Source organism: Scytonema sp. PCC 10023, assembly GCF_963920835.1.
GTDB lineage: Bacteria > Cyanobacteriota > Cyanobacteriia > Cyanobacteriales > Nostocaceae > Kalymmatonema.
Genome location: NZ_CAWUDP010000026.1, coordinates 1 through 111449 on the forward strand (window position 1 = coordinate 1; position 111449 = coordinate 111449).

General features: G+C 43.4%; 95 protein-coding genes and 1 pseudogene. 49 read left to right on the forward strand and 47 right to left on the reverse strand.

Annotation, left to right across the window (positions count from 1 at the left end; all coding sequences use genetic code 11):
• Window positions 1–34: 34 nt before the first annotated feature.
• Both ACM0OZ_RS17155 and ACM0OZ_RS17160 read right to left on the reverse strand, forming a co-directional pair.
• Complete coding sequence (locus ACM0OZ_RS17155) at window positions 35–181, reverse strand: hypothetical protein (RefSeq protein WP_414584034.1); 147 nt, start codon at window positions 179–181, stop codon at window positions 35–37.
• A 5-nt stretch (window positions 182–186) separates the two neighbouring features.
• Window positions 187–1263 carry a PIN/TRAM domain-containing protein gene (locus ACM0OZ_RS17160; RefSeq protein WP_073635345.1) on the reverse strand — a complete coding sequence of 359 codons (1077 nt, stop codon included), beginning with the start codon at window positions 1261–1263 and terminating at the stop codon, window positions 187–189.
• A 254-nt stretch (window positions 1264–1517) separates the two neighbouring features.
• Between ACM0OZ_RS17160 and hemW the strand changes: the two genes are divergently transcribed.
• On the forward strand, window positions 1518–2702 hold the full coding sequence (gene hemW, locus ACM0OZ_RS17165; RefSeq protein ID WP_414584035.1) for a radical SAM family heme chaperone HemW: 1185 nt from the start codon (window positions 1518–1520) through the stop codon (window positions 2700–2702).
• Between the two features lie 74 nt (window positions 2703–2776).
• On the opposite strand, the gene ACM0OZ_RS17170 is transcribed toward hemW, so the two are convergent.
• A complete protein-coding gene (locus tag ACM0OZ_RS17170) occupies window positions 2777–2986 on the reverse strand; it encodes a hypothetical protein (protein ID WP_414584036.1) in 210 nt (69 codons plus the stop codon).
• A gap of 169 nt (window positions 2987–3155) precedes the next feature.
• Here ACM0OZ_RS17170 and ACM0OZ_RS17175 point away from each other — a divergent pair, with 169 nt between their 5' ends.
• The 4 genes from ACM0OZ_RS17175 (at window position 3156) to ACM0OZ_RS17190 (ending at window position 6743) form a co-directional block, all read left to right on the forward strand.
• A complete protein-coding gene (locus tag ACM0OZ_RS17175) occupies window positions 3156–5825 on the forward strand; it encodes an NACHT C-terminal helical domain 2-containing protein (protein WP_414584037.1) in 2670 nt (889 codons plus the stop codon).
• A gap of 196 nt (window positions 5826–6021) precedes the next feature.
• Window positions 6022–6291: a hypothetical protein gene (locus tag ACM0OZ_RS17180; protein ID WP_414584038.1), complete on the forward strand. Its 270-nt coding sequence runs from the start codon at window positions 6022–6024 to the stop codon at window positions 6289–6291.
• The gene (locus ACM0OZ_RS17185) at window positions 6288–6413 is read left to right on the forward strand and encodes a hypothetical protein (RefSeq protein ID WP_414584039.1); all 126 of its coding nucleotides are present in this window, start codon (window positions 6288–6290) and stop codon (window positions 6411–6413) included. Before ACM0OZ_RS17180 ends, ACM0OZ_RS17185 begins: the two co-directional genes overlap by 4 nt.
• Window positions 6414–6425: 12 nt before the next feature.
• On the forward strand, window positions 6426–6743 hold the full coding sequence (locus ACM0OZ_RS17190) for a type II toxin-antitoxin system VapC family toxin (protein WP_414584040.1): 318 nt from the start codon (window positions 6426–6428) through the stop codon (window positions 6741–6743).
• Between the two features lie 78 nt (window positions 6744–6821).
• Here ACM0OZ_RS17190 and ACM0OZ_RS17195 read toward each other — a convergent pair whose 3' ends face one another.
• Entirely contained in the window at window positions 6822–7229 is a 408-nt protein-coding gene (locus ACM0OZ_RS17195; protein WP_414584041.1) for a universal stress protein, read from the reverse strand.
• Between the two features lie 89 nt (window positions 7230–7318).
• On the opposite strand from ACM0OZ_RS17195, the gene ACM0OZ_RS17200 reads away from it, so the two are divergent.
• Window positions 7319–8521, forward strand: coding sequence for a phosphoglycerate kinase (locus tag ACM0OZ_RS17200; RefSeq protein WP_414584042.1), 1203 nt, complete (start codon window positions 7319–7321; stop codon window positions 8519–8521).
• An 85-nt stretch (window positions 8522–8606) separates the two neighbouring features.
• A complete protein-coding gene (locus ACM0OZ_RS17205; protein WP_414584115.1) occupies window positions 8607–9224 on the forward strand; it encodes an NUDIX hydrolase in 618 nt (205 codons plus the stop codon).
• A gap of 584 nt (window positions 9225–9808) precedes the next feature.
• On the opposite strand, the gene tnpA is transcribed toward ACM0OZ_RS17205, so the two are convergent.
• Window positions 9809–10216, reverse strand: coding sequence for an IS200/IS605 family transposase (tnpA, locus tag ACM0OZ_RS17210; RefSeq protein WP_414584043.1), 408 nt, complete (start codon window positions 10214–10216; stop codon window positions 9809–9811).
• Window positions 10217–10282: 66 nt separating this feature from the next.
• On the opposite strand from tnpA, the gene ACM0OZ_RS17215 reads away from it, so the two are divergent.
• Window positions 10283–11488 (forward strand): RNA-guided endonuclease InsQ/TnpB family protein, encoded by a 1206-nt coding sequence (locus ACM0OZ_RS17215; RefSeq protein ID WP_414584044.1) that lies wholly within the window; start codon window positions 10283–10285, stop codon window positions 11486–11488.
• A 294-nt stretch (window positions 11489–11782) separates the two neighbouring features.
• Here ACM0OZ_RS17215 and ACM0OZ_RS17220 read toward each other — a convergent pair whose 3' ends face one another.
• The 4 genes from ACM0OZ_RS17220 to ACM0OZ_RS17235 form a co-directional block, all read right to left on the reverse strand.
• Window positions 11783–12733 (reverse strand): fused MFS/spermidine synthase, encoded by a 951-nt coding sequence (locus ACM0OZ_RS17220; protein ID WP_414584045.1) that lies wholly within the window; start codon window positions 12731–12733, stop codon window positions 11783–11785.
• Between the two features lie 20 nt (window positions 12734–12753).
• On the reverse strand, window positions 12754–13194 hold the full coding sequence (speD, locus tag ACM0OZ_RS17225) for an adenosylmethionine decarboxylase (protein ID WP_414584046.1): 441 nt from the start codon (window positions 13192–13194) through the stop codon (window positions 12754–12756).
• 512 nt (window positions 13195–13706) lie between these two features.
• A complete protein-coding gene (locus ACM0OZ_RS17230; protein ID WP_414584047.1) occupies window positions 13707–16088 on the reverse strand; it encodes a protein kinase domain-containing protein in 2382 nt (793 codons plus the stop codon).
• A 139-nt stretch (window positions 16089–16227) separates the two neighbouring features.
• Complete coding sequence (locus tag ACM0OZ_RS17235; protein WP_414584048.1) at window positions 16228–18003, reverse strand: protein kinase domain-containing protein; 1776 nt, start codon at window positions 18001–18003, stop codon at window positions 16228–16230.
• Window positions 18004–18459: 456 nt separating this feature from the next.
• Between ACM0OZ_RS17235 and ACM0OZ_RS17240 the strand changes: the two genes are divergently transcribed.
• The 3 genes from ACM0OZ_RS17240 to ACM0OZ_RS17250 all read left to right on the forward strand — a co-directional run bounded on the left by ACM0OZ_RS17240 (window position 18460) and on the right by ACM0OZ_RS17250 (window position 21924).
• Window positions 18460–18801 carry a hypothetical protein gene (locus tag ACM0OZ_RS17240; protein WP_414584049.1) on the forward strand — a complete coding sequence of 114 codons (342 nt, stop codon included), beginning with the start codon at window positions 18460–18462 and terminating at the stop codon, window positions 18799–18801.
• Between the two features lie 89 nt (window positions 18802–18890).
• Complete coding sequence (locus tag ACM0OZ_RS17245; RefSeq protein ID WP_414584050.1) at window positions 18891–20393, forward strand: phenylacetate--CoA ligase family protein; 1503 nt, start codon at window positions 18891–18893, stop codon at window positions 20391–20393.
• 355 nt (window positions 20394–20748) lie between these two features.
• Window positions 20749–21924, forward strand: coding sequence for an MFS transporter (locus ACM0OZ_RS17250; RefSeq protein ID WP_414584051.1), 1176 nt, complete (start codon window positions 20749–20751; stop codon window positions 21922–21924).
• 121 nt (window positions 21925–22045) lie between these two features.
• On the opposite strand, the gene ACM0OZ_RS17255 is transcribed toward ACM0OZ_RS17250, so the two are convergent.
• Genes ACM0OZ_RS17255 through ACM0OZ_RS17270 form a run of 4 tightly spaced genes read right to left on the reverse strand, consistent with a single transcriptional unit; the run spans window position 22046 to window position 25666 of the window.
• The gene (locus ACM0OZ_RS17255) at window positions 22046–22954 is read right to left on the reverse strand and encodes a helix-turn-helix domain-containing protein (RefSeq protein ID WP_414584052.1); all 909 of its coding nucleotides are present in this window, start codon (window positions 22952–22954) and stop codon (window positions 22046–22048) included.
• A 5-nt stretch (window positions 22955–22959) separates the two neighbouring features.
• Complete coding sequence (locus ACM0OZ_RS17260) at window positions 22960–23865, reverse strand: helix-turn-helix domain-containing protein (protein ID WP_414584053.1); 906 nt, start codon at window positions 23863–23865, stop codon at window positions 22960–22962.
• Window positions 23865–24764 carry a helix-turn-helix domain-containing protein gene (locus ACM0OZ_RS17265; RefSeq protein WP_414584054.1) on the reverse strand — a complete coding sequence of 300 codons (900 nt, stop codon included), beginning with the start codon at window positions 24762–24764 and terminating at the stop codon, window positions 23865–23867. Before ACM0OZ_RS17265 ends, ACM0OZ_RS17260 begins: the two co-directional genes overlap by 1 nt.
• A 5-nt stretch (window positions 24765–24769) precedes the next feature.
• Entirely contained in the window at window positions 24770–25666 is an 897-nt protein-coding gene (locus ACM0OZ_RS17270; protein ID WP_414584055.1) for a helix-turn-helix domain-containing protein, read from the reverse strand.
• 364 nt (window positions 25667–26030) lie between these two features.
• On the opposite strand from ACM0OZ_RS17270, the gene ACM0OZ_RS17275 reads away from it, so the two are divergent.
• The 4 genes from ACM0OZ_RS17275 to ACM0OZ_RS17290 all read left to right on the forward strand — a co-directional run bounded on the left by ACM0OZ_RS17275 (window position 26031) and on the right by ACM0OZ_RS17290 (window position 30206).
• Window positions 26031–26681: an antibiotic biosynthesis monooxygenase family protein gene (locus tag ACM0OZ_RS17275; RefSeq protein WP_414584056.1), complete on the forward strand. Its 651-nt coding sequence runs from the start codon at window positions 26031–26033 to the stop codon at window positions 26679–26681.
• 230 nt (window positions 26682–26911) lie between these two features.
• Window positions 26912–28174: an NAD(P)/FAD-dependent oxidoreductase gene (locus ACM0OZ_RS17280; RefSeq protein ID WP_414584057.1), complete on the forward strand. Its 1263-nt coding sequence runs from the start codon at window positions 26912–26914 to the stop codon at window positions 28172–28174.
• Between the two features lie 41 nt (window positions 28175–28215).
• On the forward strand, window positions 28216–29145 hold the full coding sequence (locus ACM0OZ_RS17285) for an NADP-dependent oxidoreductase (protein ID WP_414584058.1): 930 nt from the start codon (window positions 28216–28218) through the stop codon (window positions 29143–29145).
• A 59-nt stretch (window positions 29146–29204) separates the two neighbouring features.
• On the forward strand, window positions 29205–30206 hold the full coding sequence (locus ACM0OZ_RS17290) for a hypothetical protein (RefSeq protein WP_414584060.1): 1002 nt from the start codon (window positions 29205–29207) through the stop codon (window positions 30204–30206).
• Between the two features lie 119 nt (window positions 30207–30325).
• Here ACM0OZ_RS17290 and ACM0OZ_RS17295 read toward each other — a convergent pair whose 3' ends face one another.
• Window positions 30326–31210, reverse strand: a complete 885-nt coding sequence (locus tag ACM0OZ_RS17295) for a fasciclin domain-containing protein (RefSeq protein WP_414584061.1) — start codon at window positions 31208–31210, stop codon at window positions 30326–30328.
• A gap of 630 nt (window positions 31211–31840) precedes the next feature.
• Between ACM0OZ_RS17295 and ACM0OZ_RS17300 the strand changes: the two genes are divergently transcribed.
• The 6 genes from ACM0OZ_RS17300 (at window position 31841) to ACM0OZ_RS17325 (ending at window position 41170) form a co-directional block, all read left to right on the forward strand.
• Complete coding sequence (locus ACM0OZ_RS17300) at window positions 31841–32638, forward strand: glutathione S-transferase family protein (protein WP_414584062.1); 798 nt, start codon at window positions 31841–31843, stop codon at window positions 32636–32638.
• Window positions 32639–32770: 132 nt separating this feature from the next.
• Window positions 32771–34501, forward strand: a complete 1731-nt coding sequence (locus tag ACM0OZ_RS17305; protein WP_414584063.1) for a helicase HerA domain-containing protein — start codon at window positions 32771–32773, stop codon at window positions 34499–34501.
• Between the two features lie 564 nt (window positions 34502–35065).
• Window positions 35066–37033, forward strand: coding sequence for a hypothetical protein (locus ACM0OZ_RS17310; protein WP_414584064.1), 1968 nt, complete (start codon window positions 35066–35068; stop codon window positions 37031–37033).
• 275 nt (window positions 37034–37308) lie between these two features.
• The gene (locus ACM0OZ_RS17315; protein ID WP_414584065.1) at window positions 37309–37962 is read left to right on the forward strand and encodes a nucleotidyltransferase domain-containing protein; all 654 of its coding nucleotides are present in this window, start codon (window positions 37309–37311) and stop codon (window positions 37960–37962) included.
• A gap of 541 nt (window positions 37963–38503) precedes the next feature.
• Window positions 38504–39487 carry an RNA polymerase sigma factor, RpoD/SigA family gene (locus ACM0OZ_RS17320; protein ID WP_332996957.1) on the forward strand — a complete coding sequence of 328 codons (984 nt, stop codon included), beginning with the start codon at window positions 38504–38506 and terminating at the stop codon, window positions 39485–39487.
• A 915-nt stretch (window positions 39488–40402) separates the two neighbouring features.
• The gene (locus tag ACM0OZ_RS17325; protein ID WP_414584066.1) at window positions 40403–41170 is read left to right on the forward strand and encodes a hypothetical protein; all 768 of its coding nucleotides are present in this window, start codon (window positions 40403–40405) and stop codon (window positions 41168–41170) included.
• 85 nt (window positions 41171–41255) lie between these two features.
• Here ACM0OZ_RS17325 and cobO read toward each other — a convergent pair whose 3' ends face one another.
• Window positions 41256–41918, reverse strand: coding sequence for a cob(I)yrinic acid a,c-diamide adenosyltransferase (cobO, locus tag ACM0OZ_RS17330; protein ID WP_414584117.1), 663 nt, complete (start codon window positions 41916–41918; stop codon window positions 41256–41258).
• 408 nt (window positions 41919–42326) lie between these two features.
• Between cobO and ACM0OZ_RS17335 the strand changes: the two genes are divergently transcribed.
• The 4 genes from ACM0OZ_RS17335 to ACM0OZ_RS17350 all read left to right on the forward strand — a co-directional run bounded on the left by ACM0OZ_RS17335 (window position 42327) and on the right by ACM0OZ_RS17350 (window position 45311).
• Entirely contained in the window at window positions 42327–43184 is an 858-nt protein-coding gene (locus tag ACM0OZ_RS17335; protein WP_414584067.1) for a glycosyltransferase, read from the forward strand.
• Window positions 43185–43255: 71 nt separating this feature from the next.
• Complete coding sequence (locus ACM0OZ_RS17340) at window positions 43256–43777, forward strand: O-acetyl-ADP-ribose deacetylase (protein ID WP_414584068.1); 522 nt, start codon at window positions 43256–43258, stop codon at window positions 43775–43777.
• Window positions 43778–43995: 218 nt separating this feature from the next.
• Entirely contained in the window at window positions 43996–45183 is a 1188-nt protein-coding gene (locus ACM0OZ_RS17345) for a homospermidine biosynthesis protein (RefSeq protein ID WP_414584069.1), read from the forward strand.
• Window positions 45183–45311, forward strand: a complete 129-nt coding sequence (locus ACM0OZ_RS17350) for a hypothetical protein (protein ID WP_414584070.1) — start codon at window positions 45183–45185, stop codon at window positions 45309–45311. The genes ACM0OZ_RS17345 and ACM0OZ_RS17350 overlap by 1 nt, the downstream gene beginning before the upstream one ends.
• On the opposite strand, the gene ACM0OZ_RS17355 is transcribed toward ACM0OZ_RS17350, so the two are convergent.
• The 3 genes from ACM0OZ_RS17355 to ACM0OZ_RS17365 all read right to left on the reverse strand — a co-directional run bounded on the left by ACM0OZ_RS17355 (window position 45294) and on the right by ACM0OZ_RS17365 (window position 49447).
• Window positions 45294–47525, reverse strand: a complete 2232-nt coding sequence (locus ACM0OZ_RS17355) for an adenylate/guanylate cyclase domain-containing protein (protein ID WP_414584071.1) — start codon at window positions 47523–47525, stop codon at window positions 45294–45296. The two genes, ACM0OZ_RS17350 and ACM0OZ_RS17355, sit on opposite strands and share 18 nt — an antisense overlap.
• Before the next feature lie 701 nt (window positions 47526–48226).
• Window positions 48227–49111, reverse strand: a complete 885-nt coding sequence (locus tag ACM0OZ_RS17360) for an aspartoacylase (RefSeq protein ID WP_414584072.1) — start codon at window positions 49109–49111, stop codon at window positions 48227–48229.
• Between the two features lie 87 nt (window positions 49112–49198).
• Window positions 49199–49447, reverse strand: coding sequence for a hypothetical protein (locus tag ACM0OZ_RS17365; protein ID WP_414584073.1), 249 nt, complete (start codon window positions 49445–49447; stop codon window positions 49199–49201).
• An 861-nt stretch (window positions 49448–50308) separates the two neighbouring features.
• Between ACM0OZ_RS17365 and ACM0OZ_RS17370 the strand changes: the two genes are divergently transcribed.
• On the forward strand, window positions 50309–50596 hold the full coding sequence (locus ACM0OZ_RS17370; protein WP_414584074.1) for a hypothetical protein: 288 nt from the start codon (window positions 50309–50311) through the stop codon (window positions 50594–50596).
• Here the strand turns inward: ACM0OZ_RS17370 and ACM0OZ_RS17375 are convergent.
• A complete protein-coding gene (locus ACM0OZ_RS17375; protein ID WP_073634785.1) occupies window positions 50593–50814 on the reverse strand; it encodes a hypothetical protein in 222 nt (73 codons plus the stop codon). The genes ACM0OZ_RS17370 and ACM0OZ_RS17375 overlap by 4 nt on opposite strands.
• A gap of 232 nt (window positions 50815–51046) precedes the next feature.
• On the opposite strand from ACM0OZ_RS17375, the gene ACM0OZ_RS17380 reads away from it, so the two are divergent.
• Window positions 51047–51406, forward strand: a complete 360-nt coding sequence (locus tag ACM0OZ_RS17380; protein WP_414584118.1) for a VOC family protein — start codon at window positions 51047–51049, stop codon at window positions 51404–51406.
• Here ACM0OZ_RS17380 and ACM0OZ_RS17385 read toward each other — a convergent pair.
• Complete coding sequence (locus ACM0OZ_RS17385; protein ID WP_414584075.1) at window positions 51308–51550, reverse strand: hypothetical protein; 243 nt, start codon at window positions 51548–51550, stop codon at window positions 51308–51310. The genes ACM0OZ_RS17380 and ACM0OZ_RS17385 overlap by 99 nt on opposite strands.
• Before the next feature lie 48 nt (window positions 51551–51598).
• Here ACM0OZ_RS17385 and ACM0OZ_RS17390 point away from each other — a divergent pair, with 48 nt between their 5' ends.
• From ACM0OZ_RS17390 to ACM0OZ_RS17400, 3 genes are all read left to right on the forward strand, one after another.
• Window positions 51599–52897 (forward strand): recombinase family protein, encoded by a 1299-nt coding sequence (locus ACM0OZ_RS17390; protein WP_414584076.1) that lies wholly within the window; start codon window positions 51599–51601, stop codon window positions 52895–52897.
• 537 nt (window positions 52898–53434) lie between these two features.
• Window positions 53435–54439, forward strand: a complete 1005-nt coding sequence (locus ACM0OZ_RS17395) for a hypothetical protein (RefSeq protein WP_414584077.1) — start codon at window positions 53435–53437, stop codon at window positions 54437–54439.
• 425 nt (window positions 54440–54864) lie between these two features.
• On the forward strand, window positions 54865–56478 hold the full coding sequence (locus ACM0OZ_RS17400) for an ArnT family glycosyltransferase (RefSeq protein WP_414584078.1): 1614 nt from the start codon (window positions 54865–54867) through the stop codon (window positions 56476–56478).
• Between the two features lie 79 nt (window positions 56479–56557).
• Here ACM0OZ_RS17400 and ACM0OZ_RS17405 read toward each other — a convergent pair whose 3' ends face one another.
• Window positions 56558–56926 carry a hypothetical protein gene (locus ACM0OZ_RS17405; protein ID WP_414584079.1) on the reverse strand — a complete coding sequence of 123 codons (369 nt, stop codon included), beginning with the start codon at window positions 56924–56926 and terminating at the stop codon, window positions 56558–56560.
• A 931-nt stretch (window positions 56927–57857) separates the two neighbouring features.
• Between ACM0OZ_RS17405 and ACM0OZ_RS17410 the strand changes: the two genes are divergently transcribed.
• Window positions 57858–59798 (forward strand): chloride channel protein, encoded by a 1941-nt coding sequence (locus ACM0OZ_RS17410; RefSeq protein ID WP_414584080.1) that lies wholly within the window; start codon window positions 57858–57860, stop codon window positions 59796–59798.
• 189 nt (window positions 59799–59987) lie between these two features.
• Here ACM0OZ_RS17410 and ACM0OZ_RS17415 read toward each other — a convergent pair whose 3' ends face one another.
• The gene (locus tag ACM0OZ_RS17415) at window positions 59988–60401 is read right to left on the reverse strand and encodes an AbrB family transcriptional regulator (protein ID WP_414584081.1); all 414 of its coding nucleotides are present in this window, start codon (window positions 60399–60401) and stop codon (window positions 59988–59990) included.
• Between the two features lie 599 nt (window positions 60402–61000).
• Between ACM0OZ_RS17415 and ACM0OZ_RS17420 the strand changes: the two genes are divergently transcribed.
• The 6 genes and pseudogenes from ACM0OZ_RS17420 (at window position 61001) to ACM0OZ_RS17445 (ending at window position 68751) form a co-directional block, all read left to right on the forward strand.
• Complete coding sequence (locus ACM0OZ_RS17420) at window positions 61001–61444, forward strand: Rrf2 family transcriptional regulator (protein ID WP_096562815.1); 444 nt, start codon at window positions 61001–61003, stop codon at window positions 61442–61444.
• Between the two features lie 74 nt (window positions 61445–61518).
• Window positions 61519–62478, forward strand: coding sequence for an adenosylcobinamide-phosphate synthase CbiB (cbiB, locus tag ACM0OZ_RS17425; protein ID WP_414584082.1), 960 nt, complete (start codon window positions 61519–61521; stop codon window positions 62476–62478).
• Window positions 62479–62620: 142 nt separating this feature from the next.
• Complete coding sequence (gene pyrR / locus ACM0OZ_RS17430; protein ID WP_073634776.1) at window positions 62621–63169, forward strand: bifunctional pyr operon transcriptional regulator/uracil phosphoribosyltransferase PyrR; 549 nt, start codon at window positions 62621–62623, stop codon at window positions 63167–63169.
• Between the two features lie 286 nt (window positions 63170–63455).
• A pseudogene (iscB, locus tag ACM0OZ_RS17435) lies at window positions 63456–64313 on the forward strand (RNA-guided endonuclease IscB).
• Between the two features lie 594 nt (window positions 64314–64907).
• Window positions 64908–65204: a hypothetical protein gene (locus ACM0OZ_RS17440; protein ID WP_414584083.1), complete on the forward strand. Its 297-nt coding sequence runs from the start codon at window positions 64908–64910 to the stop codon at window positions 65202–65204.
• A gap of 133 nt (window positions 65205–65337) precedes the next feature.
• The gene (locus ACM0OZ_RS17445; protein ID WP_414584084.1) at window positions 65338–68751 is read left to right on the forward strand and encodes a filamentous hemagglutinin N-terminal domain-containing protein; all 3414 of its coding nucleotides are present in this window, start codon (window positions 65338–65340) and stop codon (window positions 68749–68751) included.
• A gap of 455 nt (window positions 68752–69206) precedes the next feature.
• Here ACM0OZ_RS17445 and ACM0OZ_RS17450 read toward each other — a convergent pair whose 3' ends face one another.
• The 5 genes from ACM0OZ_RS17450 to ACM0OZ_RS17470 form a co-directional block, all read right to left on the reverse strand.
• Window positions 69207–69596: a nuclear transport factor 2 family protein gene (locus ACM0OZ_RS17450; RefSeq protein WP_414584085.1), complete on the reverse strand. Its 390-nt coding sequence runs from the start codon at window positions 69594–69596 to the stop codon at window positions 69207–69209.
• Window positions 69597–69680: 84 nt separating this feature from the next.
• Window positions 69681–71573 (reverse strand): response regulator, encoded by a 1893-nt coding sequence (locus ACM0OZ_RS17455; RefSeq protein WP_414584086.1) that lies wholly within the window; start codon window positions 71571–71573, stop codon window positions 69681–69683.
• 16 nt (window positions 71574–71589) lie between these two features.
• Window positions 71590–72036 carry a response regulator gene (locus ACM0OZ_RS17460; RefSeq protein WP_414584087.1) on the reverse strand — a complete coding sequence of 149 codons (447 nt, stop codon included), beginning with the start codon at window positions 72034–72036 and terminating at the stop codon, window positions 71590–71592.
• Between the two features lie 129 nt (window positions 72037–72165).
• On the reverse strand, window positions 72166–75468 hold the full coding sequence (locus tag ACM0OZ_RS17465; RefSeq protein ID WP_414584088.1) for a PAS domain-containing protein: 3303 nt from the start codon (window positions 75466–75468) through the stop codon (window positions 72166–72168).
• Between the two features lie 107 nt (window positions 75469–75575).
• Window positions 75576–78389, reverse strand: a complete 2814-nt coding sequence (locus ACM0OZ_RS17470; protein WP_414584089.1) for a PAS domain S-box protein — start codon at window positions 78387–78389, stop codon at window positions 75576–75578.
• 741 nt (window positions 78390–79130) lie between these two features.
• Between ACM0OZ_RS17470 and ACM0OZ_RS17475 the strand changes: the two genes are divergently transcribed.
• Both ACM0OZ_RS17475 and ACM0OZ_RS17480 read left to right on the forward strand, forming a co-directional pair.
• Window positions 79131–79619: a molybdenum cofactor biosynthesis protein MoaE gene (locus ACM0OZ_RS17475; RefSeq protein WP_414584090.1), complete on the forward strand. Its 489-nt coding sequence runs from the start codon at window positions 79131–79133 to the stop codon at window positions 79617–79619.
• Between the two features lie 295 nt (window positions 79620–79914).
• Window positions 79915–80235, forward strand: a complete 321-nt coding sequence (locus tag ACM0OZ_RS17480; protein WP_096562824.1) for a hypothetical protein — start codon at window positions 79915–79917, stop codon at window positions 80233–80235.
• 147 nt (window positions 80236–80382) lie between these two features.
• Here ACM0OZ_RS17480 and ACM0OZ_RS17485 read toward each other — a convergent pair whose 3' ends face one another.
• From ACM0OZ_RS17485 to ACM0OZ_RS17500, 4 genes are all read right to left on the reverse strand, one after another.
• On the reverse strand, window positions 80383–80676 hold the full coding sequence (locus ACM0OZ_RS17485) for a DUF2103 domain-containing protein (protein ID WP_414584091.1): 294 nt from the start codon (window positions 80674–80676) through the stop codon (window positions 80383–80385).
• 19 nt (window positions 80677–80695) lie between these two features.
• Entirely contained in the window at window positions 80696–81022 is a 327-nt protein-coding gene (clpS, locus tag ACM0OZ_RS17490) for an ATP-dependent Clp protease adapter ClpS (RefSeq protein ID WP_414584092.1), read from the reverse strand.
• Window positions 81023–81756: 734 nt separating this feature from the next.
• Complete coding sequence (locus ACM0OZ_RS17495; RefSeq protein WP_414584093.1) at window positions 81757–82176, reverse strand: hypothetical protein; 420 nt, start codon at window positions 82174–82176, stop codon at window positions 81757–81759.
• Window positions 82177–82678: 502 nt separating this feature from the next.
• Window positions 82679–84706 (reverse strand): FAD-dependent oxidoreductase, encoded by a 2028-nt coding sequence (locus tag ACM0OZ_RS17500; protein ID WP_414584119.1) that lies wholly within the window; start codon window positions 84704–84706, stop codon window positions 82679–82681.
• Between the two features lie 681 nt (window positions 84707–85387).
• Between ACM0OZ_RS17500 and ACM0OZ_RS17505 the strand changes: the two genes are divergently transcribed.
• Window positions 85388–85642: a hypothetical protein gene (locus ACM0OZ_RS17505; protein ID WP_414584094.1), complete on the forward strand. Its 255-nt coding sequence runs from the start codon at window positions 85388–85390 to the stop codon at window positions 85640–85642.
• 348 nt (window positions 85643–85990) lie between these two features.
• Here ACM0OZ_RS17505 and ACM0OZ_RS17510 read toward each other — a convergent pair whose 3' ends face one another.
• The 4 genes from ACM0OZ_RS17510 to ACM0OZ_RS17525 form a co-directional block, all read right to left on the reverse strand.
• Window positions 85991–86599, reverse strand: a complete 609-nt coding sequence (locus ACM0OZ_RS17510; RefSeq protein ID WP_414584095.1) for a hypothetical protein — start codon at window positions 86597–86599, stop codon at window positions 85991–85993.
• 555 nt (window positions 86600–87154) lie between these two features.
• Complete coding sequence (locus ACM0OZ_RS17515) at window positions 87155–87409, reverse strand: hypothetical protein (RefSeq protein ID WP_414584096.1); 255 nt, start codon at window positions 87407–87409, stop codon at window positions 87155–87157.
• A 166-nt stretch (window positions 87410–87575) separates the two neighbouring features.
• On the reverse strand, window positions 87576–87791 hold the full coding sequence (locus ACM0OZ_RS17520) for a hypothetical protein (RefSeq protein WP_414584097.1): 216 nt from the start codon (window positions 87789–87791) through the stop codon (window positions 87576–87578).
• A gap of 607 nt (window positions 87792–88398) precedes the next feature.
• Window positions 88399–89217, reverse strand: coding sequence for an alpha/beta hydrolase (locus ACM0OZ_RS17525; protein ID WP_414584098.1), 819 nt, complete (start codon window positions 89215–89217; stop codon window positions 88399–88401).
• A gap of 649 nt (window positions 89218–89866) precedes the next feature.
• Here ACM0OZ_RS17525 and ACM0OZ_RS17530 point away from each other — a divergent pair.
• The 4 genes from ACM0OZ_RS17530 to metK all read left to right on the forward strand — a co-directional run bounded on the left by ACM0OZ_RS17530 (window position 89867) and on the right by metK (window position 95541).
• Window positions 89867–90127: a hypothetical protein gene (locus tag ACM0OZ_RS17530; protein ID WP_414584099.1), complete on the forward strand. Its 261-nt coding sequence runs from the start codon at window positions 89867–89869 to the stop codon at window positions 90125–90127.
• Window positions 90128–90464: 337 nt separating this feature from the next.
• Window positions 90465–90986, forward strand: a complete 522-nt coding sequence (locus ACM0OZ_RS17535; RefSeq protein ID WP_414584101.1) for a DUF5132 domain-containing protein — start codon at window positions 90465–90467, stop codon at window positions 90984–90986.
• A gap of 105 nt (window positions 90987–91091) precedes the next feature.
• Complete coding sequence (locus ACM0OZ_RS17540; protein WP_414584120.1) at window positions 91092–94160, forward strand: HAD-IC family P-type ATPase; 3069 nt, start codon at window positions 91092–91094, stop codon at window positions 94158–94160.
• A gap of 196 nt (window positions 94161–94356) precedes the next feature.
• Window positions 94357–95541: a methionine adenosyltransferase gene (metK, locus tag ACM0OZ_RS17545; protein ID WP_414584102.1), complete on the forward strand. Its 1185-nt coding sequence runs from the start codon at window positions 94357–94359 to the stop codon at window positions 95539–95541.
• Window positions 95542–95860: 319 nt separating this feature from the next.
• On the opposite strand, the gene ACM0OZ_RS17550 is transcribed toward metK, so the two are convergent.
• The 3 genes from ACM0OZ_RS17550 to ACM0OZ_RS17560 form a co-directional block, all read right to left on the reverse strand.
• Window positions 95861–96904, reverse strand: a complete 1044-nt coding sequence (locus ACM0OZ_RS17550; protein WP_414584103.1) for a S66 peptidase family protein — start codon at window positions 96902–96904, stop codon at window positions 95861–95863.
• A gap of 173 nt (window positions 96905–97077) precedes the next feature.
• Window positions 97078–97503, reverse strand: coding sequence for a hypothetical protein (locus ACM0OZ_RS17555; protein ID WP_414584104.1), 426 nt, complete (start codon window positions 97501–97503; stop codon window positions 97078–97080).
• A gap of 214 nt (window positions 97504–97717) precedes the next feature.
• Window positions 97718–97939, reverse strand: coding sequence for a hypothetical protein (locus ACM0OZ_RS17560; protein ID WP_041038760.1), 222 nt, complete (start codon window positions 97937–97939; stop codon window positions 97718–97720).
• 545 nt (window positions 97940–98484) lie between these two features.
• Between ACM0OZ_RS17560 and ACM0OZ_RS17565 the strand changes: the two genes are divergently transcribed.
• A complete protein-coding gene (locus ACM0OZ_RS17565) occupies window positions 98485–98880 on the forward strand; it encodes a hypothetical protein (protein WP_414584105.1) in 396 nt (131 codons plus the stop codon).
• A gap of 263 nt (window positions 98881–99143) precedes the next feature.
• Here ACM0OZ_RS17565 and ACM0OZ_RS17570 read toward each other — a convergent pair whose 3' ends face one another.
• Complete coding sequence (locus ACM0OZ_RS17570) at window positions 99144–100667, reverse strand: flavin monoamine oxidase family protein (RefSeq protein ID WP_414584106.1); 1524 nt, start codon at window positions 100665–100667, stop codon at window positions 99144–99146.
• Between the two features lie 419 nt (window positions 100668–101086).
• On the opposite strand from ACM0OZ_RS17570, the gene ACM0OZ_RS17575 reads away from it, so the two are divergent.
• Window positions 101087–101353: an RNA-guided endonuclease InsQ/TnpB family protein gene (locus ACM0OZ_RS17575; protein ID WP_414584121.1), complete on the forward strand. Its 267-nt coding sequence runs from the start codon at window positions 101087–101089 to the stop codon at window positions 101351–101353.
• Window positions 101354–101737: 384 nt separating this feature from the next.
• Here ACM0OZ_RS17575 and recR read toward each other — a convergent pair whose 3' ends face one another.
• Window positions 101738–102295: a recombination mediator RecR gene (gene recR, locus ACM0OZ_RS17580; protein ID WP_414584122.1), complete on the reverse strand. Its 558-nt coding sequence runs from the start codon at window positions 102293–102295 to the stop codon at window positions 101738–101740.
• A gap of 114 nt (window positions 102296–102409) precedes the next feature.
• Window positions 102410–102547, reverse strand: coding sequence for a hypothetical protein (locus ACM0OZ_RS17585; RefSeq protein ID WP_414584107.1), 138 nt, complete (start codon window positions 102545–102547; stop codon window positions 102410–102412).
• A gap of 51 nt (window positions 102548–102598) precedes the next feature.
• On the opposite strand from ACM0OZ_RS17585, the gene ACM0OZ_RS17590 reads away from it, so the two are divergent.
• Window positions 102599–103495 carry a TIR domain-containing protein gene (locus ACM0OZ_RS17590; protein ID WP_414584109.1) on the forward strand — a complete coding sequence of 299 codons (897 nt, stop codon included), beginning with the start codon at window positions 102599–102601 and terminating at the stop codon, window positions 103493–103495.
• Between the two features lie 180 nt (window positions 103496–103675).
• Here ACM0OZ_RS17590 and ACM0OZ_RS17595 read toward each other — a convergent pair whose 3' ends face one another.
• The 3 genes from ACM0OZ_RS17595 to ACM0OZ_RS17605 all read right to left on the reverse strand — a co-directional run bounded on the left by ACM0OZ_RS17595 (window position 103676) and on the right by ACM0OZ_RS17605 (window position 106294).
• Entirely contained in the window at window positions 103676–104251 is a 576-nt protein-coding gene (locus ACM0OZ_RS17595; RefSeq protein WP_414584110.1) for a Uma2 family endonuclease, read from the reverse strand.
• Between the two features lie 381 nt (window positions 104252–104632).
• Window positions 104633–105715, reverse strand: coding sequence for a photosystem II q(b) protein (psbA, locus tag ACM0OZ_RS17600; protein ID WP_073635504.1), 1083 nt, complete (start codon window positions 105713–105715; stop codon window positions 104633–104635).
• 228 nt (window positions 105716–105943) lie between these two features.
• Window positions 105944–106294 carry a histidine triad nucleotide-binding protein gene (locus ACM0OZ_RS17605; RefSeq protein WP_096562844.1) on the reverse strand — a complete coding sequence of 117 codons (351 nt, stop codon included), beginning with the start codon at window positions 106292–106294 and terminating at the stop codon, window positions 105944–105946.
• 66 nt (window positions 106295–106360) lie between these two features.
• Here ACM0OZ_RS17605 and ACM0OZ_RS17610 point away from each other — a divergent pair, with 66 nt between their 5' ends.
• Together ACM0OZ_RS17610 and ACM0OZ_RS17615 are read left to right on the forward strand one after the other, a co-directional pair.
• Window positions 106361–107893, forward strand: coding sequence for a YifB family Mg chelatase-like AAA ATPase (locus ACM0OZ_RS17610; protein ID WP_414584111.1), 1533 nt, complete (start codon window positions 106361–106363; stop codon window positions 107891–107893).
• A gap of 96 nt (window positions 107894–107989) precedes the next feature.
• On the forward strand, window positions 107990–108436 hold the full coding sequence (locus ACM0OZ_RS17615) for a DMT family transporter (protein WP_414584123.1): 447 nt from the start codon (window positions 107990–107992) through the stop codon (window positions 108434–108436).
• An 85-nt stretch (window positions 108437–108521) separates the two neighbouring features.
• Here ACM0OZ_RS17615 and ACM0OZ_RS17620 read toward each other — a convergent pair whose 3' ends face one another.
• The 3 genes from ACM0OZ_RS17620 to ACM0OZ_RS17630 form a co-directional block, all read right to left on the reverse strand.
• On the reverse strand, window positions 108522–108878 hold the full coding sequence (locus ACM0OZ_RS17620) for a nuclear transport factor 2 family protein (protein ID WP_414584112.1): 357 nt from the start codon (window positions 108876–108878) through the stop codon (window positions 108522–108524).
• Window positions 108879–109272: 394 nt separating this feature from the next.
• A complete protein-coding gene (locus ACM0OZ_RS17625) occupies window positions 109273–109494 on the reverse strand; it encodes a hypothetical protein (RefSeq protein WP_414584113.1) in 222 nt (73 codons plus the stop codon).
• A gap of 98 nt (window positions 109495–109592) precedes the next feature.
• Window positions 109593–111230 carry a TAXI family TRAP transporter solute-binding subunit gene (locus tag ACM0OZ_RS17630; RefSeq protein WP_414584114.1) on the reverse strand — a complete coding sequence of 546 codons (1638 nt, stop codon included), beginning with the start codon at window positions 111228–111230 and terminating at the stop codon, window positions 109593–109595.
• Window positions 111231–111449 lie beyond the last annotated feature (219 nt).

Below are 111449 nucleotides of genomic sequence, written 5' to 3' on the forward strand. Positions count from 1 at the left end.
TGGTCAGATTAAGGCTTTTTTCAAGCCCCCGCCTTTAGGCGTGGGGTTTCTGACTTAAGAGTGTCCAACATTCAGGGCAGACAAAAACCCATTGCCCTTCTTCTTCGTACTTTACCCGATAAAGAATCGGTGCAGTTTGACTGCACCGACCACAAAGTTTAACTCGAATTGAACGTGCCATCGCCCTTATGCAAACGCCGAAGCTTGAGGTTTGGCAAAAATCATCCTTCCTGCGGAAGTTTGCAAGGCACTGGTGACGACCACCCGGAGTTCTCCTCCCACATAATTCCTGCCTTCCTCAACGACAACCATTGTGCCATCATCGAGATAGCCAATGCCTTGAGTGGGTTCTTTGCCTTCTTTAAGAATTTTCAGGTCAATGTTATCACCAGGTAGGTACGTAGGACGAACAGCGTTCACCAAATCGTTGACATTTAATACAGGTACTTTTTGGACGCTAGCAACTTTAGATAAGTTGTAATCATTCGTTAGCAGTGTACCGTTGATTTCTTGAGCGAAACGTACTAGCTTAGCATCAACTGTGGCAATATCGTCATAGTCAATAGAGTTGATCAGGATGCGATCAGGGTAAGCTGCTTTGATCCGGTTGAGAATCTCTAGTCCTCGTCTTCCCCGAACCCGCTTTTGGTCTTTGCTCGCGTCTGCTACTTGTTGCAATTCTTGCAAGACAAATTGCGGCACGAGAATCTGCCCTTCTAGAAACCCAGTTTCTAGTAGTGTTTCGATGCGACCATCGATAATGCAGCTGGTATCTAAAACTTTGGTATTGGCAGGTTTGAGAGTTCCTTCCACGACCATTGTTTCCACGGTGTTGGGATTAAGCAGCCTTAATAATCCGCGTCCGTGGGCATCCGCTAAATTCATACCAGTGTATGACAGTATGATGCTACCAACAACTGCTACTAATGGTTTTATAAAACTAAAATCTGCTGGAATTGGTAGCAAGAATAACGGGGCAAGCATTAAGTTGGCTATCAATAGTCCAATCACCAATCCAATGGCACGAGTTAAAATAACTTCGAGTGGCAATTCTCGGACTTGAGCTTGCAAGCGACGATATCCTGTTTGAAAACTTAATCCAACTGCGCCCCCAAATATGGCGGCAAAAGCAGCAACTATCATGCGTAAAGCTTCCAGGTTAGAAACTCTAGCTAGTACCCCTGCGGGTAACAGATCTATGCTGTAGTAACCTGTTCCTGCTGCTGCCAGGACGAATGAGAAAATAATAATGGCATCAAGCATTGTTGTATTGTTTTCCTGGAACTGTGTTAACCGAGCAAGTAAAGTATTGTTTATTTCCTCGGTAAGATAGATTTAGGAAAGATTTATCGTCATACTAAGCCCTTAGTGTGACAACATCTGCAATCATTATAACCAAAGATTTTTATGCTTTATCTTTTTCAGGTTTTTGTTGTCAAACGATAAAAACATTTAAATAACACAGTAATTTTCATGAGTTTGTCATTCTGTAAATAATAATTGAAAACTTTATCAATATGATTCAAAAAGTTTCTGCTTTCGGTATTCCGAGTTCTGCTTATATTCATATTCCCTTTTGTAGAAGGCGATGTTTTTACTGTGATTTTCCTGTATCAGTTGTGGGCGATCGCTTGCGCGGTGAAACATCTGGCACTATCTCCCAATACGTTGATGTACTATGTCAAGAAATTGCCATCACGCCACCCCTCGGTCAACCCTTGACTACAATTTTCTTTGGTGGCGGCACTCCCTCTCTTCTGTCTACAGAACAGTTACAACGAATATTGGCAACGCTTGACAAACAGTTTGGTGTATGTCCTGAGGTAGAAATTTCAATGGAAATAGACCCAGGTACGTTTGATTCGGTACATCTACAAGGCTACCGCAGTGCAGGCGTAAATCGGATAAGTTTAGGTGTACAAGCGTTTCAAGAAAACTTATTGCAAGTTTGCGGGCGATCGCACTCCGTCTCTGATATATTCGCAGCTGTGGACTTGATTCGGCAGGTGAGGATTCCCGACTTCAGTTTAGACCTAATTTCAGGATTACCGCATCAAACTTTAGATAGGTGGCAGGAGTCTTTAGAAAAAGCAGTTGCGATCGCACCGACGCATATATCGATTTACGACCTCACCATTGAGCCTGGAACGGCTTTTGGTCGTTACTATAAACCTGGGGATCAACCTTTGCCGACAGATGAAACCACAGTCAAAATGTACCGAATGGCACAGCAAATTTTGACGAGTGCAGGTTATAAGCATTATGAAATTTCCAATTATGCACAGCCGGGACATCAGTGTCGCCATAATCGGGTTTACTGGGAAAATCGCCCTTATTACGGGTTTGGCATGGGCGCGGCGAGTTATGTAGAAGGGAAGCGGTTTAACCGTCCGCGTAAAACCAAGGAGTACTATCAGTGGGTGCAAGATGCTGCTGTGATTGATTGCGAAGTGACATCACCAGATGAAGTTTTGTTAGAAACTTTAATGTTGGGGTTGCGGTTGGCAGAAGGTGTGAGTTTGGGGGTTTTGGCGGAACAGTTTGGAGAGGAGAAGGTGGAGGAGATTCATCAGTGTTTGCAGCCGTATTATGAGAAAGGTTGGGTGGAAGTTGTGCAAGAAAGGTTGCGGTTGACTGATCCCGATGGATTTTTGTTTTCTAATGTGGTGTTGGCGGGGTTGTTTAAGGAGTTGGGGGAATAAACCGCAGAGGACAAGAGAGGGCGCAGAGTAATGGTAGGGTGTGTTAGCGAGAGCTAACGCACCAATTTACATAACTACACTTGTTGCTGTTCAAGGTATTGATGAAGTTTCTTGGGATCAAGGGGAGTTTTGAGTAACACCCAGTTCAAATAAACTACGAGAATTTGGTATTTGAGGAATTTACTTGTACGCTTTCTGTTGGGATCACTTAATAGCTTTTCAATGAGAATTCCTAGGGTGATTTCAGCAGAAGTTTGGATGACCCACAAAATAATGGCGTTCATGTATCTCGTCCTCGTTTTGTATCTTTACCCTTCCAGGTTCGTAAACAGGTGTCAGAGAACGAGTCGGCGCAAGGACTGTGGGATGTCAGACTGAGGTAAGTCTTTGTCAGAGTTAAGTCAGACTTTGAAATGGGGTAGCTAGAATTAGCATAAGTGATGCTGATAATCTATGGCAGGACGGGTAGGGCGATCGCTCCAAGTAACTCCACAAGGAAAAGATAAAGCACAAAAAGCGCTGACTGATAGGTGCTTGACTCAGAATGAGCTAGCCAAAGAGTTAGGTTTCTCGCGTGAGACAGTCAGCAAATTCTTTCGAGGTCTGCCAGTTGACCGACAATATTTTGTGAAGATTTGCGAGGAGTTGGGGCTGGAGTGGGATGAGATTGTTGCTAAATCTGCCAGTCAACCAGCACAGGAGAAGAAACAACAGGATAGCGCCTCAGATATTGATGTACTGGTGCGGGAGGTATCCTTTCTCCAGGTATCTCCGGACAAAATCATACAAGTAGAACGAGCTTTGGAAACAATTTCTTCGGTAATCCAGGCAAAACAGGCTCTTGAACGGGAAATTCGTGAATGTGAAGAGCGTGAACGTGAGGCTGATGAACAGGCAAAGCGTGAAGGCAAGACTTACACAAAACAAAACTGCCAGAAATTTCTCCCTCAGGTAAAGAAAACGGGACTACTAGCAAATGATATGAAGTTAACTATCGAACCAATCAAGCATTTTTTTGAAAGCGAGCCAGTTGAGCGTGATGGCTTTATTAATATCTGCTTACAGCTAAAGTTGGATTGGCGGAAGATTCTAGATATTGACTTGTTGAGGGTGCTTGCCGAAGTTGTGCCGCCAGTGCGAGCGCAGCGCTACAACAAAATCCAAGACCAATGTGGAACCCTGCGGATATTGGATGTTGCCCGACCCATTGAGCTAGATGACCTTTATGTTGATGTCAATATCTTGGATAAACCAATTAGCTACATACGCTTAGAGCTTTGTGACCTACCGCAAGTTTATAACCATAAGACAGATGAATTTGATCGCTTAGGCTTAGGCAAAGTGCATCAGCCACGAGTACCAGGAATGAAGGCAGTAGAAAGGCACTCTAAGCTCATGGTGCTGGGCAAACCAGGCTCAGGTAAAAGTACCTTTTTGCAACATATAGCGATTCAGTGTAATCAAGGTGTCTTCCAAGCAGAGCGAATCCCGATTTTTATCCCACTGAAAACTTTTGCTGAAGATGCGAAAGACACGAGAAACTTCAGCCTATTACACTACATCAGCCAAGAATTTGAAAGTTGTGGTGTTGCGGAGGCATCGGTAACAGAGAAGATACTAATTCACGGTAGAGCCCTGATTTTGCTTGATGGCTTGGACGAAGTGTCAGAAAAAAATGACGAGGAAGTCGTCAGGCAAATTCGCAGATTTGCTGAAAAGTATTTCAAAAATCAGTTTATTATCACCTGTCGAATTGCTGCCCAGAAATATAGATTTCAGAAATTCACATATGTTGAAGTGGCAGACTTTAACGATGAGCAAGTTGAAGCTTTTGCTAAAAAGTGGTTTGCAGCAGTTGCCAAGAATAACCAGCAGGAGAGGGAAGCTACAACAAGACGCTTTATTGGGAAGCTTAATCTGCCAGAAAATCAGCAAATCCGAGAATTAGCAGTCACACCAATATTGCTAAATCTGACTTGTTTAGTGTTTCAAGCTAAAGGTGAATTTCCGTCGAGACGCTCAAAGCTGTATGAGCAAGGACTGGACATTCTGCTTGTAAGATGGGATGAATCCCGGGGGATTAAACGGGATGAAGTTTATCGCAAGTTGTCTTTAGAACACAAGATAGAGCTTCTAACTCAGCTAGCAGCAATCTCTTTTGAGAAAAGCCGTTACTTTTTTGAACAAGATGAAGTTGAGCACTGTATTGCTGACTATCTCCACACTTTACCTAATGCCCAAACAGAACCTATAGCATTGCAACGGGATAGTAAGGCGATGCTGAAAGCAATTGAAACGCAACATGGGTTACTGGTGGAGAGGGCGCGAGAAATTTTCTCTTTCTCTCATCTAACGTTTCAAGAGTATTTCACTGCCTTAGCAGTTGTTAAAAGTTTTGAGTCAGAGAATTTGGAAAAGTCGGTCAGTCGCATGAGCAGGAAAAGTTGGCGTGAAGTATTTTTGCTGGCGTTAGGGATGGTGCAGAATACTGATGAACTGCTACTGTCAATCAAGCAAAAAATTGATATCTTAATAGCTTCAGATATTAAACTGCAGCAGTTCCTGATTTGGATAAATAAGAAAAAAATTTCATTTAATGTCCCCTATAAACAAGCAGCCGTTCGCACTTTTTATTTTGATATTGCTCTTGGTAATTTTAACTATGAAAAAAATACATATATTAACAACTCTCTACTTAAAACTATAGATATTACCCTGAATAATGATATTTGTAACGCAATTAACAATCATAAAAATAGTTATCTTTTTATTATTAATTATGATTTTGAGATTGACATTAATCTTAACCGTGCTGTTAATATCGCCAGCACGTACTTAGACCAGAATTTTTTATATATGTGTGAGCTACAATATTGTCTTTGGTGTGTCTTTGAGAATATTTTAGATTCTGAACTTAAGCAATTAATTAAACAGCTAATCAATACTCTACCTAAGAAAATGAGCGAAATATCAGAGTGGTGGAACGCTAATGGTCAATCTTGGACAAAGCAGCTAAGGAATATTATGGTTCAGCATCGTAATATTAGTCATGATTGGCAATTTAGCGACCAGCAAAAAAAAATACTTCAACAATATTACGATGCTAATACATTGCTAATATAATGTATGAACAACAGTAAAATGTCTCCCGAATTGCGACAGGAGATGGAAAATACTTTATTATTACCCATCGCCGAAATTGAGAAGCGTCAGCAACGGTTTTTGTAGCGTATGAAGAGATGATTGCTCTGTGAAATTCAAAGGCGATTTATTCGTTACAGATTTTGCTAAAAAAAGATAATTTTAAAGATAAACAAAAATGTATCAAAGGTCTAAAGAATTACGTGAAGTGATGAAACAAGCAGACGCACTCACACCCGATGAGCAATTGCGTCTCATTGCCCACCTAACACAAAAATTACGAAATTGCGAAATTAAACGCAAGCCACGCCGCAAAGTAACTGAATTTGCTGGAATAGCACCCAATCTACTTGGAGGGATGGATGCTCAAGAATACGTCACACGCATGAGGCGTGGAGAGTTCCCTGATTTAGAAATTGCAGAAAAGCAATTAAGGAAAGAGGAGTGAACGTTACAGAAAGCTTACAGGGTGTGACGCGCCTGTTTTTGGACACCGCACCAGTTATTTACTACGTCGAACGAAACCCACAATATTTTGCATCTGCTAGCGTGGTATTTGATCATATTTGAAATGGTGTGTTAATGGGAGTTATTTCACCCGTTACTTTTGCTGAATGTTTAGTTCAGCCTTACCGTTTAGGACAAACGGAATTACAGCAACATTTCATTCAGTTGATGACTGACACTGAAAACATAGAGTTTTTGCCAATTGATGACGAAACTTTAGCAATAGATGCTGCTCAAATCAGAGCCAAATACAACTTACAATTACCTGATGCCTTTCAGATTGCCGTAGCTTTAGCAGCAGGCTGTGACGCGTTTTTAACAAATGATGTCACTTTTAGGCGCGTTACAGAATTACGTATTGTGGTGCTAGATGAATTGGAAGTTGCTCAATAAGCAAGAATTTTCAAATTAGTTTAAAGTGGTGCGTTACACTGCGTTAACGCACCCTACAGGTAAATAACTCGTAACTCTTTACGGCACAACCAACACTGGACAAGGAGAAAGGTTAATCACACGAGTGGTAACGCTTTCCGTTGCCCCTTCATCAGTTAAGCCTAGTCCCCGACAACCCATGACGATTAAATCTGCCCCTATCTCATCTGCAACATCGCAGATGGTGAAAGCAGGTTTGCCTTGCCGTTCAATGGATTCGGCTGGAATGCCTTGTCCAGAAAACAGAGATTTGGCTGTTTCTAGTAGTTGCGCAACTACCTCTGGTGAGGACATTGCATCTCCGGTGGGCGAGTCTGCAACAGGTTCCTCAACCACACTCAGTAGCACCAAGCGACTACCGTACTTTTGCACGATATTGACAACCACATCGGCTGCTTCTCGCGCTTCCCGGCTTTGATCAATTGGAAATAGAACTGTTTTAAACATTCTGATTCACCTCCGCCCCCCTGACTCGGTAAAATCTGGATGGATCTACTTAAAAAACATAACAAAAAGGCAATCAGGAGGTTTGTGCCGTGCCAAAGAAAACTTTAGCAAATTTATCTGCAGAAGACTTGTCTGGTAAACGCGCTCTGGTACGAGTTGATTTTAACGTACCTGTGGATGATGCCGGCAACATTACAGATGATACTCGCATCCGTGCTGCTCTGCCGACCATACAGGATTTGACGCAGAAGGGAGCTAAGGTGATTCTAGTAAGCCATTTCGGGCGTCCTAAGGGTGTAGATGACAAATTGCGCCTAACCCCGGTTGCCAAGCGTTTATCTGAGTTGTTGGGACAAGAAGTTGTTAAAACTGACGACTCTATCGGTGATGAAGTTTCCGCTAAGGTGGGAGCTTTACAAAACGGACAAGTGCTGTTATTGGAAAACGTCCGTTTCTATAAGGAGGAGGAGAAAAACGACCCAGAATTTGCTAAAAAACTGGCAGCAAATGCTGATTTGTACGTAAATGATGCTTTTGGTACCGCACACCGCGCTCACGCTTCTACCGAAGGCGTGACTAAATACCTGAGTCCCTCGGTTGGTGGATATTTGATTGAAAAAGAATTGCAGTACCTGCAAAGCGCGATCGAAAATCCTCAACGTCCTCTGGCAGCGATTATCGGTGGTTCCAAAGTTTCCAGTAAAATTGGCGTGATTGAAACGCTTCTGGAAAAGTGCGACAAACTGATCATCGGCGGTGGAATGATTTTCACCTTCTTTAAGGCACGTGGTTTGAATGTCGGTAAGTCACTGGTTGAAGAGGACAAGCTAGAACTGGCAAAGTCTTTGGAAGCAAAGGCAAAAGAACGCGGTGTTGACTTGCTGCTTCCCACGGATGTGGTTGTCGCTGATAATTTTGCCCCTGATGCCAATTCTCAAACCGTCAGTGTGGAAAACATTCCCGACGGTTGGATGGGTTTGGATATCGGTCCTGACTCGGTGAAATTTTTCCAACAAGCCCTTGCTGACACCAAAACGGTCATTTGGAACGGTCCAATGGGCGTGTTTGAGTTTGATAAGTTTGCTGCAGGTACGGAAGCGATCGCCCGCACTCTCGCCGACATCAGCAAAACAGGTGCTACCACCATCATCGGTGGTGGTGACTCTGTGGCGGCTGTGGAAAAAGTTGGTTTAGCCGACCAAATGAGCCACATCTCCACTGGTGGTGGCGCTAGCTTGGAGTTACTTGAAGGTAAGGAATTACCTGGTATCGTCGCGCTAGATGAAGCATAAAAGCTCATAGGTAAAACCAATGTAGAGACGTAGCATACTGTGGAGACGTGCCATGGCACGTCTCTACACAAATAGGGAGAAAATTGTGGAACCTAAATGGCTGGAATGGACGCAGAAATTACAAGCGATCGCCCAAAATGGTTTAACTTTTTCCAAAGATCCTTTTGATATAGAACGCTACAAAGCGCTACAGGCGATCGCCGCTGAAATTATGGCGACTTACTCGAACGTCGAACACAGCTTTATCCTCGATTTATTCGCCCAAGAAGTGGGATACGCAACACCTAAAGTTGACGTGCGGGGAGCAGTGTTTCGTGACAATAAAATATTGTTAGTGAAGGAAAGAGAAGATGGCTGCTGGACTTTACCAGGCGGATGGGCTGATGTTGGCGACTCACCCAGTGAAGTAGCTGTTAAAGAAGTGTATGAAGAATCTGGTTATCAAACACGCGCTGTAAAACTGCTCGCTGTCTATGACAGGGATAGACAGGGACATCCACCTCATCCGCATTACATCTACAAGCTCTTTTTTCTGTGCGAACTTGTCAGTGGTTCCCCATCGCCAAGTATAGAGACGGAGGAAGTGGAGTTCTTTGCTGAAGATGCAATTCCGAAACTGTCCCTTGGGCGTGTGACGCCAGCTCAAATCACCCGACTTTTCCAGCATCACCGCCTTCCAGATTTGCCTACAGACTTCGATTAGGTTGTTACGGTGCAACGAAGTCCCACGGGACAGCTAAAAAATATTATCAAAGCGGGTTTGAGAAAGATATTTTCATCTGATTCAACCCTTTCTTAAAAAAACTTCAATCATCTGAGCTATCAGCTACACCTTAAAAGAAACTCAATATGTCTTTAGAAATAGGTATGAAATATTACTTTAGAGTGAAAAAAATTTCCAAGAAATTCTGCATACTTTAGATATTCCTCTTCAGTCACAGGGTGTTGTCCTCTTCTTCGGTACAGGGTGTATTTAACTCTTCAGTACAGGGTGTATTTAACTTTTGTTATAGGGTGTATTTAACTCTTCAGTACAGGGTGTATTTAACTTTTGTTACAGGGTGTACCTATCATATCTTTTTCTAAATTAATACCTAAATTAATAGGTGGGGCTCTGTAGCCTGCTTTCGGGTAGCGTACCGCAGGCATCGCCTTAACGCCTCGCGAAAGTCCCCAGCTTCAAGGTACTCAATCGCTGGGGATGAATAGCGGGAAATTGTGAAAACTTCTCTGTCCTGTTTGAACTGCGTTCAAACAGGATAGAGTTGCATTTGAACAATTTCCAATTTATTCTGTAGGCACTTCCTGAGATTGGATGTATTGCTTGATTCTTTCAATCGGCGCACCACCAGTTGATGCAACATAATAAGAACTAGACCACAGCACTGATTGTTTATATATAGTTGATAAATGCTGTGAAAATTCTTTTTGAATAATTCTGCTAGACGCTGATTTCAAGCTTCCAACAAGCACAGAAAGATTGTTATCAGGATGAAAATCTATCAGCAAGTGAATATGGTCTGGTTCTCCTGAAAACTCAATCAGTCGGCACTTAGTTTTGATACATACGTTTGCAAATATTTCCCGTAACCGTTCCAATATTGGGGCGGTTATTGCTTTGCGGCGATATTTAGTTACAAAGACAAAATGTAGGTGAACAGAAAAAACTGAATGAGAACCTTTCCTTGCAACCACTTGATAAGCCCCCATATCAATGATAATATCAGTATAGCAATTACAATTCAGGAGGTAAATAAAACAGTGGCAACAAGGCGTATGACGTTCCGACTATACCCAAATAAGCAGATAGAGCAGTCTTTGCGGTATCACCGGAAACTTCACAAGGACTTGTACAATGCTGCTGTAAACAATAGGTTTACTCAATATCAAAAGTTCAATCATTCTGTTGGCTATATGGAACAACAGAACTGCTTACCAGCGTTCAAAGAAGTTTGGATTGAGTACAAAGACATCAACTCTCAAGTTTTGCAAGCAACATTGAAACGTGTTGATTTTGCGTTTGAACGCTGGAAAAAAGGATTAGGAAAACGCCCGAAATTCAAGTCTATCCTTACCTATTCAGGTTGGACGTACCCAGCGAAAACTGGCTACTCCATTGAGTCTGATGGCGAAAACGGATATTTGAATTTGTCTAAAATTGGGCGTATTCAAATGCGCGGTCAAGCAAAATATTGGGGAACTCCCACTACTTGCACCATCGTCTATCGCAACGCGAAGTGGTATGCATCTATAACCGTTGATGTTTTAGACCAGGCGCTAAAACCAGATATATTGCCCGTCGGTGCTATTGGTATTGATTTGGGCTGTCAATCAGCATTGTCAATTACTGATGGCGAAAATCATCAACACTCTTGTGCTCCTAAGTTTTTGCGAAGTGCTGAATGTCAAATAAAGGCAGCTTCTAAAAGCAAAAGACGCAAACAAGCGCCAAATAGAAAAAAGAAAGTGAAGGCTTCTAGGAGATGGAAAAAAGCCCAGTCCAAGGTTAGTAAACTCATTAGAAAAGTTGCCAACCAAAGGCAGAATTGGGTTCATCAGGTAACAGCAGAAATAGTCAGCAGTCATAGCTTCGTTGCTACCGAAAAACTAGAAGTCAAGAACATGACAAGCATTGCTAAGAAAGGTAAGCGAAACAAGCAAAAAGCGGGTTTGAATAAATCAATACTTGACGTAGGTTTTGGAATGCTACGCAGTACCATCAAATACAAAGTAGAACAGATTGGTGGTGTATTTGTAGAAGTCCCAACACGACAAGTAAAACCCAGTCAAACCTGCCCCAAGTGTGGACACCAGCACAAGAAAACACTCGATATTAGAATTCACGAGTGTGGTGTTTGTGGGTATGTCCAAGATAGGGACATTGCGGCTGCCGAGGTAATGCTTTATTGGGCAAAAGGAACTCTACCGGGGTTTGGAACAAGCCGCGCTAACGCGCCGCTTCGCTAACGTAGATGCAGAGTCGCCTAGCTCTACTTCATGCACCCGCAAAACTGCTGGAAGCATGAAGCAACTAGGGGCGAAGAAGCGTCAAAAATCTACTCTTACTGGGCTGGATGTAGAAACCCGCCCTTCTACGAAGTAAGGGCGGGTAGTTCATATAGGTCACAATGAAAATCACTGAAAAAGAATCACAATAATACAGCAATCCTAAATTATTTGTGAACAACAAGATTCCCGACTTCTTAAAGAAGTCGGGAATCTGAGTAACCGATAATTGAGTTTTCAATTATCGGTTACAAATTATGCTGTTTGTTTCACCGCTCCTTGCCCAAAAAATTTCGGAGGTTCGGCGAGGGTGTAAACTTGGGTTTCTTGTGCGATCGCCTTGCGCAAATGCAATGGCAGATGCAGCATACCCAAAAGGGTGGTACCGTCTAACATACGAAACCCACCGCTCGTTTTCTCCTGCAACAGCTGATTAATGGTTTCTGGCTCGGGTCGGGTATCAATCTTTGCCTCTGAAGCTACAGCAAATCCCCAGGGTCTGCCATAGGTAGAGGTGTAGCTGCTGTAGGACTGAACATTGGGAAAAACCGCATTCAGGGTTCGTACCAAGCGAGCATGGAGCGTTAACTCCCCTGGTGACACAGGACCTGCTTGGATAACAACGAATCCTTGAGGTGATAACACCCGACGGATTTTCTCAAAGTATTCCTTAGTAAACAGCGCAAACGACGGACCTGACTCGATAGGGTCGGAGAGGTCGGAAATGACAACATCCCACCGCTCGTCAGTTGTATCTAAAAAGTCGAGTGCATCTGCAATCACGACTTCCAGACGCGAGTCATCAAAAGCATTTTGATGCATTTCGCCCAGGTGTTGCCGACAAGCTTCCACCACTTCGCCATCAATGTCAATCATCACCACTTTTTCCACGGTTTGCCAACGCAGCACTTCGCGTGCTGTGGCTCCCTCACCACCACCAAGAATCAACACCTTACGGGGTGTTCCATGAAAAATCAGGGCTGGGTGAACCAGAGGCTCGTGGTATAAAAATTCATCGCCTGTGCATGACTGCCACTTGCCATCTAAAACCAAAGCTTTGCCGTAAGTACCAGTTTCTACAATGTACATTTCTTGGTAAGCGGTTTTCTTGTGAGCAAGAACCCCCGTAACTCCATGAGAGTAAATATCCCAAGGAGTGATGTATTCGCTCATCCAAAAATCTGCACCCACATTGCTACCAGACATACAATAACTCCCTCTATTCGTCAACGTTCGCTAGTTGCAGTCGCCAGAAATAGGCTTTCTTCCAGTTTCTTTTGGACTTGAGGTGAAAGCTTACCTCTAGGAAGTGTCATCAGTACGTGTTTGCTAGCTTGAAAAGTTTGCAGGAGGTATTTGCAAGCTTTTTCCGGTTCTGTATGTTCACCGCAAGTAAAAATGTCTACTGCGATGTAGCCATATTCTGGCCATGTATGTATTGAAATATGAGATTCGGCTAGCAGTGCAAGAGCCGTTACCCCATAGGGTTCAAAGTGGTGTGATACCTCGTTCAACAAAGTAGACTTCGCTACCTTAGCCGCTTCCTGTAAAGCCTGTTTAATGAAAACAGGATTGTTCAGTAGATGTGTTGGACAGTCGTAAAGTTCGAGAATACAGTGACTACCAACAGGAACCAAAGGTGTGTCCCCCACCGGGTAAGATTGCATTTCCAATTTTTCCACCCTAAAAACACAGAAGACTACAGAAAATTAACCTCTGGGATTAATGCACGCTTTGCTACTTCTTGACTTTCAAGTTAGCCATTGTACTTAAGAGGTTGTTATGCAGTTATGCACAGAAGTGCAATTGTCGCACATTGGAAGCAATTTTGTGTATATTATTTTCTTATAATTTTTGTTGTTCCAAAGTTTTCTGCTTATATTTCTTGATTAGTTATTATTAACACCAGTATTTTGTCAATCTACTAAGGATAGCATTCAGATTCTTGCTAGCCCACACTTTTTTTTAGTGAGCTAGATCCATCAGCCGAGATGGTGGAGATTGCCTCAATGCGTTTACTCCAAGAAGGACTCAAAGATAAGACAAAGCTAATGTCTTGCTTTTTGACACTCCCCGGTCGCGCATACGCGGGGATTCTAGGCTCAACGTCAAAACTTGTTCAACCAGGGACACTAATTGTGTACTGAGAAAAAAGTGGCGATTTTGAATTTTGTATTGCTTATGATGGTGTCGCTGTAGGCGTGGGTGTGGATGTAGGTGTAGGTGTAGGTGTAGGTGTAGGGGTAGGCGTAGGCGATGCTGTTGGTGTCGGTGTAGGAGTTTCTGTAGGAGTTGGTGTGGATGTGGGTGTAATAGTTTCTGTAGGAGTTGGTGTGGATGTGGGTGTAATAGTTTCTGTAGGAGTTGGTGTGAATGTAGGTGTAATAGTTTCTGTAGGAGTTGGTGTAGGCGACGGTGGTGGAGCAGGATTTTCTGCTGTGATTGAGAGTGTATAGTTTGATGTTTTTGACCCCGTAGAAACAACGACGTATTCATAAAATCCACTTTCTGGAAGTTTAACGGATAAGCTACGTTGTGTTGAATCTTCCAAAAATCGCACTTTTCCACTGGGGGAATACACGGAAAGCAAAATTTTAGAATTTCCATTGAGCTTGACTTTCATCAATTGTTCTTCGTCAAGTTCGGCGATAAAAACTTTACCTTCTCCTGGTTTAAGAGTACCAGTCACTCTGGTACTAATTGCCCCTTGGTCAAAAACTATTTTTTTGAAAGCGCTGCCCGCAAGGATGGCATTGAGTTTGTCGCTGATAAATCCGTGCCAGATTTGTCCAATAGGCTGATCGATAAAATTCTTGCCGCGCTGTTCAGGAAATTGCTGGAAAAATGCCGCATCTCCTAAATCATACAAAGAACGGCTACCAACGTTGACTTGGTTAACTTCCACTTTAGCGCGATCGCGTTCTGCTTGCGTAAAACTACCCAGTTGTTTACGTGCCTTTGAACTCAGTACCGTCACCTTTTCCAGCAATTCGCCTGCGATGCTATCCCATTCTGCCCGCAGTTGTGCATCTTCCGGCTTATCTGTCAAAGTGCGGTTGCGTAAACTCGGATTTCTATCCCAAAAGACTTGATTGACCAAGCTAATGAAGAATTTCTCGTTAATACCTAAGTATTGACGCCGATTATCTAATATGCGCTTGCGTTGTTGTTCTTCTGGAGGAAGTTTTGGATCGTTAGACGAGATTATGGGTGAAGATGAGTCAAGCAATTGAGCTGCTCCCCACATACCCACACCAATAGCAGTAGCCATCACCACTGCTATCACAATGATTTTACCAGGTGTCCACCAGCTTCTGGAGGGAGTCGGGGGAGTAGGGGGAGTGGGGGGAGTGGGGGGAGTGGAAGGAGTGGGGGAAGTGGGCGAAGATGGAGGAGATGGGGCTACGGCTAGAGTTTGTTCTGTTTGCGGTGGTGGCGGTATTGGAGGGGGAAGAGTCTGCTGTGGTGGAGGATAGCCCACAGGCGACGGGATCAGTGCTTGTAAGACTTGATGAGCGCTTTGGTAGCGGTGTGCTGGTGTTGGCGATAGCATTTTATCCAACATCATCCCGAAAGTTGGACTCAAGTTAACTTCCCGTCGCCATTGCCAGGTGAGGGTATAATTATCTATAAGTTCTTGAGGCTGTTTGCCTGTCAGTAAAACGAGTACCGTTGCTGCTAAAGCATACAAATCGCTATGAGGCTCAACTAACCCGGTTTGCATTTGTTCTGGGGGAGAGTAACCTGCTTTACCTAATAACGTTGGAAGTGGGGAAGCAGCAGCACCGGGTTGATAATATTGCGAAACGACTGTTGCAGCAACTTGTTTGACACCCCCAAAATCAATTAACACTGGCATACCCCCATCAATCTCACGCCAGTTCAGAGCCTCGCTCCGCGAGGAGCTTACGCTAACGGCGGAAGCCGCCGCTCTGCCTGTCTCGCCTTGATAAGGAGGGACTTGGGGGGTGCGTAAAATTAAGTTTTCAGGAGAGATATCGCGGTGAATCACTCCTATAGAATGGATATACTCCAAAACAGGGAGAATTTGTTGCAATAGCAGACGTACTTCTGCCTCTGTGAACAGCAAACCTTGCTGTTTTCTAGCATCTAATAAAGAGCGGTAAGTTTCCCCTTGTACATAATCTTGCACCAGAAATAAATATTCTTTACCAGCCAAGTTCATGCGGAAAAGTTCCCGAAAGCGAGGAATTTGGGGATGTTGCAGCTTGTAGAGAACGCTGGCTTCTCGCTGAAACAGTTCTTCAGCTTTTTGGAGAACATAAGGCGTTTGAACTTGAGGGGAGAATTCCTTTAAAACACAAAGTTCGCGGAAGCGGTTAATATCCTCAGCTAAATATGTACGTCCAAAACCTCCTTGTCCCAGTTGACGCAAAATAAGATAGCGATCGCCCCAAAGGGGCGGGCGCTCTGCGCCATCGCCCAAAGTTTGCCCGCCTTGAATACCTTGATTCACCGGGTTCTCCAAGTTTTCGCCGCAATGTAGACAAAAGCGACTACCAGTTGGATTTTCATGTCCTTTGGAGCAATAATTAGTCATCAGTCATTAGTCATTAGTCATTAGTCATTAGTTCTCCCTCATCTCCCTCATCTCCCTCATCTCCCTCATCTCCCTCATCTCCCTCATCTCCCTCACTCCCTCACTCCCTCACTCCCTCACTCCCTCACTCCTCCTACTCCTAGTTGCCATCTAGTTTACTCACTTGCTCGGCAGCAAGTGCATACCATATTTGACCAAATGTTTGTTTATCCAGTTTCTCATCCTCACGTCGCTGTCCCGGAAACAATCTATCAAATTTTTTGTTTGTGTCTCTGTTGAGCTGCTCAATAGTATAGTTACCAAATTGTCCTGCTTGTGCTTGACGTCTCCACTTGTCGTAATCTCGCGCACTGTAGTTCCCCAGGTTGCGACGCGCTGAGGTGCTCAGATTAGCCCGTTCTAAGTTATTCAACAAGTCGTCGGCGATCGCGTACCATTGGTTTCGTAAAGCGGTGTCTTCTGAATTACCTGTAAGAGCTCGTCCTTTAGCGTCAGGATTTTTAGTATAAAAAATTTTATCTACCGTTTGTATAAAAAATACTTGTGGAATTTCTAGCTGCTGACGGCGACGGATAATTTGGTTGCTGCGATTTGTTTCTTTGCTAACAGTTGGTTTTTCCGGAGAATCTGAGCCTCCTGGAATTTTAGGTAATGATATTGTTGGTATAGAAATAGATGATACAGTTTGAACAACGACATTTACTATCGCCCAAGTCCCAGCCAAAGTTAAAACAATGACGCTTGTACTGACAAGACTGAAAGCAAAAGGACGCAGCCAAATCGGTAAAGGCAGCGCTTGAGCAACCATTTGAGTTTTATTATGAAGCTTGCCGACAACGGTATTGACATGTTTTCGCCCAGGAGCAACGACCATTGTTTTAAGCTTTGTCATATAAGTATTTACAGGTTTGGCATTTACAGGTTTGGTATTTACAGGTTTGGCATTTACAGGTTTGGTATTTACAGGTTTGGTATTTACAGGTTCGGCTGCAGGAATGTGAGACTGTAATTCTTTGAGAACGTCATCGGCTTTTTGATAGCGATCGCTTGGTTTATAAGCCAACATCTTTTTTAACACAGCTTCTAGTTTGGGGCTGACTTTGATTTCTTCTCCCCAACGCCAAGTTCCCTCAAAGCTGTCGTAGAGTTTTTGCGGTTCCTGTCCAGTTAACAACACCAGCGCCGTCACTGCTAAAGAATACAAATCGCTACTGGGAAATGCTTTTCCCTGCCGTAGTTGTTCTTCTGGTGCATATCCTTTTTTACCTAAAAGAGTACGAATTCCACCGAGTTGGGTAAACCAAAAACCCTGAGAGGCTGGCAATTGTTTTACACCACCAAAGTCAATCAGCACAGGTAAATTATCAGTATGCCGCAAAATCACATTATCAGCAGAAATATCGCGGTGAATGACATTGAGAAAGTGGATGTAAGACAAAACGGGCAACATCTGTTGCAGCAGTTTGACAACTTCCTCCTCACTAAAAGTTTGCCCCTGAGTTTTGCGGCTTTCTAATAAATCCCAGTAGTTCTCACCCTCCACATAGTCTTGCACTAAAAAGAAAAAATCTTTGTTGCTCAACTGTACTTGTAGTGAGGCGTGGAAACGTGGAATTTGAGGATGCTGAAGTTTTTTCAACACACTTGCTTCTCGTTCAAACAGTTCTTTAGCTTTTTCTAAATCTTGCTGTTCTTCAACTTGGGGTGCAAATTCCTTCAGCACGCACTGTAGTTGCGATTGATGTAAATCCTCCGCTAAATAAGTGCGTCCAAAGCCTCCTTGACCCAAATGACGTATAATCCGATACTTTTTATCGATAACTTGCCCTACTGCAAGAGGTAACGGCTCACCGCATTGAGTGCAAAAGCGGTTCTTCTCATTGTTTACGTGTTGTTTGCTGCAATAAACATCCATAGCGCTGAAGGATGAATAAAAAGTTTTTATTAAGTTGCTACAAAGTGGAAAGCCGCGATTACGCATATCTCGCCCTTTATCCTTATTATTTTGCCCTGCTTTTTTATGGGTGAGGGAGAACCTAATATTGCATTTTTATAGAATTGAAGAATAATCAAGATATTTTGACAATACTAGTATTTTTTTATACATAAAAATATCAATAATACTTTCCTTGTTTTTGCTTCAAGAAAAAAATTGGGAGATTTCTGGAAATACCTCTTGTTCATTTGAATAAAGTGTTAGAACTCAGTTCATCAATATCAATTTCTCAATAATGTTGAGAAGCTCCTCAATATTTATTGAACCTAGAAACAATAAAGTAAGACTTCTAAAAAATTACTTTAATAAAAATTTATAAAAAGCCAAATAGATGAACTGAGTTTGATATTTAAAAAAAAGAAAAGAGGTTTTCCAATGAGTGAGCGTGAAAAAATCGAATTAACGAAAGCAAAAGTTGAATTAACCAAAGCTTCTTATCCTATAGTATGCTTTGGATTAGCAGCCATAATAATGGTGGTGGCAACGGTAGCTTCAGCCATTCCAAATTCAAAATTAACTGGTGAGAAATGGGCTGCTATACTGGGAGTCGTGAGTAGTGCAATAACAGCAGGAGCAGGTATTGCTCAAGCACCCCGAAACAATGGAAATCAAGACGGAACTTCCTTTACAGCTCAAGAACACATCACCGTGCAAAACAAAAATGGTAAGGTGGACAAAGAAATAACAGTTGCTGAGGAATCTACTCGCAGCAATTAAATGAATATGTCTAGGTAACGATCGCACATTCTACGTCGCAATCCTCGCAAACAAGGAGAAAATAAAGAAAAATACTCAGAGTTTTGCAAATGAAGGCAGAAAAACAGCAGCGTGCAATTACGGCATTTCAAGACTTTTTAACTACACCCCTAGAAACACTACTACAACAGCATCTCAACACGGATACTTCAACAGTAGTGGCATTATTTCACCATATGGCTGCTACTGTACCCGCTTACAAAGATTTCTTAGCACATCATGGGGTAAATCCTGATCAATACCAAACCTTTGAGGATTTCCAAAGACTACCGCAACTCACCAAAGAAAATTACCTGCTACGTTATCCTTTAGCCCAATTGTGCCGTCACGGAGAGTTACAAACGTGCGACATGATAGCTGTTTCCTCTGGTTCCACAGGAAAACCCACATTTTGGCCGCGTTTTTTTGCAGATGAAATGCAAATTGCCACCCGTTTTGAGCAGGTATTTCATGACAGTTTTTATGCAGATACTAAACGTACTCTAGCTGTGATTTGTTTCAGTCTAGGAACCTGGGTAGGCGGAATGTACACCACCAATTGCTGTCGCTATCTTGGCAGCAAAGGTTATCCTATCACTGTAGTGACTCCTGGCAACAACAAAGAAGAAATCTTTCGAGTTGTTCAAGAACTTGGTTCGGGTTTTGAGCAGGTTGTGCTGTTAGGATATCCTCCGTTTCTTAAAGATATTATTGATACTGGAATTGCCCGTGGTATCGAGTGGCAGCAATATCAGATAAAGTTGGTCATGGCGGGAGAGGTATTTAGTGAAGAATGGCGCAGTTTGGTTGGTGAAAGAGTTGGTTCCCAACATTCCTGCTACGACTCAGTATCACTCTATGGTACAGCAGACGCTGGTGTATTGGGTAACGAAACCCCTTTAAGTATCTGTATTCGGCGATTTTTGGCAAATCACCCAGAGGCAGCGCGTGCCTTGTTCGGGGAATCTCGTTTACCCACACTAGTACAATATGATCCCGTAAGTCGCTTTTTTGAAGTGATAGACGGCACATTATTATTTTCTGGAGACAATGGCATTCCCCTAGTGCGATATAACATTTTAGATACTGGGGGGATAATTAGTTACGATGCCATGCTCGAGTTTTTGAGAAAATATAGTTTCGACCCAGTGGCAGAGTTACAAAATCAGGGTGGAAGAGGCGTTCGTCAGCTACCTTTCGTTTACGTTTTTGGACGCTCTAATTTTACAGTTTCCTACTTTGGAGCGAATATTTACCCAGAAAATGTGACAGTGGGATTAGAGCAACCAGTCATTAGAGAATGGGTGACGGGTAAGTTCGTGTTGCAAGTGCAGGAAGATGCAGACAAGAACCGATTTTTATCTGTGGTTGTGGAGTTAGCACCAGGAGTAGAGGAAAGTGAAGAGAAAAAGCAGGCGATCGCATCTTCCATTCTTACCCAACTCAAGCGCCTCAACAGCGAATTTGCGAACTACGTTCCCCCAGAATACCAAATGCCACAAGTTGCATTAGCGCCAACAGGCGATCCAGAATATTTCCCCGTTGGGGTGAAGCATCGCTATACCCGTAAATAGTGCGGTGCAGCAACTTTGCAATATTAGGATACTTTTAGCAAGAAAAGAAAAGACAATGGTGAGGGGCAAGCCTTAAAATCAATTCCAACCTTCAGGTCTTACTTTTCATCGGATGTGGAAAACCTCGCTTCCATTCCTCTCTCCTACGAGGAGAGAGGCTCTTACCTTAGCCCCTTCCCTACTAGGGAAGGAGGCTAGGGGGTTAGGTTTTTCGTGGATTTTTCCACATGGCGTGAAAAGTCAGCCTTGAGGTAGATACAAAAATTATCACCCAGATTATGGCATCTTCACCATAAGCGCTGAAGAAAACTAGGCTTGCCATAACAGAAAAACCTCACCATTATGTCATTACATTATGCGGCAGGCAAAAACTGATTCCTTCTTGGTCAAAGCAACTCTGCTCGTGACAAGCACCCTGACTATTATGGCAGGGGCAACGATCGCACCTTCACTACCTGCAATGCGCGAGCATTTTGCCAGTGTCGCAAATGTGGACTACTGGGTGAGGTTGGTCTTGACGTTTCCAGCGCTTTGCATTGCAATAGGCGCTCCTTTTGCAGGCGTAATCATTGACCGCTTTGGACGAAAACCATTGCTGAGCATAGCTGTGGTTGTGTATGGTTTGGCTGGTAGCTCAGGCTTTGTATTGAACTCCATAGGAATTCTTCTACTAGGACGGGCGTTGCTGGGCTTGAGTGTAGCGGGGATTATGACCACAGCCACAACTCTGATTGCTGACTATTACATTGGTGCAACCCGTGCCCAGTTTCTGGGATTCCAGGCAGCATTTATGGGTTTGGGGGGCGTGATTTTCCTCACTGTCGGCGGTTTTGTGGCAGATATATCTTGGCGGATGCCGTTTTTAATTTACCTGGTTGCTCTAGTGCTTTTGCCCTTTATCCTGCTTTTGCCAGAACCTAGCCGCACAGGTAATTCCTCTACTCAACTCAAAGATACACCACCAGAACCAAGTAATTTTCCGTGGGTGTTGCTAGTGCTCACCTACGGAATTGCTTTTGTGACACAGGTGGTGTTCTACATGATACCAGTACAATTACCTTTCTATCTGCAACAGTTGGGCAATGCTAATGCATCTCAGAGTGGATTAGCGATCGCCTTATGCACGCTCTTCAATTCTGCGACTGCTTTTGGATATCAGGGCATCAAAGCACGTCTGTCGTTCATTAATATTTACGCGATCGCCTTTTTGTTCATGGGCATTGGCTATATGATAATAGGCTTTGCTCCGGCATATGCAATCGTTCTTGTTGGGTTAGCAGTTGGTGGTTTTGGACTAGGACTGCTGCTGCCAAACTTGAATGTTTGTTTAACCTCCGTGATTCCTGCTGTCTCGCGGGGTCGAGTGTTGGGAGGATTGACAACCTGTTTTTTCCTCGGTCAGTTCGCTTCACCAATCATCAGTCAACCCTTAAGTCAATCGGTTGGTTTGGGTGCAGCTTATGGGTTAGCTGGGGGATTAATGCTGGTTTTGGCTGTCATTACCTTTGGCGTGATGACGCGGTGGAAGTGACACACTTCCCCACATCTAGAAAACCCCACCCCACTTTTAGCTACGCTAAAGTTCCCCTCCCCGCAAGCGGGGAGGGGTTAGGGGTGGGTTTTATGAGTCGATAATTTGCCGGACATCATCATTACCTGTTTTGATAAGCTTTTGGAGTCATTCCCGTGAATTGGCGAAAGTGCTTGGTAAAGTGGCTTTGGTTCGCAAAACCACATTCAAGGGAAATATCAGAAATCGCCGTCTCCCGATGCTTTAACAACATCTTTGCCCGTTCTATCCGTTGCTGAAGTACATACTGATATGGCGTTACACCCATTGACTGTTTGAACAAACGCACAAAGTAATACCGACTCATGCCCAGTAATTCGGCAAGGTCAGCCAGTTGAATGTCCTGTTCTAGATGAGCGTTGATATACTCAATGGCTAGTTTTAGCTTATACTTTGGTAAACCGTCTCTGTACTCTTGAATAGTTTGCGTCAATGTGCAGTAGTTTCGTAACAGATGAACAGATAGCGTAGTCGTCAGCCCATCAACATAAAGCCGACTACCCAAGCCATTGGATTCCAATTCTGACTTTAACAATAGTGAGATTTGGTGAATCACTGGATCGGGTTTGGCAAAGTGAGGAATGAGTTCGACGCGATCGCCATCCACAGACTCATGGGCGATACGAGCGATGTGGGTAGGCTCAAGCATCAGTGCGATGCAATCAATTTCCCGATCCCACCTTCCCCTAGTTGCCACATGTGCTGGAGTGATCACAATTTCTCCATAACCAAGCTGCTCATTTTGCTTACGTCCGTCCAGCACTCGCTCCATTTTAATTCGATGCCTGAGCGAATTTGCAAATTGATGAATAGCGATAACGTGCTGAGTAGTGCAAAACTCACGGTTCTCCCAAGCAGGCTGTTGATGATATTCAACGTAAATCCCATTCCACTTTGATTGGTAACTTGTAAGCACAGGTGGACGAGGGAAAACCTGTAAAGCCGCACCTTCCTTGGTAAAGTCAACTGTTAACGGTTTTTCTTGTAGCATTGCGTTTACCTCTGGCGATAAGCTTTAGCTGTCACTCCTGTGAATTGTCGAAAGTGCTTGGTAAAATGGCTTTGGTTAGCAAAACCGCATTCAAGCGCAATATCAGAAATCGCCCTTTCCCATTGCTTCAACAACACCTTTGCTCGTTCTACCCGTTGCTGAAGTACATACTGATATGGCGTTACACCCATTGATTGTTTGAACAAACGCACAAAGTAATACCGACTCATGTCCAGTAATTCGGCAAGGTCAGCAAGTTGGATATCCTGTTCGATATGAGCGTTGATATACTCAAGTGCTTGTTGTAATTTGTACCTGGGTAGACCGTCTTCATATTGCCGAATGTTACGCTTGGAGGTCGAGTATTGTCTGAGCAAGTGTACTGCTAGAGCAGTTGCCAACGACTCCGCGTAAAGACGACCACACAAACCTTCAGTTTGAAGCTCACACAGCAGTGCTTGTCCAATATGTTCGATAAAAGGGTCACGGGCTTTGAAGATGGGTAGGAGTTCTATTCGCTCTGGATTATGACTTGCTGAATCAGCAATGACTCGTTTGATAAACCACGGCTCAAAAAAAACATTGAAGATATGACATTCACTGTCCCAGTATTGAGACTGTGGAACATAGGCAGGATTTAGCGTAATATCGTTTTTTTCGTGTACATCCTCATGCCTCTTCCCATCCTTAATTTGCTTTAGGGTATGAATTGTGTTCCCTAGGCTGAGCGTAAGAATGTCTATCTCAAAGCTTGTTTCATCAAATCCATATGGTTGATGATGGTGAAGATTACATTGGAATCCTTGCCATCGTTGACCACTACTTAGAACAATGTGTCCACCAGGAATGACATCTTCAACGTTGACTGGTGTAGATAAGTTTTCTGTAAAAGTTTTTTTATCAAACATCATTATCTATTTTGATAAGCTTTTGGAGTCATTCCCGTGAATTGTCGAAAGTGTTTGGTAAAGTGACTTTGATTTGCAAAACCGCATTCAAGCGCAATATCGGAAATCGCCCTCTCTCGTTGTTTCAACAACATCTTTGCCCGTTCTATCCGTTGCTGAAGTACATACTGATATGGCGTTACACCCATTGATTGTTTGAACAAACGTACAAAGTAATATCGACTCATGCCTAATTCGTTGGCGATCGCTTCCAATGAAACATTTTCTGCTAAATATTCTTGGATGTAGGCGATCGCCCGTTTCAGTTTGTGCTTAGGTAAACCATCTGAATACTCTTGCAGAGTGTGTTTTCGATCTGAATAATGCCGCAATAAATGAGCCGCCAAAAACGTGGCGGCTGTCTCAGCGTAAAGGCGACTACCCAATCTATCTGATTGAAGTTCTGTTTTGAGTGCTAATCCAATTTGGTATATTAACTTATCGCATTTATTGGGAAAATGAGGGACGAGTTCAACTCTATCTGGATCAACGGACTCAAAAGCGATACGAGCGAAAAACGCAGGATTAAAAATCAGATTAATACCATCGTGTGCTTTGTCCTCATAACACCAGTAAGAGATAGCAGGTGGAACAACTATAATATGACCCGCTTCAACAACGTCCTGCTGAAAGCGTCCATCTATACGATGTTCTGAGACAAATCCAGGTGAAACATCTGTAAAGATGTGAATGGTGGGCTGCTGCATAGAAAACTCTGGTGTCTCTCCAGCACAACTGTGGACATATTGGAAGTGAATACTGTTCCAATCAGCATCGTCACTTGAGAGAAGAGATTTTTGATCAAGAACTTTCAATAACTCATCTGTGGTTGCGTCAATTTTCAAGTATTTCTCTTCAGGCATGGCTTTTACCTTTTTTGATAAGCTTTTGGAGTCCTTCCCGTGAATTGTCGAAAGTGCTTGGTAAAGTGACTTTGATTTGCAAAACCGCATTCAAGCGCAATATCGGAAATCGCCCTCTCCCGATGCTTCAACAACATCTTTGCCCGTTCTATCCGTTGCTGAAGTACATACTGGTATGGCGTTATCCCCATTGAGTGTTTGAACAAACGCACAAAGTAATACCGACTCATACCCAGTAATTCGGCAAGGTCAGCTAGTTGAATGTCCTGTTCTAGATGAGCGTTGATATACCCAAGTGCTTGTTGTAACTTATACTTTGGCAGCCCATCCGAGTAAGTTGCAATCCGAGGCGTACAGGTGCAGTACTTTCGCAGCAGATGAAGCGCTAGCGTAGTTTTGAGCTGATCCACATACAAGCTACCACCAATGCCTCCCGATTCCAGTTCCTCTTTGAGATTCAACAGTATGCCTTGAATCAGTGGGTCTTGCACCGTAGCAAAATGGGGAATCAATTCTATGCAATCAGGATTGACTATCTCCTGTCCTGCTTGTTTCAACAGAGCTGGTTCAAACGCCACAAACATGAACTGAACCTGTTGCCGCCATGTGCTTCTGTGCAGAGTGCCAGCAGGGATGATAGCAGTATCTCCTTGATTCAGGAGTTCCCTTTGAAAGCATCCATCCATCCATCGCTCTGCTGTACTAGTAGAAGAAAGTGCAGTAGCGATTGTATGCATTGTGTGTGAAGCAGCAGTTGTATCATGTTCAGGCTGCTGGTGAAGCTCAAAATGGATGTCCATCCATTTCGCATTGTCACTCGACAGTATCGCTGGCTTAGGAAACAGCAGATTGGATGCTCCTTCCTGCTGGAAATCAATCAGTTTGACCTGCTCATTTGGCATGGTTCTTGCCTCTGTGCCTAAGCTTTAAGTGTAGTTATGTCAAATTTTTATAAGAGAATTTAATTTGGTTGAAAATTTTATCCGAATCTTTAGGTATCTTAAAATGAAAACCCCTAAAAAGTCCTTGATTGAAATCAAGTATAGAAAGTCATACAAAAATCAGAACCTTTTGCAGAACTTTGCAATATCAGGATATTTTTGGCAAGAAAAGATAAGACACAGGTGAGGAGTAGCCTCTAAACTCAATCTCAACTCACTCTCATGCACCCTCTGGAGGAGTAGCGATGAGATTAGCGAGTTTACGCCGCTATCCGCCCTATCTCAACTTTGTTCATGCACTTTTGACGAATAAGGAGGTATCAAAATGCTCACAGTTACCAAAAACAAACCTGTCTTCGCACAACTTGATATCTTCCCCATCCAACCTGAACAAGAGCAGCCACTGGTAGACAGCCTGATTGATTATGTCAAGACGATTCTCAAGCAACAACCAGGGTTCATTGCTGATGCAATTCATAAAAGTCGTCATGGACTGCGGGTTATAAACTATGTGCAGTGGAAAAGCCAAGAAGACTACGAAGCTTACGTCAACAATTCTCAGGTACCATCAATTTCAACTCAGCTTTCTACATTTCCTGCGCCAAACTCTCACCTCTATGAAATTTTCATCAGTGAACCAGCAGATAGCGAGATGAATATTTCAACAAACATAGAAGGGTTAATCAATTTTGGCATCTTTAAACTTAGAAATCCACACGATCAGCCACGGTTTCTAGAAGCGACTAAAAAATCCGTGGAGTTGATCTCTGGACAACCAGGACTTGTCACCACTCATTTTCATCACAGCCTTGATGGTGCAATGGCGGTGAATTATGGGCTATGGAGTAGTCACGCTGATTATGTGGCAATGAACGACAACCCACCTATGGCTGAACCATTGGCTGAAATGAGAAGACTAGCTGACAACGAGTTTCAAATGTCGCTTCACGAGGTTGTGTTTACGGAACCTGCATAGTTAATAAAAAGTTTATCATCCCCAAACGAGCAGACAACTAGAACATCGATTCACTAATCACAAACCTAACCCCCCAGCCCCCTTCCCTATAAGGGAAGGGGGAGCCAAATTCCCCTCCCCTACAGGGGGAGGGGCTAGGGGAGAGGTTCTTCCAAGATTACTCAATCGATGCTCTCCCGATTACCTCACAACCTTCAGCAAAACCTTTGAGCAGAGGAGTTAAGCAACTGATGCAGGTCCAAACTAGCAACACTAACCTCCCCATTTTGATTTTGGGTGGCGGCTTTACTGGATTGTTCACAGCACTCTACTTGAGGCATTTACAATGCTCTTGTCCTGTCATCTTGGTAGACCAATCATGGCGCTTCGTTTTCAAACCCCTGCTTTATGAACTTCTCAGCAGCGAAATCAATCTTGAGTTGGTTTTGCCCCGCTACGATGAGTTACTCCACAAAACCGGTATCACGTTCCTTCTAGATACCGTTCAAGCAATTGACTTACAACAGCGACAGGTCAGGTTCAACTCTGGTTTGAGCTATAATTACGGCTATCTTGTTCTGGCGTTGGGCAGTACTACAGGCTACTTTGGGACTCCAGGCGCAAAAGAATATTCCTTACCGTTTCGTACTGATCAAGATGTCTTTGCCTTAGGTAAACATTTACGAAGCGGTCTTCAACGGGCAAGCCAAACCGAAGACCCAGAACAGCGCCGCAAGCTACTTACTATCGCCATCATTGGTGCAGGTCCTGCAGGTGTTGAGCTTGCTGCAACTTTGGCAGATTTGTTGCCTACTTGGTACACGCCTTTCGGCGGTAATGCTCAGGATATTCGCATCGTTATTCTACAACGCGGGACTGAGATTCTTAAAGACGCTGCCAACGAACGTCTGCGCAAAACGGCACAGTCAGCACTAAGTCGGCGGACTGCGCATGTTGAGTTATTATTGGGCGCTGGAGTCGGTGGAGTTCAGCCCCATGCAGTGGAATTTGAGCAAAATGGACAAACTCATGTACTGGAAACTGCCACAATTGTTTGGACAGCTGGCACAGCAACTCATCCTTTAATTGAAGCATTACCCATTGCAGCTGAGCATCGAGACAAGCGAGGTCGCCTCATAGTGAACTCAACTCTGCAACTACCAGAGTTTCCAGAAGTCTTTGCTGGGGGAGATTGTTCTATAGATCCCCAAAACCCTCAGCCTGCTACGGCTCAAGTTGCTTATCAGCAGGGAAGAGCGATCGCCCACAACATCAAAGCCTTGCTTGAAGGTAAACAACCTCTTCCCGCTCAGGTGCATCTACGTGGAACACTGCTCAAGTTGGGTTTGCAGGAGAGTGCGGCTGAAATCTTTGATCGCTTTGAGGTGAAAGGCAAACTCGGTCATCTGATTCGTGAAGGCGCTTATTTAGAGTTACTCCCTACGCCAGGACGTAATTTTGTCGCCGGAACAGAATGGCTGACAGAAGAGATGTTTCGACGGATTGCGGGGTAATGCTTTAAGCATTTATGTTGACCAGAATACTAACAGAAACAATGAAAGCAGTTCGTATTCACTCTTACGGTGAACCAGACGTTCTCCTAGACGAAGATGCACCACGACCCAAGATTGCAGCAGATGAAGTTCTCATCCGCGTTCAGGCTGCTGCTGTCAACCCACTCGATTGCAAAATTCGAGCAGGTTATTTTAAAGGAGCCATGCCTCACAAACTGCCTCTCATCTTAGGCTGGGATGTGGCGGGTGAGATTGTTGAGGTTGGCTCACAAGTCTCTGATTTCCACATTGCCGATGCAGTCTACGGTTTGGCAGACATGATGCGAGATGGTGCCTACGCTGAATTTATCGCTGTTCGTGCAGCAGATGTTGCCCCCAAACCAACTTCCCTCGATCCGGTGCAAGCAGCATGCGTTCCCATGACCGGACTGACTGCGTGGCAAGCGCTGTTTCAAACGGGTAAACTGTCTCCTGGGCAGACTGCACTGATTCACGGTGCAGCAGGCGGTGTTGGTTCTTTTGCGGTACAGTTTGCCAAATTGCAAGGGGCGCAGGTGATTGGAACCGCCTCAGCTAAAGATAGAGATTACCTACTTAAGCTAGGGGTTGATCAAGTCATTGACTACAAAGCTAGTCGGTTTGAGGATCTGATTGAGGAGATTGACTTTGTTCTAGACACTGTAGGTAACGATGTACAGGAACGCTCTTTGGAAGTGATGAAGGAGAAAGCTACTCTAGTATCAACAATTAGCCCTCCATCACCAGATGCCGCAGCATTCTACGGGGTTCAGGGCAAAATGGTAATGGTTCACCCCAGTAGTACTCACCTCAGTGAAATTGGCAGTCTGATTGATTCTGGACGAGTCAAACTACGTGTTGGAACTGTTCTACCGCTTACGGAAGCCCGCAGAGCACACGAACTGAGTCAAGCCGGCATCCACGGCAAAATCGTGTTGCAACTGGACGAGTAGTCTCGCGCGGTTTGCTAAAATGAGAGCCCTAGCCACCACCTGGAGGACTTTGAACGCCTATGACTGATATTACTCTGCTTAACTCAAGTGGAGTTAAGAAAGTTGACTCTTTGGTGTGTGACATTATCAACCTGCTAGAGCAAAGTTTTCCAGACCGAATTCGCGGCTACTATCTAGAAGGCAGTTATGCTGACAACAGTGCGGTAGCCACTAGTGATATTGATATGCGGGTTGTGTTCAAAAGCAGTCTTGATGCGGAAGAACGACAACAGTTTGCACAACTCCTCGACTCGTACCAGCAGATATGTCCTATAGAACTCGGTATAACACCCGATAGTGAAGAAGCGCTGTTTCGTATTGGTGCAATCAGATTCCAGAAAGCCACTGTGCTAATGTATGGGGAAGATATTCGCTCTGTGGTTCCGCTCAAGCCAATTGAGGACTATATCCGGGACAATATGCATTTTCCATATAGGTTGTTTGCTCGAGTACGTGGTAACCGGGAAGTGTTGACGTTTCCACTAGAATATCCTGACCCTGCGGACGAGTTTTACGGCTACGCTTACCGCCGAATACGCGGCTTTGATGGGGCAATCTATTGTGGAACCAAAGATTTGGTGTTGAATGTCCTATGTCCTGCAACAGCACTTATCGCGCTTACGGCAGGTCAGTATGTTGTCACAAAGCGCGAGTGTGTGACACAGTACCGTCGCTGGATCAATGATGAGTGGACGGATCTGGTCGAAGCAGTCTACGAAATATGCCGTAATCAATGGAAATATTTGATACCGCAATCTTCAGCACAGCGGCAACAGCTACGTGCGATATGCGATCGCACTCTGGCGTTTGAGAACTACTTTTTGGAACGCTACAAAATGTATCTGTTGGCTGAGTTACAGCAACCTTCAGATATGTATCAGTTATATGCTATAAAACGACTGGGACAAATCATCTATCGTGAGCGTGCGGTGCTTGAGGCTCTAAAAGCAGTGAAAAACACCAACTTCAAAGAGATCCAGCTTGAAGTCGATACCACATTGCAACGTTACGCATTTTTGTAGGACTGTCAAGCACTGCCAATAGGTAAAAAAACCCGCCCTTATCATAATTTGAACGGGTTTATTTTGTCAAAAATTGATTCCAACCTAGTTTTGTTACAAAGTTTACATTTACCAACAACTTACAAATCAGGAGGCAAAATCACGTTATCAATCACATGAATAATGCCATTGCTGGCTTTGATGTCAGGCTGAACTACCTTAGCATCATTCACTGTTACACCAGCGCTCGGATCAACCTTGACGTTGATCGGACCGCCTTCAATGCTTTTCACTTCTCCAGATTTCAAATCACCGGACGATACTGAACCTGAGACCACATGATATTGCAAAATCTTCACCAGGACTTCTTTATTTTCCGGCTTTAACAAATCTTGTACCGCATCTTGTGGCAGTTTGGCAAATGCTGCATCACTAGGTGCGAAGACTGTGAAAGGACCTTTGCCTTGCAAGGTTTCTGCTAGTCCAGCCGCCCTTAAAGCCTTGGTTAGAAACGTAAAGGAGCCGTTGGACTCTGCAAGCGCTACCAAGTTTTGGCTACTTGTACCCGCTCCAGGTGCACCAGGGGTGGTGGGTGTAGTTGGTGTTGTGGGTGTAGTTGGTGTTGTGGGTACTTCTGTTCCAGGCGGGGTGGGTGTGCTTCCAGGGGGAGAGGTGGGAGCTGTAGAAGGACTTGTCCCAGCTCCACCAGGACAAGCAGCACGGTTATAAGGGCACTCCTGTAAAATGCTAGGACTGGGGTTTACTCCTCGTCGTCCTTGTGCCACTGTTGTGTTTTTAGCTGGGTTTTTTTTGGATGTAGCTTGTAGTACAGGTTCACTAGGTGTAGAATAACCTGCATTTACTAATAGGCGTTGAGCATCACTATACGCTGCTTCCTTGAAAATACCAGGATTAGAATTTAATATCTCGCTTGCTCCAGTAGGTAGACCCATAAGGAGACTAATGCCCGTTACTCCTACTATGCCAGCCAACTTGGTCAGCAAATTGCTGTATTCAACCTTCATAAACTTTGTTTGGCTTTAATTTCCACACATTACCATAATGATTTATATCATCTTGGTAGACATAAAATCTAACTAAAGAAGTAAGATTTTTTGTCACAAATAAGCAATACATTAATATGGAAAAATTTGAACATTTTCCTATTGATGAGTTTATAGCCGTTCAAGGCATGAATGAAGTGCAGCTAGGGCAAATAAAGTTCCTCAACTCATGAGCTAGGGAATGAGAATGAATTCTGTGTTGTTTTGTTCTCTTGTTCTTTCAAAACGTATTCCATGAAATTGAAACTCGCTATAATTTCCCACCCACAGAAAAGTCTATATCAAATATAGTTGAATTAAAAAAACATTTATAGACCATTGAATTAGTTATTCTGTTCCCGGAAAATGAAAATTCCGGCAGAATTGCATAATTCCAGCCAAAAGAAAAAGGAATAAGCGCAAGTGAATATATTGAGCAATTGATTAGAAAACATATGAGCAGCACCGCGTATGTGCTACGCATTCACTCGCGGTGCGCTCTCCGACGGAGAAGCCAGTGCAGGCGAGTAGCGTCCCACACGCTCGTTGGAGTGGGCTTTCTGCTTTCATCATTGTAAAATTTATAAGGGAACCACCTACAGGAACTGAAGAATGCTGGAATTATACCAGTTTGAATTATCTCAATACTCAGAAAAAGTACGTCTGATTCTTGATTATAAAGGGCTGGAGTACCGCAAAATCGAGGTGACGCCAGGGATTGGACAGGTAGAACTATTCCGGTTGACTGGTCAGCGTCAAGTACCGGTTTTGAAGGACGGTAGTAGATATATAGCGGATTCAACGGAGATAGCCAAGTATTTAGACTCACAGTATCCAGAACGCCCTTTGATACCAACCGATCCAAAAAAGCGGGGTGTATGTTTATTAATAGAAGAATGGGCAGATGAATCAATTGGCATCAAAGGTCGCAAAGCACTGTTTTCTGCCATTAGTCAAAACCAGAATTTTCGCAAGTCCTTACTCCCAACCAACACACCAGATGTGCTCAAAAATCTGGTAGAAGGAGTACCCAGCGACGTACTGACAGTTTTGGGTTTAGGGGTGGGTTATAGCCCAGATGCAATACGTAGTGCGATCGCCGACTTGAAGCAAGACTTGGAAGCGCTCGTGTTATTGTTGGCGGATACTGCTTATTTAGTAGGAGATGAACCGACCTTAGCTGACTTTGCCGTGGCGGGTATGTCGATATTGTTGAAGTTCCCGGATGGTCCGTATCTAAATTTACCAGAAACCATCAGAGGCAAAGGAGTCCCGATATTGGCTGAAAATCCAGCTTACGAACCGTTCTTTGCTTGGCGCGATCGCCTCTACGCCCAATATCGCAGACCACTCATAGGTGGTACCACCACAGCAAGTCCAAATGCACCTACTTCAATTCAAATTGAGTAATGAGTCAATAGTGATTAGTCATTAGTTGTTGGTTCTTAACAAATGACAAATGACAAAACTTTTGTCGCCAATTTTGTCTTGTACAATTAGAATGCAACATATGAGAAAGCTCATCACTATGTGATTAATGAAATGAATTTGGACGCTCCATTAGGTTCGGTTATACAAGGCTCTCTCACAGGGGGATTAGAAGTTAGATTGCACCCCGATGTTTCGGTAGAAGATATGCGGGTGGGTAAATTTTTAGTTGTCCAAGGGGTGCGATCGCGTTTTTTCTGCATGCTCACAGACGTAGCGTTAGGAATAGCCAACCAAAGAATTATTGCTAATCCTCCTAATTGGGAAGACACTTTTTTGCGAGAGATTTTAGCAGGAGGCGGCACATACGGTACCATCAACCTCGCGCCTATGTTGATGTTTACCCCGGAATCTCAAGAATCTTTTTCTCCAACAAACGGCAAATCTGCAAATCCCTTTGTTCCATCGGCGACAGGTTTGGCATCATTTCAGCCGCAAACCAGCACGACAATGGAACTGCTCCCAGTGAAAACGATTCCCAGCCACTTTAGCCAAGTTTATGAAGCTTCCGAAGAAGATTTTCGTAGAGTTTTTGGTTGGGAAGACGATCCTCAAAGGAAAAATTTTTCCATTGGTCAACCACTGGATATGCAGGTACCAGTTTGCCTCGATTTAAACCGCTTTGTAGAAAGAAGCAACGGCGTTTTTGGGAAATCAGGAACTGGCAAATCGTTTTTAACAAGGTTACTTTTAGCTGGGACAATCCGCAAAAATGCCGCGGTGAATTTGATTTTTGATATGCACTCAGAATATGGCTGGGAAGCCGTCTCAGAAGGCAAACAATTTAGCACTGTTAAAGGTTTAAAGCAGCTCTTTCCCAGTTTAGTTGAAGTATACACTCTTGACCCAGAATCCACGAAACGTCGAGGTGTTCCTCACGCTCAAGAACTCTACTTAAGTTACGACCAAATTGAAGTAGAAGATATTAAATTATGCAGTCGTGATTTAGGACTTTCGGAAGCGAGTTTGGATAACGCCAATATTTTGTTCGCTGAGTTTGGCAAGTCTTGGATTCTCCAACTCATAAATATGACTAATGAGGAAATCAAGCTCTTTTGTGAGGAGAAGCGAGGACACCAAGGTTCGATTACAGCACTGCAGCGCAAACTCCTGCGATTGGAGAATTTAAAGTATATGCGTGCGGCTTGTCCCCAAAATTACGTCAATCAAATGTTGCGTTCCCTAGAAGCTGGGAAGAATATTGTTGTAGAGTTTGGCTCTCAATCAAATATGCTTTCTTATATGTTGGTGACCAACATGATTACCCGGCGGATTCACCAACACTATGTCAGCAAGGCGGAGAAGTTTTTACAAACAAAAAATCCGAACGATAAACCAACACAACTGATGATTACTATTGAGGAGGCGCACCGTTTCCTCGACCCAGCAACAGTACAAAGTACTATTTTCGGGACGATCGCCCGTGAGATGCGGAAATATTTTGTAACACTGTTGGTAGTTGATCAACGTCCATCGGGCATAGATAATGAAGTGATGTCCCAGATTGGCACTCGCATCACCGCCCTACTCAACGATGAAAAAGACATTGAAGCGATTTTTACAGGGGTGTCTGGTGGAGGTGCTTTGCGGTCTGTGTTGGCAAAATTGGACTCTAAGCAACAAGCCTTAATTTTAGGTCACGCCGTCCCCATGCCGGTAGTCGTGCGTACCCGTCCCTACGATGCCAAATTCTATGAAGAAATTGGCGAAACTGCTTGGGAAGAAAAACCAGATGAAGAAGTCTTCGCCGCTGCTGAACTAGCCAAAGCGGATCTTGGCTTTTAGGAATTTTCGACTTGAAATTTGGCAATTGGTAGTTACTACGGAACATTTTGGTTTAAAGTACCTGAAAGTTGAGGAGATTGAAAATTTGATACAGCAATAGATTTCTTGCAAAAGTCAAAAAAAAGAATAATTAACCACAGATGGACACAGATGGACACAGATGGAACTCAGATTCCGCAATCTTGTCTAATGACTTTCAACTTAAATTTGATAGCTGAATTGGTCTTCTAAAAGAGTGAAAGAAAAGAAGATTTAAAGAATTGTATCCGTAATTTATATCAATTCAGCGCATTATGCTAGTCTGCCCCAGACTGATTCAAATTTACTCTGTAGGGTGGGCATTGCTCAGTGATATCTCAAATGTTTATTAGATAAGCTTTTATGGGCAATGCCCACCTTACGATTCGTGGTCGAATCATAGAATCAGTGCTGTAACAAACAATTTAAATTAGTCTTTAGGGAGCACATATGCGTTGGCGTCACAGATTATTTGTGTTCGCACTGATTTTAATATCTAGTTTGCTTGCTACGGTATTATCAAACATCTTAATACAGGCGAGGACAATGGCATCTGTTGCGCTTCTCCAGCCCGCGCCAACCCAGCTTGTAGGCTACTACGACTACTTTGGCAAATTGCTCACCCCCGAACAAGCAGCTCAACTAGTACGTACACAAGGACTTGACGACAGCGATCCCGTTTCTTATCAGCGTGTTGGCGCTGTAGAGATAAGTCAGGATTTGCTTGAAAAAGGTGAAAATATATTTTTTAAACGCAAAATAGGAGACACATTTGGCTTGCAAGGCGTGTTTGGTTTTCGCGCAGGTCTTGCGAACCTGCAAGAGGAACTTCAAAGTGCGATCGCTACCTTAGGTGGACAACCAACCAGTAACTTATCCATCACTCTTCAAAAAGATATAAAGATAGGCAGTCGAACTTTTCCAAAAGGACTTGTCTTTAATACTGGTTTGGATGTACAAAAGGGCGGAACTTTTCCACTAGGATTGAACGCCAATGCCAATGGCTCAAACGCCAATGGCGAGATCACTTGTGCCTTATGTCATGTCACGGTGACAAAAACTGGCGAATTGCTAAAGGGAGTACCAAATACCGATTTAGCAATTCCCTTTTTGATTGCTCTAGCACCTAATTCAGCAGCAGGCTTTGCTCGCTTGAACTTCAACCCCCTTGATCCCAAATACCAAGGCAATGGCAAGCAAATCATAGATAGTACTGGTCAATTAGTGACTCTGCCCGATCCTCAAAAATTTGAAGAAGCTTTCGACGATGCTGTGCTTGATGTGCCTTTCGGTCACTTCGAGAGCACACCTGATGGCATCAACAATACGACTAAAATCTCAAACCTCTTCACTTTTAACAGTGGACCTTACACATCCAGTGGTGAATTTGCAGTAGGTCCTTTTGCTGGACTAAGTGCTCAAGCTGCTTCCGTCTTCTCTTCCGAAGTCAACTTGCTTGCGGCTGCTCAATTGAGTAGCGAAACTCTCAACATAGATCCAGAAGTTTATTTGGGTACTGTCCTACAAAATGCTGCTGATCCCGCTCTTCGCTTACCAGAAGGGCAACCAGTCAAACCTTCAGAGTGGCTGCGCCAAATTGCCCCAGACCCTATCCAAGCTGAACTGGAAGACCAAAACCCAGCCCCTAGAACGGGTTCTTATCCGAATCTCAAACCAACCTTATTCACCTACAACGGTCTAGTCTTTGGTCCTAATATCCTAAAAAATCCCAATGCCTCTCCCCATCAGCCTTTCTTATTTCCAGAGAATGCTTTGGCTGTTTTTCAAAATAGCTTAGTCCCACCTGCAAATCAAAGCCCTGAGAATCAGCAGGCGCTCTTAAGCGGTTCTGTTAAGCGTGGCGCTAAAGTGTTTGAGCAAGCCAACTGCACCACTTGCCACATTCCACCTTTCTTCACCGATAACAAGATTCACCCTATCGCGCAAATCAAAGGCAACGCAGCTCGCGCCCAGTCCCGCCTCGCCCTGAACAAGTTGCTGGTACCACCTAAGATTTATACCTTCAACACTCCTGTTCCCGTTCCTCCTAACTCCGAGACTTTGGACGTGCCAACACAAGGCATTAGTGACACCCCAACTACCCTACCGACAGGCATATTGCCTGATGGTGGCTACAAAACCCCTTCTCTACGAGGGCTTTATCTCAGTGCCTCTTACTTGCACGATGGTGGGGTAGCGGTGCGAGCAGAATCACTTCAAGTTGCGCCTGATGGTAGTTTTAGTGTAGTTGACTCTAGCGGCTTAGGTTTGACTGGAACCCTTAGCCAAGGCATACCTGCTGACAGCGCTAGCAGTTTGCGTGCCTTAGTCGATAGTGAACTTCGTCAACAAGTTGTTGCAACGAATCAGGCAAATCCAGCCCTAGAGCGCAATAATCTTGATGGTACCGGTCATGACTATTATGTGGACAAGACCACTGGCTTTAGCCCAAAACAGCAGAATGACCTAATTAACTTCTTGCTTGCCCTAGACGACAATCCTGGTAGTTTTTAGGGCGATCAAAGTAACAAACGGTCTAAGAGAATGTTTGGAAAGTGTAGTTTTGTACCAAAATTTATCAATGATCCCCCTAAATCCCCTTAAAAAGGGGGACTTTTACCCCCCTTTTTAAGGGGGCAGGGGGGATCAAACAAAATATTTGATACTTCTTAAACATCCTCTAACATTGGTAATGGGTGGCGGGTAATTCGTAGTTGATATTTAGGCTTGTAGTCGCGCTTGGGCGCAATTACGTACCCATGACCACTTCTTGAACAAACTCTGTAATTATGTCCAGCTACCTAAATCAACTCAAGGATGACAAGATTCTTGCAGCAGTGGTTGATGAACTTTGCAACGTTCACGGATGCCATACTGTAATTTTGTACGGTTCCAGAGCCAAAGGCACACAAACTCGTGAAAGTGACTATGACCTCATTGCTGTTAGACAAACTGGCGAGAGTCTACACGATGCCCGTCTCTGGAATGATAGCTACTTAGATATTTTCATCTATAACGAGAAAGATGTTATGATTATAGAAGAATCCTTCCTGCGGGTTCGAGGGGGCATAGTATTGCGAGAGCGGGAAGGTTTTGGGCAAAAGTTGCTCAAGCAAGTAGACGACTTGTTTGCCATTGGTCCTGCGGCGCTATCAGCAAACGAAATTCAACTGCGGCGCACTTGGTCCTACAAGATGTTAAAGCGCATCTCCCAAGGAGACATTGAGGCTGATTATCGTCGCGTGTGGCTGCTATATACGCTGCTTGAAGACTATTTTGCCCTACGCCAGAAGTGGTATTTCGGTTCAAAGGAGAGTTGGAACTGGCTCAAAACTTACGACCCAGATACTTATATGGCTTTTGAACAAGCTCTCAAGCCTGGAGCGCCCTTTTCGGCTATTGAGTCCTTGGTGGAAAAAGTGATAGCTGTCAACCCAGGTTAACAAAGAAAAGATATCAACTACCAATTCTCAATTTCCAATTCCCGATTTCTAGATTTCGTGACATCCCTCCATGATGAGAACCATTTCAGTTCGGTTATCCGGCTATAGATGGAGGAATGATTACGGGATTTTAGAGTCACTATAGATAGTGTAACTTTTCAAAATGAGTATTAGACTCTTCGTACAATAACATTGATTTGCATTATAATAGAAAGATTTAACTAAAGTACTTTACGATTAACATGATATATCGTACTATAGAAGATCTAGAAGTCATACTGACTTCGTATTATGATTCTCGGCATCAGGGATTTAAGGATTAAAAGAATTATTGAAGACAAACCAGTATGGTTATAAACGATTTCAAAATTTAGGGAAGCTAGGGGAACCTATCGAAAAGAGTGACCGTCTTGACAAATTCTGTAGAAATCAATTTTCTCCTGATAGTTCCCCTGGATGCGTATTACGTGTACTAACTTTCCCAATCCGCCCTAGTTATTGAGTATTAATTTTTGTTTACGGAGTAGAGGAAAACGCACCAATGCCTACTGTTGATACCCAAACCGAAAACCTTAACGCCAAATTCACGGCTGATATGGTGCGAACCTATCTGCGCGAGATTGGTCGTGTACCGCTGCTAACCCGTGAGCAAGAGATTGTCTTTGGGAAGCAGGTACAACAAATGATGACGCTCCTGGATGCTAAGGAGGCTTTGGCGAAGAAATTGCGCCAGGAACCGAGCTTAGAAGAATGGGCTGCTCATGTTCGCAAATCTGAGACTGAGGTCAAACAGATAGTACATCAAGGCAAGCGGGCAAAGCAGAAGATGATTGAAGCGAATTTGCGCTTAGTTGTTGCCATTGCTAAGAAGTACCAGAAGCGGAACATGGAGTTTCTGGATCTCATCCAGGAAGGAACACTAGGATTAGAGCGGGGTGTGGAGAAATTTGACCCAACGCGTGGTTATAAGTTCTCGACCTACGCTTACTGGTGGATTCGTCAAGCGATTACGCGGGCGATCGCTCAGCAAGGTCGTACCATTCGTTTACCGATCCATATTACCGAGAAGCTGAACAAAATCAAAAAAGTGCAGCGTGAACTGGCTCAGAAGTTGGGGCGATCGCCAACTCCCGCAGAAATTGGCAAAGAACTTGAGTTAGAACCAGCGCAAATCCGCGAGTACCTGAACATGGCGCGTCAGCCAGTATCTTTGGATGTAAAAGTTGGCGATAACCAAGATACCGAACTGCAAGAAATGCTCGAAGATGAAGGACCATCACCAGAGTATTACACCACCCAGGAATTCTTGCGCCAAGACTTAAACAATATGCTGGCAGAACTCACCCCGCAACAGCGAGAAGTTTTAGCCCTGCGCTTTGGTTTACTGGATGGAAACGAAATGTCTTTGGCGAAAGTTGGCGAACGGTTGAACCTCAGCCGCGAACGCGTCCGTCAGTTAGAGCATCAAGCCCTTGCTCATCTGCGTCGTCGTCGTGCCAATGTTAAAGAATACGTTGCTAGCTAATCTACGGACGTAGCATTGCTAGGTTTTGAATGAATCATGGCGACGCGCCTCCTGAATTCAGGGGGCGATTTTTTTATGAGGAGAACATAGAACACAGAACTTACAATGACCTCCACAGATGAATCCACTTGCTGTGTGAGCTTATATCAAGCCTGGTACAGTGGGACGCTCGTTAAGTCTGAACTTAAGACAAGAGAATTTTTGAGGGTTGTCTTTAAAAATTCCCAAGTTCTTCACAATTGCAGCTTAAAGTTAAACCAACAGCTTCCTATAAGCTGCTGGCAAAAACAACCTATTGTCAATATCTATATGGGTACATTCGTATAGTGTGTAAGTTCTATTGAGTATTGAAGTGCTGAGTATTGAAGTGCTTTTTTGGTCATGGGTTACCATTTCCCCCGATTTCCCTATATTCCAATACAGTTGGTTACAAAAGAGGGCTTAATTCCCTCCTTTTTAAGGAGGGCTAGGGAGGATCAAGTCTTATCACCAACCGTACTTCCCTATATTCAGTTATTTTTGCCAAAATTTCTCCACGAAATCCGGAATCCAGAGAATTGCTTGTGTAGTTTAGCTTGTTCATACATTAGAGAGATGACTCTAGCAAAAAGGTGTTAATTGTTTTTGAAATTAAATAATCAACAAGAAAAATGCTAAAAATTAGGTTTTCTTTTTCATTTTTCATTTTTCAAAACAATCATCCTATCGGGTGAACCTAAGGGGTGAAGCGCGAATAGACCGAATAATGGTAGGTTAAGATCATCGCCCAAAATTCAATGAAGAATTTATTTGTTGGCAAAGATTTCTCCAGACAATATAAATCAAACCATTGACGGAGCCTTTATATATCAATACTTCGGTAAGTTGTAAGTAAGTTGTAGAAAACCCAGATAATTTTTTTACAGGAGTAGTAGGGTGGCTAACAACATCAAAAAGTTTGTTTCCTCAAGTTTATTAGGAATCCCCTTTGTAGGCGGACTTCTCATCCTTGGTTTTGTTGCTAATTTTCCGAAACCAGTACTCAGTAACCAAACTGCATACGTTGATCCATCCACGGTGTCCTCTACAGATTCTCAGTTACCAACTTACACTTGGTTGCAAAGTCATCCTTCGCCTGCTTCAGAATTCAGTGGGGACAAGCAAGCCCGTTTGCGCAAAGCACTGACAAAATCAGTGAGTGTTCTAGGTCATGTCACTCAACCAAATATCACTCAACCAAATAATTTAGAAATGGTGTCTACAACAACCACAGCAAAGGTTGTAGAACCCCAAACATCTGCCAAAAAAGCCACAGCTGCGGCTACAGGAGCTAAATTTCCCCAACAAGATGGTGTTTACCTTTATGGTCAATCGCCAAAATCAGGTGAACTCGGGCAAGGCTATATCATATTTGAGAAACGGCAGAGCAAAGTGATTGGTGCGCTCTATATGCCAAGCTCTGAGTTTAGTTGTTTTAATGGCACACTCCAGTCCTCAGGACAGTTGGCAATGACGGTAACAGGTTACCCTGGTGATCAAAGCCCAACTCAGGTAGCAACAAACAATACATTGCCTCGGGTTATGGATGATGAGTCCAGCAATTATGCCCACTCTGTCACGCTGCAAGATTATTATCCGGTCAATGGAATCGCTAGCAGCGATCGCCAGGTTTTACAAATGTGTCAAAGCGGTATCAGTCAGTAGGGGTGTAATGCCTTGCGCCCGTAAGGGAGTAGGAAATCAAAAATAACCATGCAGACAATTTGCAAGACACAAATTGACACCCTTGTCAATACTCAATTCCTGGTTGCGCCTTAATGCCTTGATCGCGGAAGGGATGTTTAATTAGGGACATTTCTGTCACCAAGTCAGCTCGTTCAATCAATGCCGTGGGAGCACCTCTGCCCGTGAGAATAACATGATTGTCAGGCGGCTTTTGAGCCAACCCGGCTAAAACTTCTTCAACTGGTAAGTAACCAAGTTTAAGAGCTATATTAATTTCATCCAACAGCACCAGCTTGAAGTCTGGGTTGTGGATATATTCTAATCCTTTTTGCCAAGCTTCGACAGCTTTTTCAATATCGCGATCGCGGTCTTGGGTTTCCCAAGTGAAGCCTTCGCCCATAGCATGAAATTCTAATAAATCATCTTGCCAAATACTGAAAACTCTTTTTTCCGCAGGTTCCCAAGCTCCTTTGATAAATTGAATAATCGCGACTTTATAACCATGACCAAGCGCACGCAACACCATTCCTAGCGCCGCCGTGGTTTTTCCCTTGCCATTACCAGTATTTACGATAATTAACCCTTTTTCAGTAGAGGCATTAGTAACTCGCACCTCCTGCACTTGTTTGCGTCGTTCCATCTTTTTGCGGTACTGTTCTGACGTCAGGGAGGAATTCTCCCCAACGGCTACATCACTAGTGGTTGCCCAAGTTTCATCGGTTTGCATGGCGCTGGCATTGAGTTCAGTGTCATTACTACTAGCATGAACCAAAACAGTCAATCTGAAGCAAGCGAACTCAATTGCGGGAAACAGAATTTCTGTTATTCAAGGCGATATGACTTAGCTACAGGTAGATACTATTGTGAACAATCGCTACAGGAAAAACTAAACTATACCGTTTAGTTTAGTTGGCATTTGATTGCAGCTTCCGTTACACTACTCAAGGCATTGCCTTAAATTTACTGATATAAATGTTAATTCTATAACAAAAGAATCTCAAAATTTGGTACGATGACCAGTGAAAAATTTGTCACACAGGAACCTCAGTAGTATGAGAAAAAAAATATATAAAAAATTTTGATAAACAATGTCAGGTGCTGAAAAAGCACGAATTGAAGGGAATATCAAATTTTGATGAAATTAAGTGTGATCGTACCCTGTTTCAATGCTGCGGATACCATCGCTTTTCAATTGGAGGCGTTGGCTAAGCAGCAATGCTCCGAACCGTGGGAGATTGTTGTTGCCGACAACGGCTCAACTGATGACACCGTGGCGATCATCAAACAATATCAGCAGCGCATACCTCATCTTCGTTTTGTCGAAGCATCTGCTCGCAGAGGTTCTGCCCACGCCCGCAACGTTGGTGCAAGTGTTGCCAAGGGTGTTGCCTTTGCATTCTGCGATGCTGACGACGAAGTTGCCCCAGGATGGGTAGCAGCTATGATTGAAGCGCTCTCCAAACACGACTTAGTTGCAGGTTGCAACGAGTACTCGAAACTGAATCAACCGTGGGTCATTGAGTGCTGTGCATACGCAGAGGGCAATGGAGTTAACAAACATCCATATTTTCCATATGCAGGTGCCAGTAATCTTGGTGTCAAGCGTTCAGTCCATGAAATGGTCGGTGGTTTCGATGAAACAATGCTCTCACTCCAAGACGTTGACTACTGCTGGAGGATTCAAGAGGCAGGCAAAACACTTGACTCTGCAAAAGATGCACTCGTTCATTTTCGGTTTCGCAACACCATTGAAGGTCTGTACCGTCGATCTTGGAAATTAGCTTGTTACGACGTTTTGCTACATAAAAAGCATCAACAACTGGGTATGCCTAAGTTAATCAAATGGCAGGGGTTTGTCAAAGACGCAGTCATTCTTGCTTTGAAATTTATGCTGAGAGTTCGTGATAGAGAAAGTTTCGTGAGGTGGTTATTAAATTTTGCCTGGTTTGCAGGACATTTGCACGGTTGCATAAAGTATAAGTATCTTCCGTGATGAAGCTACCATATCTGGTGTAGGAGGATATGATCAACCAAAACTTAAGAATGCAACGATTGGGCTGATTTATGGAAAATAGAGCTTCCGTGATCCAAGACGATATTACTCAGCTACAGGTAGATGCTATTGTGAATGCTGCCAACAACACCCTGTTGGGAGGAGGCGGTGTAGATGGCGCGATACATCGTGCCGCCGGACCAGAACTTTTGGAAGAGTGTCGCAAGTTACACGGTTGCGATACTGGTCAAGCAAAGATCACCAGAGGTTATCACCTGACGGCAAAGTGGGTCATTCACACTGTTGGTCCTGTGTGGGAAGGTGGGAATTCTGGTGAAGATGAGCTCTTGGCACAGTGTTATCGCAACAGTTTAGCCTTAGCAGTGCAAAATGGCATAAAAACCATTGCTTTTCCAGCCATTAGCACAGGCGCTTATGGTTTTCCGCTCCACCGGGCTACTAAAATTGCTGTTAGTGAAGTTAATAAGTTTTTACAGAGCAATGATTCCCTAGAACAAGCCATTTTCGTTTGTTTTGGGCAAAACGCTTACAATTGTTACTTGCAGGTGATGCAAGAAATCACTCAAAGGTAGATACGATTGTATCCTGTCTGTTTATTCAGATTTGACATCTAGTCGTCTATAGAGTACAAGTCTGGGGCTAACTAGAAAATGGACAAGGGGAGGAAGATTTTCATGCTTGGGGTAGTACCAGAAAACCTGCCTATGCAGACTAGAAATCTTTTGTCGTTGAGTCTAGCTAGACGGATGTCTAGTAAACTTATCAGTTATTTCTTTGGGGGCTACCAAAAATGTCAAAACAGCTGGGTAAAAAAATCTCACCTGCACCGATGCCAACTGATATCGGCGTCGTCGATTTGATTGATAATTACTTCACCGCCTACAATTCAGCACGGTTACGGGAGATATGCCATCTCCTTAGTCGAGATGTCTTTAAGGAAGGCGTGACGGTAGGAGTCAGCCTTTCTGGTGCGATGACACCAGCCGGATACGGAGTTTCTGCACTGGCACCGTTAATCCGCAACGGATTTATTGACTGGATCATCAGCACTGGTGCTAACCTTTACCATGATATGCACTATGGGCTAGGTTTTGAACTCTTCGCTGGCAATCCGTTTTTGGATGATGTGAAGCTGCGGCAGCAAAGTACTATCCGTATTTATGACATTATCTTTGGCTATGATGTGCTGTTGGAAACAGATGCTTTCATCCGTAAAGTTTTGCAAGCAGAACCATTCCAAAAACGGATGGGAACTGCGGAATTTCATCATCTACTAGGCAAGTATGTCCGGGAAGTAGAAAAGCAACTGGGGGTTAAGCATTCCTGCTTGCTCGCTACGGCTTATGAATATGGAGTACCTATTTATACATCTTCGCCAGGTGATAGTTCCATTGGTATGAACGTTGCCGCATTGTCGTTGGAAGGTTCCAAGCTAATCTTAGACCCTTCGATAGATGTCAATGAGACGGCAGCCATTGCGTACTCTGCGCGGGAGACAGGAGGCAAGAGTGCAGCTGTCATTATTGGTGGTGGCAGTCCGAAAAACTTTTTGCTACAAACACAACCGCAAATTCATGAAGTTTTGGGGCTAGAAGAACGAGGACACGATTACTTTGTCCAGTTCACCGATGCTCGTCCTGATACTGGAGGGTTATCTGGAGCAACACCCTCGGAAGCTGTGAGTTGGGGTAAGATTGACCCTGAAGAGTTACCCAGCACCATCGTTTGTTATACCGATAGCACAATTGCACTGCCGTTAGTCACAGCTTACGTTTTAAACCAAAGTCAGCCTCGTTCTTTGAAGCGGCTGTATGACAAGCGCGAACAAATGCTAGAAAAGCTGCGGACAGATTATTTAGCAGCTAAAACCCAATCAGTAGATGAAATACCAGCTGCTGTGACTGATGGCGCTTCTCCCCGAGAAGTCGCAACTTATCCTGTAGGCAGGTTGATTCCTAATACCGGAGGCGGGGAGTAGTGGAAGTAGGGGGAGATGAGGGAGATGAGGGAGATAAGGGAGATGAGGGAGATGAGGGAGATGAGGGAGATGAGGGAGATAAGGGAGATAAGGGAGCAATATTGTCCTCATCACTTGCGACTGACTAACACATAAGTCGTCATCTTCCCTTTGCCTTTGATTTCGATTTCACCACGTTTTTCAAATAGGAATTCATCACGTAAACATTTGTAGGTAATTTCTGTCACTTGAATTTTGCCAGCCAAGCCCTGAGATTGCATAAGGCTGGCAATTTTTACTGTGTCTCCCCAGAGGTCGTAGGTAAACTTTTTGATGCTAATGACTCCCGCCACCACCGGACCGCTATGAATGCCGATACGGATGCTAAAGTTTTTGTTGTTTTCAGTATTGAACTGGGCGATCGCTGTTTGCATATCTAACGCCATCTGGGCGATCGCAAAGGTGCCAGTGTCCTCAAGGGCGATCGCTTGGGCGTGGTTTGGGCATCGCCTAGGCAGACCACCAACCACCATATAAGCATCATCGGTAGTCTTAATCTTCTCCAAACCATATCGCTCGGTAAGTTGGTCGAAAACTGAAAAAATTTTGTTGAGTATGTTGACTAATTGAATCGCTGTTATTTGAGAGGCGATTTCAGTAAGACCTACAATATCTGCAAACAGAACTGTGACATTAGCAAAGTCTTCTGCAATTGTAGCTGGTTCTTCTTTCTCGCGGTTGAAGATTGCTTCTGGTAAGATATCTAAAAAAACGCGTTCGGTTTTTTGCTGTTGATAGCGTAGTGCTTCCTCTGCTACAATCTTACTTTTCATGGGATCTGGAAAACCTCTCTCCAAACCTCTCTCCTGCTTTTTGAGAGGCTTTGAATTCTCCCCCTTCCCTTTTAGGGAAGGGGGTTGGGGGGTTAGGTTTTGCGTTGGTTTTTCCACATGACGTGAAAAGTCAGCTGCTACAATGCGCCCAGTCATGTTACGAAAAATGCCGCGAGTGGCAACTGGTTTTCCTTCTACAAATTTACAATTAATATTCCCTTCGACAAAGATTTTTTGACCATCTTTAGAAACGAATACAGTTGTCAGTTGTTCGAGTTTTTCCCCTGACATCACGCGACAAAATAATTCCCGACATTCTTCTTGAAAATCGGGATGGATGATGTCAAATAAATTGATCTTCTGAATTTCAGCTTGAGTATATCCTAAAGTTTTAAGCCACGCTCGATTAACATATTCCAAACGACCATAGGGAGTCATAGACTGAATCAAGTCGTTAGCGTTTTCAAACAAATCTCGATAGCGTTCTTCGCTTTCCAGTAGCGCTGACTCTGCTTGTTTGCGTTTGATAAATTGAGCGATTTGGCTACCTATACAAACCATCATTTGCAGCAGGTCTGCATCTTTTGATTGTACATCCCGGCTCAAGAAAATCATCACGCCTAACATTTCATTATCAGCCAAGATGGGAAAGCCAAATGCTGTATGCAATCCCGCTTCAACAGCGGCTTGCGATCGCCTCTCTGAGGCGGCTTCCTTGAAGCATCGCCCGTCAGCGCCCTGTTCCTTGCCCAATCGCTCAATATTAGTATGATGCGATATATGACTCATCCAAACGGGCGATCGCGTCACCCAAATTTGACCAGGTAAGCCTACACTAGGGGTATAAGTCGTCTGCCAAGTGATTGCTTTGAACTCTCGCGCCGCAAATGTTCGACTCGACCAAATTTCCACACACCTGAGAACTGGATTGAAACTGCATCGCTGTACCGATGCTTCTATGTATTGATTTGATGTCCAAAGTTCTCCTAAATCCCATCCCAGGTTTTCACAAATTGCTTGTAGAATCTTCGGAATCGCCTGCTTTATACTTTGAGACTCTGATAATATACGGCTTATAGCATATTGTGTATTATTGCGTTGTTGTCTGCGCTGTCTGGCGGTGATGTCTCGACCAATGTATACAATATCTTCTAACCCATCTATTTTTTTCTTAATCACTAAACAAGAAAAAGCAATCAGGATTTTTTCTTTTGTTTTCTTGCGACATATAAATTCTCTATTTTGAAAACTTTTTTTACATAAATAAACCTGTTGCAAAGCTTGTTGCCATAAATTATTATCTTCAAATATTAAAGAAATTGGTTTATTTATTAATTCTTCTTCACTATAACCAAATAATTCTAATGCTGCGGAATTTACTTTCTTTATTTCTCCTAACTTAGTCGTTATTAGCAAGGCATCTGCCATTAAACTAATCACTTTTTCGATGTAGTTTTTATACGCAGCTAAAACACTATATAGTAACTTAGCGTCATTTATTTTCTGAGATAATCTTTGCTTTAAAATCATCTTTTTTGCTACATCTTAAACAAGAACCATTCATCTCTTGTCAGAATTTTCCCCTGATGTCTTTAATAATATAGATGATAGATGAAAATAGAAATAACATTTCTTTCGACAATTTCGTCCAATTGCTTTGAATGTAAATCTTTTTTGCTCTCCTTTATAGATTTAAGGATATCTTCAATTCCTATAAATTCAGGAAAACTTAGGTTTAACTTTTTCGCCCCTGCTCGTCTGCCCCTTGCTCCCCTGCCTCTTCGGTCAAGAATTACATATTGCCAAACGATGAATGAGATTGATGTTGATGACTCCAAATTCAGGACAACTGAGATTTTTCAGAACTCGTGAACATGATTTTAGGGTTTGACTGCTGTTATCGACAATTTGTACTACTAAATATATATTCACTCATAAATGTTTATTTAAAAATATCTCTTATGGAGGATTTACCTTTTTCAGAACTCACTCTAATTGAGCCTTTTAGGGCATTTTTCCAGATAAAATCAAAAATTGATAGAACTCAAACATCATATCTGGTTTTATTTCCGGAAAATTACGAAAAATTGCAGAGATTTTTGTTTTTTTATACTTAAATGCAAAGTGCTGCTTATTCTTATCAGTGTTTAATCTTTTATATCCCCCGGATTGTATCGGTGGGGATATTCTGATTACTGTGTTCTGTGTTCTGCGTTCTTCTTAACAGCGCCTTAATCTCTCAACAGTACCTGTTGTTTCTTGGTTAAACACATCGCGATGCCTTTCTCGTAGTAAGCTGCTTCGTTAATGAAAACTGGATAGACTGTTGATTCTCCTTCATAAGCAATCTCCTTACCATCAAAGGTTAGGAAAATCGGCTCACCTGGATTGAGAGGCTCATAGTCCCTAAACTGAAGCTGTTGGTGAATCATCGCCTGAATCTCACCCTTCTCATTTCTGGGATAGTCGAGGGTTCCCACATATTCATACAAGGTGAGTGTGCTGTGAGTCTGTGGAACTAAACCTTTGTTGTATCCTTCTATGTAGTCCAACATGACATAAACCAGTTTCTCCGTTTTCGCAAACAAGTCTGCATTCAAGACACCCTGAGCCACAGGACCCACTTCAATGACAAAACCCAATTCGCATAGGGATCTCAGAAGGGCGCTCTCTTGGTTCGGTTGTGTCCAAGAAACCTTTATCAAGGGATTCATCGAGGTCAGATACGCAGCTAATTGCAAACTGAAGGGATGCTGGTTCTCCAGCATAATACTCAACCCCATGTTTGCAGTTGTAGTATGCAAATCCAAAATCACATCCACTTGGGATTTGCCTTTCGGTCCCAGTATTTGGTGGATGGCTTTTGCCCTCATCTGTTCATAGCCACAAAGCGTTGGGTCGAGCAGGTCTTGACTTTTGAAGCAACGATTCAAGTCGTTGTCAATGTAGCGCCTATTTTCCTCAAAGGCTTTGGGATTGCCTAATAACGTCAAAGTTTCAAAGCTAGGTCGCTCAATCAAATAAGGAAACTGGTTAAATTTTTTAATCAGGTATACCCCTGTGAACTCATTTCCGTGGGTTCCACCAACGATCGCAACCCGATTGATTTGGTTCATATGATAACTCCTTATTAAATCCCCTCAAGGCAATTGATGGGAATTTCCTACACCCCACACCCTTTTTAAAAGATTTAGTTTGAACCTCTATTTTTGAGCTTTCGGCGTTTTGAGAACATGATCAATTAATGCTTTCGCCCACTCGATTCCTTTCTCTTTGCTTTTGTGCCAGTCACTACCAAGGCAGGGATAGCCATACCGTACTGCTTTATTTGTGCCATACACGATGAAAAACCATTCACCATGTTTTTTATGGTAGTTGTAGAAAATTTTGTATTTTCGGTGGGTAATAAAAGTGTCACCGTAAGGTGAAACGTTTTCACTAAGTTCTTTCATAATTCCTCTTGAGTTGCTGTTTTCAATCGCACCTGCCTGTAAACTGATTTAGCCAAGTGACACAAAGGCAGCATAACGTCTCTAGGCAAATTTGTACAAATATGGTTCTATTGTCATCTCAAAAGAAGCTTGCAGTAATGTTAAGGAAAAAACTCTCTAGTTTATTCTCAAACTCAATACTTGATGTTAGTGTATTTCAGACTTTACCCTTGTTAGCAGGCGTATCGTTTTCACCTAAAGGATGAATTAAGCTTAACTTTGCAGTACAAAAGGTATTAATTAAAGTTAAGTTTGTAAGTAATCATGTATACAAATCAAATTTTTACTTAAATAATTACGGCAAATCAGGCTGTTTACTGAAAATTAAGTACAAGTTAAGATTAAATTAAAGTTAAAAATAAATAGCTCAGTATGCTCAAATTCTCTGCCAAGAAGAGGTAGTGTTACGTTTCGTGTCACCAGAGGCAAAAGTTGTACTAAGTATGGATTTTATGGCACGATCCCTCCCTGATATATTAATACAGTTGGTGATAAGACCAAAACCATTATCAGGATGGCAATGTAGAAACCTTGCATCCGAAAGTTCTACACCTGTGGAATAAGACAGCACATTCCTGCCATGCGATCGTTTGTATCGGGATAGGCTGCGCTGACGCTATCATCAACAATCCTTAACAGCAACCGTATTGCCTTATATATCACCTTTCAAATCTCTAAAAGGTTATTTTTACCAAAAATTTTGGTAAAATATGGCTTGATGATAAATCTAAGTAAGTATTAAATATTTTTAGTTATAAATATTACTTCAGTTAAGGATTGATTAAATATATTTCACAAAAAATTATTTATTAGGGGTGACTTATGAGCCAGCCAGATCAGGGAGACAAAGACAGCTTTTTCTACCCTCATAGTCGTTATTACGGTCAAGTTAAGCCAGAAAACCTCTTGTTTAACGCCAATCTGCAAGAGTTTGCTCAAAAAGTTGGCTACATCACCAATTTAGAAACTTCTGGAAAAATCTCTCCTGAACAAGCCTATGAGCAAATTAAGGCGCTCTGGAAACAGTTAAAACGCAGTAAAAAGGAACTAGGGATTGGCGATGAGCCGCCAAACGAACTAGAGCCACCACCGGATGCAACTAAAGCTTAATCAGAGTCCAACAGGAGTACTTCAAACTCTTTTGGGGTTAGCGACACCACTATACTTTCAGAATCATTTTTAGAATCTACTCGAATCAGCCAGCGATCGCTAGACTGACCGCTAGAGAGTAGTTCTCGACCACAAATAACTCCAACTTTTCCAGCTACGTATGCTGGACGAAGAATTAGAACTTTGTCTCCTACTTTGGGGTCAATAGCGCTCCTCAACCAAAACTTTCAAGAATGAAACTACGTAAGTGAAATCCGAGGTAATTTATAACCTGCTCTTAATCTTAATCAAAAACGGGTCTATTTTCTCATACATGCATTTAAAATGGACTCAAAAGCTTTGTCCTTGTCCTTTGAACAGGACTTTCGCTAACAAGAAGTGGAAATTTATTTCCTAGCTTTGTCAATGCAGGTGCATGATATTGATATCATACCCAACGAACCAAGACCAATGCAGATTACTCAGTGTCTCCACACAGCCATTCTTGTCACTAACCTAGAACGCGCCGAACATTTCTATGGAAAGGTGCTAGGATTGCCGAAAATACAACGCTCCCTGAAATACCCTGGCGCTTGGTATCAAGTTGGAAACTATCAAATTCACCTGATAGCCGCTGGGGGAGTTCCTACCGAAGACCAAAACGAAAAATGGGGACGCAACCCCCACATCGCCTTCTGCGTTGCGGACTTAGACACAGCCAAACAACAACTCCTAGATCATAATTGCCTTATTCAACCCAGCGCCTCCGGACGCCCAGCCCTCTTCACCAAAGACCCAGATGGCAATGTTATAGAACTGAGTCAGCAATGAGAAGCGCAGATGAGGGAGTGAGGGAGTGAGGGAGTGAGTGAGGGAGTGAGGGAGTGAGGGAGATGAGGGGGATGAGGGGGATGAGGGGGATGAGGGGGATGAGGGGGATGAGGGAGAACTAATGACCAATGACTCATGACTCATGACTAATGACTAATGACTAATGACTCATGACTAATGACTCATGACTAAATGAAAATCTTCGCCTACACCTACAGCGATCCCCTACTAGAACCCACTCCTGACCCCACAACTTGGGAATGGGAGTTAGACGGTATTTACCAAGACTTAGGCAAACGCTCTCAACTACAAAAATTATTCAACGACTGTAAAACCGAACCACCAAATTGTCTCCTCATCCGCCGCTTAGAAGAATTGGGCGATACTCTAGACGAAGTAAGTTCGCGCCTTGCAGAACTCGAAGTCATGGGAATAACACTCATTGCTGTTGAGCAAGACTACAATTCTTCCCAAGACAGTCCCAACCTCCGCGCCGAATTGCTGAAATTACTGTACGAAATTCAGCATCAACAACGTAGCCGCCGCATCCGCCAAGGACATGCTCGCAACCGTTTGGATGCTGCACCACCACCTGGTAAAGCCCCCTACGGCTACCGTCGAGGCAAAGGAAAATATATCATCGATCGCACGACTTCCCCAGTCGTCAAAGATTTTTTTGAACACTTCCTACTCTATGGTTCTCTGCGAGGATCTGTACGTCACCTAGCGAAAAAATACGGCAAGAAAATCTCTGTCACCACCGGGCGTCGTTGGTTGACAAATCCGGTTTATCGCGGTGATACAGCTTATCAAAACCGAGAAATCATTTCCAATACTCATGCTCCTATTATTACCAGGGAAGAAGCTGCCCAAGTTGATAGACTGTTGCGGCGCAACAGCCGTTTACCACCTCGGACTGCTAGCGCACCGCGTTCTCTGGCTGGGTTGGTTGTCTGTAACGAGTGCCAATCTCACATGAGTGTCATTCGTGTGACTATACGTAATCAACACAAAGAGTATCTTTATTTACGTCCTATTAGCTGCCCCAAACACCCCAAGTGTCGCGCCCTTCCCTACCAAGAAGTTTTGGAACAGACAATCCAAACGGTTTGCCGTGACTTACCCCTTGCTGTGGCGCTTATGAATTTCCCTCAGTTGGATGCAGTCAAAAATAGCTTAAATGAAGCTATTTCCCGCCAGCAAGAGGTACTCAATCAGTTACCCTCTTTGTTGGAAACTGGAGTGTTGGATGTGGAAACAGCAAAGTTAAGAGCATATAAAATCCGCACAGAAATGTCTGCACTCCAAGCAAAACTAGCAACTTTACCACCAGTTAACTTGCGTTCTGTTGCCCAAGCTGTTTCGATTCCGCAATTTTGGTTAGACTTGTCTGAAGCAGAGCGACGATTTTACTTTCGAGAATTTATTCGACAAATTGAGATTATTCGTCAGGATAAAGAGTGGGAATTGCGAGTTATTTTTATTTTTTAAATTTTTAAAACAAACTTGAAGGACAGGCTTTAACTCAATATGTAACCAGGGTTAGCTGCTGACTTGAAGAAACTACCTTTTTGAGTGGTGATATCAAATTTGGTACTTACTATAGCGCAACTCAATTGAATGAAGTACAGATTTATCTGTTTTATCTGTTTCATCTGTTTCATCTGTTTCATCTGTGGTTCATTATTTCTTTGTGTTCCTTACAAGGGTTGCAAATCGCTATAATCCATACCACACGGTGGCTGCGCTACCCCTCGTTTATAAGGAGAGGGGTAGAGGTAAAGTTTCGCGGATACGATAAGTAAACAAATAGATTTCATATGACTTATCTAATTTTTTGATTTTTGATATTAAGGCTTGTATAAAATACAAAAACCTGTAAATTTATTAAGTGTAAACACTGATGAAAAACATGGTTCATGAGTTATACTTAATTTTTCTCTGCACCCTTTGTTTCTAGGTTTTTCTTTTTGTGTAAAAATCTGCTTTTTAAGATTGGTGCAAGATGTCAGTTATCAGGAGATGGCAATGGTAAATAATGAAATAAATATCGCGGCTACTTTAGTTTCCCGAAATTTTTGGGCAAAATATTTTTTCATCACTTATCAATACTTAAAGAAACGGCTAGAAAATCCGGAATGGTTTTTGATGGTTATAATGAGTCGATTTAAGGCTGTGCCGCTTTTGAAAAGCTTCTTTGTTCAACCCCAGAGAATTGAAATAAATCAGGCAACGCATTCTTTATTTGATATTGAAGTAGATGATGTCGTTGAATCTTTGAAAAAAGATAGTTTTTCCCTTGGGCTGAAGTTGCCGCAAAGCATTTTACAAGAAATACTACAATTTGCGAGCAGTACAGATTGTTATGGTGATGGTGAACACCACCTTGGGTTTTATTACACTGAAAAAGAAAAAGCAGAATCTAAGTGTGGGAGAACTTTTAAACGTGGTGACTATTTCAATAGTAATTTGCTTTGTCCAGCTATCAAAAAACTTGCAAATGACCCAAAGTTATTGGAGATAGCCACTAAATATTTAGGCGGTACTCCCGTGCATACCGGAAGTCGTCTTTGGTGGTTGTTTTCGCTCAAGGAACAAGAGCAGTACCTTCTTTTAGAGAAAATGAGGTTTCTTTCATTACAAGGAAGTAGCAGAGAAGGTGCTTATTTTTTTCATTACGACCTTGATGACTATCAATTTTTAAAATTTTTCTTTTACCTGACAGATACAGATGTATATAGCGGTGCTCACGTTTGTGTTCGTGGTAGCCACAAAAAGAAGAAGCTTGCTCATCTGCTGTCATTTTTTAGACGAAGTTCCGATGAGGAGATTGTTGACTATTATGGTGCTGAAAATGTAGTACCTATCTGCGGAGATGCTGGTTTTGGATTCGCAGAAGATACTTTTTGTTTTCATAAGGCAATGATACCAACTCGTAAAGACCGTTTGATGTTACAAATACAATTTGCTCGAAAGAATTATGGAAACCATAACGATTTAGTAGACCCATCAGTACTAAAAAGATGTTTATAGCTTTATCACAAGAGCTACCATTTCCCGTAATGGGATAAACACTATATTCCTCTACTGATTTTTGTCATAGGACACAGGTTGTCTACCCGCGTTACCCAAATTCATAACTTGGCTGAGTAAATCGAAGCAAAAGGGTGCATCTATAAAAATAGCAAGACCACGCTCGCTATCAAATGCCCTTTCAATTATCTCCAAAAATATTTTAATAAGTCATAGTTTTAGCAGTTTTATAAAAAAAAGATTATAAACTAAAGAAAAAATAGGAAAAATCTATTAAAAAATATTATTTATTTACGAGGAAATGTAAGTTAATTTAAAATCAAGGGATGATTTAAGAACATTCCTAGTTACAAGTGGCAACATTTGAGACTCCAGAGCGTCTGGAGTTTAATCGAACCAGCTAGCACAACAAATATCCACCGAATATGCAAGAAGGAAGCTTTATTTGGGGTCGTCTAGAAAAACAGTATCGGACAATTGATAAATGGATTGATTGGGTATGGGTAATAGTGCTGCTTTTGGCAGCAGTTTTACTCTTTACCATAAATCTGGGAGAATTACCGCTGCGAGATTGGGATGAAGGTACTGTGGCACAAGTTGCACGTGAAATATGGCGTGCGCCGGCTGGTTCAATGCATTGGCTTTACCCGACGCTAGGAGGTGAACCATATTACAATAAGCCACCGCTGATACACTTGCTGATTGCTTGGGCTTACTCTTTAGGGGGAGTGCATGAGTGGACAACACGCTTACCCGGAGCAATGCTCACAGCTATTTGTGTGCCTTTACTGTATTACATTGGACGAGAAATATTTCGCCAACGTTGGGCAGCAATTTACAGCTCGTTGATTTACCTGACAATGCTACCAGTGGTGCGTCATGGGCGGTTAGCAATGTTGGATGGAGCAGCGGTCTGTTTTTTCATGGTTATGATATTGTGTTTGTTGCGATCGCGCCGCAATTTACGCTACTGCCTTGGTGTTGGCATCGGTTTTGGGTTGATTTGCCTGACTAAGGGGATATTGGGCTTATTGTTGGGGGCGATCGCCCTTATTTTTGTGTTTTGGGACACACCGCGACTCCTTACCAGTCGCTATATGTGGACAGGAATGCTGCTTGGCATTACACCTGTTACTTTTTGGTATGGTGCTCAGTGGATCCACTATGGCTTTACCTTTACCAAAATCGGCATGATGGATCAATCGGTTAGCCGTGTTTGGAATTCAGTTGAGGGCAATTCCGGACCAGTATGGTATTATCTGCTGGAGATTCTCAAATACACATGGCCCTGGCTGATTTTTTTGCCGTCAGGAATGCGCCTGTGTTGGGAAAATCGCAACCTCAGTTGGGCAAAACTGGTGCTGGTGTGGTGTTTGGTTTATCTGGTTGCTATTTCCTTAATGGGAACAAAACTTCCTTGGTATGTATTCCCAATTTACCCAGGCATAGCCTTAGCTTGTGGTGCCAAGGTTGCAGAAATCGAAAAAATGCCTTTACTGTCATCTTATCCTCGCCCTTTGGTAGTATCTTTGGCATTCCTATCTATAGTGGCAACTGCTGGAAGCATTTACTACACTTTAGCAAGTACAGCAAAATCTGACTTACAACTGATTTTTGCAGCAGTAGCGACGACAATGGCAATAGCGGCTGTTTTGGCACAGCGAGGTGACGGGCAATTCCTCAAGGTTCTATTATGGGGTAGTTATGTTTCGCTACTGCTGTTGATGAAATCTCATTACTGGGTTTGGGAACTCAACGAAGCTTATCCAGTCAAACCAGTTGCACAGATGATCCACCGGGCAAACCCAACAGTAACCAAGATTTACACGTCTTTTGACTACCATCGTCCGTCGTTGGATTTTTATAGCGATCGCACCATTGTTCCCGCTTCTTTGACTCAACTACGGCATTCTTGGCTATCTGACGGACAACCGTACTTCCTGCTTAATGAACCTGCACTGAAAAACCTTAACCTGGAGTCGGTGAAGTTAGTTGACCATGCTTCGGGTTGGTTACTGATTACAAAAAATACTAAGTAATTCAAGACGCAGAAGGGATCAGTTAGTAGTTAGTGGTTAGGTAAACAACCAACAACTAATCACTAACAATTCCCAATTCCTAACGTTGCTTCTCTATTTTTGGCAAGCTTGGATAATCGTCGTAATCTGTAGCTTGTTGGCTTATACCAATCATACTTAAGACAATAGCACCTCCTACAACCAGAGCCACTACAGGGCGCTTGAGGATGACGAAATCCCGTATAATCCTAGCTAAAGGTCGGCTTTGACGACGGAGCGCCGACGATATTATTATCTGTTTGTAGGTTACCGGATCGCGGACGTAATGACCGCTTTGACAAACGACTAACCTTTCCTGACAATACGGACAGGTAAACAACCCAATGCACGTCTTTACTGGCTTTGGTGTGGCATTTTTTTGGCAAATTGGGCAAGTCACATAATGATTATCAAAGGTGTGTGTATTCATCTACCTCGTCCGCCTAGTCCACTTACTTGCTCTATCTCAATAGCTACAGAGAATTTCCAAAGAGGGCACCCATCTAGATTACCGGTGTAGAATCACCGATATCGAAGGACCCAAGCCCCTAAATTATATTTATGGGGATGAAGCCCGACGGGAAAGGTAGCCCGTAAGACTTATCCATAAACTCCCGTTACCGGGAAACCCCTTTCGGGTAAAGTTAGCAAGCGCCAAAGTTCAAGAGCGGTACTTTCCTACATACACTGCTTTATTCTCCGTAAGGCTGTTTAATATGTGAGGTTTCAGAGCTACAAACTGGCAAGCATTCGTAGGTGAGACTTTAACACTCCTCTTGAACGTAGTCCAGTTAAGGACTTAGGCGGGTCAGGTAGCGCGAAACGCAGACCCCATGCCTAAAGGCATTGGGTTGCTTTTCAACTAGAGAACCCTGACGCATACAGTGTTCATGTTTAGACAGGCAACAGCCTGTGCTACAAGCATGGCTCAATGGTTGCAACACGAGTATAGCTAGATTTTTGTGAGAATGACCAAGAAAGGATAAAGGATGAATGACTCCATACTTCAGTATATAGTTCATACCACCTACCGGGAATTCACCCTCAGGGCGTATATACACTTTTGCCTTGGGTTCATATTTCATCATCACCTCCGACAAGCTGACGAACGGGCGTCTACACTCTTTAACCTTCAATGGGCTCCTCGCTACTCTAGATGACTGCTGCTCATGACCATTAACCATCAATTCTTTCCCATTTAAGCATTGTCCCTACAAAAATTGTGAGCAATGGGAATATTTTTACCAAAGCTTTGTAAAGCTAGCATATCCAATGCACTTGTCTGGTTGCTAAATGATCACTCACAATGAAATGTAAGACATAAAAATTTAAATTTTTTATTAGATTTACTCCTCCACTCAATGACGCTTGTGCCTGCAACTCAACTGAGGAAGGTGTTGGAACAACCTGCTTTTAGCACTCCTTCCGCCCGTTTGACCCATCTGCTTAACCGTTTTCAACCATCGCCAGAAACCGTTGTGCTGCTTTTAGCCGTCCTTATAGGCGGTGGCAGTGGAATGGGTGTGGTTACCTTTCACTATTTAATCCAGCTAATTCACCACCTGATGCTGGAAAATTTTATGGGTGCGATTGGTGCTTGGGGCGCTTGGACTCTAGCCTGTGTGCCCATCCTTGGTGGATTAATCGTCGGGCTGATGCGCTGGCGCACCCAAGACTTTGGTCCAGAACTTTCATCTCTAATCGCTGCTTCTCAAGGAGGAGAGATCAAGCGACCACTACGACCAGTTACCAAGATGCTGGCAGCATCAGTGTCTTTAGGGAGTGGTGCTTCTTTGGGACCAGAGGGACCAAGTGTAGAAATTGGCGCAAATTTTGGTACACTACTGTCTGTTGTTTTACAAGTCTCTCAAGAACGACGGCGGTTACTTTTAGCTGCTGGTGCTGCTGCTGGTTTGGCTGCTGGATTTAATGCCCCCATCGCTGGAGTTTTCTTTGCCTTAGAGGTGGTGTTAGGCGCTACATCCTTTGCCACTTCTGCGGTGAGTGTCGTGCTGCTAGCAGCGGTCGTCGCGGCATTAATTGCTCAAATTGGTTTGGGCGCACAACCTGCCTTTGCCTTACCCGTTTACCAAGTCCGCAGTCCTCTGGAATTACCGCTTTATGTCGGCTTGGGTTTGGGAGCAAGTTTAGTGTCTCTGGCTTATACTCAACTGATTCGTTTAGCGAAAGCCTGCTTTAAAGGGCAGATACCTTATTTACAATGGTTAGGTCAAATACCAGAGCCTATTCATCCAATTATTGGCGGAACTATCGTTGGCATTGTTGCTTTATTCTTCCCCCAAATTTTGGGCATTGGTTATGAAACTGTAGAAGCGATGCTTCAAGATGTGAAGTTTTCTTTACACTTGTTGCTTGTGCTGCTCTTCGTGAAGCTATTTATGACTGCTATCAGTGCTGGTAGTGGTTTTGTTGGTGGTGTATTTGCACCAGCCATGTTTTTAGGTGCTTCTTTTGGAGCAGCATATGCAAAAATCTTGGCGGGCGTAGCACCTGCAATCACAGAGTTTATGGCAGCACCTCCAGCTTACGCTACGGTGGGAATGGCAGCAGTTTTAGCTGCAAGTGTTAGAGCTCCATTAACAGCAATTTTGTTGCTATTTGAATTAACACGGGACTACCGCATTGTTTTGCCGTTAATGGCAGCGGTGGGTTTGAGTGTTTGGCTCATAGAACGAATCAAGCCAACTTCTAACTCTAATTCAAACCTACAGCAAATCGGTCTTTCTGAGTTGAAAGACGAACAAGCTGAAATTTTGCAGCAAATTTTAGTAGAAGATGCCATGTACTCTACTCCGAAAAAGCTGCCAGCAACCATGAAGGTGATAGAAGCAGCTTTGGAAATGACAGCAAATCTTTGCCGCAGTGCTTTAGTTATTGATGAAGCCGGACGATTAATCGGTATCGTTTCTTTAGAAGATATCAACCGCGCCCTTTCTCTTAGAGAAAAATACCCAAATTCGTCAAGTGAAATCCAGACTAATATACCCAATCAAACACTGATGGACGTTTGTACCAGTGATATTCTTTATGCATTTCAAGATGAACCTTTAGCTGAGGCTTTAGATCGCATGGCACTTAGAGGTTTGCATCAGTTACCAGTGGTCGCCCGAGACAACCAAGAACATATTTTAGGTTTACTAGAAAAGGAGCAAATTGCCTTAACCTGCAACGTAGCTGTGACGCGCAGGGCAATTCGCCACTATTTACCAATGGACTTCTTGCCAAAGTCATCTATCCACAAGGAAAGTAGTCAGAACTCAGAACTCAAAATTCAGAATTGAGAATTTTTCCTGTGTTCTGGGTTCTGTGTTCTTCCCTCGAAGCAATAAGGTTGATTGCACTCTTGTTTAATGGCTTGCAAAACAGGTGTAAGCATGAGTCAATAGCCAGCAGTCAAAAGTCATTAGTCAATAACCAAAGCAGTCTCATGACTCATAACTAATGACTAATGACTCATGACTAATGACTTTCTACACAGCAGCTTCCACTAGCTCGGCATCTTCTCTCTCGTCTGAGTCTATTTGTCTCAAACGAATGTGCTTTTTGCCTAAAGTAATGATAAACTCATCTCCTGGTTTGAGGTTCATTTGTTTGGTATAGGCTGAACCTATCAGTAAGTTACCATTTGACTGCACGCTAATTCTATAGCTTGCACTGCGTCCACCCCGCCCATTTGCACTAGGAGCGCTGTCTAACTGAATGCCCTCAGCATCAATGAGAGCATTTAAGAATTTCATCATGTTGACGCGCTCTATACCGTTTTTGGTTACGGTGTAGTAGCCACACTGTTTGGCTTTTTCTTCTTTGCTTAGGTTTTCTAGCTCTTTGACTTTTTTGAGCAGATCTTCACCGACTAGGGGTTCAATTTTTTTCAGTTTAGCCATCAACTTAATTCAAAAACGAATGGTCGAATACAATGAATCGATTTTATTTTAGCTGAGGTTATGCAAGTGCGAACGCCATCATTTATTTTTTATCTGGTGTTATTGCCAAGTATATTACACCCAGAGAGCAGAATTTTGACTCGGATTAGCAATATTGCCAATAGAATATATCTTAAAGAAGATAGGCAATGGTGATAACTATAGTTTGTAACGAATATGAATGACCAAAAAAAGGATGAATGATAAAGGATGATGCATGAAGTAAGAGAAAACAAGTCCTCAATGGAACCGTGGAGAAAATCAAACAGCGCAGTCAGATGAATTTGAACCCCTCAAATTCATCCGGCTGGGTACTTCATACTTGACAGTTCTGCTTGGTAGTGACTGGTACACTTTATTTGTTTAAGTTTCATAAAGCATACCTAAAAACGTTACCTAGTTGCTGAATTTGATCATTGGCACACAAAATGATAAGCAAAACTGATCCTTATTCATTAGTCATTTGTGAACCAGCGCAGCCAAGGAGTGTTTCCAACTGTCACGGCGACTGGCATACCCAAAGGGTCATTTGTCATTACAAAAGACAAAGCGGGAGCAAAATGAAACTAACAACTAGAGGACACTACAGTGTGAAAGCGTTGCTCGATTTAAGTTTACAGCCAGAGTACGGTCCTGTGTCTACCAAGGCAATAGCCTCTCGTCAAGATATTCCAGCTCCTTACCTAGAAAAACTGCTAATAGAAATGCGTCGTGCTGGGTTAGTCAAATCAATTCGCGGTAGCATCGGCGGATATCAGCTGGCACGAAAACCTGCAGAAATCTCTCTAGGAGAAATATTAGAAGCAGTTGGAGAAAGTATTGAACCTTTACCCCATCACCAAGCTTCCCCAACACAAGCAGAAGATTGGGTAACATTTAGCCTTTGGCAGAGGCTGCACCAAAAACTTAAAGAAGCTTTATACAGTATTACCTTGGCAGACCTTTATTACGACGCTCGTAGTTGGCAAGCTTCTCTTGGGGAAGAAGCAAGTTTTATTGTTTAGTCATTAGTCATTGTAGAGACGCGCCATGGCGCGTCTCTACATTTTTGTCATTAGTCATTCTTAGTTTAAGATACATGACCTCTGCTGTTGTCTTGACCATCGCTGCCACTTTAGATTACTTAATTGGCGATCCGTGGGGTTGGCTTCATCCAGTGCAAGTTATGGGGTGGGTCATTTCTCGCTTCAGCAAATTTGCTCTCACATATTGTCATAATTCCCTAACACAGCGCTTAGCTGGAATTGCGTTAGGCATTATCCTAATAATTGGTAGCGGCTTTATCGGCTACCTACTCATTCAAAGTGCCAGATTGGTGCATCCGTTTTTGGGAGTAACATTAGAAATTATTCTCTTAGCTAGTTGTTTTGCTCTTAGAAGTTTGAGACTAGCCGCCCAAACAGTTTTACAACCATTAACAGCAGGACATCTTTTAGATGCCCGTTCTACTTTAAGTAACTACGTTGGGCGAGATACAGAAAATTTATCAGAACCAGAAATTTTACGAGCCGTTCTAGAAACAGTAACAGAAAATGCCACCGATGGAGTTATGGCTCCTCTTTTTTATGCAATTCTTGGTGCGTTTATTCCTGTTATCGGTCCAACTCCCCTAGCTTTAGCATACAAAGCTAGCAGTACTTTGGATTCAATGGTAGGCTACCGTGAAAAGCCCTATACATATTTAGGATGGTTTAGTGCGCGGTTGGAAGATTGTTTGACTTGGATTCCTTGTCGGTTAACCGTGATCACTCTAGCACTGTTGTCGGGCAAACCTTTGCACGTTTGGCGAATTTGCCGTCGAGATGCTGATGCTGACAACAGTCCCAACTCTGGCTGGAGTGAGTGCGCTTATGCTGCTATTTTGGGTGTGCAGGTGGGAGGAACAAATTGGTATCGTGGGGTAGCAAAACAGAAACCACTGCTGGGAAACGCCACAAACCCTATCACCCCAACTTGCATTGATCAAGCTTTGCTACTGACTCGATATTGCTTTTTTCTCTGGTTAGGAATTGCTATACCTCTATTACTACTTGCTTGAAACAAGTCATGATGGAAGTAGGGAATTGGGAAGATGAAAAAGATAAGGAAAATGAGGAGGATAAAGGAGTCATTTCTTTGCTTATGTCTACTCTCCTTATTCCCGATATAACTATGGTTTACATTATTCAGGGTATCGGTCTATGACTGTGTCTGTCAAAACCAAGGTGGTTGAGATTCTCTCACCAGAAGAACTCCGTCGTACTGTGAATCGTCTTGCCTCTCAAATCGTAGAAAAAACACGTGATTTGTCTCAACTGGTACTAATAGGCGTTTATACCCGAGGTGTGCCTCTTGCCCAGTTACTAGCACGTCAGATAGAAACGCTTGAAGGTATACCTATAGCAATGGGAGCCTTGGATATCACATTTTATCGTGATGACCTCGACCAAATTGGGTTGCGGACTCCTGCAAAAACCGACATCCCTTTTGATCTGACGGGGAAAACTGTTGTCCTTGTCGATGATGTCATTTACAAGGGACGGACAGTTCGTGCAGCTTTGAATGCTGTGAACGAATATGGTAGACCAGAGGTGATTCGTTTAGCCGTGCTGGTAGATAGAGGTCATCGTGAGTTGCCAATTCATCCAGATTTTGTTGGGAAACAGTTACCCACCGCAAAAGAAGAAATTGTCAAAGTTCATTTACATAATTGGGATGGACGAGATGCTGTTGAGTTGATTGAGGATTAGTGCAAACTAGGGTAGTTACCAAAACGGCATATACCGTAACAAACCGTAGTAATACGGACTACCCCAGACCACTCCTTCAGCAAGAGTAGCCGTTATCTTTAAGCGTTAAAGTTCGTACCAAGGGATGTCGAGTTAGCTTAGACTCAAGCCAGTCCCATGCTCTACAACTTGGTAGTTAAACAGGTGAATTTGTTTAATGGTTAAGCCAGTGCTGCCTTTGAAAGTACCGAGAGATAACAGGTCGAGGCAAACATTACCAATTAATTGTGTTCCTAACAGGAATAAAATGCAAAACTACGTCTTTATTGTTGATACAAACAAAAAACCTTTGAATCCCATTCGCCCTAAGCGTGCTAGGAATTTGCTCAGTAGTGGAAAAGCAGCAGTTCTCAAAATGTACCCTTTTACTATCATTTTGAAAACCGTTATAGAAAACCCTGTTTTCAAACCAGTTGAACTAAAAATTGACCCTGGGAGTAAAGTTACTGGCTTAGCTTTAGTGCAAGACGGTGAAGTTATATGAGGTGCAAATCTTGAGCATAGAGGTAGTGAGATGAAATCAGATTTACAATCTCGCGCCGCTATAAGAAGGTCAAGAAGAAACAGAAAAACACGCTATAGAAAGTCAAGGTTTTCTAACAGGAAGCGTTCTAAAGATTGGCTACCACCAAGTCTCATGCATCGTGTTTTAACGATAGAAACCTGGGTAAAGCGAATTTGCAGATATGTTCCAGTCACAGTAATTGCAATGGAATTAGTGAAGTTTGACACCCAGACTTTGAGTAATCCCGAAACAAAAGGTATAGCTTATCAACAAGGAGAACTTTTTGGATATGAAGTCAAAGAGTACTTGTTAGCTAAATGGGGTAGAAATTGTGTTTACTGCGGTAAAGAAAATGTACCGCTAGAAGTTGAACACATTGAACCAAAATCAATTGGAGGTAGTGACAGAGTAAGCAATCTCACTTTATCTTGTCGTTGCTGTAATCAAAAGAAAGGCAATAAACCGATTGAGGAATTCCTCAAGAAAAAGCCGGACTTGTTGACTAAGATAAAGGCGACTGCCAAAACTCCTTTGAGAGATGCGGCAGCTATTAACGAGAGCGAGATGGAAGCTGTATCATACTCTGGGCAACATTCCTGAACTGAAAATTACCACGGGAACGGGCGGACGCACTAAGCATAATCGAGTTAAGAATGGCTTTGAAAAAGACCATTGGATCGATGCTGCATGTGTTGGAGAAACTGGTTTGGGTGTCAACTTAAAAACTAGACAACCAATCAGAATCAAAGCTTCGGGCGTAGGTTCTGGGCGTCAGATGACACGAGTAAACAAGTTTGGCTTCCCTTGTGAAGACAGCTAAACAACGCTACCGACACGGGTGGAATACAGGGGATATAGCTAGCTTGGATAATGGAACAATTGGGCGGGTAGTAGTTCAATCTTCAACTCGAATAGAAATTCGGATGGGAAAACAAAGAATGTCTGGGACATTAAATAAGTTTACAAAACTACATTCACTAGATGGGTACAATTATTCGTTCTGATTTGTTGCGAATTATCCCAGTAAATACCAATTTTTCTTTATCTAATGATATGGCATAACCGCTCCTCGGGTGATAGGGGTTTTTAGGTAAATGAAGCACATTTATGACCCTAGCTCCTTCAAAATTGAAAATTCAAAATATGTCCTAAGGGCATACTTGGAATTTTCAATTAATCGAAGGGGCGTTATTTATGGGGATATATTCTATGTTCTGCGTTCTTCTTAATCCTTGGTCTGGTAAAAGTCGTATTATGTTGAATCTGGTGATAGAAGTTTCGCTTTTCGCTCCTAGAACTGCGATCGCTTTTCGGGAAATAAAAAAGCCTACAGGGCAAAGCTTTCAAACTAGTAAAACTCAAAGAAGTCGCGTTTTTTTAGCGATCGCCTTCGTTTTGGCAAATTTTCCAGAATCCAAACCTAAAGCAGCTCCACCACATCCGACGTCAGCTGCTTTTTTGATGAGATACCTGTGCATGAAAATCAAATAATACATTCAAATAATACATTCAAATAATACATTCAAATAATACATAAAGAATAGTAAAGTTGCGAGATTCTTCCAGAATTTGGCTAAGCGTGGTTTACTAAGAAATAGTGCAACTACTTCTATGGAGAGATGGAATGTTTGCCATAAGTACTCGTTGGGCTTGGTTCATCGGAATTGCGACAACTTTGTCTGGTCATTGCGCCTTGGCTCAAATCACCCCAGATAGTACTCTACCCAATAATTCCATCGTCAACATAAATAACAACACCTTTAATATCACTGGTGGAACTCAAGCAGGAGCAAACTTGTTCCACAGCTTCCAAGAATTTTCTGTTCGCACTGGCAACACAGCTTTCTTTAACAATGCTGTTGACATTCAAAACATTATTAGTCGGGTAACAGGTGGATCTATATCTAATATTGATGGGTTGATCCGCACCTTAGGGACGGCTAACCTGTTTTTGATTAATCCGAACGGCATTGTTTTTGGTCCAAATGCTAGTCTGAATGTTGGCGGTTCATTTGTGGCAACAACGGCAAATGCGATCCAATTTGGCGATATAGGTTTTTTTAGCGCTACTAATCCAGAAGCCCCCTCACCCTTGCTGACAATTAATCCTTCTGCTCTAGTCTCCAACCAAATCGCTGCAGCCATCCAAAATAGCTCAGTGGCACCAGCAGGACAAGCTCCCTCTGGTGGAAATTCATCTGGTTTACGTGTTCCAGATGGTCAGAGTTTGCTGCTTGTAGGCGGTGACATCAACATGGATGGCGGAAAGTTAAAAGCCTACGGTGGACGAGTTGAATTGGGAGGATTAGCAGGAACGGGAACTGTAGGACTAAACGTAAATGGCAATCAACTGCGTTTGAATTACCCAGAAGGTGTGGTAGGCTCCAACGTATCCCTTACCAATGGGGCTGAAGTGGATGTCCTCGCCTCTGGTGGAGGTAGTATTGGAATCAATGCTCAAAACTTGAGCTTGGAGGGAGCAAGTAAGCTACAGGCGGGGATAGCTTCAGGATTCAGTGCTGTTAATTCTCCAGTAGGAAATATTGAGATTAATGCCACAGGGGCAGTAAACCTGGATGGGAGTACTATCTCCAATGTGGTGGAACAAACTGGCGTAGGTAGAAGTGGCGACATCATCATCAAAGCTGAGTCACTTTCCGTCGCCAATGGCGGTGGCATTCAAGCGAGTACCTTTGGTCAGGGGAATGCGGGCAACCTGACGATTTCGGCTCAACAGAAAGTTTCCTTCATCAACGGAGCTTTTGCCTTAACCACTGTGGAACCCAAAGCTGTGGGCAATGGTGGTCAGATAACGATTTCCACAGGTTTGCTTGATGTTTCTAATGGTTCTAGGCTAAATACTGCCACCTTTGGAGAAGGCAATGCGGGTAGCTTGAGAATAGACGCTCGCGATACCGTCTCTTTGAACAATGGTGGTGCTGTCTTTACCACTGCGGAACCAGGCGCGGTGGGGAATGGAAATGATATCCGGATTCAGGCAAGGTCGGTTTCGGTCGCCAATGGATCGTTTCTGACGGCAGCCACCCTAGGTAAAGGAAATGCGGGCAATGTGATTATTGAAGCTCGCGAGACTGTTCAGTTTGATAGAGGAAATGCCAACAGTAGTGTGGGTTTGAATGACTATCAGTATCGTGTAGGAGAAGGCAACGGCGGTAATATTAGCATCACTACAGGCTCACTTGCGCTCACCAATCAGGCGCAATTGCTTGCCAACAGCTATGTGCCACAGGGAAATGCAGGCAATGTGAACATAGAGGCTCGTGATACTATCTCCTTGTCTAATGAGAGTTATGTATTTAGCCAATTGGTAGGGGCAGCGGGTACTGCGGGTAACATCAACATCACCACAGGTTCGCTCTCAGTCACTGATGGCTCAATTCTCAGTACTGACACCTTCGGAAACGGGAATGGGGGCAACATCAGCATAAAAGCGCGGGATACCGTCTCCTTTTTGACCGAGGGAGGTGCCTACAGCATTGTGAACCTTGGGGCTGTAGGCAAAGGGGGCAATATTGACATGACTATCGGCTCTCTAGTTGTTGCCGATGGGTCTTTTATAGCAACAAGCACTTTGGGAACGGGAAATTCTGGCAATGTGACGATTACTGCCTCTGATTCTATCTCCTTAGATGGAGTGAATAAAGCAAGGTTCTCCGGTGGACTTTATAGCGAGGCGGCAACACGAAACATAGGCAATGGGGGCAACATCAATATCAGTGCGCGATCGCTCAAAGTCACTAATGGTGCTCGCGTGGCTAGCGATACCAATGAAGGAGCAACAGGAAGTGCTGGCAGTGTGAACATTAATGCCACTGATTTTGTCTCTTTTGACGGTGTAGGCAGTAATGGGCAGTCTAGTGGTGTATCCAGCCTTGTGGAAAGACAAGCGGTAGGCAATGCAAATGATATCAACATCACTACGCGATCACTCTCCTTAACCAATGGTGGTGTAGTAAGTGCTAGTACTCAAGGACGTGGAAATGCGGCAAGAATTAAGATTACTGCCACCGATTCCGTCTTGATTGATGGAGTAGGTAGCAATGGGTTGTCCAGTGCAGTCTCCAACACTGTGGAAACACAAGCTGTCGGTAATGGAAGCGACATTGACATTAGAACTGGGTCGCTGAAAGTGATTAATGGCGCTGAACTCTCCAGCAGTAGTAAAGGGAATGGAACGGCTGGCAACTTACGAGTTAATGCTGGCTCTATTAGTTCAGACAACCAAGGGAAAATCACCGCTGAATCTGCATCAGGGAATGGCGGTAACATCATACTACAAGTAAGAGATTTACTGCTGCTACGCGGTGGTAGTCAAATCTCTGCGACGGCGGGTACCGCTGGTGCTGGCGGCGATGGTGGTAACATCACCATCAATGCCCCCCGTGGCTTTATCGTTGGCGTCCCTAATGAAAATAACGACATCACCGCCAATGCGTTTAGCGGTCAGGGAGGAAACGTTACAATTGGGGCTACTGGTATTTTTAACATTGCACCACTCAGCCGACAAGAGCTTGAGCGGTTAAGCCCTAATGATTTAAACCCGAATAACTTACCAACAAACGATATCACAGCGATTTCCCGGCAAAATCCTACTTTCAGCGGTCAAGTCACTCTGAACACACCCGATGCTGACCAAAGCTTGGGATTAGTCGAACTACCCACAGTCTTAGCAGATACATCACAGCTAATAGCAGAGACTAGCTGTGCTGCCGTTGCTAGCACAGATTCTGACACAGAAAAAAGCAGATTTACCTTTACCGGACGCGGCGGTTTGCCTCCTAACCCCTACGAACCCCTTAGTACTGATGTGGTATGGTTAGATACTCGCCTATCAACTATCACTTCGCAACAGCAGCGTTCAGAGAAACCTGCTGCGAAACCACCGTCTAAAGCTAAAACTGTGGAGATTGTCCCCGCGACTGGTTGGGTGTTCGACGGTAAGGGACACGTTACCCTGATCTCCCATGCATCCAATGCCAATAACTTGGGATCTACTCCTGCTTGCCAAAAGCAATAATTGTAGGAAACTATACCCCTCCCTAACCCTTACTTTTCACTCTTATCTGGAAAACCTCGCTTCCATTCCTCTCTCCTGCTTTTTGAGAGGCTTTAAATACCTTAGCCCAAGGCATCGGGGAGGGTGCGCTTTCTTCGCGGGTGAGGTATGCTGTATTTCATATCAAGTCCGGTTAAATACTTATCATTACCCTAAGAACCCCACCCCGGTAAAGCTGCGCTTCACCTCCCCTCCCCGCAAGCGGGGAGGGGATAAAGGGGAGCCAGCGCTGCAGGAGGGTTTCCCTCCGCAGGCGACTGGCGTGTGGGGTGTAGTTAACGTGGAAATCATAACTAATTAGCCGAACATGATATTATATTTCAAGCTGAGCCAGGCTGTATTTTAAAGACTCTCAATTTTTGAAGCTAATGCTTTGAAAGTCTTGCATTCTTATCCTCCTCCCTCCCTCATCTTTCTCACCGCATCACTGGACTGGCGTGATGATGAACCATATACCACTGACCACCAAGAAGTTCAAATGTATTCGTGGCAACTGATTGTGCTTCTAATCTTCTGCCATTGATGATTTGCAAGACATTTTCTCTGAGTACGACGTAGGCGATCTGATCGCGAACTTCTGTAGTAATGATTTCAGTGTTAATCTCAATGTAAGCAGTATTTTTGAAAATGTTAACCCAGGAGGAGCGAATTTCCTTCCAACTGCGCAATACATCCCATCCGGGGTGAATACAAATACTGCCAGTTCCTTGAGACCATACAATAGCCATTGCCTCGATATCTTTTTTTTCAAAAGCTCGATAAAAAGCTTGGTTGACGGCTAAAACTTCAGAATGCTGGTTGGTCATAATCAGGAATGATAATTTTTTAATTATGAATTATGAATAATAAAAGTTTCATAATTCATAATTTATAATTCATAATTTACTTAATTAATTTCCACTTTTGACGGTGCTAATAGTTTGCAATAACTGCTTGGCGGTGTAAGGTTTGGATAAAAACGCTTTGACGCCCATCTGAGTGACCGTATTAATTTTTTCACTAGAAGCAAGTCCACTCACGGCAATAATCTTGACTGCTGGATTAATTTTTCGTAAGGTGCGGATGGTGGTGACTCCATCCATAGAAGGCATAACCATATCTGTCAAGACTACAGATATTTCGTTTTGATGTTCTGCATAAAGAGCGATCGCCTCAATACCATCGCAAGCAGTTATCGCCTTGTAATTATAGCTTTCTAGAGATGTTTTAGTAACGTCTCGAATCGAATCTTCGTCATCCACAACCAAAATCAATTCTCCGTTACCGCAAGGTAATTCCAGTTCTTGTTCTTCTGAATTTTCCGTTGCTTCTTGTGCTGGTAAATACACCTTAAATTGGCTGCCTTTCCCTACCTCACTATACACGTTAATAAAACCGCCGTGGCTTTTAATAATCCCAACGACAGTAGAAAGACCAAGCCCTGTTCCTTTACCTAAGTCTTTAGTCGTAAAAAATGGTTCAAAAATGCGGTCTAAGATTTCCTGTGGAATACCAATTCCAGTATCAGCAACAGTAATCACAACATATGAACCAACTCGAGCATCAAAATACATCTTGGCGTAATTTTGATCAACAACAAGATTCTCAGCCGAGATTGTCAAGCGACCACCATCAGGCATGGCATCACGAGCATTAACGCATAAATTTATCAGTACTTGATGCAGTTGAGTAGCATCCGCTGAAACTGTCCAAAGGTTTGGTGCTACATAAGTGGAAATTTCAATAGATTTGGGAAATGTTTCTTTAACAACTTGCTGAATTTCTCTAATTAGATGCTTCAATTGCAGCAGAGTGCGATCGCCTTCAACACCGCGACTAAAAGACAGCACTTGCTTAACCATATTTGCTCCCCGTTTGGCATTAGATATCAATATTGGCAGCAGGCGCTTACTCCGCTCATCATGCAGTTGCGATTCCAAAAGTTGAGCAGTCATCAAAATAGGCGCAAGAACATTGTTGAGATCGTGGGCAATACCGCTTGCCAAAGTGCCAATGCTTTCCAAACGTTGGGCACGAAAAAACTGTGCTTCTAGTTCTTTTTTTTGTGTAATATCAGTATTAACAACGAGAACTGATTGTCCTTTTTTATCTAATTCTCTCACTAGTGTCCAGCGACTTTCGACGATAATTTCTTTACCAAATTTTGTTTTTTGATGCAGTTCGCCCTCCCAGGAACCATTTTGCAATAAAGTCTTAAGAGCTTCTTGGAATTGTGAAGTATCTTTTTCTTTCCAAAGTTCTAATGTTTTCTTACCAATTGCTTCAGCTGCTGTCCAACCGTATAAATGCTCGGCTGCTTTATTCCAAAATAAAATTTTATTTTTTAAATCGCGTACAAAAATTGCATCGGTAGCAACATCCAGCAGGGCGGCGTGTTCGCGAATCTTTTGTTCTGCTCGCTTGCGCTCAACCGCGTACCGGATAGAACGTTCTAACAAAGGAGCAGTCAACTGACTTTTTTCTAAGTAATCTGCTGCACCTGCTTTCATTGCCTCAATGTCTATTTCTCGGTCTCCTTTACCTGTCAGTAAAATAATTGGAGAAGAGCAACCGTTGGCAATTGCTTCACGCAACAGATCCAGTCCGTTACGCGCACCCAAACGATAATCAACAAGATAAATATCGTATTGGATATCAACAATCGCCTCCATTGCTGCTTGATAATTATTTACCCATTCCAACTCGCAGTCAGCTACCTGAAATTCACGGAACCAATCACGAGTTAAAATGTAGTCATCTTCATCATCATCAACAAGAAGAACTTTAAATGGGCTTTCTTTCATTTCTGCCTCCTTTTTTTTATAGCGGCAGTTCCACAATTTCAAACCAGTATTTTCCTATTGTTCTCATAACTTCTACCAAGGATGTAAATGTCACAGGTTTGATGATGAATGAGTTTGCACCCAAATCATAACTGCTATAAACATCTTCCTCTGCCTTGGAAGTCGTTAGAATAACAACGGGAATTTTCCTTAAAAGTGGGTCAGCTTTAATCTCTCTAAGTGCCTCACGACCATCTTTTCTTGGCATATTTAAATCTAACAAAATCAGATTTGGTCGCGGCGCACTGCTTTTGTTGGCATACAAACCACGATAATGGAGATAATCCATCAACTCTTCGCCATCATTGACGATGTGCAGTTCGTTTGCCAATCGACTTTCTGCTAACGCCTCACGAGCTAGCATACAGTCATCCTCATCATCATCAGCCATCAGAATTGTGACGGTTGTTTGCCGACCCTTCACTCTGCATTTTCTCCTTTGCGTTGGTTTTAAGATGAATAGATTATTAAATTGCAACAAATAACAAAGTAAGGTTGCCGAAAATTTAACAACCTCTGGAGGTATGATAAATCGTTTTGAGGAAGAGCATCCTTATGCAAGAGAATGAATTGGAAGTGTGACAAGAAATCTTGAACCTTGCCCTGGTGTGCTTTGTGCCCAGATGCTCCCGTTATGACGTTCAATAATTTTCCGGCAGATAGCTAAACCTATACCAGTACCTTCGTATTCGCTGCGACCATGCAAGCGTTGAAACACGTTGAAGATGCGGTCAAGGTACTTTTCATCAAAGCCAATACCATTATCTTCTACAATAATTTCACAAAATTCCACAGCATCTTCAGTGTCGAATTTTTTACCGTATATTTTAACAATAGGTACTTTCCCTTGAGCGTGGAATTTCAGAGCGTTGCCGATGAGGTTTTGTAGCAATTGACGCATCTGTAACGGGTCGGCGTGAATGACAGGTAATTCTCCTATCTCTACATATGCTCGGGTTTGTTGGATACGTACTTCCAAATCAGACAACACCTCTTGTGTAATCTGTGTCAAATCCACTACTACAAAAGGCTGCCCTCTACTGGTCACTCGCGAAAGTGTTAACAAATCTTCAATCAAGGCTTGCATTCTGCGGGTTGCATTCTGCATCCGTTCTAGGTAATCAACTCCCTGTTCGGTTAAAGCATGGCTACAAGTGACTTTTAAGCGATCGCCAAATGTCTTAATCTTACGCAATGGTTCTTGCAAATCGTGAGAGGCGATGAAGGCAAATTGTTGCAATTCTTCATTGGAACGGATAAGTTCTTGCCGTTGACGAGTTTCTTGTTCTAGAAGTTGAGCTTGAGCAAGGGCAATACCGATCTGATCTGCCAACTGTCGCAAAAGTTCAGTTTCCCAGCTCGTCCACTCGCGAGGTTGAGTACACTGATGAGCAATCAGCAGCCCCCAAAGTTGATTTTTCAGGAGAATAGGGACAATAAGGTTAGATCTGACATTAAGTTTTTTGAGAAATCCCACATAGCAAGGCTCGATCCCACCATTCTCGATATCGGTAACAGCACTAATTCGTCCGTGGCGGTATTTGTGGATGTAATCTTCGACAAAGCAAGGGTCATGAAGGTGGTGTCCAAGAACGGCAAGCACACCCTCGACCACAGCCTCTTGCACGACTCTTCCCGAACCATCTGTAAGTAGGCGAAAAATTAAGACACGCTCACAATTCAGCAGCTTTTGTACCTCTGTGACCGTGGTTTGCAGAATTTCATCAATTTGTAAGGACTGACGAATTTTTAAGGTTATATCAGCAAACAATTGCGATCGCAAGTTCTGGCGCTGTAACTCTTCTTGAACCCGCTTGCGTTCAGAAATGTCCATCATTGCCCCAATCATCCGTACGGGCTTGCCTATGTTGTCATGAACAACATAACCGCGATCAAAAATGTAGGCATAAGAACCGTCTGCACGGCGAAAGCGGTATTCATTCGACCAGAATTGTTGATTGCTGTTGATTACAGCATGAATGTCAGAAACAATCCTCTGGCGATCGTCTGAGTGTATACGCTCATACCACCAAACGGCTTCGCTGTTGACGGACTCTGGTGAGTAACCAAACAGACTCTGTACGCTGTCATTCCACCACACCTTATCCGTGACTAAATCCCAATCCCAGACAGCATCATTAGTAGCACGAGCGAGTATCTGAAAACGTTCTTCGCTTTCTTGCAGTTTTTCCTCTGCCAACTTGCGCTCAGTAATATCTGTATGGGAGCCAGCCATCCGCACTACTGTATCTTGCGAATCCCACAGTGCTTGACCCCGATCCAAAATCCATTTATAGCTACCATCCTTACATCGGGCTCTATACTCACTCATGTAAAACGGAGTTTTCCGAGCAAAGTGGTCTTGAATGACTCGTGTTACCCTGGTTATATCATTTGGATGCACCCGGCTTGTCCATTCATCTAAATGACTGGCAATCTCATGCTCAGAATAACCGAGCATTTCCTTCGAGCGAGTCGAGAAAAACACTTCATTAGTTTTCACGTTCCAGTCCCAAATGCCATCATTATTGCCCCGCAAAGCCAACTGCCAACGTTGCTCACTTTCTCTAAGGGCATCTTCGACTTTCAAACGTTCAATGGCTGTAGCCAGCACATTGGCAACTGCCTGCAAGAAGTAAATCTCATCTCTGCTGAAGGTACGCTGTTTGGTTGTGTCTGCCTCTAAGACACCAAAAGGACGCTCTTTACCATGAATGACTACCGACAGACCACTGACCAGTTGATCGTCACATAGCTGTTGTGGTTGACTGAAGCGAGTTTCTGTGCGGAAGTCTGTCACCACTATTGGTTCGTTAGAAAGCAGGGTATAGCCAGCTTGGGAATCCTTTCCAGCGCTCACTGTTGCATATCCTACAAGCCCTGGCTGCCAACCCACTCCAGCCCGTAGCAAGAACGTGTCACCATCGCTTTGGAGTTCCAAAACCTTGCAATACTCAACCTTAAGGCTTTGAGCAACGAGGCTGACAGTTTCGTGCATCAGCGTGGTTAAGTCTAGACCAGCTAGTGCCAGTTGACTGAGTTCTGCGACAAGTGCCTGTCGGTTGGCATAAACTTCTAACGCCTCTTCCGCTCGTTTGCGCTTGGTGATGTCCATAGTTACCCCAGTCATCCGCAGCGCTATGCCAGATGAGTCGCGAAAGACAACACCTTTGCTTACCAACCAATAAATATAACCTTCATGAGAAACAACACGAAATTCGATGTCGTACTCTGCCCCTTCCTTGAGAGTTTGTACCACCGAATTGTTGACAAAATCTCGGTCTTGGGGATAAACGCGTTCAAGAAAAGCTTCATAGGAGGCACTTTCCAAACGAAAGAGTGCTTTGAGGTTATCCGACCAAGTCAATTTGTCATTCAGGATATCCCAGTCCCAGGTACTCATGCTGGCTGCTTCCAACGCCATTCTAAGTTGCGCTTCGCGACTCTGCGCCTGCTGGGTTTGCTGTCGCAATTTCTGCATGGCGTGACGAGCTTCCAAAAGACGACGCACTCTTTGACGCAAGACTTGCCAGTTCATTGGTTTGGTAATGTAATCAGTGGCACCAGCAGCAAACGCCCGCTCCACGGATGCGTCGTCATCAAGAGCGGTAATCATCAACACAGGTGTTTCCGCGCCACCAGGCAGTTTTTGCAATTGAGTGCAGCAGGTAAACCCATCCATCATCGGCATCAGGGCATCCAGCAAAATTATATCTGATTGTATCTTTAGATACACATTTAATGCTTGCTCGCCATTGATTGCCTCTGCTATTTGATACCCTTCTTTTTGTAGCAAACTCCGTAGTTGTAACCGTGTGAAAGCGTCGTCGTCTACAACCAGAATCAAATTAGTCATTTGTTATTTGTTATTTGTTATTTGTTATCTGTTATTCTCCCTCATCTAAGGTTTGCAAAACGAAAGTGAACCCTGGCTGCTTCCCCTACTTCCAATCCTAACTTTTACTAATTATTAGAAATAAGTGAGCGCAAAGTTTTTAGTAACTCCTGTGCCGTATATGGCTTAGGTAAAAATGCTATTAGGTTAGAGGCTTGATTTAGTGGCACTTGTTCGCTTGTCGCGAGTCCACTCACAGCAACGATACGCAGCAGAGGGTTCATTTTGTGTAATGTGCTGATGGTAGTGACTCCATCCATATCTGGCATCATCATATCGATAATTGCCGCAGTAATTTTATCTTTATGCTGGGCGTAGAGTGCGACTGCTTCTATGCCATTACTAGCGGTCATTACTTTATAATTATTATTTTCTAAAGAAGCTTTGGTAATTTCTCGGACAGCAGGTTCGTCATCTACAACCAAAATCCATTCTCCGTAACCTGTCGGCATTTCTAGGTCTTCCAGAAACTGCGTCCCTGCTGTTGTCTTGACTGCTGGCAGGTACACTTTAAATTTTGTGCCTTTGCCTATGTGACTAGACACCGTGACGAACCCACCATGACCTTTAATAATGCCCATGACTGTTGACAGTCCCAGCCCGGTTCCCTTACCAAACTCTTTCGTTGTGAAAAATGGTTCAAAAATTCTATCTAATTGTTCGTTAGAAATGCCAACTCCCGTATCCGAAACTGTTAAGACAATGTAAGAACCTACTTTAGCATCTAGATGCATTTTGGCAAAATTTTCATCAATCAAAACATTCTTGGCAGCAATTTTTAAAGTTCCGCCATCGTTCATAGCATCACGAGCATTGAGACATAAATTCATCAGTACTTGATGCAGTTGGGTACTATCACCACACACAGGTAATAAATTTGATTGAATTTCCGTTTGGATGGCTATCGATTTCGGAAAAGTTTGTTCAACAATTTGGTTCATTTCTGAAATCAAGTGCTTCAGTTGAAGGATAGTATGTTCGCCTTCAATTCCCCTGGCAAATGACAGCACCTGTTTCACTAAATTTGCACCGCGTTTGGCATTATTTTCGGCGAGCGTTAGCATTTGTATACTGCGTTCATCAGCAGATTTTGCTTTCAGCATTTGTACCGACATCAAAATTGGAGATAGCACATTGTTCAAATCGTGAGCAATGCCACTCGCAAGCGTGCCTATACTCTCCATGCGCTGATTGCGTAAAAATTGCTTTTCTAGTTGCTTTTTCTGTGTGATATCAGTATCAACAATCAGGATTGATTTTGGTTGACAATGCTCATCGCGTACTAGCGTCCAACGACTTTGAACAATAATTTCTTTGCCAGATTTCGTGATTTTCTGCAACTCACCCTGCCATGAGCCAGCCTCTAAAACACTTTTGTAAATCTCGCAGTGTAGCGACAACGTTTCGTTATCTAAAATTTCTGAAGCATTCTTACCAAGAGCCTCTTGAGCCTTCCATCCGTAAAGGTTCTCAGCACTTTTATTCCATAGTAAAATTTGATTATTTAAATCACGTAAAATAATTGCGTCTGTAGCTATATCAAGCAAAGCTGCTCGTTCGCGGATTTGCTGTTCTGCCTGTTTACGTATGGTGATATCTTCAAAAATATATAACCGTGCAAAATATTGGTCGTTTTCATCTTGAATGCGTCTGGAAAAACGCCTGATAGTGCGACCATCATTCAATAAAATTTCGTCCTCACATATGCAGGTTTCACTTGGAGTGGGTTGACAGGAGATGAAAGGAGAAACTTCTGTAAATTGGCAGCATTTGTTTATAACATCCTGATGTTTCAATTTGCCGCTGTCAATTTGCTGTTTCAGGTGTTGAATGCCCCAAATTTCACAAAAGCGTTCATTGACATAGAGAATGTCACTCGTACGGTGATCAACAACGTAAAATGCTAGTGGAGAAACACCAGTCATTGAGCGCAAAAGCGCTTCTTTCCAACGCAATTCTTCTTCTGCCTGTTTGCGTTCAGTAATATCCTCAACGATGTAGGCAAATCGCGGACGGTTCACTGAACTTTCTCCAATTGCCGAAACTGTGGCTCTTAGCCACCTCTGCTGTGCTAAACCATTGTGAAGATGTTCAAAGCTTATGGGTTCTTGCAGGGTTTCTGCCTGACGAAAATAATCAATCCAGTCGCGCACATAATCTGGTGACAAACCGATGTCACTAGCAAGGCGATTTCGCATTGCTCCTGGGGCTAGCCCAAAAAATTTTGCTGTGGCAGCATTATCAGAAATATGGAGGATATCATTATTATCTAATAGTTCGACTATCCCCATCATCATCGGCGCACTGTCAAAAAAGCTGCGGAGGGTGAATTCGCTTTGCCGCAGTGCTTCTTGTGCTTGCTGGTACTCTGTTTTGATCCTAGCGACTTGAGTTAAATTGCGGCGTAACTCCAGTTTTTTGATAATTAGGCGGCTAATGGCTTTCAGTGACTCCACCTGTTCTGGTTGGATGAGGCGCGGTACGCGATCAACGACACATATCGTCCCGATCGCCTGTCCCTCTGGTGTGATTAAAGGTACTCCGGCGTAAAATCTTACGTAGGGGGCAGAAGTGACTACCGGATTGGTGGCAAACCGTTTATCAGCTAAGGTGTCAGGAATAATCAAAACATCGTGTTGATGAATAGAAAGGGGACAGAACCCGATATCTCGGGGCATTTCTTCTACATCTAACCCCACTTTGGCTTTGAACCACTGACGGTTAGCGTCTATCAAATTTATTAATGCGATCGGTGTACCGCAAATCTGGGCGGCTAAGAATGCCAAATCGTCAAATGTTTGTTCTGGTGATGTGTTTAGAATCTGATACTGGTGGAGAGCCTCAAGCCTCGCGACTTCATTGTTAGACAATAAAGGGTTCATTATATCTTTTCCTATAAGAATTGAATTATTGCTTGCCCTGATGTGATACACGGTTCTCCAGATTCTTCAAAATGCAAAAGTTTCAAAGTGGCTGATTTTTGAACACTGCCTACTGTAAGTTTGTTTGCTTTTTTCCGTATACATTTACTTTTTTAGTTCTAATAACTAGAGGTACGGCACTCTCAGACTACTTCCAAGTAGTAGCTCTAAGTGAGAACTTACCTCTTAGTCAAATCAGTGCTTGCTGCACTTGATAGCTCGACTCAGTCACTATCGGATTCGTTTGAAGAATCCGATAGTGACTTTGTGACTTCATTATAGTAATATGTCTAAAGGAGGATGACAATTTTTTGCTAATTTCCGTATTATTGCGTAGGTTTTCTGCCAGCGTAAGTAGATATTGATAATAGTTTTTAGGAATTAAGCGAAAAATTCTTTAGAAAAAAGCGGAAAAAGTCCGTTTGTACGTAATCATTTTGCATCAATAGACTATGAAAACGAGATCAACTGGTGAGGTCACTGTCCTCCCCACCACACGTACTCGTTAGTGGGGGAAATGCTCCCGACTTGGGGAGCGGCAATATTTCCCCGGACACAATTTTTCGTTTGATATACCACTACCCCAATCCCTAATCCCCAATCCCCTTTACAGAAATATTCTCAACAGACTTGTTTGTAAATTGATGTAGAATGGTGACGCGGTGAGTGTATAAATCCCTATGAGGGATCAAAATCATTAAGATGAACTTGGGTTTGACAGCTTCAGCTGCTTCTATAAAACCGAAACCTGAAGATAGCTTTGCCATTAGCTTTGCGCCATTGTCTGTTGAGGATGTTTATGCCAAAGCAGATGACCCAGCAAACGGCGCAATTGTGGTCATGAGTGGAATGGTTCGCAACCAAACAGATGGTAAACCTGTCGTAGCCCTAGAATATCAAGCTTACGAACCGATGGCAATGCAGGTGTTTTATCAAATTGCCGCTGAAATTCGTCAAAAATGGTCTATTGTGACTCGCGTGGTCATTTATCATCGCATTGGGCGCTTGCAAGTTGGTGAAATCAGCGTTTTAGTCGCGGTGGGTTGTCCCCATCGTTCCGAAGCGTTTGAAGCTTGTCGCTATGCGATTGATACTCTCAAGCACAACGCCCCCATTTGGAAAAAAGAACATTGGGCAGATGGTTCAAGTAGCTGGGTGAGTATTGGTGCTTGTGAAACCCAGGGTTGTTAAAACAGTGAACAGTGAACAGTGAACAGTGAACAGTGAACAGTGACGGCAGCGGGCTGGTGTGGTTGTACTGACACCAACGCTTTCTGTGCTCTTGGTGGGGTGTTTCCCCTTTCGGATGAAACTGATAACTGATAACTGATAACTGGTAACTGGTAACTGTTAACTTATAACTTCTTTGCACTTTTTTACAAAAATAGGAGTCTCTATTTCAGTTTGTAACTATTTGCTTATTCCAAAAGATTATTCCTTTAGACTGATCTCCAATAGAAATAGAAAATTTTTGGGATAGAAACCCATGAGTTCAGTAAATTTAGTTTGTCACGATTTTTTTGTGCTTCTTTCTTTCATAGCTTGTATTACTGGTCTATTGTTACTATGGGAGCGCAAGCAGCAAAAGGATGAAGCGGAAGAAACAGAGCGAATTCTGTTTAGGATGAGCTTTTCTTACTGGCTAGTTTACTGTGTTGCTTTTGCTATCCAAAAAATAGTTTTACCCGACTGGGAAACTATAATGATGAGCTTAAGGATAACTGCAGCACTGTCATATTTCTTAACATTTTCTTGCATCGTTAGTCTGCCGCTTCATAAATTGGCAGTGCGTCATGTTGAAGATTAATGAATAGGACTCAGAATACAGAACTCAGAAATCAAAATAGATTTATACTGCTAGCAGTAATGAAGCTGTATAGAATGGATACACCAACACTCGCCAAATGCTGTTTGAATTGTGAGTTCTGTGTCCTGACTTCTTTCAAAAGACTGATTACTTTTTCATGGCGATCGCGATCGCCTCTTGGAGTTGATTCTGATCCAAATTTGTCAGGATAAACACCTCTTGCACTGTTTTCCCGTGGCGGGCGATCACCTTAAAGCCACCCCGAATTGGTACAGATACTCGCAATTGTAAATGAGGGCAGTGACCTTTCACTCGCCCAAGCTGTCCTGGTGTAACGGTTTGAATCCCATCTTGGCGTATTAAACGTTCAAGAACTGGGATAAGACCACTAATATGGGTCGAGTGATTCCAAACAAGTCTGCCCTCAGTGGGTTTTGTCATTATATTTATTTTTCTACTATTATGCTGCTTCCAAAGGAGCCATAGTCAAACCGGCTCGATGCAGCTGCTGGTGGTACAATTCAGCAGGTTCTTGGGGACCGATCCAGACAATTGCTTGACCTTCGTAATGTACCTGGTTGGTAAGTTCCCAAGCGCGATCGCTAGTCATACCTGGAATATACTTTACCAAACAATTGTGAACATGCTCGAATGTATTAAAATCGTCATTTAATACAATCACTTTATAATTCGGATATAACTTGCGCGTTGCTTGAGTAGATCGTTCAGGAGCTATAGTTGGTGCTGTTGCCATTCCGTAAACAGCTGCTGAAAGTCTGGTAACCATAAAATACTTAGCCAAAAAGCTTAACCAAACTACACTACGATTAACTAGTTTAGTCCATAGTCAAGAGTCAAGAGTTAAAAAAGTCAAGAGTTAAAAGTCAACAGTCTAATAGAGTTCTTGCATGCAGTCATTACTGTAGCGATGTCTGACGACAAGCCGCTGAGTCCCAAGGGGACACGCGCAAGGGACGCGTCTACGCCGCTGCGCAGAACACAGAACCCAGAATACAGAAGAATTCTTGAGTTCTGAGTTCTCCCTCCTACAAGAACTTTATTGTTGCAAGAGGTTTAATGTGCGCTTACGCTGAAATTCATGCATTATCAATTCCAAATTCAAAAAATTTTTGAATTTGCCTAAGTTGAATTTTGAATTCCCGCAAGGTTGAACCCTCCGCGCTCGCTCATAGACGCGGATTCACGCCACATCCAAGGACTGACTTTTCGCTCTCAGCAGCGTCATGGTCAGTGATTAGTGGCTTACTGGAGACTCGCTAGTCGGGTGAATCAGACAGCCTGAAGAGCGGACGCGCCTACGGGAATTGCGAGTTAAATGACGTTGCCACGCCTCCAATAAGACTGGTTCCAGCCCCGGATACTCGTTAAGAACATCCCGCAATGACAACATATCCTGATTGACTGACCTACTCAAAAAAGCGCTAAACAAGTCCCTGTGATGCTCAGGAATACCCGTGACATCCCGGTGAACTCGCTCTTGACAGTGGTTTCTTGATGCGGCTACCGTCGTTTAGGAGTTTGAGATAGCGCTGTCTTTTGAGTAGAGAACTTTGTGAATGAACCGCCAGCGTTCTCAGCTTTGCGCTTCAGTTCTGATTGGACAAACCCTGGGGATTTGGCAGCTATGGCTTTACCATATCGTTTCTGCCATCCCTTCACACTGACATTTTCAGTCTTGATATCCTTTCCATGCCTCAAAATTTCGTTAACAACACGGCGATTTTGAGACTTAGCGTAAGCCGCTTTACGGCGTTCTAGTTCACGTTTCTTTTGTGCAGCTTTGCGATAGTTACTAGATTTCTTCCATTGGCGTTTACCTTTTTTGGACTTCCCTTTTTTGGTAACAGTTTTACGTCCCCTACGCGCTTGAAAATCCAGTTCAAAGTTTTCAGGATTGTTGGCACGTTGTGAACGCTGCATCTTGCGTTGCAGTTTAGTTATTTGCTTGCTGAAAGTAGGAACTTTGTCTGCAAAAGGCAACAAATCAGCATGATTATCAGCAACGACTGCGATATTGGAAACATTAAGGTCAAGCCCAATTAACCCATCAGAAACATAGTTCTGTGGCTTTTGATAAGGTGTACCTTCTAGGACAAGTTGTACAAACCATCTACGCTTACCATTGAGTTCGCGACGGATAAGACGACAGTACTTGACGTGGCAAGAAAGACCATATCTGATAACTTCGTTGTCGGTATCAATGATGAAAGAATATTAGTATTAGCGAATTCATAGAATCTTGGGCAAGAAGTCTTCAAGGCTCGTAAACGCACCGTGTCGGCATTCCACCCCGACATAAATGACGTACCTGGGTCAATTCATTTAATTTCTTGACCCAGGTACTTCGGGGCTATCTGCCTCCCGCGTTATTTTAGGTATGGCGATGTATTCTGACGACTGAGTTCTGTGTTCTTCTTAATCATTATTTCCAATCATCCCAATTTTGGTTAAAAATCGAAGTATCAGGGAAGGCGGTGGGGTTGCCATTTTGCTCTAACAACTGTTTGAGGTTTTGTAGTCGCGGTTCTGGTAACGGCAATTTATCTACCAGTTGGTAAGGTGCGATGCCATTTTTCAAGGCAAAAGCCGCTGTCGTTCCAGCAGCTGCACCAGCAGACCATTCAAACGAGTGGACTCTGTAAGCTGCTGCGGCAATGTGACTGGTGGCAATGCTTTTCCCACCGACGAGCAAATTGTCGATTTTCTGGGGAATCATCGCCCTGAGTGCGATTTGGAAGGGATAAGCTTGCCCAGCACCACGCCTTTCGCCTGGACGTTCCGTATTTCCAGGTGCTTCCGGGGGGCTTTTGGTCATGCAAGGATGGAAGTCTATGGCGTAGTGACCGATACCCACAGCATCGGGGAAGATTGTAGAACGAGTCCGCCGCGCTACATTTTCCGCAGGTTTTTGACCTGAGAGTACCGATGCTGCTTCTAAACCAGACAGTGATGCTTTCAGGCGGCGATACATATCTTGCGGTAATGTCTTGCGATAATACTCGTCATCATAGTTGCGACGAGAAATATCAATTTCCCAAATAGAAAAGCCTTCGGGTTGTCCCCAGCTGGGGCGTCCAATAATGCGTCGTCCTTCCCGCATATAGGGATGTTTCGACAAACCATGCGCTGTCCCCATCGGGGAATCTAGCCCTGATAAAAAGCGGTGATTTGGTTCTGGCTGCTTTACACTATCCCCCAATTGGGAATCTGTATTCCCAGCTGTCAACCAGTAATAGTACCCCAAAGAGATTTCCTCACCTTTGCGTAAGGCTTCTGTCCGCAGTCCGCCCATCCAACCTCCTGGTTTCAATTGCCCAGAAGCTTGTAACTGCTGACGATTGAAGATTAAGTTATCGGCAGAGGTTCCCGGACGGTAATCATTGCCCCAAGTCCAGTTTTGCATCGAGATGTCCCCGGGTGTCGGACCTGTAAACTTGACACCACCGAATTCCATTGGTTGTCCTTTGTCGGGACTCCAAATGCGACGGTAGGTAAAAACTAGGGGAAAGCTTGCCAATCGCTTCAATTCATAGCTATAATATGGCGCATACTGCGAATAAAATGGAGGCATTGTTTGGGGTTGCGGGTCCTTGGTAGCCTCCATTGCAAAGGTGTAGGTAAAACCTTGGGTACAGAAAGGATCGTTTTGAGTACTGGAAGAAGAAGGCTCTAAGTAAGAACGAGCATCAATACCCAATCTGTAAGGAACATCAGCCAAACCGATAATTTCCCCGGTTTCCGAAGTGTCTACAACATACCAGTTCGGGGCATTACCTGAAGTTTTGCCTTTGGTTTGCTTGGGGGCAAAGCGGACAATGGTTTTGGTAAAGCGAGAAGAGTTTTCGTAGGTGTAAGCGTCTTCGATGGTTTGAGATAAAGGAAAGGTGTTGAGAGGTGGTGCGCCTTTGGCTGGTTGATGTTGGATGGCGATCGCACTACTAATGATTTTTCCGTCGCCACTATATTCCAACTCCTTAATCACCGTGTTTGGGAACCATTGCAACTTTCCTTTGCCCTTTTTTTCCGCATCTTTAAGCATCGAAGTCAAGATTTCATGACCATCGCGGGGGAGAAAGCAGGAATCGCTTACCCAACAATCACCAGGGTTGCGGTTGCCACGGTATTTGCGCTCAATCCGGTTTCGCAATTCTAGGTATCCACGAGAATAGTATAATTTGCTACGCTGTGTTGGTCGTTCATCAAGTGCAGAAGTCCCTTGCGAAGAAATTTGTCCTCCCAGCCAATCCGTAATTTCCGTAAAACAAACTGTTTGCCCTGCAAGTAATGCTTCATAAGCCGTAGCGGCACCAGAAAGTCCTCCACCCACAACCAAGATGTCACAATTGACTGTTTTGTCTGGTGTTCTGGGTGGTGCAGCGATAACAGCGTATGGTGCAATAAGAGAGACAAAAGTAGAGCAAAGAGTCAGTATAGATAGCGAGCGCTTCATTATCAACAAGATCCGTTCAACTCCTAAATCAGCTTCTAGAGCATTTTTTTGAAATTTACTGGCGATTTTTTCAGAGCGACTAAACAAACAAAACCTGCAGATGCAGGTTTCCGTAGGTTTCATACCCGTCTGTTTTTTCAGGTTTTTAGTCCTTAGCGCGAGGACTTGCGCTTCGCTACGTAGGGAATTGATTCCCACAGCAAATCGACAACCCTAACGAACGGGTACACAACCCTAGGGACGTGTACGAGCGTCTGCGTTTGACAAGCCGCAATATCGCTTTCGCCAGCTACTATATCAGTAATTTAAGACGCTACCATCGTGAAAATGTTCTTCACAAGCTTTTTCCAACAACCCAGTTATGGTTTTTCAAAGGGTGCCACAATTCGATAAATTCGTCAAATTATAGATGGTTGAGTTAAGGCACCCTACTTCAATTTAATGTTTTCTTTGTAAATGAATTCTAAATTACCTTGAAACTTATCCAAATCAAGAATTACCAGTCACCACAATCAACTGAGAGCAACTGAGAGCAAGATAAATGGGGTGAATGCGCTCGCAAGCGTCGTACCATTTGTGCATAAGTTCATTTCACCGACATCTACTAAGAATTAGAAGGAGAGCAAACAAGCTGAACCTTCAAATCCAACAATTTCTTCATCAATCTTAGGAGCCAAACATATGACGACATACGACCCTAATTACTCTCCAAATCCTTGCGAATTCACAATCCCTATCAAATTGAACATACCCATCGAAATCGAGCCAAAACTATTGGTAAGAGCCCCCGGAACTGTTAGACAAAAAGTTCCTGTATATCTCGAACCCGATATCTACCTCGAACCAGAAGTGCAAGCACAACCACCCGTGTGTACTTTAAAGAATGGGTACAGCAAAGAATACTCACAAGAGCAACCAGTAGTACAACAATCATAACGAAGATAGGCAATTATTAGATGCCAAAATTCATCTTAATTGCTGATTGCTCAGAAGTTGCGAGTTCTGGGAAGCCTTTAACTACCCTTGATTGGGTGCCGGGCTTCCTGCCCGCTTAATCAATCCGACAATGTGTAGATATCAAATTAGCCCTAGTTTAATACTAGGGCTATAATTTAGCAATTATTAGACTTCTTGTAATATTATTTTAAAATAGACAAAACCACAGATGCACACAGATGAAAACTAGTTATTTATCTGTGTGTATCTGTGGTTAATTTGTGGTTTATTTTCAAAAATATTGGCTTTTGCACTCTTGTTTATTATGTTTTCCGATTGGGCGTTGTGTTATTCCCAGCTATAGTTAGCAAGTTTGCCCATAAACGTGATTGTTCCTACAGTGTTAACAGCAAAGGCTAAACCATCGTTAAGTGAGTCCAATACGCGTTTTGTAAGTCTTTTCTTTAATTGCGGTTTCAGTGGTGGAATCACTGCAAAACCTTGCTCAAGCAACAAGGTATTTATGATTTCATACTCTACTATTGTGTCTTCTTGATGATTTTTTGACTTGTCTTGCGTATCTTGAATATGAGTAAAAGAATCTATGGATTGACTCTTTACTGTTGTGTCTTCTTGATGATTTTCTGCGCAATCTTGCTGCTTTTGGATTTGGGTAACAGTGGAAACAATCTGGCAACTTTCCGACCGATCACTTTCAAGTTGATTTGATGAAACCTGGATATTGTCACTAAGCTCAGCTTGACCTACATTACTAATAGCGATCGCACCAGAATCTTCAATCAACTTCAACAATTCTTGAACCTCAAGTTGGCGCTCATGTGTAGGCGGCATCCCTAACACATCTAGTTCAATGTCGATAGGTACTTTTAATATAATTTGAATTTTGCGTTTTTGTGAATGGCAAGTTGGATCGGGGAGAGCAGACATAACTTTCAACCAATGCTAAACTTTCGTACTCAGCTAACAAACATTTAAAATGCATATTTTTTTATGAGATTTCTCCTTAGTCATTAGTCATTAGTCATGTAAACCTGGGTTTGGAAAGCCGTCAAAAGAACAAGTCAGAATATGTCCTGCGGACACGCACTCGCGTTCAGAATGCAGGAGTCAGAATGCATTCTCCGTCAGGGCTTGAACCCATCACCTAGAAGCACCACCAAATTGAAGATTTGGTGGGGGCGGTAAGTACCCTCTACTTATCCGCGAGTCGCACATTCACCCCGAACTGGCTCAGTAGCGACTGACACCTTTGTTCTTTCTTGGTCATACTTATTAGTACAAACAAAGGACAAAGAACAAATGACTAATAAAGGTCATAAAAAAATAACGTGCAAATTAAATGTGCAACAGCTTAAAAACTTGGGACAAAAAAAGAGGATGGGAAGCCCACCACGGAATTTAGGGTAGTTAAAGGCTTCCTAAAACTGGCAAAGTGTGAGTAAAAATCAGAAGCTAAGATGAATCATAGCATCCAATAATTGCCTATCTTGCTTATGATTGTTGTACTACTATTTGCTCTTGTGAGTATTCTTTGTTGTACCCATTCTTTAAAGTACACACAGGTGGTTGTGCTTGCACTTCTGGTTCGAGGTAGATATCGGGTTCGAGATAGACAGGAACTTTTTGTCTAACAGTTCCGGGGGCTCTTACCAATAGTTTTGGCTCGATTTCGATGGGTACGTTCAATTTGATAGGGATTGTGAATTCGCAAGGTTGTGGAGAGTAATTAGGGTCGTATGTTGTCATATGTTTGGCTCCTAATATTGATTAAGAAATTGTTGGATTTGAAGGTTCAGCTTGCTTTGCTCTCCTTCTAATTGGTAATAAATGTCGCTGAATTTGATTTATGCACTCAGTAAGTGCCTATCTTGCTTATGATTGTTGCGCTACTAGTTGCTCTTGTGAGTATTCTTTAGTTGTAGCCATTCTTTAAAGTACACACAGGTGGTTGTGCTTGCACTTCTGGTTCGAGGTAGATATCGGGTTCGAGATAGACAGGAACTTTTTGTCTAACAGTTCCGGGGGCTCTTACCAATAGTTTTGGCTCGATTTCGATGGGTACGTTCAATTTGATAGGGATTGTGAATTCGCAAGGTTGTGGAGAGTAATTAGGGTCGTATGTTGTCATATGTTTGGCTCCTAATATTGATTAAGAAATTGTTGGATTTGAAGGTTTAGCTTGCTTTGCTCTCCTTCTAATCCTTAGTAAATGTCGATGAATTTGACTTATGCACTTCTTAGCGCGATCGCTCATTAAATTTTGCAAGAGAAAAATTGCTAGGATGCTTGCTAGTATTGGCTTTTTTATAAAAAAGTCTTTTTGGGCAATTGGCGAAAGCCTACAGTTTTAAGGCGAGTCAGTAAACTCAGATCTTGCACCTATCCGTATAACCCAGGGGTGAGTCAAAAGCAGCGCAAGAAAGTTACATCACTTTTCTGAGCTTTTATCGGTTAAATAAGGGCTTCAGGCTTAGTACTGAGTATTAACAAGCATCAATTTTTATTGGTGCTAGATGTCAGTAAACCAAAAATCCCCGGGCTATCGAAACAACGCTTGCATTTAGGGACTTCCAATTAAAAAAATATCCAATTTGTAGTGACACAAACAATGGTGGGTTACGCCGCAATGCAAGTCCTGCATGTAAAACCTCAACTGTCGTGCGTCTAACCCACCCTACATAATGGATAATTTATTTTTTGGTACTCCCTTATTTGGACAAAAAGCCGGGGAAACGTCAATCCTGCCTAGCAGTAAACCAGGTCAGTGCAGACTGTGCAATATTTGGGGGGACTGTGTGGGAACCGTTGAACTCCTGATATAACACCTCGTAGCTAACATTTTGTAGCTGCGGCACAATCTTGCGGCTGCATCGATTGATTGGCAGAACAGTGTCCGACTTACCATGTGAAATGAAGATGCGCGGCTTGCCTTGCTGCAAAGCCGGTGCCATAAACCCTGGTGAAAACGCTATGATATGGGTGAACAAGTCGCCATTCGTGATACCGATACTAAGTGCGTAGGAGGCACCATCAGAGAAGCCCTCAACAGCAATGCGTGTCTCATCTATGGCGTAGCGGCTCATCGTGATTGCTAACGCAGAGTCGATAAAAGTGATATCAGGACCGTACTGTCCGAACAGCATATCCCATGTTTGGCGACGAGATGACGGTGCAAGCAGGATAACCCCAGCTGCATCAGCAAGTTCTAGGAATGGAGTTAGACCACCTTGTGCATTACCGCCAGCGCCATGTAGCATCAACACCAACGGTGCAGGTTTTGATGCTTGGTAGCTTTCAGGCACGTAGAGGAGACCGTCGCGCTTGGCATCTAGTCCTAGTGATTGCAGACCGAGTGGTACAACGCCTCCTACGGACTGCGGCGTCGGTCGTGCAAGTAAGCGTCCAAAAGCGTTTGCCTGTCTGTGTTGCTCGTCTGTTGTCATCGATATACTCCCCGATTTGCGCTTAATAGCATATGCTGGTGAGGAAATCGCCGCAGTGACGCCTGCGATCCAAATGCCAAGTAGATGCCGCCGCGTAAATTCTGGATACATGCCACTGTTGTGCCTGATCACGATGCACTCGCTTGTCTTGTTTTAACTTGCGAATGTTTCTACCTTAATGCATACGTTACCTCTGTTTGAAACTTTGTCTCATATATCTGGCGGAGTGGTTCATGTTAAATCAACGTGTAGTTAGGGTGTGAAGCTTCTATGAGCGGTACTTTGAAGAAGGCAAACTCATTTCTTCAGGTTGTCATTAACGGCTGAAAAAAACTCCAACGCAAGCGATAGCGAAGGGCAGATAGCAATATTCACCTATTACTAACGGGTGGTGACATTCTGCTTATCTTACCCCTCATCTGGATGAGATGCAATTGCTTTTTTAGCATACTAATCGTCCTTTAGATTGCGTGCAGGTTAAACCTATGGGCAGGTAACTTTAGTGTCGAGAGTAACTACTATCAAAGTATAAAGCAACGTTGAGATTTGTTAAATAAATGTTGGCAATCTAGACCAACGCTACTAACAAAGACCTTCTGCTGCTACCGACAATGAGCGCATTTTTTGGTATTGACTGCGTTTGCCGTTACCAAGACTGTAAAGGTCATTAGTAAATTCCCAAGCAAACGGTTAGCTAATTTTGCGCCCTTATACTTCATTTGTGTTGTTTCTACAAAAAAAGTTCAATTTCTAAACAGCTATGAAAACTCGACAAAACCTTGAGCAAATTACACGATACCTGACTCAAACTCTGGCTGGATATGACGTGATCCCAGCAACCTGGGGATGGCATATTCACAAAGGAGATGTGTACTGCGGAAATCTAGAATATCAAGTAACAAGAGGATGGCAAGGTAGCGCTTTAAGTTACCTCCCGACTGAATTAAGAGAGGAACTTAAGAAGTTTGCACAATCAGATTCTTCTATGAACGAAGCTAGGGCTTTGGTTGCTCACCTGTGAGAATTCATTGTCTCTAATTCATTGTCTCTACAGTAGAAGCCCCACTATTTTATTAAAAATAGTGGGGCTATGAGCTTGCATAAGGTTCCGCGCGTTTGTTGTTTTATGCTTAATTCTTAAAATATATTAATTATCAGCTTCTATCTTTTGATAGAATTGCCGTTAATATCGGTTTCCAAATTGTATAGATTTACTCGTGTATTCCTTATAAAAAACGAGTTGAGGGTGAGGGCGTGTAGCGATCGCTTCAATTTTGCCTCTGTAACTTTAGATTGATGCGTTGATAAAGCCGTTTCACTACGCTTCTATATTGTCTGCTTCCAGAGGAAATTCTCAGATGGCATCTACATTCGACTTGGAAACACTTAATATACCTGAAATTGTCGAGGGTATCACAGCGTTTGTTGCTGCACCTGTTATTCTTCCTGTTGCAGCAGCAGTGAAACAACCTACAGTCCAAGCAGCTATCAAAGAGGGAATTGCACTTTCACAGAGGTGCAAAGAAGCAGTGGCAGAAGCTGGAGAAGTTATTGAAAATCTAGCTGCAGAGGTAAATACTGACCTGATAAAACAGAAGCAGGGACAATTTAGCTCTCAAACTGCCCAAAACTATTCTACAAATGGGAAATCCGAGGTAGCTAAGGACTTAATGCATGTGGTATCTGATGTAAACGCGGATGTTGCAAGAATAACCAATGGTTTTGTTGATTTGCGGTTGCTGCTACCTCTAGGATTAAGTGCCCTTGCCATCCGACAGTTGCTTACTAAAGGGCTGCAAATTGATGAAATTCCCTGGTACACTTTGACTTGGTATGCCTTCGACACTTTTCTAAAATTCAACGATGGAGACCAATCGTAATTACAAGAAGAATAGTCATTAGTCAATAGTCCATAATCAAGACTTTTGAACTATTGACTGATGAAAATTTTTTCAGGGGCAGGCATTATAGGAGCATTACTTTCTGTGATTCAAGTCATTCATACTACAAAAGGGAGAGCCAGATACAAAGTTAATGAACTTTACCGTTCAGAATCTCTGAAAAGTTACCTTGAACGTTCTCTCTCAAATAAGCCAGACATTAGTTTCGTTTCTGCTAACCCATTAACTAGCAATATTCTTGTCAAATTTAATGGTAAGAATAATGATGATAAAATTGCATTTTTGATAGAAGAAATAGTTTTAGATTACCAAAAACAAAACGGGACTCAAGCAAAAAAATTACCAAAGATCAAGACCAAAACAAAACAAGAATCAAGAAAACCTCTAGCGAATGCCCAAGAGCAAAGGGTAGAAAACTGGCATCTCATAGAAGTTAACACCGTCCTGGATGCATTAAACACCTCAAAAGCATCGGGATTATCAAGTGAGTCTGCCGCAGAAAACCTGAATAAATATGGTCCTAATGTCCTATCTGAAGCAGCAACTCGCTCTGATTTAAGTATCTTAATTAACCAATTCAAATCTCTGCCGGTTGCTTTGCTGGGTGTTGCTGCTGGGGTTTCAGTTCTCACTGGAGGACTTATTGATGCCTTGGTGATTATGGGTGTTGTTGGTCTCAATGCCGTCATTGGTTATACAACAGAAAGCCAATCAGAAAGAATCATTCATTCCCTGAGAAGTCGCGAACAAACATCGAATTTAGTGATTAGAAATGGCAGACAAATAGAAATTCCTACAGAAGATGTTGTCATAGGAGATATTTTAGTTCTTAAACCCGGCAGCTACTTAGCAGCAGATGCCAGACTGATTGATGCTGATAATTTGAGCATTGATGAGTCTGCCCTTACTGGAGAAAGCATACCTGTTACCAAAACAACTGCAACCCTGGCTGGTGAAGATGTCCCCTTGGGCGATCGCACCAACATGGCTTATAAGGGGACTTTAATCACAGGCGGACAAGGGTTGGCTGCGGTTGTGGCGACAGGCGGATATACAGAAATGGGCAAGATCCAACAACTGGTTGGCGAGGCGGAGGCAACAGAAACCCCCCTAGCAAGACAACTCGACGAGGTTGGCAGTCAACTGGTTGCGATTGGTATGGTCATTTGCGGTGGAGTTTTTGGTATCGGAGTGCTGCGGGGATATGGTTTACTGCAAATGCTGCAATCAGCCATATCTCTTGCTGTGGCTGCGGTTCCTGAAGGGTTGCCCACCATCGCCACCACAACCCTAGCGCTGGGTATCCAAGATATGAGGAAGAATAACGTCCTCGTCCGCAGTCTCAGTGCTGTGGAAGCTTTGGGTTCCGTGCAGACAATCTGCATGGATAAAACCGGAACCATCACAGAGAACCGGATGTCAGTCGTCGAGGTACATACAGATGGTAAACACATCACGGTGTCTGACGGTCAGTTTATCAACGGGGATGAAGATATCAACCCCTATGCTTACGATGAACTGTTAAAGCTGATTCATGTATCGGTTCTGTGCAACGAAAGTCAAGTCAACCAAGAGCAAGATGGTGAGTTTTCCGCCAAAGGTTCGGCAACAGAGAATGCCTTAATTTACATGGCTATCAGTGCCGGGGTGAATGTGGCAGACCTAAGGCAAAAGTACCCACTGTTGCAAACCAACCTGCGCTCAGAAAACCGTAACATCATCAGTACTGTACATGGCACTCATGAGCAGCACAAGTTTGTTGCTGTTAAAGGCAGCCCAGGAGAAGTTGTGCGGATATGCAAATGGTGGGTGAAAAATGGGGAAGTGGTGCCTCTCTTAGAAGAAGATAGGGAGGCGATGGAGATTGAAAATGACCGCATGGCAGGGAAAGCGCTGCGGGTGCTTGGGGTCGCTTATCGCCACGTTAATGATACCAGCAACGGGAACAACTATGAACAAGACCTGACATGGCTGGGTCTTGTGGGGATGGCAGATCCCATCAGAAAGGGAGCCAAACAGTTGATAGCAGGCTTCCATCAAGCTGGCATTGATACGGTGATGATTACCGGGGATCAAAGCCCAACTGCTTATGCGATCGCCAAGGAATTAGGGTTGAGCAGAGATGAGAAACTAGAAATTCTCGATTCAACTAACCTCAACAATCTGTCTGGTGAAGCATTGACAGCACTTGCAGACAAAGTAGATGTTTTTGCCCGCATCAGTCCTAGCAATAAACTGCAAATCGTCCAAGCTTTGCAAGCAGCAGGAAAAGTTGTTGCCATGACAGGCGATGGCATCAATGATGCTCCTGCTCTCAAAGCTGCACAAGTTGGTGTGGCGATGGGCAAAGGGGGAACCGATGTGGCTCGTGAGGTTGCAGATATTGTCCTAGAAGATGACAAGTTGGAAACCATGATTATTGCCGTCAGTCGGGGACGGACAATCTACAACAACATCAGAAAATCCGTTCACTTCCTGCTTGCTACAAACCTAAGCGAAATCATGGTGATGACGACCGCCACCGCCGTTGGTTTAGGCGAACCCTTGAATGCAATACAACTCCTTTGGCTGAATTTGGTCAGCGATATCTTCCCAGGTCTTGCTCTTGCCTTGGAAGCACCAGAACCAGACGTGTTAAGTCAGCAACCCCGTAACCCTGACCAACCAATTATCAAAACTTCCGATTATGGAAGAATCGCCTTTGAGTCAGCAACACTATCTGTGAGTACTTTAGCCGCCTATGGTTACGGTATCGTGAAATATGGTGGCATAGGACCGCAGGCAAACACTATTGCATTTATGAGCTTAACAACAGGGCAACTGCTGCATACAATTAGCTGCCGTTCTGAAAACCACAGCATATTTAGTAAAGAAAAACTGCCGAACAATCCCTACTTAAATGCTGCCCTTGCAGGTTCTTTTGCTCTACAGTTGCTGGCTATAGCTTTCCCACCACTAAGGAGTCTGTTGAGGATTGCGCCAATTGATATTGTCGATGGCGCTGTCATTGCCGCTAGTGCTTTGCTACCTTTGCTGGTAAATGAAAGCACGAAGAATATTAAGCAAGATGAAAATCTTGCTGCATCCTCAGACTTCCAGTCTGAGGCTATACAAACAAAACCTGCCTACGCAGGCTTGATACAGTCCGCGTAGGTGGTGAGACCAGTGCCTACGGCGGGTCTCCCAAGCTAGGCAATCGGCGTATCTCTTTCAGAGACGCTGAGCGCAAAGCGTACGCTCCGCGAACGCGAACGCGCAGCGTCTCCGTTCGGCGCAGCGGTGCCGAAGGCTCAGGAGATACCCGAAGGGACTTCGTTCGTGTAGCCGCGACTTCTAGTCGCCAGGTACTATGAAAAAAGACTTCATGTTTACATCCGAGTCCGTAACCGAAGGACACCCCGATAAACTTTGCGACCAAATTAGTGATGCAATTGTAGACCGTTTTCTTCAACAAGATCCCTTTGCCAGAGTAGTTACAGAATGTGCTGTATCTACAGGCATCGTTTTCATTGCAGCAAGATTTGAACCAAGCGCCAACGTAGATTTCACCAATATAGCGAGACAGGTTATCGATGATATTGGCTACGAACAGAAAGAATTTAATGGTAAAACCTGTAGTATTTTGACGAGCCTCAAAGAATTACGTGTCGATGAAGACCGTTTTTTTGATGAAAAAAATTTATCTGACGAACAGATAGAAAAAATTGCTGTCAAGAATCAAGCAAATGTCTTTGGTTTTGCCTGCAATCAAACATATTCTCTCATGCCGTTGCCAATATGGTTGGCACATAAACTTGCAAAGCAACTGAGTGAGGTCAGACGGCAAAATACACTTTCATATCTTACCCCGGATGGGAAAACTCAGGTAGGGGTTGAATATAGAAATCGCAGACCTTATAGAATCCACAGCCTCACCGTCATTGCCAGTCAAAACAAAGCATCAAAACCTGATTTAAAACAACTCCAAGATGATATTCGCGAGACAGTGATTCAACCTGTCTTTGAGAATGAAGAAATTAAACCAGATGAAAATACAAGAATATTTATCAATCCTGATGGACCCTTTATTAAAGGAGGTCCTGCAGCTCATTCTGGTTTAACAGGAAGAAAGAATGCCATAGATACCTATGGTGAATATGCAAAGCACAGTGGTTCAGCTTTGAGTGGGAAAGACCCAGTGAGGATAGATAGAGTGGGAGCTTATGCTGCCCGTTATGCAGCTAAAAATGTGGTAGCAGCAAACCTTGCTGATGAATGTGAGGTGCAGTTAAGTTACTCTATAGGGCTTGCTAGACCTGTCAGTATTCAGGTAGAAACTTTTGGGACAGGCAAAATTTCTGATGAGGAAATTACAACACTTCTTGAGAAGTATTTTGATTTCCGGCTTGCAGGAATCATCAAGCAATTCAACTTGAGATATCTACCGTCACTGAGTAAAGGTGGGTTTTACAGAAAACTAGCAGCCTATGGTCATATGGGCAAGGTTGATATGGAACTTCCTTGGGAGAAGACAGACAAGGTTGGTGTGTTTTAATCTATCGATTACCAGTAATTCCCGCAGAACTCCTCCTCCTAACCCTTCCCCGGTAGCGGGAAAGGGTTGTTTTATAGAAGTGTGATTAATGGATATTTAGAACCACAGATGGACACAGATGAACACAGATGAATTATCTGTGTTATATCATGTCCGGGTAAACACTTATAAAAAACGAAAAACCTCACCCGCCTACGGCACCCTCTCCTTATTAAGGAGAGGGTTGGGGTGAGGTCAGGCAGGAATTATAAGTAATTAAGCGGACTTGATATTAATCTGTGGTTTCATTTTCATAAATTTGACTAGTGCAAGAGGTTTACTATTGCACAGCAGGTTCTAACATCCGAATCGTCCCAGCATCGGCGTCTATTTCCACCTCTAAACCAATAGGCAATGTCAACACATTTTCGATATGACCAATCATCGCACCGTTCCATGCAGGAATGCCCAGCGGTTTGATGTGATCCCATAATACTTCTTCGAGGGTGAGAGAGCCGTAGTCAGCGTCAGGCGAACAATTGGAACATTGTCCAAAAATAAAGCCAGCGAGTTTGTCAAATATACCCGCAATTTTCAACTGAGTCATCATACGGTCTATACGGTAAATATTCTCGTTCAAATCTTCCAAAAATAGAATTGCACCTTTGAAATCAGGTAAGTAAGGAGAACCGACAATAGCTGACAGTACCGATAGATTTCCACCAATCAGCCTGCCTTTTGCTTTACCAGAAGTAATAGTTTGTACCCGGTACTTCACCTGCATCAAACGGTTAGAATCGTCGCCATCTTTTTGGTTTTGAAAAGTAACAGTTTCACCGCTAAACAAAACGCGGCGAAAATAATCTGTTTGCGTCGTTCTCCAAGAACTTAGTCCATTGGGACCGTGAAATGTGACTAGGTTCGTCTGAGCATTCAATGCGAGAATTAAAGCTGTTATATCACTGAAACCAACCAGAATTTTAGGATTTTGGCGGATGCGCTGGTAATCTAAGTAAGGCAAAATCCGGCTAGCTCCCCACCCACCGCGAATTGGTAAAATGGCGGCTACAGAGGAATCGCTAAAAAACTGGTTAATATCAGCAGCACGGTCTTTATCTTTGCCTCCTAAATAACCATAGCGTTCCAGCACATGAGGTGCGAGCCGGGGTACTAGTCCCAACGCCTTGACTGCATCGATAACAATATTAAGTTGTTCGCGGACAAATGTTGCACTAGCAGGACTGACAATTCCCACAACAGAACCTGGCTGCAAACGCTTGGGTTTTAATAATGGTTTACGCGCTGCTCTTGCCAATTTTGGGGGAGAAGCTAATACTGAAGAGGTAGCGGCTAAACTTATGAGAAACTTACGGCGGTTAATCATCAGAAATTATTGCTATAGAAAGTAAGGATAATTAAACCACCATGCAATACTATAGCAATCCTAAATCATAAGCCCTACGGGCTGCCTTCGGCTACGTGAACAACAAGATTCCCGACTTCTTTAAGAAGTCGGGAATCTGAATCTTTTTGCCCTCGCGAGGGCGCTACGTACTGTTAAGCGGGTTGAGACTCTTTTTGAAAGTAAAGGCGATCGCAATATAATGCCCACGCAGCTCCAAATAAACCAGTTAAAGAACCTGATATTGCCGCCGAGACGCCCCATCCCATTGGTCCGAGCCAATCTGTAATCTCATTTAATAGAGCTGTGCTTCCTTTGGCAACAATATAAGCTGTCCCCGTTGCTGCAACGACAACTATACCCACCTCTGCCAGCATTTCTAGAACTCCTTTACTGGATAAATCTTCCTCAAAATAGATTTTCCAGATATTGGTGTACATTAGGATATCAGAAGCAGTTAAAATCAACTGCTTAGGAATTTCCACGCCCGGAGTTGGCGCGGCTGAAGCAGCACCGCTACCAACAGCGTAAGAGGCGATCGCCAAAGCAGCTTCTAATCTTTTTTTGCCCAGACTACTCACGGTGTCATCTCCTGTTCCTTAGAGAGGCAGTGTTTGGTTGCGAGGGTTGCATTAAGATCAACCCTGTCCAAACAGCTTTCCTAACTAGCGTAGACTATCCCCTCAGTTGGTAATCCGGATAATTTTGTTTACAGTCTGCTACCCTACCTAACAAGTACGGTAGGGAGCAAGCATTCGCTAAGACTTGAAGTATGGCTTTGAAGTACCAAAAGTCTTATTCCTCTTCGTTCCCAGTTTGTGCTTCCTCACCGGGGCGTTCGAGAGCAGGAGGAAAATCCACAAATTCTTGAGTTCTGGTCGTATTTGTCAAAATGCCTTCTTGCAGAATATCCTCAGGATCTGCTGATTTGTCTGCAGCTGACAAATTAATCTGACCGCTTGCGTTGACGTTGGGTTTGTCACCAGTACCTTTATGACTTGCATGACCACCAGGCATAGCTATTTCCTCTAAAGTGGTGAAGTGAATATACTATCAGCCTAAACTTCTCTGTGATGAGGAATACACTATCACAAGGCTTAAATCCAATTATATAAATACTTTAACTTTTGGCAGGTGCAGGGAAATCAAAAGGATTAGGAGTGTTAAACCTAACTAAACTTGATAAGAATTAAACCACATATCAACAATAGATAAAGCATTTCCAAGCTTGTCGCGTTTTTTTGGAATAAGAGTAGTGTATCCACTCAATAATCACTTGAAAATCTTTCTATTAATTTGAGTCAAATGCTTTCTTTAAAGTTATCACTTCGCTTCAATTTGATTAAAATTGTAGGTAGAGAAAAAATAAAAATACAGCAATCCTGATTGCGTCTTAATGTATTTAGTATTACCAGTAACGGATAGTGGCAGTGGCAACTGTTGCCATGCTGAAAATTTTTCAAAAATCGACTAGTCGGTCATCCTCTCAGGTGATGTCGCCTAAAGATTTGAAACGATATCTTAAAAGTACCAGGAGTTAATGAACTCTGGAGACCGCAACTATGAAAAAGATTATTACTGCTAGTTTAGTAGCTTTAGCCACTGCTACTGGTTTTCTAGTCAACAACCAGCCAGCTCAAGCTCACCCTCGACGTTACTATCCCTATCCCCTATATAGAAACTATCCGTTTTATAGAGGTCCAATAAGCTACTGCTATCCTGTGACGAACTGGGCTATTGACCAAGACCCAGGGTATCATCCTCAAGCCTACGCTGATGGGTATCGGCAAGGACAACAGAGTAAAAGAAAAGGAAACACCTACAAGCCGCGTACTGCTGGTGGTGAGTTTGCTCGTGGTTTTGATGACGGTTATTACGGGAGGGAATTTTCTGGTCAGAAACACGTTGTTCCTAACGAATATAAGCCATACAACACATCACAATGCAGTTGGTATTGAAATCATTGACTCTACATTCAGTAAGGGTAACACCTTACAAAATAGTAGCGTAGACTTTTGTAATATTTACCTATAAAACTTGTGATGAGGATGGGCAAATGTGTTCGTGCAATTCCTGATTCTCCACTGCATTAAAAAAGCCCGCTAATTGCGGGCGAAACAAAAAGGGATTTATTAGCTGAATTGAATATGGACTATTAGCTGGTTAAATTTTCTTGATGCTTACCTCCGAACTGTAATAGTTAAGATGAACGTGGTTATAACTACCGAACTCCAACTGTGACCAAAAGAGGATTTTTGTTCCAGGAGTTGGCTACGGGCACAGCAGTAGATTGTGCAACTGGCTTGTGCTTGAGGATATCGTAAACCGCTTCCAGTGCCGACTCAATGGAACCTTGTAACCATGCTGGGAAGCGAGAGCAGTGTTCACCAGCAAAGAACAGAGTGTTTTGAGGTCTTTGCGCTTTGAGGTAACTGCTAGAGCCATCTGTCGAATCCCAGTGAATTGTGCATCCGCCAGCACTCCACTTGTAGTTACCCCAAGCAATGGATGCTTTGTCCACTATCACACCAGGTGTATTCAGTTCAGGATGAATCTTGCTTACAGTGTTTTGGACGTAATCAAAGCGCTCAGACTCAGACATCATCCCCATGCGTTGAGCATCGTCACCGATGGTGTAGCTAGCCAACATCACGCTACCATGCTGCTTGTTGAACTTTACGCTTGGGTAGTATGTTTGACGTACACCTTCACCACTGAAGGAAGCACCACCTTTGATACCATCCTTTTCCCAGAAGGATTCACGAGTGTGAAACGCCACCTTGGTACCGGGACAGTAAACAGTGTTGTGAATCGAATCAAGTTTATCATCATCAAAACCGCTCAATTCCATTTTGCGTAATACACTGAAGGGAATGGTGCATAGTACGTAGTCGCATATCTTGGTGTGCAACTGTCCATTTTCCTTCCAGGTGATTTGGACATGGTCTTTTTGCACACGCAGGGCGACGATTTCTTGGTTGGACTTGATAGAACCTTTGATTGATGCCGCTAAACGTTGGATGAGTTGATCCATCCCACCTTTGAGTTGCAACAAGTCGTGGCTGGTTTCTGTCATGATGTCGCCGAGGAAAATATCCAATCCTTGAGAACACTTTGCCCGGAAGCTTGGGTTTTGTCTCAGGAATGAGTGCAAGTCAATCGTTTCGCCGTCTTCGCTAAAGTAGGGGTTTAAATCTAAGCGCTCTAACTCATCCATCAAGTGAGAGTTCAAGTCGCGTTCAAAATCAGAACGGAGATTACCAGGAGCGATAGTATTAATAATAGTTTTGAGCCAAGCAGCAAACAGGCGAGTTAAATCACTGTAGCGAGTGTCACTGAAGATACCACCTTCTGTTTGTTGCAATACACGGGGTGCGTCTTTCATCTGCAGCACTTGCCCGTTGATGTTCATCATTGCATTGCTTTCCTCGAAGACTGTCATAAACTTGCACAGCTTGTCAGAAAGTCCCATTTCATGTACGTAGTGCAGAGTAAGATCGTGGTCGCTTGGGATACGCATTGCTCCCAGCTCCGCGTAAGGTGCATCAGGGGAGTTACCAAAGCGGTGTGTCCATACCCGTCCACCGATGCGTGGGCTACCTTCCATAATTTCGACTTCATGTCCCAGGCGCTCTAGCTCATATGCTGCTACTAAACCTGCGATACCTGCGCCCAGTATCGTGATCCGTTTGCCTTTTTGAAAGTTTACCAGTTGGAATTGCTCAAGTAAAATTTTGGTGTCCATTGTTCCAGCTTCCCTTTTTTGTTTGTGTGGCGGCTGTCGTTTCAACCGCTTCTGTTACTTCATAAGGGGGACTAGAAATTTTTATGCACTTGTTCAATGGAGGTACGCTCACCATTTATTCAGGACTTACGCAAAAATCGCCTCTAAGCTTAATTTATGGAACCGCCAAGACGAGCCAGCGCCCTTTGGAGGGTTAGCCCGAACTCACAGCGACTGGTGAGTCCAGTCCTGAAGGCGGGCAAGTAACTGCATCGTCACAAGCAACAAGGTTCGAGCAACTGGAACAAGGCGCTTTCCTCAGATAGCAAGACTGCATCGCAAGATTGCCAACATCCGCAAGGATACGTTACACAAGCTCACGACCTATCTAGCCAAAAACCACAGCTTTCCTTGGGATTGAGGATTTAAACGTGTTAGGAATGTTGGCTAATCACAAGCTTGCAAAAGTCATTGCGGACATGAGCTTTTTTGAATTTCGCCGTCAACTAACCTACAAGTGCGAACTGTACGGTTCAGAGTTAGTTGTAGTTGACAGATGGTTCCCTAGCAGTAAGAGCTGTTCCAACTGCGGAACCATAAAAGAAACACTCACCTTAAATGAGCGAGTGTTCCATTGTGACCAATGTGGTTTTGAGTGCGATAGAGACTTAAACGCCTCTATCAATTTGGAAAAAGCCATCAGTTAGATGGTGTTAGCCTGTGGACAGAGTGCTGCCGACAGTTCTGGATGAAGCAGGAAGTAAACCAAACTCAAAGTGATAAGCAATGAAGATTGTTGAGTAGCTTTGAGTAGGCTTTATATAACGGATACCCCAATCTTGGCGCTTCCAGCTAGCGTACCGCGATTTGATTGAATACTTTGCTGAGCAACTTTTTTCCTTAGCCTAAGGGACTTGCAATTAAAAAAATCTCCAATTTGTAGTACTCTCCAAAACAATGGTGGGTTACGGCGCTGCGGCAAGTCCTGAATGTAAAACCTCAACTGTCGTGCGCCGGAACCCACCCTACATAATGGATAATTTATTTTTAGATTAATTGTTAGCCATTAGTCTTTAGTCTTTGGCTAATAATTAATCCAACTCTCGGCGACCTTCCAAGGCTCTTGCCAAAGTCACCTCATCAGCGTACTCCAAATCTCCACCCACAGGTAAGCCAAAAGCAATCCGCGTCACCTTGGTAAATGGCTTCAGTAGTTGACCAACATACAGTGTCGTTGTCTCACCTTCAACACTTGGACTAATTGCCATAATCACTTCTTCAGGCTTGTGCTGACTCACCCGCCGCACCAAAGCCTGAACTGTTAACTGTTCTGGACCAATACCATCTATCGGGGAAATCACCCCACCTAAGACATGGTACTTGCCTTTAAACTCACGAGTTTTTTCCAAGGCAATCACATCACGAGAATCTGCAACTACACAAATAGTTCCGTTGTCGCGGCTTTGGTTGCGGCAAATTTCACAAACTGGTTCAGAAGATAGGTGAAAGCAGACAGTACACAAACCTACCTGTTTTTTTGCCTCAATCAGGGCTTGCGCCAGAGCCTCAACTTCTGCTTCTGGTCGCTTTAAAATATGCAATGCTAGGCGCTGAGCAGTTTTTGGACCAACTCCAGGCAAGCGTTGCAGTTGTTCAATTAAGCGTGCTAAAGGGCGTGCGTAAACCGTTGTCTTGTCTCCACTATGTTCGTACCTTAACTATGATGCCATTCTTACAGGATTTTGGATTCGTCATTTAACTCATCAAAGGTCAAGCGGACTCCAGACAATGCGATCGCCACGATTCAACACATCGGTATAAACCATCGTCGTTCTTACATCTTTGTCCCCTAGCAATTCTTGCATCATGTGAATATCGTACTTCCAGTAAATGCGTGGCAAAATAGTTAGATGCCCAGAGAACGTTTGGTTTGAGGAGATAAAGTTGCTGACATGAGCAGACCTGATGTGTTCCTGTCATACTCCAGTAAAGACAAGGAGTTGGCGGAAAAGTTTGTAGAGGCTTTGGAAGGGCGTCGTATTGCGGTTTGGATGGACTCTGGGCAAATTGTTGTTGGCGACTCGATTAGCGAAAAGATCCAGGAAGGCTTAGAAGCTACAGAATTTCTTGTACTTCTCCTAACTCCCAACAGCATCCAGTCAATATGGGTTCAGAAAGAATGGCAATCGAAGCTTGTCGATGAAGCAGAGTCGAGATCTGCTCTCATACTCCCTGTTCTTGGTAAGGACTGTGAGATTCCAAGGCTTCTTAGGGATAAGAAGTACGCTGACATCAGAAGCAACTTCAAGGAAGGGGTAGCGGAGGTTGCAAAGGCGATCGAGAGGCATCGAGCACGTCGATATGATAAAGGAGGGGGAAATGGAAGCTTTACAGATCCATTTTCTCGTGTGGCACCTGCCGCTTGCACTGCGCTAACTGAGTTAGGGCTTGCAACCCGGACATGGCGTAAAGATGAGCTAGGTTGGCTGGCTTCCAGTGATTATCTCCCTATCGGTTCACCTCGAAATGTGATTGGTCTACCAACAAATCTGGCTTACTATGTTGAGAGTAATGTTGAGCGACGTGTTGAGCAACTCAAGCTTGTTCTTAATGTGAATAACCCTCTGACTCGTGATCAGGGTTTAATTGAAATGGAGGAGGCAACCCGCTGCCTTTTTCAGAAGCTAGGTTATGAGGTTCCTTTAGAACTCTTTGTCTCTCTTCAACAGGCGAAAGATTTGACAGTTTCTACCCCTTTCGGCACAGCAAGCGTAGTAATTGAACCCTCTAGAATTCAAACAATCAAAGTGATTCTGGATGTAAAACCGAAGTCTCAAGAGGGCACCTAACACTACACTGTTAGCCGTTGTTGCCAGTTCAACCGCTTTTAAGTACCGAGCCTCAGCCTTGTCTGGTTGCTTTGTCTGTTGATAAAGTTCTCCGTAGATTATTGTAATAAATGCTGCTTAATTATTTTCTGTTATTAATGTTTATAAGTTTATGAGGACTGAAGTCCACACTACGAACTTTTACCAAATTCGTTGCATTTTGAGTACAAAACCAGGTAAAACATTTTCCCCGGAAAGAGTTTGAGGTAATTTTAAAACTTTTACCTCCTGTCCTGGACAATAGATTTCTACTTCCTGTTTTTTTCTGTTTATCAACCAACCCAAACGACAGCCATTTTCTATATATTCTTGCATCTTATTCTGAGTTTTTTTTAAGCTGTCATTAGGTGAAAGTATCTCAATGACAAAATCAGGACACAGAGGAATAAATTTTTCTTTTTGTTCTTTAGTCAAAGCATCCCAACGAGATTTTTCCACCCAAGAAACATCTGGAGAACGGTCAGCACCATTTGGTAAAGTAAATCCAGTTGATGAATCAAAAACTTCGCCCAATTGATTTTGGTCGTTCCAGAACCATATTTGAGCGTTAATGGTAGAATTACTTTTTCCTGTTTCTCCTCCCGTAGGTGGCATTATAATCAATTCTCCTTGGGCATTGCGTTCTAATTTTAAATCGGGGTTTTCTTCACACAATTGATAAAACTGCTCTCTTGTCAGTTTAATTATAGAATTGAGGTTTAATGTAAGTGCTGTCATAGAAGTGGCTCCCGTTTTTGTTCGTTGACTGAGCTACAAACCTATATCCATTTTGTTCCACACCACAATAAAAGGGGATGACATATTAACTTACAGCATTTTGCTGCAACGCCTTAGCGCCAACAATATACCGCGTCACCTGCTTAATTTCCTTGGTATCTCCCGCCAATACTTACCTTAATTTTGTATAATAAAACGCGGTAATTAACCGTATTACATCCCCAAAACCACATACAGCCAGTAAGAATCCCCGGCAACTTGGGTTAATACCAGTTGCCGGGGATTCTTACCAAAGTGTTTTGCAAGCAACTTACCAATGCCGTTCAAACAAAAAAGCGCCCCCCGAGGGAGACGCTTTTTTTGTTCAGCTAAACAAAGTTATTAGCCGTTGATTGCAGGAGCGCTCAAAGCAACAGGAGCAACTTCAGTTGCAGCCAAGTCGAGAGGGAAGTTGTGAGCGTTACGCTCGTGCATTACTTCCATACCCAGGTTAGCGCGGTTGAGGATGTCCGCCCAGGTTCCAATCACACGACCTTGTGAATCAATCACACTGGAGTTGAAGTTGAAACCGTTGAGGTTGAACGCCATGGTGCTTACGCCCAGTGCGGTGAACCAGATTCCAATCACAGGCCATGCAGCCAGGAAGAAGTGCAAGCTGCGGCTGTTGTTGAATGAAGCGTATTGGAAGATCAAGCGACCGAAGTAGCCGTGTGCTGCAACGATGTTGTAGGTTTCTTCTTCTTGACCGAACTTGTAACCGTAGTTCTGAGATTCGGTTTCGGTTGTTTCACGAACCAAGGAAGAGGTTACCAAAGAACCGTGCATTGCACTGAACAAGCTACCACCGAATACACCTGCTACACCAAGTTGGTGGAAGGGGTGCATCAGGATGTTGTGCTCTGCTTGGAACACCAACATGAAGTTGAATGTACCAGAGATACCCAAGGGCATACCATCAGAGAAGGAACCTTGACCAATGGGGTAAATCAAGAATACTGCGGTTGCTGCTGCTACAGGAGCAGAGAATGCTACGCAGATCCAAGGACGCATACCCAAGCGGTAGGACAGTTCCCACTCACGACCTAAGTAGCAGAATACGCCAATCAGGAAGTGGAATACTACCAACTGGTATGGACCACCGTTGTACAACCACTCATCCAAGGAAGCTGCTTCCCAGATGGGGTAGAAGTGCAAACCAATAGCGTTGGAAGAAGGAACAACTGCACCAGAGATGATGTTGTTGCCGTATACCAATGAACCTGCAACAGGCTCACGGATACCATCGATGTCAACGGGAGGTGCTGCTACGAATGCGATGATGAAGCAGGTGGTTGCTGCAAGCAGGGTGGGGATCATGAGGACGCCGAACCAACCGATGTATAAGCGGTTTTCGGTGCTGGTGATCCACTCGCAGAAGCGACCCCAGACGTTGGCGCTTTCGCGACGCTGTAAGGTTGTGGTCATGGTTTTATAAGTGCTTTGTTTTTTATGTTCTCTGTAGGTCTTTTTGCCTACCTGTTTATTACATTAAAGGCATTATTGAGATTTGTAAAGAGATTTTAATTAAGTATTTATTATGTAATTGATTTGCTTTAGTTATCAATACCACAAGTTGTTTGTAGAACATGAAGATAGGGTGCATTCGCCTAAGCGTAACGCAACCCTACGTGCTTTATACTGCTTATTTATCCATCAACCAGGGGGCCATGTCATCTGCCGTCCACCCAGGATATGCAGATGCAAGTGGTAAACGGTTTGACCACCATCAGGACCAGTGTTGATGACAAGGCGATAGCCGTTTGTGAGTCCAGCTTGTTCGGCAACGCGCTTAACTGTTAATAAAAGATGCCCAAGCAGGGCATCATCCTGAGATTCAGCATCGGCTAATCTGGGGATGGGTTTTTTAGGAATGACGAGGATGTGAACGGGAGCTTGGGGGTTGACGTCTTTAAATGCCAGCGCTAAGTCATCTTCATAGACTATGTCAGCTGGAATTTCCCGACGAATGATTTTGCTGAAAATTGTCTCTGTGGTTTCACTCATGCCAATTTACCTGTTCATCTGCTAGAGATTCTATAGGTTTAGTGTTCTTGATGAAATATTTAGCACATGCTTGCCAGAGTTTGGAGTGCGTCAATTGTCGGCATCGACGCTGTAAAAGTGGGCGTTGAAGTAGATGTGTCGGGAGGTTTGCCGGGAATTGTCGTCTTGGGACTCCCGGATGCAGCGGTTCAGGAAGCACGGGAAAGAGTTAAGGCAACCTTAAAAAATGCTGGTTTTGCCTTTCCTATGCGAAAGATTGTCATAAATTTGACACCTGCGGATTTACGCAAGGAAGGTCCATGTTTTGATTTACCCATTAGCGTGGGAATTTTGGCGGCTTCTGAACAAGTCAGCGCCCATTTGTTGGGAGATTATCTTTTCTTGGGTGAGGTGTCTCTTGATGGCAGTTTGCGCCCAGTTGTGGGTGTCCTACCTATTGCTGCTACTGCTGAAAAGATGGGAATTGTCGGTTTAGTTGTTCCTAGTGATAACGCACAAGAAGCTGCTGTGGTGGAAGGATTGGCTGTTTATGGTTTCAAAAATTTGTCTGATGTGGCTGATTTTTTGAATCATCCAGAGCGTTACAAGCCTGTGCAATTGGATAATACTGTAGAGACGCGCCATGATGGGTTTCTACAAACAGCAGATTTGCAGGATGTGAAAGGACAGGCTCATGCTCGTCGTGCTTTAGAAATTGCAGCGGCTGGTGGACATAACTTAATATTTGTAGGACCGCCTGGAAGTGGCAAAACTATGCTGGCACGACGTTTGCCTGGTATTTTACCTGCATTGTCATTCTCAGAAGCTTTGGAAGTCACTCGTATCCACTCGGTAGCTGGGTTATTAAAGAATAGAGGATCATTAGTGCGCGATCGCCCTTTCCGCAGTCCCCACCACTCAGCATCTGGTCCTTCTCTTGTCGGCGGCGGTAGCTTTCCGCGTCCAGGAGAAATTTCTATATCACATAAAGGTATACTTTTCCTAGATGAGTTAACAGAATTTAAAAGAGATGTTTTAGAATTCCTGCGTCAGCCTTTGGAAGATGGCTACGTAACGATTTCTAGGACGAAACAATCTGTGATGTTTCCTGCTCAGTTTACTTTGGTTGCAAGTACCAATCCCTGTGCTTGCGGGTACTACGGAGACACGATTCAGCAATGTACTTGTTCGCCAAGGCAGAGAGAGCAATACTGGGCGAAGCTTTCGGGACCTTTGATGGATAGAATTGATTTGCAAGTTGCAGTGAATCGCCTCAAACCAGAGGAGATTACCCAACAACCGACAGGAGAATCATCAGCAACTGTCAGGGAACGGGTGCAACTGGCACGAGACTACGCATCGAGTAGATTTAAAAATGCAGGAAATCTATCTTGCAATGCCCAAATGCAGAGTCGTCATCTTCAGAAATGGTGCAAGCTAGATGATAGCAGTCGCAACTTATTAGAAGGGGCAATTAGAAAATTGGGTTTGTCGGCAAGGGCAAGCGATCGCATTCTTAAGGTGGCACGAACCATTGCAGATTTAGCGGGGGATGATGACCTCAAAACCAACCACGTTGCTGAAGCAATTCAGTATCGCACAATAGACAGAATGCAGTAATTGTATGTAACTCAGATGCCTAGAAAGGTCTTGCGTAAACCTGCCAGAAGCATTGGCAAAGGCATCTTATCATAAGGTTATCACAACATTGCGGCGATCGCTGGAGCTGCAACAATGGGTCTAGGAACGGTACTAGTCAAACAGTGGAAACGCCCAGTTTCTCTACTTGCCTTTACAGCATGGCAGTTAGCAGTTGGCGGAATCGTTCTGCTGCCAATCGCCCTAGTGATTGAAGGACCAATCACTCATCTCTCAACACCTAACCTATTAGGCTTCGTTTATCTGGGCTTAGTCGGGACTGGAGTTGCTTATGCACTTTGGTTCCGGGGGATTGATAAACTCAAAGCATCGTCTGTTTCATATCTAGGGTTGATAAGTCCTGTAGTAGCAACACTAATTGGATTTGTCTTACTACATCAAACATTTACGCCAATTCAACTTATTGGGATTGCGATCGTTTTGATGAGTGTTTTGATCGGACAACAAACTCATCAATTACGTCAACGCTCATCTAATACTTTCAAATTACGGCTCAAAAAATAACTTGCAGGCTTGTGCGATTGCTCCACCATCAACCTTAAAACTACCTCTATGTTCCGTTCGGTTTCAGCGCAATGTTGGTCGGCAATCATACGGGTGTCTGCTGGTGAAGAACCAACTTCCACGTTCCATCACTAAGTACATACGTGCTACTGATAAGAGCTACGTACGGTTCGCTACCTTCACGTTGTGCAGTAACTCTATATACGAGCACTCCGGCATTGTTCGATAATGAAATCGCTTGCAGTTCTTGTATTTGGAACGATTTCCAGGGTTGAGCGGCTAGAGATTCCAAAATTTTTTCTTTTCCATGTATGAGCATGCCAGATGGGAAAAGCATAATCGCATCGTCGCGGAGAACAGCACTATAGAACTTTTTGCTCGCCTCTCCTGCCGATGAGAGGGCTTGCCATCCTTGCTCTTCGAGTTCAATGAGATCTTGCATCGTAGCCACTCCTTACTTTGTGCCGCCCAATGACACAGTTGAGCGGTGGTAAACAACTTTCGCATCCAGCTCTGCTCCATCCGCTCCAACACAGTATTGGGCTGTGCTACATCCTGTGTTTAGGTAATAAATTGCCTAACATTATATAGCCTATGTCATCAACTATCACTTTTGTCTTTAAATTCTCTTTACTTACCTCTCTGCATTTTCGACATAGCATCAGGATTCTTTTTGAACTCACTGCCACAATATAATCAATTACGGTTTCACGGGCTTTAAGCATTTCGGCGATCGCCTTCAACAATGCCCAATGCTAAACCTGGAATTTGTAATATCTGCATTTCCGATTGCACAAATCTATCAACAGTTATCAGTACCAGCCGCAGTTATCAAGTTATTCATAGTTACCCATAAAGCTGTTCACGAATGGTGGGAGTAAGAGTCCCCTACTAAGATAGGTAGTACGTTTGGGTTGGGGTAAAATCCCCATCACGCTCCCTGTTAACTGATAACTGGTAACTGGTAACTGATTAATGGCTTCTAAGGTTTTGGTTGCTGGAGTCAAAGCTGGTTCGCTAGAAGCATCTCCTACCACCAGAAAACTAAATCCAAGCATAAGGGGCAATCAGAAAATTAGGTTTGTCGGCAAGGGCAAGCGATCGCATCTATTTTGGAAGTTCCACAGTATCGTGTCGAAGCAGTAAACCTTGACTTTCATTCTCCAAATCCATTCTGATTCCTAGGTTGTGAGTTGTGAGTATTTTCTCGGTCATTTTTGGGAGAATTTGTGCCATTATGAGAATGTTTCGGTACCAGTGTCATCAACGAAATCAGGGTTAGCTGCATCAGTTCCATGTATGCGTCAATGTCAACCTGATCTGATAGCAGCATATGTCGATACTGCTGCTTAATATAACTGAGCTTTTGTAATGCGGCTTCTGGATCTGTCTGCAACGTTGCCTGCCATTCATCAAGTAGCAGGAGAGTTTCCATGACAAACTTTTTGCGCTGCTGCTCTAGGAGTCTACGACACTGATCTGTAAAAGTCTGTGTTTTGTGCCGCAGTTGCTCGTAGACTTCCGTTGTCACCGCACCCTCAACAAACATCAGCCGATGCTCTTGGCTGAGGTCTTCGATACCGTCTAATGCCTGCTGGGGGTGATCTGGTAACAGTGACTTGAGTTCATTAATCCGGTTGGTAGTTGTGGTCACCATCTTCTTAGACCGTTGTCTGTGCCACTGTCGCAACAGTAATCCTACTATACTGCTGGTGCCCAAAATAAAAACTCCAGCCTGCAAGTCACTGTTACTTTCCCAGTAATGCATCAGCGCCATGCGGGGATCACCCTGTTCAAACACCTCCTCTGCTGCTGGGTGGATGTAAAACAGCCCTTTTCTGAGTAGGTTTTTAGGCTCTTCGTTTTGCAGTGCAGGATAGAACGGGGAATAAGTACGGGCAGTAGAGAGAATAGACCAGGTAACCAGTGCAACCTTCTGCCGATTCATGTCAGGGCGAGTCACTAAAACGGTAGGAGTTGAGAGGGTCAGTAAGTTTCGGTCTGGAATAGGTGGACGCGATGTATAAGTTCCGACAGGTAACTCTGCACTTTGATAGGAACCGGGGTCGAAAACAGTCAGCTGGTTGATTAATGCAGGTTCGATAGAAAGCAGCCTTAAGTCAGGATTGTTTACAAATTCTTGCCGTAGATTTTTACTTGCCCCCAGACTTCCCACATACATAACTGCATCCAGTTGTCGAAATTTCAGTTTCTTGAATGCTTCATCAGAACTAGAGTTATCTGGTTGAACAGTTATTTTATCTGTTTTTAGCAATTGCTCAGCAGTGAAGCTTATTCCACTACCAGGAGTACCAACAGCAACTCGCTTCCCCTGAAGATCAGCGAACGTCTTTAAGCCAGAATCTTTCTGGGAAATAATGTGGACGTATTCGTTTGCCAGAATTGCAACTGCTTTGACCTTTTGTTGCCGCATTGCCTCATTGGCAACATCTAACTGTACTATGGCAAAATCGACTTGGTGATCAAGCAAGCGTTTTAAGTTTTGCTGAGAGCCTTGGGATTTGATATTTTTAACAGAGAGTTTTACCGTAGCTTTGGTAGAATTATTAATTTGCTCACCTAGGCGATTATAGTAACTACCAGTGATGCCACTGGAGAGAGTGACGCTACTTGGCTGCGAACTGCAACTGCTCAAAGTTAGTATGGCTCCCCCTGCTAAACTATTGAGCAGAAGAAAAACAGCCTTCGGACGATGGAAAAATTGAGCACACTTTGATATAATATTTTTCGGTAAATTTGCCCAGGTTCGCTTGCCAGATAATTCCGGTATCATCTCATTTACTAGCTTTTATGGCTTTGTTATCTTGAAAGAATTTTATAGATAAAGACCAGCCTGTCAATATAATTCTCTTCTAGTCTTCTTCAGTTTCATTTATTGAGATTACGCCAAAGGTTAACAGTTTGCAACATTAATTAATAATTTAAGTAGGCAGTAAAACTATCAAGACATAGTGGGAGGGTGAGAACCCCTGTTCGCGTAGCGTCCCGAAGG

Bases quoted from the DNA above. Each gene is read 5' to 3' on its own strand.
- ACM0OZ_RS17155 (WP_414584034.1), bottom strand. From the start codon at position 181: ATGGCACGTTCAATTCGAGTTAAACTTTGTGGTCGGTGCAGTCAAACT.
- ACM0OZ_RS17160 (WP_073635345.1), bottom strand. From the start codon at position 1,263: ATGCTTGATGCCATTATTATTTTCTCATTCGTCCTGGCAGCAGCAGGA.
- hemW (WP_414584035.1), top strand. From the start codon at position 1,518: ATGATTCAAAAAGTTTCTGCTTTCGGTATTCCGAGTTCTGCTTATATT.
- ACM0OZ_RS17170 (WP_414584036.1), bottom strand. From the start codon at position 2,986: ATGAACGCCATTATTTTGTGGGTCATCCAAACTTCTGCTGAAATCACC.
- ACM0OZ_RS17175 (WP_414584037.1), top strand. From the start codon at position 3,156: ATGGCAGGACGGGTAGGGCGATCGCTCCAAGTAACTCCACAAGGAAAA.
- ACM0OZ_RS17180 (WP_414584038.1), top strand. From the start codon at position 6,022: ATGTATCAAAGGTCTAAAGAATTACGTGAAGTGATGAAACAAGCAGAC.
- ACM0OZ_RS17190 (WP_414584040.1), top strand. From the start codon at position 6,426: ATGGGAGTTATTTCACCCGTTACTTTTGCTGAATGTTTAGTTCAGCCT.
- ACM0OZ_RS17195 (WP_414584041.1), bottom strand. From the start codon at position 7,229: ATGTTTAAAACAGTTCTATTTCCAATTGATCAAAGCCGGGAAGCGCGA.
- ACM0OZ_RS17220 (WP_414584045.1), bottom strand. From the start codon at position 12,733: ATGTCTGGTAGCAATGTGGGTGCAGATTTTTGGATGAGCGAATACATC.
- speD (WP_414584046.1), bottom strand. From the start codon at position 13,194: ATGCAATCTTACCCGGTGGGGGACACACCTTTGGTTCCTGTTGGTAGT.
- ACM0OZ_RS17230 (WP_414584047.1), bottom strand. From the start codon at position 16,088: ATGACTAATTATTGCTCCAAAGGACATGAAAATCCAACTGGTAGTCGC.
- ACM0OZ_RS17235 (WP_414584048.1), bottom strand. From the start codon at position 18,003: ATGGATGTTTATTGCAGCAAACAACACGTAAACAATGAGAAGAACCGC.
- ACM0OZ_RS17240 (WP_414584049.1), top strand. From the start codon at position 18,460: ATGAGTGAGCGTGAAAAAATCGAATTAACGAAAGCAAAAGTTGAATTA.
- ACM0OZ_RS17245 (WP_414584050.1), top strand. From the start codon at position 18,891: ATGAAGGCAGAAAAACAGCAGCGTGCAATTACGGCATTTCAAGACTTT.
- ACM0OZ_RS17250 (WP_414584051.1), top strand. From the start codon at position 20,749: ATGCGGCAGGCAAAAACTGATTCCTTCTTGGTCAAAGCAACTCTGCTC.
- ACM0OZ_RS17255 (WP_414584052.1), bottom strand. From the start codon at position 22,954: ATGCTACAAGAAAAACCGTTAACAGTTGACTTTACCAAGGAAGGTGCG.
- ACM0OZ_RS17260 (WP_414584053.1), bottom strand. From the start codon at position 23,865: ATGATGTTTGATAAAAAAACTTTTACAGAAAACTTATCTACACCAGTC.
- ACM0OZ_RS17265 (WP_414584054.1), bottom strand. From the start codon at position 24,764: ATGCCTGAAGAGAAATACTTGAAAATTGACGCAACCACAGATGAGTTA.
- ACM0OZ_RS17270 (WP_414584055.1), bottom strand. From the start codon at position 25,666: ATGCCAAATGAGCAGGTCAAACTGATTGATTTCCAGCAGGAAGGAGCA.
- ACM0OZ_RS17275 (WP_414584056.1), top strand. From the start codon at position 26,031: ATGCTCACAGTTACCAAAAACAAACCTGTCTTCGCACAACTTGATATC.
- ACM0OZ_RS17280 (WP_414584057.1), top strand. From the start codon at position 26,912: ATGCAGGTCCAAACTAGCAACACTAACCTCCCCATTTTGATTTTGGGT.
- ACM0OZ_RS17285 (WP_414584058.1), top strand. From the start codon at position 28,216: ATGAAAGCAGTTCGTATTCACTCTTACGGTGAACCAGACGTTCTCCTA.
- ACM0OZ_RS17290 (WP_414584060.1), top strand. From the start codon at position 29,205: ATGACTGATATTACTCTGCTTAACTCAAGTGGAGTTAAGAAAGTTGAC.
- ACM0OZ_RS17295 (WP_414584061.1), bottom strand. From the start codon at position 31,210: ATGAAGGTTGAATACAGCAATTTGCTGACCAAGTTGGCTGGCATAGTA.
- ACM0OZ_RS17300 (WP_414584062.1), top strand. From the start codon at position 31,841: ATGCTGGAATTATACCAGTTTGAATTATCTCAATACTCAGAAAAAGTA.
- ACM0OZ_RS17305 (WP_414584063.1), top strand. From the start codon at position 32,771: ATGAATTTGGACGCTCCATTAGGTTCGGTTATACAAGGCTCTCTCACA.
- ACM0OZ_RS17310 (WP_414584064.1), top strand. From the start codon at position 35,066: ATGGCATCTGTTGCGCTTCTCCAGCCCGCGCCAACCCAGCTTGTAGGC.
- ACM0OZ_RS17315 (WP_414584065.1), top strand. From the start codon at position 37,309: ATGTCCAGCTACCTAAATCAACTCAAGGATGACAAGATTCTTGCAGCA.
- ACM0OZ_RS17320 (WP_332996957.1), top strand. From the start codon at position 38,504: ATGCCTACTGTTGATACCCAAACCGAAAACCTTAACGCCAAATTCACG.
- cobO (WP_414584117.1), bottom strand. From the start codon at position 41,918: ATGCAAACCGATGAAACTTGGGCAACCACTAGTGATGTAGCCGTTGGG.
- ACM0OZ_RS17335 (WP_414584067.1), top strand. From the start codon at position 42,327: ATGAAATTAAGTGTGATCGTACCCTGTTTCAATGCTGCGGATACCATC.
- ACM0OZ_RS17340 (WP_414584068.1), top strand. From the start codon at position 43,256: ATGGAAAATAGAGCTTCCGTGATCCAAGACGATATTACTCAGCTACAG.
- ACM0OZ_RS17345 (WP_414584069.1), top strand. From the start codon at position 43,996: ATGTCAAAACAGCTGGGTAAAAAAATCTCACCTGCACCGATGCCAACT.
- ACM0OZ_RS17355 (WP_414584071.1), bottom strand. From the start codon at position 47,525: ATGATTTTAAAGCAAAGATTATCTCAGAAAATAAATGACGCTAAGTTA.
- ACM0OZ_RS17360 (WP_414584072.1), bottom strand. From the start codon at position 49,111: ATGAACCAAATCAATCGGGTTGCGATCGTTGGTGGAACCCACGGAAAT.
- ACM0OZ_RS17365 (WP_414584073.1), bottom strand. From the start codon at position 49,447: ATGAAAGAACTTAGTGAAAACGTTTCACCTTACGGTGACACTTTTATT.
- ACM0OZ_RS17370 (WP_414584074.1), top strand. From the start codon at position 50,309: ATGAGCCAGCCAGATCAGGGAGACAAAGACAGCTTTTTCTACCCTCAT.
- ACM0OZ_RS17380 (WP_414584118.1), top strand. From the start codon at position 51,047: ATGCAGATTACTCAGTGTCTCCACACAGCCATTCTTGTCACTAACCTA.
- ACM0OZ_RS17385 (WP_414584075.1), bottom strand. From the start codon at position 51,550: ATGAGTCATGAGTCATTGGTCATTAGTTCTCCCTCATCCCCCTCATCC.
- ACM0OZ_RS17390 (WP_414584076.1), top strand. From the start codon at position 51,599: ATGAAAATCTTCGCCTACACCTACAGCGATCCCCTACTAGAACCCACT.
- ACM0OZ_RS17395 (WP_414584077.1), top strand. From the start codon at position 53,435: ATGGTAAATAATGAAATAAATATCGCGGCTACTTTAGTTTCCCGAAAT.
- ACM0OZ_RS17400 (WP_414584078.1), top strand. From the start codon at position 54,865: ATGCAAGAAGGAAGCTTTATTTGGGGTCGTCTAGAAAAACAGTATCGG.
- ACM0OZ_RS17405 (WP_414584079.1), bottom strand. From the start codon at position 56,926: ATGAATACACACACCTTTGATAATCATTATGTGACTTGCCCAATTTGC.
- ACM0OZ_RS17410 (WP_414584080.1), top strand. From the start codon at position 57,858: ATGACGCTTGTGCCTGCAACTCAACTGAGGAAGGTGTTGGAACAACCT.
- ACM0OZ_RS17415 (WP_414584081.1), bottom strand. From the start codon at position 60,401: ATGGCTAAACTGAAAAAAATTGAACCCCTAGTCGGTGAAGATCTGCTC.
- ACM0OZ_RS17420 (WP_096562815.1), top strand. From the start codon at position 61,001: ATGAAACTAACAACTAGAGGACACTACAGTGTGAAAGCGTTGCTCGAT.
- cbiB (WP_414584082.1), top strand. From the start codon at position 61,519: ATGACCTCTGCTGTTGTCTTGACCATCGCTGCCACTTTAGATTACTTA.
- pyrR (WP_073634776.1), top strand. From the start codon at position 62,621: ATGACTGTGTCTGTCAAAACCAAGGTGGTTGAGATTCTCTCACCAGAA.
- ACM0OZ_RS17440 (WP_414584083.1), top strand. From the start codon at position 64,908: ATGGGGATATATTCTATGTTCTGCGTTCTTCTTAATCCTTGGTCTGGT.
- ACM0OZ_RS17445 (WP_414584084.1), top strand. From the start codon at position 65,338: ATGTTTGCCATAAGTACTCGTTGGGCTTGGTTCATCGGAATTGCGACA.
- ACM0OZ_RS17450 (WP_414584085.1), bottom strand. From the start codon at position 69,596: ATGACCAACCAGCATTCTGAAGTTTTAGCCGTCAACCAAGCTTTTTAT.
- ACM0OZ_RS17455 (WP_414584086.1), bottom strand. From the start codon at position 71,573: ATGAAAGAAAGCCCATTTAAAGTTCTTCTTGTTGATGATGATGAAGAT.
- ACM0OZ_RS17465 (WP_414584088.1), bottom strand. From the start codon at position 75,468: ATGACTAATTTGATTCTGGTTGTAGACGACGACGCTTTCACACGGTTA.
- ACM0OZ_RS17470 (WP_414584089.1), bottom strand. From the start codon at position 78,389: ATGAACCCTTTATTGTCTAACAATGAAGTCGCGAGGCTTGAGGCTCTC.
- ACM0OZ_RS17475 (WP_414584090.1), top strand. From the start codon at position 79,131: ATGAACTTGGGTTTGACAGCTTCAGCTGCTTCTATAAAACCGAAACCT.
- ACM0OZ_RS17480 (WP_096562824.1), top strand. From the start codon at position 79,915: ATGAGTTCAGTAAATTTAGTTTGTCACGATTTTTTTGTGCTTCTTTCT.
- ACM0OZ_RS17485 (WP_414584091.1), bottom strand. From the start codon at position 80,676: ATGACAAAACCCACTGAGGGCAGACTTGTTTGGAATCACTCGACCCAT.
- clpS (WP_414584092.1), bottom strand. From the start codon at position 81,022: ATGGTTACCAGACTTTCAGCAGCTGTTTACGGAATGGCAACAGCACCA.
- ACM0OZ_RS17495 (WP_414584093.1), bottom strand. From the start codon at position 82,176: ATGCAGCGTTCACAACGTGCCAACAATCCTGAAAACTTTGAACTGGAT.
- ACM0OZ_RS17500 (WP_414584119.1), bottom strand. From the start codon at position 84,706: ATGAAGCGCTCGCTATCTATACTGACTCTTTGCTCTACTTTTGTCTCT.
- ACM0OZ_RS17505 (WP_414584094.1), top strand. From the start codon at position 85,388: ATGACGACATACGACCCTAATTACTCTCCAAATCCTTGCGAATTCACA.
- ACM0OZ_RS17515 (WP_414584096.1), bottom strand. From the start codon at position 87,409: ATGACAACATACGACCCTAATTACTCTCCACAACCTTGCGAATTCACA.
- ACM0OZ_RS17520 (WP_414584097.1), bottom strand. From the start codon at position 87,791: ATGACAACATACGACCCTAATTACTCTCCACAACCTTGCGAATTCACA.
- ACM0OZ_RS17525 (WP_414584098.1), bottom strand. From the start codon at position 89,217: ATGTATCCAGAATTTACGCGGCGGCATCTACTTGGCATTTGGATCGCA.
- ACM0OZ_RS17530 (WP_414584099.1), top strand. From the start codon at position 89,867: ATGAAAACTCGACAAAACCTTGAGCAAATTACACGATACCTGACTCAA.
- ACM0OZ_RS17535 (WP_414584101.1), top strand. From the start codon at position 90,465: ATGGCATCTACATTCGACTTGGAAACACTTAATATACCTGAAATTGTC.
- metK (WP_414584102.1), top strand. From the start codon at position 94,357: ATGAAAAAAGACTTCATGTTTACATCCGAGTCCGTAACCGAAGGACAC.
- ACM0OZ_RS17550 (WP_414584103.1), bottom strand. From the start codon at position 96,904: ATGATTAACCGCCGTAAGTTTCTCATAAGTTTAGCCGCTACCTCTTCA.
- ACM0OZ_RS17560 (WP_041038760.1), bottom strand. From the start codon at position 97,939: ATGCCTGGTGGTCATGCAAGTCATAAAGGTACTGGTGACAAACCCAAC.
- ACM0OZ_RS17565 (WP_414584105.1), top strand. From the start codon at position 98,485: ATGAAAAAGATTATTACTGCTAGTTTAGTAGCTTTAGCCACTGCTACT.
- ACM0OZ_RS17570 (WP_414584106.1), bottom strand. From the start codon at position 100,667: ATGGACACCAAAATTTTACTTGAGCAATTCCAACTGGTAAACTTTCAA.
- ACM0OZ_RS17575 (WP_414584121.1), top strand. From the start codon at position 101,087: ATGTTGGCTAATCACAAGCTTGCAAAAGTCATTGCGGACATGAGCTTT.
- ACM0OZ_RS17590 (WP_414584109.1), top strand. From the start codon at position 102,599: ATGAGCAGACCTGATGTGTTCCTGTCATACTCCAGTAAAGACAAGGAG.
- ACM0OZ_RS17595 (WP_414584110.1), bottom strand. From the start codon at position 104,251: ATGACAGCACTTACATTAAACCTCAATTCTATAATTAAACTGACAAGA.
- psbA (WP_073635504.1), bottom strand. From the start codon at position 105,715: ATGACCACAACCTTACAGCGTCGCGAAAGCGCCAACGTCTGGGGTCGC.
- ACM0OZ_RS17605 (WP_096562844.1), bottom strand. From the start codon at position 106,294: ATGAGTGAAACCACAGAGACAATTTTCAGCAAAATCATTCGTCGGGAA.
- ACM0OZ_RS17610 (WP_414584111.1), top strand. From the start codon at position 106,361: ATGCTTGCCAGAGTTTGGAGTGCGTCAATTGTCGGCATCGACGCTGTA.
- ACM0OZ_RS17620 (WP_414584112.1), bottom strand. From the start codon at position 108,878: ATGCAAGATCTCATTGAACTCGAAGAGCAAGGATGGCAAGCCCTCTCA.
- ACM0OZ_RS17625 (WP_414584113.1), bottom strand. From the start codon at position 109,494: ATGCTTGGATTTAGTTTTCTGGTGGTAGGAGATGCTTCTAGCGAACCA.
- ACM0OZ_RS17630 (WP_414584114.1), bottom strand. From the start codon at position 111,230: ATGATACCGGAATTATCTGGCAAGCGAACCTGGGCAAATTTACCGAAA.